At 61.9% G+C, this 113,079-nt stretch carries 110 protein-coding genes, 1 tRNA gene and 1 pseudogene (2 of these 112 running past the window's edge); 74 read left to right on the top strand and 38 right to left on the bottom strand.

Features of this window, described 5'->3' with window-relative positions; genetic code table 11:
* Positions 1–84 carry the end of an MATE family efflux transporter gene (locus AADW18_RS09050; RefSeq protein ID WP_337343044.1) on the top strand. It extends 1,371 nt beyond the left edge of the window, so the window shows 84 of its 1,455 coding nt (coding positions 1,372–1,455); its start codon lies beyond the left edge, outside the window; it ends in the stop codon at positions 82–84.
* Positions 85–293: 209 nt separating this feature from the next.
* On the opposite strand, the gene AADW18_RS09045 is transcribed toward AADW18_RS09050, so the two are convergent.
* Together AADW18_RS09045 and AADW18_RS09040 are read right to left on the bottom strand one after the other, a co-directional pair.
* Positions 294–821, bottom strand: coding sequence for a transposase (locus AADW18_RS09045; RefSeq protein WP_337343043.1), 528 nt, complete (start codon positions 819–821; stop codon positions 294–296).
* 754 nt (positions 822–1,575) lie between these two features.
* The gene (locus tag AADW18_RS09040) at positions 1,576–2,025 is read right to left on the bottom strand and encodes an SRPBCC family protein (protein ID WP_337343042.1); all 450 of its coding nucleotides are present in this window, start codon (positions 2,023–2,025) and stop codon (positions 1,576–1,578) included.
* A 294-nt stretch (positions 2,026–2,319) separates the two neighbouring features.
* Between AADW18_RS09040 and AADW18_RS09035 the strand changes: the two genes are divergently transcribed.
* The gene (locus AADW18_RS09035; RefSeq protein WP_337343041.1) at positions 2,320–3,036 is read left to right on the top strand and encodes a hypothetical protein; all 717 of its coding nucleotides are present in this window, start codon (positions 2,320–2,322) and stop codon (positions 3,034–3,036) included.
* Between the two features lie 303 nt (positions 3,037–3,339).
* Positions 3,340–4,224 (top strand): hypothetical protein, encoded by an 885-nt coding sequence (locus AADW18_RS09030; RefSeq protein WP_337343040.1) that lies wholly within the window; start codon positions 3,340–3,342, stop codon positions 4,222–4,224.
* 62 nt (positions 4,225–4,286) lie between these two features.
* Here AADW18_RS09030 and AADW18_RS09025 read toward each other — a convergent pair whose 3' ends face one another.
* Entirely contained in the window at positions 4,287–4,652 is a 366-nt protein-coding gene (locus tag AADW18_RS09025) for a DUF1428 domain-containing protein (protein ID WP_337343039.1), read from the bottom strand.
* A gap of 164 nt (positions 4,653–4,816) precedes the next feature.
* Between AADW18_RS09025 and bla the strand changes: the two genes are divergently transcribed.
* From bla to AADW18_RS09010, 3 genes are all read left to right on the top strand, one after another.
* Positions 4,817–5,707, top strand: coding sequence for a class A beta-lactamase (gene bla, locus AADW18_RS09020; protein WP_337343038.1), 891 nt, complete (start codon positions 4,817–4,819; stop codon positions 5,705–5,707).
* Between the two features lie 87 nt (positions 5,708–5,794).
* Positions 5,795–6,502, top strand: coding sequence for a GNAT family N-acetyltransferase (locus AADW18_RS09015; RefSeq protein WP_337343037.1), 708 nt, complete (start codon positions 5,795–5,797; stop codon positions 6,500–6,502).
* 164 nt (positions 6,503–6,666) lie between these two features.
* Positions 6,667–7,536, top strand: coding sequence for a hypothetical protein (locus AADW18_RS09010; RefSeq protein ID WP_346842727.1), 870 nt, complete (start codon positions 6,667–6,669; stop codon positions 7,534–7,536).
* On the opposite strand, the gene AADW18_RS09005 is transcribed toward AADW18_RS09010, so the two are convergent.
* Positions 7,537–7,770 carry a hypothetical protein gene (locus AADW18_RS09005; RefSeq protein ID WP_337343035.1) on the bottom strand — a complete coding sequence of 78 codons (234 nt, stop codon included), beginning with the start codon at positions 7,768–7,770 and terminating at the stop codon, positions 7,537–7,539.
* A 268-nt stretch (positions 7,771–8,038) separates the two neighbouring features.
* On the opposite strand from AADW18_RS09005, the gene AADW18_RS09000 reads away from it, so the two are divergent.
* The 3 genes from AADW18_RS09000 to AADW18_RS08990 all read left to right on the top strand — a co-directional run bounded on the left by AADW18_RS09000 (position 8,039) and on the right by AADW18_RS08990 (position 10,722).
* Positions 8,039–8,491: a nuclear transport factor 2 family protein gene (locus tag AADW18_RS09000; RefSeq protein WP_337343034.1), complete on the top strand. Its 453-nt coding sequence runs from the start codon at positions 8,039–8,041 to the stop codon at positions 8,489–8,491.
* 197 nt (positions 8,492–8,688) lie between these two features.
* The gene (locus AADW18_RS08995) at positions 8,689–9,522 is read left to right on the top strand and encodes an AraC family transcriptional regulator (protein WP_337343033.1); all 834 of its coding nucleotides are present in this window, start codon (positions 8,689–8,691) and stop codon (positions 9,520–9,522) included.
* Positions 9,523–9,741: 219 nt separating this feature from the next.
* The gene (locus AADW18_RS08990) at positions 9,742–10,722 is read left to right on the top strand and encodes a DMT family transporter (RefSeq protein ID WP_337343032.1); all 981 of its coding nucleotides are present in this window, start codon (positions 9,742–9,744) and stop codon (positions 10,720–10,722) included.
* A 210-nt stretch (positions 10,723–10,932) separates the two neighbouring features.
* Here the strand turns inward: AADW18_RS08990 and sigJ are convergent, their stop codons facing one another.
* Together sigJ and AADW18_RS08980 are read right to left on the bottom strand one after the other, a co-directional pair.
* Positions 10,933–11,820, bottom strand: coding sequence for an RNA polymerase sigma factor SigJ (sigJ, locus tag AADW18_RS08985; protein ID WP_337343031.1), 888 nt, complete (start codon positions 11,818–11,820; stop codon positions 10,933–10,935).
* On the bottom strand, positions 11,820–12,251 hold the full coding sequence (locus AADW18_RS08980) for a carboxymuconolactone decarboxylase family protein (RefSeq protein WP_337343030.1): 432 nt from the start codon (positions 12,249–12,251) through the stop codon (positions 11,820–11,822). Before AADW18_RS08980 ends, sigJ begins: the two co-directional genes overlap by 1 nt.
* 196 nt (positions 12,252–12,447) lie before the next feature.
* Between AADW18_RS08980 and AADW18_RS08975 the strand changes: the two genes are divergently transcribed.
* The 8 genes from AADW18_RS08975 (at position 12,448) to AADW18_RS08940 (ending at position 20,748) form a co-directional block, all read left to right on the top strand.
* Positions 12,448–12,873 carry a RidA family protein gene (locus AADW18_RS08975; RefSeq protein ID WP_337343029.1) on the top strand — a complete coding sequence of 142 codons (426 nt, stop codon included), beginning with the start codon at positions 12,448–12,450 and terminating at the stop codon, positions 12,871–12,873.
* A 120-nt stretch (positions 12,874–12,993) separates the two neighbouring features.
* Positions 12,994–14,757 carry a DUF1800 domain-containing protein gene (locus AADW18_RS08970; protein ID WP_337343028.1) on the top strand — a complete coding sequence of 588 codons (1,764 nt, stop codon included), beginning with the start codon at positions 12,994–12,996 and terminating at the stop codon, positions 14,755–14,757.
* Complete coding sequence (locus AADW18_RS08965) at positions 14,687–15,556, top strand: DUF1501 domain-containing protein (RefSeq protein WP_337343027.1); 870 nt, start codon at positions 14,687–14,689, stop codon at positions 15,554–15,556. The genes AADW18_RS08970 and AADW18_RS08965 overlap by 71 nt, the downstream gene beginning before the upstream one ends.
* Before the next feature lie 131 nt (positions 15,557–15,687).
* Positions 15,688–16,848 (top strand): AAA family ATPase, encoded by a 1,161-nt coding sequence (locus tag AADW18_RS08960; protein WP_337343302.1) that lies wholly within the window; start codon positions 15,688–15,690, stop codon positions 16,846–16,848.
* Positions 16,849–17,086: 238 nt separating this feature from the next.
* Entirely contained in the window at positions 17,087–17,380 is a 294-nt protein-coding gene (locus AADW18_RS08955; protein ID WP_337343026.1) for a MoaD/ThiS family protein, read from the top strand.
* A 1-nt stretch (position 17,381) separates the two neighbouring features.
* Positions 17,382–18,488, top strand: a complete 1,107-nt coding sequence (locus AADW18_RS08950; protein WP_337343025.1) for an exo-alpha-sialidase — start codon at positions 17,382–17,384, stop codon at positions 18,486–18,488.
* Between the two features lie 269 nt (positions 18,489–18,757).
* A complete protein-coding gene (locus AADW18_RS08945) occupies positions 18,758–19,333 on the top strand; it encodes an OmpA family protein (RefSeq protein ID WP_337343024.1) in 576 nt (191 codons plus the stop codon).
* Positions 19,334–19,635: 302 nt separating this feature from the next.
* Entirely contained in the window at positions 19,636–20,748 is a 1,113-nt protein-coding gene (locus AADW18_RS08940; RefSeq protein WP_337343023.1) for a hypothetical protein, read from the top strand.
* Between the two features lie 19 nt (positions 20,749–20,767).
* Here the strand turns inward: AADW18_RS08940 and AADW18_RS08935 are convergent, their stop codons facing one another.
* Positions 20,768–20,989 carry an RNA-binding S4 domain-containing protein gene (locus AADW18_RS08935; protein WP_337343022.1) on the bottom strand — a complete coding sequence of 74 codons (222 nt, stop codon included), beginning with the start codon at positions 20,987–20,989 and terminating at the stop codon, positions 20,768–20,770.
* Positions 20,990–21,409: 420 nt separating this feature from the next.
* Here AADW18_RS08935 and AADW18_RS08930 point away from each other — a divergent pair, with 420 nt between their 5' ends.
* Both AADW18_RS08930 and AADW18_RS08925 read left to right on the top strand, forming a co-directional pair.
* On the top strand, positions 21,410–22,441 hold the full coding sequence (locus tag AADW18_RS08930) for a fatty acid desaturase (protein ID WP_337343021.1): 1,032 nt from the start codon (positions 21,410–21,412) through the stop codon (positions 22,439–22,441).
* 207 nt (positions 22,442–22,648) lie between these two features.
* Positions 22,649–24,622 carry a DEAD/DEAH box helicase gene (locus AADW18_RS08925; RefSeq protein WP_337343020.1) on the top strand — a complete coding sequence of 658 codons (1,974 nt, stop codon included), beginning with the start codon at positions 22,649–22,651 and terminating at the stop codon, positions 24,620–24,622.
* Positions 24,623–25,087: 465 nt separating this feature from the next.
* Here the strand turns inward: AADW18_RS08925 and AADW18_RS08920 are convergent, their stop codons facing one another.
* Complete coding sequence (locus tag AADW18_RS08920) at positions 25,088–25,363, bottom strand: hypothetical protein (protein WP_337343019.1); 276 nt, start codon at positions 25,361–25,363, stop codon at positions 25,088–25,090.
* Between the two features lie 117 nt (positions 25,364–25,480).
* Here AADW18_RS08920 and AADW18_RS08915 point away from each other — a divergent pair, with 117 nt between their 5' ends.
* The 5 genes from AADW18_RS08915 to AADW18_RS08895 all read left to right on the top strand — a co-directional run bounded on the left by AADW18_RS08915 (position 25,481) and on the right by AADW18_RS08895 (position 28,166).
* The gene (locus AADW18_RS08915; RefSeq protein WP_337343018.1) at positions 25,481–25,900 is read left to right on the top strand and encodes a hypothetical protein; all 420 of its coding nucleotides are present in this window, start codon (positions 25,481–25,483) and stop codon (positions 25,898–25,900) included.
* Positions 25,901–25,962: 62 nt separating this feature from the next.
* Positions 25,963–26,493, top strand: a complete 531-nt coding sequence (locus AADW18_RS08910) for a hypothetical protein (RefSeq protein ID WP_337343017.1) — start codon at positions 25,963–25,965, stop codon at positions 26,491–26,493.
* Positions 26,490–26,804 (top strand): metalloregulator ArsR/SmtB family transcription factor, encoded by a 315-nt coding sequence (locus AADW18_RS08905; protein ID WP_337343016.1) that lies wholly within the window; start codon positions 26,490–26,492, stop codon positions 26,802–26,804. The genes AADW18_RS08910 and AADW18_RS08905 overlap by 4 nt, the downstream gene beginning before the upstream one ends.
* A 77-nt stretch (positions 26,805–26,881) precedes the next feature.
* On the top strand, positions 26,882–27,601 hold the full coding sequence (locus tag AADW18_RS08900; protein WP_337343015.1) for a pseudouridine synthase: 720 nt from the start codon (positions 26,882–26,884) through the stop codon (positions 27,599–27,601).
* Between the two features lie 142 nt (positions 27,602–27,743).
* On the top strand, positions 27,744–28,166 hold the full coding sequence (locus AADW18_RS08895; RefSeq protein WP_337343014.1) for a universal stress protein: 423 nt from the start codon (positions 27,744–27,746) through the stop codon (positions 28,164–28,166).
* 132 nt (positions 28,167–28,298) lie between these two features.
* On the opposite strand, the gene AADW18_RS08890 is transcribed toward AADW18_RS08895, so the two are convergent.
* A complete protein-coding gene (locus AADW18_RS08890; RefSeq protein ID WP_337343013.1) occupies positions 28,299–29,255 on the bottom strand; it encodes a DMT family transporter in 957 nt (318 codons plus the stop codon).
* A gap of 69 nt (positions 29,256–29,324) precedes the next feature.
* Between AADW18_RS08890 and AADW18_RS08885 the strand changes: the two genes are divergently transcribed.
* The 3 genes from AADW18_RS08885 (at position 29,325) to AADW18_RS08875 (ending at position 32,072) form a co-directional block, all read left to right on the top strand.
* Entirely contained in the window at positions 29,325–29,696 is a 372-nt protein-coding gene (locus AADW18_RS08885; protein ID WP_337343012.1) for a TfoX/Sxy family protein, read from the top strand.
* 204 nt (positions 29,697–29,900) lie between these two features.
* The gene (locus tag AADW18_RS08880) at positions 29,901–30,551 is read left to right on the top strand and encodes a Pr6Pr family membrane protein (protein WP_337343011.1); all 651 of its coding nucleotides are present in this window, start codon (positions 29,901–29,903) and stop codon (positions 30,549–30,551) included.
* A 222-nt stretch (positions 30,552–30,773) separates the two neighbouring features.
* Positions 30,774–32,072 carry an MFS transporter gene (locus tag AADW18_RS08875; protein WP_337343010.1) on the top strand — a complete coding sequence of 433 codons (1,299 nt, stop codon included), beginning with the start codon at positions 30,774–30,776 and terminating at the stop codon, positions 32,070–32,072.
* Positions 32,073–32,111: 39 nt separating this feature from the next.
* Here AADW18_RS08875 and AADW18_RS08870 read toward each other — a convergent pair whose 3' ends face one another.
* The 6 genes from AADW18_RS08870 to AADW18_RS08845 all read right to left on the bottom strand — a co-directional run bounded on the left by AADW18_RS08870 (position 32,112) and on the right by AADW18_RS08845 (position 42,651).
* On the bottom strand, positions 32,112–32,936 hold the full coding sequence (locus AADW18_RS08870) for a DUF72 domain-containing protein (RefSeq protein ID WP_337343009.1): 825 nt from the start codon (positions 32,934–32,936) through the stop codon (positions 32,112–32,114).
* A gap of 226 nt (positions 32,937–33,162) precedes the next feature.
* Entirely contained in the window at positions 33,163–34,161 is a 999-nt protein-coding gene (locus AADW18_RS08865) for an HD domain-containing phosphohydrolase (protein ID WP_337343008.1), read from the bottom strand.
* Between the two features lie 33 nt (positions 34,162–34,194).
* Positions 34,195–38,703, bottom strand: a complete 4,509-nt coding sequence (locus AADW18_RS08860; RefSeq protein ID WP_337343007.1) for a PAS domain S-box protein — start codon at positions 38,701–38,703, stop codon at positions 34,195–34,197.
* A gap of 431 nt (positions 38,704–39,134) precedes the next feature.
* Entirely contained in the window at positions 39,135–39,578 is a 444-nt protein-coding gene (locus tag AADW18_RS08855) for a VOC family protein (RefSeq protein ID WP_337343006.1), read from the bottom strand.
* Between the two features lie 57 nt (positions 39,579–39,635).
* Complete coding sequence (locus tag AADW18_RS08850; protein WP_337343005.1) at positions 39,636–40,445, bottom strand: helix-turn-helix domain-containing protein; 810 nt, start codon at positions 40,443–40,445, stop codon at positions 39,636–39,638.
* Between the two features lie 394 nt (positions 40,446–40,839).
* Positions 40,840–42,651 carry a DUF885 domain-containing protein gene (locus AADW18_RS08845; RefSeq protein WP_337343004.1) on the bottom strand — a complete coding sequence of 604 codons (1,812 nt, stop codon included), beginning with the start codon at positions 42,649–42,651 and terminating at the stop codon, positions 40,840–40,842.
* A gap of 339 nt (positions 42,652–42,990) precedes the next feature.
* Between AADW18_RS08845 and AADW18_RS08840 the strand changes: the two genes are divergently transcribed.
* The gene (locus AADW18_RS08840; RefSeq protein WP_337343003.1) at positions 42,991–45,327 is read left to right on the top strand and encodes a TonB-dependent receptor; all 2,337 of its coding nucleotides are present in this window, start codon (positions 42,991–42,993) and stop codon (positions 45,325–45,327) included.
* A gap of 196 nt (positions 45,328–45,523) precedes the next feature.
* Here AADW18_RS08840 and AADW18_RS08835 read toward each other — a convergent pair whose 3' ends face one another.
* On the bottom strand, positions 45,524–46,462 hold the full coding sequence (locus AADW18_RS08835; RefSeq protein ID WP_337343002.1) for a LysR substrate-binding domain-containing protein: 939 nt from the start codon (positions 46,460–46,462) through the stop codon (positions 45,524–45,526).
* A gap of 101 nt (positions 46,463–46,563) precedes the next feature.
* Between AADW18_RS08835 and AADW18_RS08830 the strand changes: the two genes are divergently transcribed.
* Both AADW18_RS08830 and AADW18_RS08825 read left to right on the top strand, forming a co-directional pair.
* Positions 46,564–47,469, top strand: a complete 906-nt coding sequence (locus AADW18_RS08830) for a DMT family transporter (protein ID WP_337343001.1) — start codon at positions 46,564–46,566, stop codon at positions 47,467–47,469.
* 12 nt (positions 47,470–47,481) lie between these two features.
* A complete protein-coding gene (locus tag AADW18_RS08825; protein WP_337343000.1) occupies positions 47,482–47,700 on the top strand; it encodes a cyclase in 219 nt (72 codons plus the stop codon).
* A 26-nt stretch (positions 47,701–47,726) separates the two neighbouring features.
* Here AADW18_RS08825 and AADW18_RS08820 read toward each other — a convergent pair whose 3' ends face one another.
* From AADW18_RS08820 to AADW18_RS08805, 4 genes are all read right to left on the bottom strand, one after another.
* Positions 47,727–48,638 (bottom strand): peptidylprolyl isomerase, encoded by a 912-nt coding sequence (locus AADW18_RS08820; protein ID WP_337342999.1) that lies wholly within the window; start codon positions 48,636–48,638, stop codon positions 47,727–47,729.
* 105 nt (positions 48,639–48,743) lie between these two features.
* A complete protein-coding gene (locus tag AADW18_RS08815; RefSeq protein WP_337342998.1) occupies positions 48,744–50,597 on the bottom strand; it encodes an EAL domain-containing protein in 1,854 nt (617 codons plus the stop codon).
* Positions 50,594–51,148, bottom strand: a complete 555-nt coding sequence (locus tag AADW18_RS08810; protein ID WP_337342997.1) for a YfiR family protein — start codon at positions 51,146–51,148, stop codon at positions 50,594–50,596. Before AADW18_RS08810 ends, AADW18_RS08815 begins: the two co-directional genes overlap by 4 nt.
* Entirely contained in the window at positions 51,148–53,190 is a 2,043-nt protein-coding gene (locus AADW18_RS08805; RefSeq protein WP_337342996.1) for a TonB-dependent receptor, read from the bottom strand. The genes AADW18_RS08810 and AADW18_RS08805 overlap by 1 nt, the downstream gene beginning before the upstream one ends.
* Before the next feature lie 338 nt (positions 53,191–53,528).
* Between AADW18_RS08805 and AADW18_RS08800 the strand changes: the two genes are divergently transcribed.
* The 3 genes from AADW18_RS08800 to AADW18_RS08790 all read left to right on the top strand — a co-directional run bounded on the left by AADW18_RS08800 (position 53,529) and on the right by AADW18_RS08790 (position 55,385).
* Positions 53,529–53,894 (top strand): PadR family transcriptional regulator, encoded by a 366-nt coding sequence (locus AADW18_RS08800; RefSeq protein ID WP_337342995.1) that lies wholly within the window; start codon positions 53,529–53,531, stop codon positions 53,892–53,894.
* Positions 53,891–54,796 carry a sensor domain-containing protein gene (locus AADW18_RS08795; RefSeq protein WP_337342994.1) on the top strand — a complete coding sequence of 302 codons (906 nt, stop codon included), beginning with the start codon at positions 53,891–53,893 and terminating at the stop codon, positions 54,794–54,796. The genes AADW18_RS08800 and AADW18_RS08795 overlap by 4 nt, the downstream gene beginning before the upstream one ends.
* A 373-nt stretch (positions 54,797–55,169) precedes the next feature.
* Entirely contained in the window at positions 55,170–55,385 is a 216-nt protein-coding gene (locus AADW18_RS08790) for a DUF6289 family protein (protein ID WP_337342993.1), read from the top strand.
* A gap of 78 nt (positions 55,386–55,463) precedes the next feature.
* Here the strand turns inward: AADW18_RS08790 and phaZ are convergent, their stop codons facing one another.
* Positions 55,464–56,711: a polyhydroxyalkanoate depolymerase gene (gene phaZ, locus AADW18_RS08785; protein WP_337342992.1), complete on the bottom strand. Its 1,248-nt coding sequence runs from the start codon at positions 56,709–56,711 to the stop codon at positions 55,464–55,466.
* A gap of 106 nt (positions 56,712–56,817) precedes the next feature.
* Complete coding sequence (locus AADW18_RS08780; protein WP_337342991.1) at positions 56,818–57,408, bottom strand: class I SAM-dependent methyltransferase; 591 nt, start codon at positions 57,406–57,408, stop codon at positions 56,818–56,820.
* A 193-nt stretch (positions 57,409–57,601) separates the two neighbouring features.
* Between AADW18_RS08780 and AADW18_RS08775 the strand changes: the two genes are divergently transcribed.
* Entirely contained in the window at positions 57,602–58,021 is a 420-nt protein-coding gene (locus AADW18_RS08775) for a CopD family protein (protein WP_337343301.1), read from the top strand.
* 370 nt (positions 58,022–58,391) lie between these two features.
* Here AADW18_RS08775 and AADW18_RS08770 read toward each other — a convergent pair whose 3' ends face one another.
* Complete coding sequence (locus AADW18_RS08770) at positions 58,392–60,092, bottom strand: alkaline phosphatase (protein WP_337342990.1); 1,701 nt, start codon at positions 60,090–60,092, stop codon at positions 58,392–58,394.
* Between the two features lie 139 nt (positions 60,093–60,231).
* Here AADW18_RS08770 and AADW18_RS08765 point away from each other — a divergent pair, with 139 nt between their 5' ends.
* Together AADW18_RS08765 and AADW18_RS08760 are read left to right on the top strand one after the other, a co-directional pair.
* Positions 60,232–61,566 carry a dicarboxylate/amino acid:cation symporter gene (locus AADW18_RS08765; RefSeq protein ID WP_337342989.1) on the top strand — a complete coding sequence of 445 codons (1,335 nt, stop codon included), beginning with the start codon at positions 60,232–60,234 and terminating at the stop codon, positions 61,564–61,566.
* Positions 61,563–61,985, top strand: coding sequence for a GNAT family N-acetyltransferase (locus AADW18_RS08760; RefSeq protein ID WP_337342988.1), 423 nt, complete (start codon positions 61,563–61,565; stop codon positions 61,983–61,985). The genes AADW18_RS08765 and AADW18_RS08760 overlap by 4 nt, the downstream gene beginning before the upstream one ends.
* Positions 61,986–62,194: 209 nt before the next feature.
* Here the strand turns inward: AADW18_RS08760 and AADW18_RS08755 are convergent, their stop codons facing one another.
* Positions 62,195–63,160: a bile acid:sodium symporter family protein gene (locus AADW18_RS08755; protein ID WP_337342987.1), complete on the bottom strand. Its 966-nt coding sequence runs from the start codon at positions 63,158–63,160 to the stop codon at positions 62,195–62,197.
* A 78-nt stretch (positions 63,161–63,238) separates the two neighbouring features.
* Here AADW18_RS08755 and AADW18_RS08750 point away from each other — a divergent pair, with 78 nt between their 5' ends.
* On the top strand, positions 63,239–63,739 hold the full coding sequence (locus AADW18_RS08750) for an acyl-CoA thioesterase (RefSeq protein WP_337342986.1): 501 nt from the start codon (positions 63,239–63,241) through the stop codon (positions 63,737–63,739).
* 84 nt (positions 63,740–63,823) lie between these two features.
* Here AADW18_RS08750 and AADW18_RS08745 read toward each other — a convergent pair whose 3' ends face one another.
* Together AADW18_RS08745 and AADW18_RS08740 are read right to left on the bottom strand one after the other, a co-directional pair.
* A complete protein-coding gene (locus AADW18_RS08745; protein WP_337343300.1) occupies positions 63,824–64,627 on the bottom strand; it encodes a C40 family peptidase in 804 nt (267 codons plus the stop codon).
* A 145-nt stretch (positions 64,628–64,772) separates the two neighbouring features.
* Complete coding sequence (locus tag AADW18_RS08740) at positions 64,773–65,279, bottom strand: C40 family peptidase (protein ID WP_337343299.1); 507 nt, start codon at positions 65,277–65,279, stop codon at positions 64,773–64,775.
* 156 nt (positions 65,280–65,435) lie between these two features.
* Here AADW18_RS08740 and AADW18_RS08735 point away from each other — a divergent pair, with 156 nt between their 5' ends.
* The 4 genes from AADW18_RS08735 (at position 65,436) to gorA (ending at position 70,000) form a co-directional block, all read left to right on the top strand.
* On the top strand, positions 65,436–65,930 hold the full coding sequence (locus AADW18_RS08735; protein ID WP_337342985.1) for a peptidylprolyl isomerase: 495 nt from the start codon (positions 65,436–65,438) through the stop codon (positions 65,928–65,930).
* Positions 65,931–66,034: 104 nt separating this feature from the next.
* Complete coding sequence (locus AADW18_RS08730; protein ID WP_337342984.1) at positions 66,035–67,291, top strand: DUF418 domain-containing protein; 1,257 nt, start codon at positions 66,035–66,037, stop codon at positions 67,289–67,291.
* A 100-nt stretch (positions 67,292–67,391) separates the two neighbouring features.
* Positions 67,392–68,654 carry an FAD-dependent oxidoreductase gene (locus AADW18_RS08725; RefSeq protein ID WP_337342983.1) on the top strand — a complete coding sequence of 421 codons (1,263 nt, stop codon included), beginning with the start codon at positions 67,392–67,394 and terminating at the stop codon, positions 68,652–68,654.
* Positions 68,651–70,000 carry a glutathione-disulfide reductase gene (gorA, locus tag AADW18_RS08720; protein ID WP_337342982.1) on the top strand — a complete coding sequence of 450 codons (1,350 nt, stop codon included), beginning with the start codon at positions 68,651–68,653 and terminating at the stop codon, positions 69,998–70,000. Before AADW18_RS08725 ends, gorA begins: the two co-directional genes overlap by 4 nt.
* 137 nt (positions 70,001–70,137) lie before the next feature.
* Here gorA and AADW18_RS08715 read toward each other — a convergent pair whose 3' ends face one another.
* The 6 genes from AADW18_RS08715 to AADW18_RS08690 all read right to left on the bottom strand — a co-directional run bounded on the left by AADW18_RS08715 (position 70,138) and on the right by AADW18_RS08690 (position 77,162).
* Positions 70,138–71,295 carry an iron-containing alcohol dehydrogenase gene (locus tag AADW18_RS08715; RefSeq protein ID WP_337342981.1) on the bottom strand — a complete coding sequence of 386 codons (1,158 nt, stop codon included), beginning with the start codon at positions 71,293–71,295 and terminating at the stop codon, positions 70,138–70,140.
* Between the two features lie 76 nt (positions 71,296–71,371).
* The gene (locus AADW18_RS08710; protein ID WP_337342980.1) at positions 71,372–72,769 is read right to left on the bottom strand and encodes an aldehyde dehydrogenase family protein; all 1,398 of its coding nucleotides are present in this window, start codon (positions 72,767–72,769) and stop codon (positions 71,372–71,374) included.
* Between the two features lie 79 nt (positions 72,770–72,848).
* Positions 72,849–73,283, bottom strand: a complete 435-nt coding sequence (locus AADW18_RS08705; RefSeq protein WP_337342979.1) for a hypothetical protein — start codon at positions 73,281–73,283, stop codon at positions 72,849–72,851.
* A gap of 103 nt (positions 73,284–73,386) precedes the next feature.
* Positions 73,387–74,754, bottom strand: a complete 1,368-nt coding sequence (locus AADW18_RS08700; protein ID WP_337342978.1) for a glutamine synthetase family protein — start codon at positions 74,752–74,754, stop codon at positions 73,387–73,389.
* Positions 74,755–74,832: 78 nt separating this feature from the next.
* The gene (locus tag AADW18_RS08695) at positions 74,833–76,323 is read right to left on the bottom strand and encodes an amino acid permease (RefSeq protein WP_337342977.1); all 1,491 of its coding nucleotides are present in this window, start codon (positions 76,321–76,323) and stop codon (positions 74,833–74,835) included.
* A 35-nt stretch (positions 76,324–76,358) separates the two neighbouring features.
* Entirely contained in the window at positions 76,359–77,162 is an 804-nt protein-coding gene (locus AADW18_RS08690) for an N-formylglutamate amidohydrolase (protein ID WP_337342976.1), read from the bottom strand.
* 104 nt (positions 77,163–77,266) lie between these two features.
* Here AADW18_RS08690 and AADW18_RS08685 point away from each other — a divergent pair, with 104 nt between their 5' ends.
* Both AADW18_RS08685 and hutG read left to right on the top strand, forming a co-directional pair.
* Positions 77,267–78,184, top strand: a complete 918-nt coding sequence (locus AADW18_RS08685; RefSeq protein ID WP_337342975.1) for a MurR/RpiR family transcriptional regulator — start codon at positions 77,267–77,269, stop codon at positions 78,182–78,184.
* 9 nt (positions 78,185–78,193) lie between these two features.
* Positions 78,194–78,970, top strand: coding sequence for an N-formylglutamate deformylase (hutG, locus tag AADW18_RS08680; protein ID WP_337342974.1), 777 nt, complete (start codon positions 78,194–78,196; stop codon positions 78,968–78,970).
* Between the two features lie 158 nt (positions 78,971–79,128).
* On the opposite strand, the gene AADW18_RS08675 is transcribed toward hutG, so the two are convergent.
* From AADW18_RS08675 to parE, 3 genes are all read right to left on the bottom strand, one after another.
* Positions 79,129–80,253 carry a carboxylate-amine ligase gene (locus AADW18_RS08675; protein ID WP_337342973.1) on the bottom strand — a complete coding sequence of 375 codons (1,125 nt, stop codon included), beginning with the start codon at positions 80,251–80,253 and terminating at the stop codon, positions 79,129–79,131.
* Between the two features lie 113 nt (positions 80,254–80,366).
* Positions 80,367–80,455 (bottom strand) — tRNA-OTHER (locus tag AADW18_RS08670).
* A 107-nt stretch (positions 80,456–80,562) separates the two neighbouring features.
* Positions 80,563–82,452 (bottom strand): DNA topoisomerase IV subunit B, encoded by a 1,890-nt coding sequence (parE, locus tag AADW18_RS08665; protein WP_337342972.1) that lies wholly within the window; start codon positions 82,450–82,452, stop codon positions 80,563–80,565.
* Between the two features lie 205 nt (positions 82,453–82,657).
* Here parE and AADW18_RS08660 point away from each other — a divergent pair, with 205 nt between their 5' ends.
* The 11 genes and pseudogenes from AADW18_RS08660 to AADW18_RS08610 all read left to right on the top strand — a co-directional run bounded on the left by AADW18_RS08660 (position 82,658) and on the right by AADW18_RS08610 (position 91,157).
* Entirely contained in the window at positions 82,658–82,915 is a 258-nt protein-coding gene (locus AADW18_RS08660; RefSeq protein ID WP_337342971.1) for a hypothetical protein, read from the top strand.
* Positions 82,916–83,061: 146 nt separating this feature from the next.
* Positions 83,062–84,723, top strand: a complete 1,662-nt coding sequence (locus AADW18_RS08655) for a CTP synthase (RefSeq protein ID WP_337342970.1) — start codon at positions 83,062–83,064, stop codon at positions 84,721–84,723.
* A gap of 237 nt (positions 84,724–84,960) precedes the next feature.
* A complete protein-coding gene (kdsA, locus tag AADW18_RS08650; RefSeq protein ID WP_337342969.1) occupies positions 84,961–85,794 on the top strand; it encodes a 3-deoxy-8-phosphooctulonate synthase in 834 nt (277 codons plus the stop codon).
* An 88-nt stretch (positions 85,795–85,882) separates the two neighbouring features.
* A complete protein-coding gene (locus AADW18_RS08645) occupies positions 85,883–86,344 on the top strand; it encodes a hypothetical protein (RefSeq protein ID WP_337342968.1) in 462 nt (153 codons plus the stop codon).
* 15 nt (positions 86,345–86,359) lie between these two features.
* Complete coding sequence (gene eno, locus AADW18_RS08640) at positions 86,360–87,643, top strand: phosphopyruvate hydratase (protein WP_337342967.1); 1,284 nt, start codon at positions 86,360–86,362, stop codon at positions 87,641–87,643.
* A gap of 12 nt (positions 87,644–87,655) precedes the next feature.
* Positions 87,656–87,967: pseudogene (gene ftsB, locus AADW18_RS08635) on the top strand (cell division protein FtsB); the annotation flags it as partial.
* 29 nt (positions 87,968–87,996) lie between these two features.
* The gene (ispD, locus tag AADW18_RS08630) at positions 87,997–88,692 is read left to right on the top strand and encodes a 2-C-methyl-D-erythritol 4-phosphate cytidylyltransferase (RefSeq protein ID WP_337342966.1); all 696 of its coding nucleotides are present in this window, start codon (positions 87,997–87,999) and stop codon (positions 88,690–88,692) included.
* On the top strand, positions 88,692–89,162 hold the full coding sequence (locus tag AADW18_RS08625) for a hypothetical protein (protein WP_337342965.1): 471 nt from the start codon (positions 88,692–88,694) through the stop codon (positions 89,160–89,162). Before ispD ends, AADW18_RS08625 begins: the two co-directional genes overlap by 1 nt.
* Positions 89,163–89,264: 102 nt before the next feature.
* Positions 89,265–89,759, top strand: coding sequence for a 2-C-methyl-D-erythritol 2,4-cyclodiphosphate synthase (gene ispF / locus AADW18_RS08620; RefSeq protein ID WP_337342964.1), 495 nt, complete (start codon positions 89,265–89,267; stop codon positions 89,757–89,759).
* Positions 89,756–90,814: a tRNA pseudouridine(13) synthase TruD gene (gene truD / locus AADW18_RS08615; protein ID WP_337342963.1), complete on the top strand. Its 1,059-nt coding sequence runs from the start codon at positions 89,756–89,758 to the stop codon at positions 90,812–90,814. The genes ispF and truD overlap by 4 nt, the downstream gene beginning before the upstream one ends.
* 115 nt (positions 90,815–90,929) lie before the next feature.
* Positions 90,930–91,157, top strand: coding sequence for a hypothetical protein (locus AADW18_RS08610; RefSeq protein ID WP_337342962.1), 228 nt, complete (start codon positions 90,930–90,932; stop codon positions 91,155–91,157).
* 78 nt (positions 91,158–91,235) lie between these two features.
* Here AADW18_RS08610 and AADW18_RS08605 read toward each other — a convergent pair whose 3' ends face one another.
* On the bottom strand, positions 91,236–91,796 hold the full coding sequence (locus AADW18_RS08605; protein ID WP_337342961.1) for a Smr/MutS family protein: 561 nt from the start codon (positions 91,794–91,796) through the stop codon (positions 91,236–91,238).
* A gap of 118 nt (positions 91,797–91,914) precedes the next feature.
* On the opposite strand from AADW18_RS08605, the gene surE reads away from it, so the two are divergent.
* The 5 genes from surE to AADW18_RS08580 all read left to right on the top strand — a co-directional run bounded on the left by surE (position 91,915) and on the right by AADW18_RS08580 (position 95,764).
* Positions 91,915–92,694, top strand: coding sequence for a 5'/3'-nucleotidase SurE (gene surE / locus AADW18_RS08600; protein WP_337342960.1), 780 nt, complete (start codon positions 91,915–91,917; stop codon positions 92,692–92,694).
* Entirely contained in the window at positions 92,691–93,383 is a 693-nt protein-coding gene (locus AADW18_RS08595; protein WP_337342959.1) for a protein-L-isoaspartate(D-aspartate) O-methyltransferase, read from the top strand. The genes surE and AADW18_RS08595 overlap by 4 nt, the downstream gene beginning before the upstream one ends.
* A 5-nt stretch (positions 93,384–93,388) precedes the next feature.
* On the top strand, positions 93,389–94,042 hold the full coding sequence (locus AADW18_RS08590) for an exopolysaccharide biosynthesis protein (protein WP_337342958.1): 654 nt from the start codon (positions 93,389–93,391) through the stop codon (positions 94,040–94,042).
* Positions 94,043–94,083: 41 nt separating this feature from the next.
* Complete coding sequence (locus AADW18_RS08585; protein ID WP_337342957.1) at positions 94,084–94,860, top strand: peptidoglycan DD-metalloendopeptidase family protein; 777 nt, start codon at positions 94,084–94,086, stop codon at positions 94,858–94,860.
* A gap of 79 nt (positions 94,861–94,939) precedes the next feature.
* The gene (locus tag AADW18_RS08580; RefSeq protein ID WP_337342956.1) at positions 94,940–95,764 is read left to right on the top strand and encodes an endonuclease/exonuclease/phosphatase family protein; all 825 of its coding nucleotides are present in this window, start codon (positions 94,940–94,942) and stop codon (positions 95,762–95,764) included.
* 65 nt (positions 95,765–95,829) lie between these two features.
* On the opposite strand, the gene AADW18_RS08575 is transcribed toward AADW18_RS08580, so the two are convergent.
* Positions 95,830–96,216 carry an Mth938-like domain-containing protein gene (locus tag AADW18_RS08575; protein ID WP_337342955.1) on the bottom strand — a complete coding sequence of 129 codons (387 nt, stop codon included), beginning with the start codon at positions 96,214–96,216 and terminating at the stop codon, positions 95,830–95,832.
* Between the two features lie 41 nt (positions 96,217–96,257).
* The gene (gene yhbY / locus AADW18_RS08570; protein ID WP_337342954.1) at positions 96,258–96,563 is read right to left on the bottom strand and encodes a ribosome assembly RNA-binding protein YhbY; all 306 of its coding nucleotides are present in this window, start codon (positions 96,561–96,563) and stop codon (positions 96,258–96,260) included.
* A gap of 101 nt (positions 96,564–96,664) precedes the next feature.
* Here yhbY and rlmE point away from each other — a divergent pair, with 101 nt between their 5' ends.
* The 15 genes from rlmE to AADW18_RS08495 all read left to right on the top strand — a co-directional run.
* Positions 96,665–97,297 (top strand): 23S rRNA (uridine(2552)-2'-O)-methyltransferase RlmE, encoded by a 633-nt coding sequence (rlmE, locus tag AADW18_RS08565; protein ID WP_337342953.1) that lies wholly within the window; start codon positions 96,665–96,667, stop codon positions 97,295–97,297.
* A gap of 62 nt (positions 97,298–97,359) precedes the next feature.
* Positions 97,360–99,279: an ATP-dependent zinc metalloprotease FtsH gene (ftsH, locus tag AADW18_RS08560; protein ID WP_337342952.1), complete on the top strand. Its 1,920-nt coding sequence runs from the start codon at positions 97,360–97,362 to the stop codon at positions 99,277–99,279.
* 66 nt (positions 99,280–99,345) lie between these two features.
* The gene (locus tag AADW18_RS08555) at positions 99,346–99,528 is read left to right on the top strand and encodes a hypothetical protein (protein ID WP_337342951.1); all 183 of its coding nucleotides are present in this window, start codon (positions 99,346–99,348) and stop codon (positions 99,526–99,528) included.
* 210 nt (positions 99,529–99,738) lie between these two features.
* On the top strand, positions 99,739–100,638 hold the full coding sequence (gene folP / locus AADW18_RS08550) for a dihydropteroate synthase (RefSeq protein ID WP_337342950.1): 900 nt from the start codon (positions 99,739–99,741) through the stop codon (positions 100,636–100,638).
* 177 nt (positions 100,639–100,815) lie between these two features.
* Positions 100,816–101,769 carry a tRNA (adenosine(37)-N6)-dimethylallyltransferase MiaA gene (miaA, locus tag AADW18_RS08545; protein ID WP_337342949.1) on the top strand — a complete coding sequence of 318 codons (954 nt, stop codon included), beginning with the start codon at positions 100,816–100,818 and terminating at the stop codon, positions 101,767–101,769.
* Between the two features lie 297 nt (positions 101,770–102,066).
* Positions 102,067–102,342 (top strand): RNA chaperone Hfq, encoded by a 276-nt coding sequence (gene hfq / locus AADW18_RS08540; RefSeq protein ID WP_337342948.1) that lies wholly within the window; start codon positions 102,067–102,069, stop codon positions 102,340–102,342.
* Between the two features lie 356 nt (positions 102,343–102,698).
* Positions 102,699–103,997 carry a ribosome rescue GTPase HflX gene (gene hflX, locus AADW18_RS08535; protein ID WP_337342947.1) on the top strand — a complete coding sequence of 433 codons (1,299 nt, stop codon included), beginning with the start codon at positions 102,699–102,701 and terminating at the stop codon, positions 103,995–103,997.
* 117 nt (positions 103,998–104,114) lie between these two features.
* A complete protein-coding gene (gene hflK / locus AADW18_RS08530; protein WP_337342946.1) occupies positions 104,115–105,251 on the top strand; it encodes an FtsH protease activity modulator HflK in 1,137 nt (378 codons plus the stop codon).
* A complete protein-coding gene (locus AADW18_RS08525) occupies positions 105,248–106,111 on the top strand; it encodes a protease modulator HflC (RefSeq protein ID WP_337342945.1) in 864 nt (287 codons plus the stop codon). Before hflK ends, AADW18_RS08525 begins: the two co-directional genes overlap by 4 nt.
* 136 nt (positions 106,112–106,247) lie before the next feature.
* The gene (locus AADW18_RS08520) at positions 106,248–106,433 is read left to right on the top strand and encodes a DUF2065 family protein (RefSeq protein ID WP_337342944.1); all 186 of its coding nucleotides are present in this window, start codon (positions 106,248–106,250) and stop codon (positions 106,431–106,433) included.
* A 396-nt stretch (positions 106,434–106,829) separates the two neighbouring features.
* On the top strand, positions 106,830–108,122 hold the full coding sequence (locus AADW18_RS08515) for an adenylosuccinate synthase (RefSeq protein ID WP_337342943.1): 1,293 nt from the start codon (positions 106,830–106,832) through the stop codon (positions 108,120–108,122).
* 413 nt (positions 108,123–108,535) lie between these two features.
* The gene (locus tag AADW18_RS08510; protein WP_337342942.1) at positions 108,536–109,123 is read left to right on the top strand and encodes an alpha-ketoglutarate-dependent dioxygenase AlkB; all 588 of its coding nucleotides are present in this window, start codon (positions 108,536–108,538) and stop codon (positions 109,121–109,123) included.
* Positions 109,124–109,432: 309 nt separating this feature from the next.
* Positions 109,433–109,861, top strand: a complete 429-nt coding sequence (locus AADW18_RS08505) for a VOC family protein (protein ID WP_337342941.1) — start codon at positions 109,433–109,435, stop codon at positions 109,859–109,861.
* Positions 109,862–110,220: 359 nt separating this feature from the next.
* Entirely contained in the window at positions 110,221–112,128 is a 1,908-nt protein-coding gene (locus AADW18_RS08500; protein WP_337342940.1) for a hypothetical protein, read from the top strand.
* A gap of 235 nt (positions 112,129–112,363) precedes the next feature.
* A protein-coding gene (locus AADW18_RS08495) for a peptide-N4-asparagine amidase (RefSeq protein WP_337342939.1) crosses the window boundary here: on the top strand, positions 112,364–113,079 show its 5' portion. 1,060 nt of this gene lie beyond the right edge of the window; the window shows 716 of its 1,776 coding nt (coding positions 1–716); it begins with the start codon at positions 112,364–112,366; its stop codon lies beyond the right edge, outside the window.

Raw genomic sequence — 113,079 nt, 5'->3', positions numbered from 1 at the left:
GCCGTATTTGTTTCCGAAACGTCGGTGGGATTGTTCACCCTGTGGCTGTTCTCGCGCGGTAAGTGGAAGACGGCGCAGGTGTAGCCAACAGTAGCCCCCTAGGATGCGGTGAGTCGCAGGCGAACGGCATCGCTTGCGGCTCAGTTGAGGAGGCACCGTTCCTCTCTATGGAACTACGTAGGATGCGATGAGCGAAGCGAACCGCATCTGTCGCGTATCTCCACGCAAGGAAGCGCCTCCGGTGCACCGATTGCGCGAACGATGCGGTTCGCTTTGCTCACCGCATCCTACGGCTATTCGCGCCTAATCCTGATGCCCGGTGGAGCGGCCCAATCAGACGGGTAAATTCCTTTCGTCACGAAGGTGTGGAAGGAGGAATACGGCCAGGCAGCCGCGGTCTCGGCGTGGCGATGTTTGACTGGGTTGTAGTGAATGTAGTCCACATGCGCGGCGTAGTCGTCATCGTCGCGAATCTGATGTTCCCAGAATCTTCGCTGCCATATTCCGCGCTCACCTCGAGAGCGGCGGCTGGCGCTGATGCGTTCGTCGTGGGGTAGGGTGCGGGAGAACCCCGCCTTGATTAAACCCCAGCGGGTAGCATTGTCGGCATCGCCATCAGGTAGTCGCCAAAGACAATGCAGGTGGTCGGGAAGAACGACGATGGCCTCTATGTGGAACGGATGACGTCTGCGCACCAGCGCGAACGAACGCCTGAGAGCATCCACATGTGTGATTAACCGGGTGTTGCCGTGGCGTTCGGCGAGATTGACGGTAAAAAACCAAGTGGCACCTGGCGTGCCAGGGCGGCGATATTCAGTCATTCCTTGACCTTTGATTGTCCGGGCTATGTGGTTAGCTTCGCATGCATCCTACCTCTCAGATCCAGCAAGTGCTAATCGAAGTCGGCCAGATCCGTAGGAAGCGGTGAGCAAAGTTCGTAGGATGTGGTAAGCCGCAGGCGCACCGCATCGTTCGTGCCGCAATGACCAGAGGACGCCTGTGCGCCGGTGATTCGCGACCGATGCGGTTCGCTTTGCTCACCGCATCCTACATTGGAAGGCGAGTTACAGGATTCGATCTGGAAGGGCCGGTAATGTCAGCTTCGTAGGATGTGGTAAGCCGCAGGCGCACCGCATCGTTCGTGCCTCAGTGGCGAGAGGACGTTTCTGTACGCCGGTGATTCGCGACCGATGCGGTTCGCTTTGCTCACCACATCCTACATTGGGAGGCGAGTTACAGGATTCGATCCGGGAAGGGCCGGCAGGTCAGCTTCGTAGGATGTGGTAAGCCGCAGGCGCACCGCATCGTTCGTGCCCAATGACCAGAGGGTGTCTGTGCGCCGGTGGTTCGCGACCGATGCGGTTCGCTTTGCTCACCACATCCTACGTTGGAAGGCGAGTTACAGGATTCGATCCGGAAGGGCCGGTAATGTCAGCTTCGTAGGATGTGGTAAGTCGCAGGCGCACCGCATCGTTCGTGCCGCAATGACCAGAGGACGCCTGTGCGCCGGTGATTCGCGACCGATGCGGTGCGCTTTGCTCACCGCATCCTACGTTGGCCGATGGACTGCAGGCTTCAATCCGGGATTTCCGCTTCCACCAGCTGCGCCAGCAATGTCAGCGACTCCTGCCAGCCGAGGTAGCACTGTTCGACTGGGATCACCTCGGGTAGGCCTTCCTGCATGATGTGCAGTTCGGTTCCGCAGGATACTTTTTTCAGCGATATGGTGGTCTGCATCTCGCCGGGTAGATTGGGATCGTCGAAGGCATCGGTGTAGCGGATGCGTTCGTATGGCGTCAGTTCCAGATATTTCCCGCCGAAGGTGTGCGTCTGGCCGGTCGAGAAATTGGTGAACGACATTTTGTAGGTGCCGCCGACGGTGGCGTCCAGATGGTGGACCTTGCCGGTGAAGCCGTGCGGGGGCAGCCATTTGGCTTTGGCATCGGCGTCCAGGAAGGCGCGGTAGATGCGCTCAGCCGGGGCGGTTAGGACGCGATGGAGTCGGACAGTGTTGTTCGTGGACATAGCTTGATCTCGTTGGCGGAGGACATTCTCTTGTAATTAGCGACGACCGGGCAGATAGAAAATCGACATGCTCATACGTGGCGCAAGAGTATGGGTTCAGCTAAGTAGACTTCGATTATCGACAGGCGCCGCATCTCAGGTAGCAAGGGGGCCGATCCTGGCCTGGGAAGCCGCGATAGATGCGGTTCGCTTTGCTTGCCACATCCTACCTTGGCCGCCGCCCGACCCTCCTTGGCCGGTCTCCCCAGGAAGCCGCGTTTTCCCTAGGTCCCGCAGTGGGACGGGGAGAAGATAATGGCAACAAGTATCGCGGCCTCTCGGCCGGGGTTGTGGGGCACGCGCGGATCGCCATGGGTCGTGCTGCTGCTGGGCGTGGCGGTACTCGGTTTCTGGAAACCTTATTTTTCGCAGCTGGGCGCCGCGCAGGGCATGGCGCATCTGCACGCGGCCTCCATGCTGGTGTGGATCGGGATGCTGGTGGCGCAGCCGTTGCTCATCCGTTCGCGCCAGTTGGCGTGGCATCGGCGTATCGGCAAGGCGTCGTATGTCGTGGTGCCGCTGATCGTGATCAGCGCGCTAGCCCTGGCGCAGCTTCGCATCAGTCATGCACCGGCGGAAATGCTGCCTGTGCAGCAGTTCATTCTGTTTCTGGGCGTATCGATGGCAGTGCTTTTCGCGATCGTCTGGTCGCTGGGTATCTTCTATCGGGGCCAGTCGGCGCTGCATGCGCGCTATATGGCGGGAACGGCGTTGACGCTGATCGACCCGTCGATGGTGCGTGTGCTGATCTTCTGGGTACCCTCCGTGCCTCCTCAGTTCTACCAGCTGATCACTTTCGGCACGGTATACGCGATCCTGTCGCTGCTGATCGTGCTGGACAGGAAATCCGCACAGGGACGATCCGCGCTGTGGGTACTACTGGGACTCTTCGTTACGTTGCATGTCTCGATCATGACGATACCGGCGACACAGGCATGGCAGCGCTTCGCCGTTTGGTATGCGGGTTTGTAGTGGACCGGAGGCATGCTGGACTCGCGACCGCTTCCATTATTCAGGGGCCCCGTAGGATGCGGTAAGCCGAGGGCGCACCGCATCGTTCGCGTCTTGGCCAACTGGGAGATTTCCACACTCCCGGTGAATCGCGATCGATGCGGTTCGCTTTGCTCACCACATCCTACTCGGCACCTATTGAATCGAAGAACCCTGTCTTGAACTTGGCTCAACCCAGCCTTGTACGATATTCGCTACCGGTGCGTTTTGCGGGCCATTAGCTTCATGGCGATCACAGTGTCGGGCCGGGCCATGGATTCTCGCTTGATCATCGCGTTCGTAGCGGCGGTAATTTGCGGCGGGTGTCATGCTGCACCTGCCACCTCCAAGCTCGCTACGGATACGCCAGTGCGCTGGACGCCGTCGCCGTTATCGACGGACCAATACGAGTCCTCTCCCACGTTATCCCCCGATGGTCGCGAACTGTTCTTCTTCCGCGCCGATCGTCAGTTCGACAACTATCGGTTGCTGTACTCGCGGTGCGAGAAGGGCCAGTGGTCAGCGCCGGTGGAACCGCCTTTCGCCGCTTCGCCCGGCGTACTGGAAGCTGACCCTGCTTTCAGCCCGGATGGTCAGCGCCTGTACTACGTATCGGCACGTGATCGCCCGGACGACCTCGATATCTGGAAGGTGGAGCGGACTTCGGAAGGACAATGGGGCCAACCGCAACGCCTGCCGGAACCGATCAATAGCCCGCAAACCGAATTGCTGCCGCGGCAATTGGCCGATGGCCGTTTGCTGTTTGGATCCAATCGGCCCGGCGGACCAGGTGGGCGTGACTTGTATGTGGCAACGCAGCAAGCCGGTGAGGGTTGGGAGGTGAAGCCACTTCCGGCACCGATCAATACCGCCGGCGACGAATACGAGGCTGACATGTCCCGCGATGGCAGCCGAATGGTGGTGGTGGCCAATCGCGGCGAACGTTCACATCTATACCTGTTCGATCGCCTCGGCAAAGACCACCAGAGCGGCTGGCGCGAACGTGGCCGCGTGCCAGCGCGTGATGAGGTATTCCAAGTGGGGCCGCTGTTGTCGCCGGATGGCAAACGCTTGCTGTTCGCCCAGGCGGACGACGAGCGTTCCGGCGAGATATTCCTTGCCGAGCTTCAGCCCGATGGCGACGCCGCCTGGCCACCGGTGTGCAAGTAGTCGGAAACCAGGGCGGGCACACAAGTGCCCACCCATGAGCGGCGCTGAGCTGCGAGTACGGGCTACGCTTTCGCGGGCAACTCCACCACCGATGCGAAGCCGCCGTAGATCATCCGCTTGCCATCGAACGGCATGGGATTGTCTTCCATCTTCATGCGCGGGTCTTCCATGATGCTCTTCATGCCGGTGTCGCGCGTTGCCTTGTCCGGCCATTCGACCCATGAAAACACCACCGTTTCATCGTCCTTGGCTTGTACGGCCTTGCGGAAGTCGGTGACGGTGCCATCAGGCACGTCGTCGCCCCAGCATTCAAGGATACGGGTGGCGCCAAATTCCATGAACATCGCATCGAAGCGATTGGCATGGTCGGTGAATTTCTGTTTGTTGGCGGTCGGTACCGCAATGACGAAGCCGTCGACGTAGGGCATGGTTTTTTCCTTTGGTTCCAGGGGAAGAGGACGCCCGGCATGGGCGCCTTCGTTTGTACGACGAACGAGTGGGCTCAAGATCGACATGTGAGATGAACCCGTTGAATGCCAGCGTAGTGATGGTGGGGTTAAGATTTCCGGAAACCCCAACCCGTGGAGAATGCATGAAGTTCGATCCGAACCGTCGCTCGCTTATGGCCGGCATCTGCGCTGTTTCGCTATGGCCTGTGGGTCGTGCATTGGCGGCCGGGGACCGTCCGTCCGAGTTGCAGGACCAGCTGGCGGCCCTCGAACGCCGCCATGGCGGGCGGCTGGGTGTCTCCGTGCTGGACGTGGAAAGCGGCCAGCGGATCGGACATCGTGCCGATGAGCGCTTCCCGATGTTAAGCACATTCAAGTTTCTCGCGGCCGCGCAGGTGCTGGCACGTGTGGATAAAGGCGAAGAGCAACTGGACCGCCGCGTCGTGTACGCCAAGGAGGATCTGGTGACATATTCCCCGATTACCGAGCGGCATGCCGGCAAGCACGGTATGACGATGGCCGAGCTCTGCCATGCCGCTGTCACCGTCAGCGACAACACAGCCGGCAATCTGTTACTGGCAAGCTTTGGCGGACCCGCGGGTTTGACCGCCTTCACTCGTTCATTGGGCGATAAAGTGACGCGGCTGGACCGCATCGAAACCGACCTCAACGAAGCGATTCCCGCTGATCCGCGCGATACCACCACGCCGGCGGCGATGCTGGACGACATGCGCGCGCTATTGTTGGGTGACGCACTGTCGCCATCTTCGCGTAAACAACTGGCCGACTGGCTGATTGCCACCACCACCGGAGATCAACGGATTCGCGCGGGACTACCCGCGGGCTGGCGCGTCGGCGACAAGACGGGAACCAGCGGCAATGGCGTTACCAACGATATCGGTATCGCTTGGCCGCCAGGCCGCGATGCTCCGCTGCTGATTACGGGCTACTACGCTGAGTCGTCGATACCGCAGGATCAGCGTAATGGCGTACTGGCCGACGTTGCGCGCATCGCCGCCAAGCTCATTACCTAGGGCAAATCCATCCGCTGGAAAAAGCGTCGGTCTCCCGGGATCGGCATAAACTGACATTGTGGTTATTCCTATTGGTAAGTACTGGCAATGGCGATTTCCTCCGAAGTATCCGCACTCGACAATCCCTTCTGGTCCTCCTTGCGCTCGCTGCATCGCGGTATCGCGCAGGCTGCAGGCGAGGTGGCGCGTTATCCGGCGGAGTACGCGCCCTTCCTGGGTGTTTCCGACGCCGATGCCGAGGTGACCGATGCGCTGGATGCATTGGTCGCGCCTAGCGAATCGGTTTACCTGATTGGTGTGGCGCCTGGACAGGTGCCGGATGGGTGGAAGCTTGAAGCCTTTCGCCCGTTGGCGCAGATGATCTGCACCTCGCCATTGGAAGTAATCGATGGCCCAGAGATCATCGAGCTGACCCAAGCGCATCGCGCCGACGTGCTGGAGCTGACCGCTTTGGTTTATCCGCATTATTTCCGACCGCGCACGATGGAAATGGGCCGTTACTTCGGCATCTACCAGGATGGTCGGCTAGCGGCGATGGTCGGCGAGCGCATGGGTACGGAGACGTACCGGGAAATGAGCGCCATCTGCACGCATCCCGATTTCAATGGCCTGGGTTATGCGCGCCGGCTGACGGCCATGCTGACCAACGATACGTTGCAACGCGGAAGTACGCCCTTCCTGCATGTCAGTCACGAGAATCCACGCGCCAAAGGGTTGTACGAGCAGATCGGGTTTCGCCATCGCCGCGATATCGGGTTTTGGTCGTTGCGGCGGGGCTTGTCCGCAGAGCGGTAATTTTTAGGAGCAAGAAAACCCCGCTCAATTCCCTTTAAAAAAAAGGGGAAGTAAAAGGCGGATCCGTTGTTTCCCATAAATCTGATGGTGGCCGCTATGATCGCGGCACACGCTGAGCCTTGGACGAGTGCATGATCGGAACTGCGACTGTATTGATATTGCTTATGGGCCCCTTGCTGCTGGGCTTGGCCGGCCTGATTTCGGCCAGACGCACGCAGAAGCAGGAAACTCCAGGACATTCCCCCTGGAGCAGCAAGCTGACCCTGCTTTCCGCGTTGCTCTATACCCTGGCTTTTAATCTGATCTTCTTCGTCCAGGAGATTTTCCTGGTGCTGCCGAAAGCCTTCCTGCCCGGGGTGCGGCCTACGTTGTTTCATAATAATCATGTCTGGGAAGGCGAGCATCCGCTGACGCGCTTGTTCCAGGGTACCGGCGCGTTGGCTACCTTCCTGATCGGCATGGCGTGCTTGCTGTTGCTGCGGCGCGGCGCGGGACGTTCGGTATCGATCCGGCTTTTCCTTATCTGGGTGGCGTATTGCGGGTTGTTCATGGCGCTGCCGCAAGTGGTTATCGGCGCGCTCAATCCCGGCAATGACGTGGGCATGGCAATGGACTATTTTCAGTTAAGCGCAACCGCCAAGACAGCCGCGGCGCTGTTGGCGCTGATCACGATGCCGATCCTCGCCTTATCGTTGGTGCGGCCCTTGCTGACCTTGGCTGACCATCAGGATGCGATCTCAAGCGCCGGTGCGAGGACGCGCTACGTCTTCCAAGTCGCCACACTGCCGGCGTTGATCGGCATAGCGTTGATTCTGCCATTCCGCATTCCGCGCGAACTGATAGAAGTCGTCCTGTTGCCGGTGCTGGTGACCGTGATCGGCGTCGCGTGGATACAGGCGGGCGCCTGGCGCGTGCGCTCTGCGCAGGCAAACGGAAGCACAAGTGATCTGCGCGTCATCGTCCCGATGGTCGCGGCGGCACTGCTTCTGTTGATATTCCAATTCGTTCTGCGACCGGGTATCGGATTTTTCTAGTCACTTTTCCTGCTCGCCTTCGGGGTGGTCTTCGGGCAGCCGCACCGGATCGGTCGGCCGGTCTGGAATGGGATCGATGGGCCGATCCGGTTCAGGATCGATAGGCTTGTCGGGTGTGGGATCGATGGGTTTGTCGGGGACAGGATCGATCGGTTTATCCGGTATGGGATCGCGTGCCGGATTCGGGACCTGGCCTGGGATAGGGTCTTGCGGGGGAGCGTGGTTAAGCAGCATGGCGTTCTCTTGTTGCGGAGCGTTCCGCGCGTCGCCCGCGTAAGCTATCAACAATCTCGCGGGCTGCATGCGCGAGAGCAAGAATGCACCGAAGCCTGTGGACCCGTTGTTAAGCCGCAGAATCTGCGTAAGTGAACAAAATTTTTGCCGGACCGGCTGCTGAGCCATTGCCGGCGCATGGAGCTGCGGCCGAATTCGCAAGAACAGAACATATGGCCTGGCGGCCATGGCTTACGATGCGCCGGCTCCATCACAGCAGGTCATTGATATGCGCTATGCAGCTTTGTTGGCGATACCGTGGGTGCTTTGTTCGCAGATGGCGGCGGCGCGCGATGCCAAGCAGGACGAGCGCGAAATATTGAAGGTTGAAGCCGCGTTGTGTCGCGCCTTCGAGAACGGTGATGCCGCTACCGTGCGCCGATACCTGGACAAGACGTTCACCTTGACCGACTCTCGCGGTGTGGTGACCGATTTCGCTCGGAACGTCGCCGAAGTAGAGCGGCGCGAGCCGCGTTACGAAGTCTTCCGCAATCACAGCCAGAAAGTGCGCCTGTACGGTGATGCCGCCATTACCACCGGCGTCACCACGGTCAAAGGGCATGCGGGCGGAACGTCGTTCGCCGCCGATTTCCAGTTCACTGACACGTGGGTGTATCGCGACGGGGAATGGAAGATGGCGGCCAGCCATGCGAGCCGGTTGGAACTCAAAGAGCCTGATTAGGGGACGCTGCGCCGATTCTCGGCTCGGCGCGTCAACTGCCATCTGGAGTGAAAGTCGCTGGGTCCCGGCCTGCGCCGGGATGACCGGTCATTTTTCCGAGTAATCATCCAATACCAAGACACACTAGCTCGTCGCTCCTGCTCCTGCTCCTGCTCCCATTCCCCATTCCCCATTCCCGGCTCCTGATGCATGGCATCATGAAATCCATGCAGGGCGTGCCCGAACAATTCGATGATCTCAACGATGCGGCGCAGTTCCGGCATCCTCGCCACCGCGCGGGCATCGAGCTGTATCGCGCGCACATTGTTCGCCATGCATTCGAGCCGCATATGCACGAAGCGTTCGGACTAGGCGCGATTGAATCCGGAGTGGAGCGCTTCCGCTATGCCGGATCGGATCATTTGGCACCGGCTGGTTCGCTGGTGTTGATGAATCCTGACGTATTGCATACCGGCCGTGCCGAGACTAAGGGCGGCTGGCGCTACCGCATGATCTATATCGACCGCGCGGTGCTGGAGGAGGTCTCGGGGCAGTCGAGCGTTTGGTTTCCCGATGCCGTATGCAGCGACCCGGCTCGCGCGCGGCGTGTTACCGCCCTGCTTGACGCGTTATGGCAGGCGGAGGAGCCGCTCGCATTCGACAGCCACCTCTATGCGTTGGTAGGGGAACTGTGCAGAGAGGCACGGGCAGTGAAGTTTCCGGCCGAGGAACGGCCGATGCGCTTCGCGGCGGTGATCGATTATCTGCGCGCGAATCTGGCGGAACGATCGACATTGCAGGATCTGGCTGGCGTCGCGGGGCTTAGCCCTTTCCACTTCCTGCGCCGTTTCCGTGCGCAATACCACGTTACTCCGCAGCAGATGCTGATGGCGTTGCGTCTTCATGATGCCAAACGGCGCCTGGCGGCAGGAGAACCCGCCGCGCAGATCGCGTTGGCCAGCGGTTTGGCCGATCAAGCTCATCTGACACGCGCCTTTCGGCGCCGCTATGGCGTTACTCCCGCGAACTATCAGCGACAGGTGCGGAGCTAGAGCGCAATTCGCCTCACCGGCGCAGGCCGGGGCTCAGTGACTTTCGCTATCCACGGTCAAGGCGCTGGGTCCCGGCCTGCGCCGGGACGACGGCAATATTGATTTTGGAATAGACGTTCGAGACACGTAAGCGAGCCTGCTCCAGCGCAATCTGGTTCAAGACACGCCACATCGCTCCATCATAAATTTCTCCATTGACGACGAAATGGCGGAAGCGGCATGTGGGTAGGGATCTTATATGCACTCGTGGCGGGACTGACTTGGGGCCTCGTGTTCGTGGGGCCGCTGCTGCTGCCCGAATATCCAGCGGCATTGCAGTCGGTAGGCCGCTATCTGGCGTTCGGACTGATTGCCCTGCCGTTGGCTTGGTTCGATCGTATTGAACTGCGCCGGCTGAGCAGGAACGATTGGAAGGAAGCCTTGAAGCTGTCCGCCATCGGCAACCTGCTGTACTACGTCTGTCTTGCCGCGGCCATCCAACGCGCCGGTGGTCCAATGCCGACGATGATCATCGGCACGTTGCCGGTGGTGATCGCCATCAGCGCCAATCTCCGCGACGGACGACGTGACGGCCAGCTGCCGTGGAAGCGGATGGTGCCTTCGCTGCTATTGATCGCGGTGGGGATCGTCTGCGTCAATCAGGCGGAGTGGCAGGCCTTGCGCCTCATGCCGCAGGCCGACCCCATGCGCTACGCGACGGGCGCGGCATTGGCGCTTATCGCGGTGGTTTGCTGGACGTGGTACCCACTGCGTAACGCCGATTGGCTGCGGGAGCACCCTGACCGCAACCCGCGTGTCTGGGCCACGGCGCAGGGCTTGGTCACATTGCCGCTGGCGCTTGCCGGCTATCTGCTGATCTGGGCGTGGCAGGCATACCGGGGCGATGGATTCCCGATGCCGTTCGGCCCCAGACCGGGTTTCTTTATCGGGTTGATGGTGGTTATGGGCTTACTAGCCTCGTGGCTGGGTACCTTGTGCTGGAACCAGGCCAGCCAGCGCCTGCCCACTGCATTGGCGGGGCAATTGATCGTATTCGAGACATTGGCTGCCTTGGGTTATGCGTTTGTCCTACGTGGATCATGGCCGCCTGCGCTGACCATGCTGGGCATTGCCTTGCTAATAGCCGGCGTACTCTGGGCGGTGCGAATCAAACCGCAGCCGGTGGAAGCCATTGCTCAAGCATCCGTTCGGCCATCCTGATGCTCCGTAGAGCGGAGCTGCGCCCCGCGATTACACCGCGTCAATAGCAATTTGGCCGTCGCAACGGCAAGCGATAGTGAATAGCTGCTTGAAGGCGCTTCTCGTAGAGCGGAGCTTGCTCCGCTGCTCTTTGAAGATGTCGAAGATTTCGTCGTCCGGATAGAAGAGCAGTCGAGCAAGCTCGGCTCTACCAGAGCGCGCCAATCGGCTTCAAGCGACAAACGCGCCATCCGGTCGCGCCAACTTGTCCGGATTGCGAACGATGTAGATGCCGTTGGCCAACCCTTCGGCGTCGTAGGAGAAGGACACTGCCACCATGGCGTGGCCCTCCTTGCGCAGCACGATGCCGCCGCTCCCGTTGACGCCGGTGATATCCCATTCGTATTCCGACCAGTACTGATGCAGATCCTTGCTGATGAAAGACAGCACGTCCGATTCGCCGTGCAGCACATGGGCCAGCGCCGATACCTTGCCGCCGCCATCGGCGGAGAGCTCGACCTGTTGCGACAGCAGCCCGGCCAATACCGTCGGATTACCGCTGGCGATGGCGGATTGGAATGCCGCCAGCAGGCGCCGCTGCGCGCTGGCCGGAGTGACATGCCGAACCTGCGCCGCGTCCACCCGGGACTTGGCGCGCGAGACCAGTTTCCGGCAAGCGGGTTCCTGCATATCCAACGTCGCCGCCACATCGCCATAGGGCATGTCGAAAATCTCGTGCAGCAGATAGGCCGCGCGCTCTTTAGGGGTCAGCCGTTCCAACAACAGCAGGAACGCCGTCGTCAGCGAAGACGAAAGCGACAGCCGGACTTCGGGTGTGTCTTCATCGGGCGTCAGTACGGGTTCCGGCAGCCATGAGCCCACGTATTCGGTACGCGAACGGTGTGCTGATCGCAGCAGATCGATACAGCGGCGGGTGCAGGCCGTCGTCAACCAGGCATCCGCGCCTTCGATGGTGGCGTGGTCGGCGGTTCGCCATTTCAGATAGGTGTCCTGCACCGCATCCTCGGCGTCGGCGCGCGAGCCGAGGATGCGGTAGGCCAACCCCAACAGCCGCGGCCGGGCTTTTTCGAACGCGGCGCCAGCGCTTGTATCGCCCATCAATGCCTCGAAATCTGAATGCGGTTCCAGACGTTGATCATACCGATCGAAGCGGTGAGGGCAGCTATGGCGTTGTCGTCGAAGTGCTGCCGTAGCTGTGAACGCAGCGCGCCGTAGTCGGTGCCGGATGCAAGCAAAGTCAGTGCTTCCGTCCATGCGAATGCCGCTTTTTCGCGTGCGCTGAACTCATCGGATTGGCGCCAATCGGCCAAGCGGTCAAGCCGCTGTTGGCTTTCGCCGTCCTCCAGGGCCTCGCGGGTATGCATGCGGATGCAAAAGCTGCAGCCGTTGATCTGCGAGGCCCTCAGATGCACCAGGTGTTGCAGCGGCTTGTCGATGCCGTGGAGATCGATAGCGGGATGCACATCGCCCAACGCTTTCAGCACATTCGGGATTTCCTGCTCATAACGGACGGCTTGGGTGGTAATCATCGGGTTGCTCCTTGGGAATGGAAGGGGTATGTATAGAGCTGACGATTGACCACCCGCGTTCGTGACGTGCGGCGAACACATCGTTCCTGATGCCACGGTCACAAACCGACCGCGAGGATCGACAATCCAGTGGAAGCCCCGCGGCGGATACCGGAAAACGCCGCGCGGGCGACGTTCCCCTCATACAAGGATCTGCATGAATACCCCTATCGCTGCGCCCGTTTTCGTCCTCGACAACCCACCAGGCCTGTACGACCCCGCGCCGAATGGCTATTCGCATGTGGCTGCCGTGAAGCCCGGCGCGAAATGGCTGTGGATCGCAGGGCAGGGCGGCGAAACACAAGACGGGATCCTATCGACGGACTTCCGCACGCAAGTGCGGCAGGCGCTCTCGAATCTGAAAACCGCCCTGGCATCCGCTGGCGCCGGCACCGACGACGTGCTGAAGCTGACCGTACTGGTAGTGGCGCACACCGAAGAGCGCCTGCACGTGTTTGGCGCCGAATTGGAGGCGGCTTTCGGTCCGCGGCACAAACCGGCTTGTACCTTGATCCCGGTGCCACGCCTGGCGCTGGACGGCATGCTGTTCGAAGTGGAGGCGGTAGCGGCTGTCGCCGGGTGACGGCAGTCGGGTCCTGCGCAGTGAAGATCCGTCCACGATGCTTAATCGATGAATGCTCGCGTCAACCGTCAAGCATCTGGAGCGTTACCTCTCCCATCTTCGGCATTTCGGTGAACCGGCATGATTGCTAGAGAGGCCGTCAGCGCGGCCAATCGTTTCGGGCTTGGCGCCAAGCCCGGCGAATTGGCGAATCTGCGTGATCCACGCGAGTGGTTGCTGGCGCAGTTGCGACATGACAAAACCACGTCGGCATTCGCCGGCCTTCCCGACAGCCTGCAATACCTGCGGTTGGAGAACGACTACCAGCGCGAGCGAGCCGCGGCACGGAAGGCGAACAAGGCGGTGCCGAGACAGAACACCTTCGCGCAGCGTTTTCGCGAAGCGCAGACTCGGGAGCTGGGCCGGCGTTATCGGCTGGCGATCGCAACCGATGCCGGATTCTTCGAGCGTCTGGTGCGCTTCTGGTCCAATCACTTTGCCGTTTCCGTCGATAAGCAGACGTCCGCGCTGTACGCCGCACCGATGGAGCGCGAGGCGATTCGCGTGCACATGCTGGGGCACTTTTCCGATCTCCTGATCGCGGTAGAACAGCATCCCGCGATGCTGCGCTACCTGGACAACGTACGTTCGGCAGGTGAGCAATCGCTTTCCGCACAACGGGCGCGCGAGCGCGCGCTGCGTCGGGGCGATGATGCACCGGCGCGTCGTACCGGCCTCAACGAGAACCTGGCGCGTGAAATTCTGGAGTTGCATACGTTGGGCGTAGATGGCGGCTACTCGCAGGCCGACGTGACCGAGCTGGCAAAAGCGATCACCGGCTGGAGCGTACCGCTACAACAGGACTGGGAGCGCGGTAGTGCGACATCGGCGTTCGTTTTCCGAGCGGCAGCGCACGAAAGTGGAAGTCGTTCGGTGATGGAAAAGCGCTATGCCGAAGCCGGCGAAGCGCAAGGGCGAGCCATTCTGCAGGACCTGGCCCGTCATCCGTCTACCGCCCGTCATCTGTCCTACAAGCTGGCGCGCCACTTCGTCGGCGACGCTCCGCCCGCCGCTTTGGTGGAGCGGCTGGCGAAAACCTGGCTACGCGAGGAAGGCGATCTGCGCGCGGTCTACCGCACACTGATCGGCAGTGCCGAATCCTGGTCGCCGGATGCGCGGAAGTTCAAGACGCCCGATGACTTCGTGGTTTCCGCGATGCGCGCTACCGGCACGACTCCGGATGAACAGCCGCGCCCACTGCTGCAATTACTGACGCGCATGGGGCAACCGCCGTTCAATCCGCGTTCGCCGGCGGGATTCGGCGATACCGCCGATGCATGGAGTGGGCCGGATGCGGTATGGAAGCGGATTCAGGCGGCACAGGCTTTGGCCGAGGCTGCACCGGGCGCACAGCCCGACCCCGTAGCCACCGCTGCCGCTGTATACGGTGGCCATCTGGACGAGCCCACGGGCAGTGCGCTCCGCCGTGCCGAATCGCCACGTGAGGGATTGGCATTGCTGTTCGCCAGCCCCGCCTTCCAATGGAGGACCCGATATGTCCGGCGACTATCCAACTTTGACCCGACGTCGTTTCATCGGCACTGCCGCCGCCATCACCGCGCTGACGTTGTGGCCGCGTGCCAGCCGGGCCGTGCCCGCGGCCGACACACGTCTGCTGGTCGTCCTGTTGCGCGGTGGGTTGGACGGTCTGCATGCGTTGCTACCCGTCGGCGATCCGCACTACGCCAGCTTGCGAGGCGCGCTGGCTCCGCAGAATCCATTGGCGTTGAACACCGACTTCGCACTGCATCCATCGCTGGAGTTTTCGCACGCCTTGTTTGGGCGAAAACAGTGGCTGCCGGTGGTGGCGGTGGCGCCGCCGTACCGGCAACGCTCGCATTTTGAAGCGCAGGATTGCCTGGAGAACGGCACTGCACAGGCGAGCGGCGCATCCACCGGCTGGCTCAACCGCTGCGCTGCTGCGATGAGCGGCACCCAAGCCCTGTCCATCACCGCGGTGATGCCACTGATCCTGCGCGGACCGGGCGACGCGACGACGTGGTCGCCGCCGTTGCCTGAAGACGTCAATCCCATCCTGCTGCAACGACTGCAGGCGCTGTACGCCGCGGATCCGACACTCGCGGCTCCCTTTGCCAAAGCGGTTGAAGCACAAGGAATGGCGGCGGGCGGCGGTACCGGACGGTTGCCGCAGGCGATGGGAGCGGCCGCGGATTTCATGGCAAAAACGGATGGGCCGCGGCTCGGCTTCGTCGAGAACACCGGTTGGGACACGCACAGCAATCAGGCCGCCACGCTGACGCGCAAGCTGAAGGAGCTCGATGAAGGCCTGCGTGCGTTCCACGACCGCGCTTCTTCCATCTGGAACAAGACCGTGGTGATGGTGGTGACCGAGTTCGGCACAACCGCCGCGGTCAACGGTACCGGCGGTACCGACCATGGCACCGGGACGCTGGCGATGCTGGCCGGCGGCGCCGTGGCGGGAGGACGCATCGCAGGCGACTGGCCCGGCCTGGCGCCCGATGCACTCAACGAGCGTCGTGACCTGCGCGCCACTACCGACTTGCGCAGTGTTTTTAAAGGCGTGCTGGCGACGCATATGCAAGTTGCCAATGGCAAGCTCAGCAGTCAGGTGTTTCCTGATAGCAAGCAGGTGCCGGTGTTGCGCGATCTGTTGGTTTCTTGATTCGGCTGCTTTAGGTATGGAGCATATGTAGGAGCGGCGTCCCGCCGCGAGCTCCTCCCGACTTATCCGCGAAAGCCAAACCCAGGCGCGCCGGGTTGCCGCCCTCCGGCAACCATGTTGTCATCGCCGCCATGCTGACGACACTCGCAATTGCCAACTACCGTTCGCTGCGCGAACTGGTTCTGCCAATGGGCCGGCTGAATCTGGTCACCGGCGCCAATGGCAGCGGCAAGTCCAACCTGTACCGTGCACTGCGGTTGTTGGCGGAAACCGCGCAAGGCGGCGTGGTGCCGGCGCTTGCACGTGAAGGCGGCTTGCCTTCCACACTGTGGGCGGGGCCGGAGAGCATCAGTCCGCGCATGCAGCGTGGCGAAGTGCCGATCGAAGGCGGACCACGGCGCGAACCGGTCTCGCTGCGGATGGGATTTGCCGGTGAGGACTTCGGCTACGCGATAGACATGGGATTGCCGACACCTTCACGTTCCCTGTTCGCGTTGGACCCAGAGATCAAGCGTGAGTGCATCTGGAGCGGCCCGTTCCTGCGCAGCGCGAATCTGCTGGTCGATCGCCGTGGGCCCGTGGCGCGCGTGCGCGAGGGGCGTGGTTGGCGCATCGTCGCCGAACACTTGAGCGGTTTCGATAGTGTGTTCGGCCAGATCGCCGATCCGCAGCACGCGCCGGAAGTATTGCTGCTGCGCGAAACCATTCGCGGCTGGCGTTTCTATGATCACTTCCGTTCCGATGCCGATGCGCCGGCTCGATTGCCACAACTGGGAACACGTACTACCGCGCTCAGCCATGACGGCCGCGATCTCGCAGCGGCGTGGCAGACGATCCTGGAGATCGGCGATGCACAGGCGTTGCGTGAATCCGTATCCGACGCGTTTCCCGGAGCCTCGGTACAGGTAGTCACCAACGATGGCCGCTTCGGATTGGAATTCAGTCAGCACGGATTGTTGCGGCCACTGTCGGCCAGCGAGTTGTCCGATGGCACGCTGCGTTATCTGCTGTGGGTGGCAGCGCTGCACACGCCGCGCCCGCCGCCGCTGATGGTGCTCAACGAACCAGAGACCAGCCTGCACCCCGATCTGTTGCCCGCGCTGGCGCGCCTGATCGCACAAGCATCCCGGCGGACTCAGGTGTGGGTGGTATCGCACGCCTCACGATTGATCGCAGCGCTGGAAGAGAGCGACGACTGCAACACCATCCGATTGGAAAAGGAATTCAGCCAGACGCGCGTGATCGGTCAAGGCATGTTGGATCAACCGCCCTGGCATTGGGCGGAGCGGTGAGTGCGGAGCAGGGAATGGGGAAGTTTTTGCTTTCGCCCCCTTTTTTAAAGGGGGCTACGGGGGATTTGCTGTTTGTCTTTAGGAGAGCAACAGCAACAGCAAATCCCCCTTTTGAAAAAGGGGAGGCGCAAGAGCCTTCTATTCCCCATTCCCCACTCTCAGTATTGCCGCAGTGCGCCTTTGCCGCTGTTCGCCGGCGGCGTATGCTCCGCGCTTCGCTGGGCGGCGGGTGAAGTCCATGGCCAAGGTAATGCTGGCATCATCGCTGACGCGCTGGTTGCCGGAGGCAGAGCGCGGGGCGCAGGGCGAGCTGTCGGTGGAAGTGGACGGCGACACTGTCGATCAGGCGCTGGATTCTCTATTTCTTTTGCATCCCTCGCTGCGTGGCTACGTGCTGGATGAACAAGGCACGGTGCGTCATCACGTCGCGGTGATCGTGGACGGCGAAGCGATCCGCGACAAACGTAATCTCGGGCAGCCGCTGGGCGAACGCGGCGAGCTTTACATCATGCAGGCACTTTCGGGAGGTTGATATGTCCGACCGGTTGTTGGTATCCACGCGCAAGGGCTTGTTCGTGCTGCAACGCGAGGCCGAAGCCTGGCGCATCGAACGGGAAGCGTTCCTGGGCGACAACGTCGCCGTGACGCTCGCCGATCCGCGCGACGGCAATTGGTATGCCGCGCTGGATCTGGGGCATTTCGGCGGCAAGCTGCATCGTTCGCGCGATCAAGGCCAGACCTGGGAAGAGATCGCCGTGCCCGCTTATGGCGAAGGAGACCAGGTGGTTACCGGCGACGGCAAACCGCCGCAGCCGGCGACCTTGCGTTTGATCTGGTCGTTGGAGGCCGGCGGCGCAACCGAGCCCGGACGCCTGTGGGCAGGCACGATTCCCGGTGGCTTGTTTCGTTCCGATGACTACGGCCAGAGTTGGCAGCTGGTGCGCTCGTTGTGGGATCGCCCCGAGCGCAACGAATGGTTCGGTGGCGGCTACGATCAGCCCGGTATTCATTCCATCTGCGTGGATCCGCGTGACTCGCGTTGCATACGTATCGCTATCTCCAGCGGTGGCGTCTGGCGCAGCGATGATGCGGGCGAGACGTGGACGCAAACCGCCGATGGGATGTTCGCAGCCTATTGGCCGGGTGAACGCGCGCGTGACCCCAACATCCAGGACGTGCATCGGCTGGTGCAATGCCGCGATGCGCCCGATCACTTCTGGGCCCAGCACCACAACGCGGTATTTCGCAGTACCCACGGTGGCGGCCAATGGCAGGACGTCCCCGACGTGTCGCCGTCCGTATTCGGATTCGCGGTAGCGGTGCATCCGCGCAGTCCCGGGACCGCCTGGTTTGTGCCGGCCGTCAAGGACGAACGCCGCTTCCCGGTCGATGCCCGCTTGGTGGTCGCACGCACGCGCGATGGCGGTGCCAGCTTCGAAACGCTGACCGAAGGGCTGCCGCAAATGCCCGCCTATGATCTGGTCTATCGCCATGGATTGGCGGTCGACAGCAGCGGCGATCGACTGGCGTTCGGCTCCACCACCGGGGGCCTGTGGACCAGTGACGACCAAGGCGATCACTGGCAGCCATTGCCGGCGCGGTTGCCGCCGATACATGCGGTCAGCTTCGTGAGCGTGTGAAGGACCACTGCGTCATTGGTGCAACGCAATGCGCAGATCGGGCAAGACGTGGGAAGGCAAGTTGTTGATCTGTCGAAACTGCCGTCACATGCGTTCTGTTTTGTGCACGTCATGTGCAGAAGCAAAACGCAAAACCCGCTGAACAGCCGTTTACGATTTTCACATGATGTCCCTCACCGATACGGGAGATTCGCGCCAGCAGCGCTTTCCCGACGACGTGGGTCCCTGCCTGCGCGCTGCCGCGCAGGGATCGAAGTGAGGAGTTATTCATGGCAAGCAGAACGTCCCGCAACGCCTTACTCGCCGTAAGTCTGTTGACCGTGGCCTTGAGCGGTTGCTCCAACTACATCAAGCGCGACGAATTCGATAGCACCATCGCCGATCTGCGCGCCACTGATCAGCGTTTGCAATCGCAGCTCGATACGCTATCGCAGAAACATGACGCGCTGGTTACCCAATTGGCCGGCCGCACACGTGTGGAAACCGGTGCCCATTTCGCCACGGGTGACGCCACCTTGAGCGAACAGGACAAGCCGCTGCTGGACGATTTCGCCCGGGTCATCCGGGAAAGCCACTCCGACGCCGTGATCACGGTGGAAGGCTTCGCCGATCCGGCCGGTTCCACCGCGTTCAACCGTCGTCTCGGCCAGCGTCGCGCCGAAGCCATTCGCGACCATCTGGTCAGCGCGGGCTTGTCCGCCGAACAGGTGCGGGCGGTTAGCTACGGTGAGGACAAGAACCGCCTGGTGCGTCCGGGTGCCACCGGTGAGGCCGGTCGCGACAACCGCCGCGTGTCGCTGGTAGTGGATTACGCCGGTACGCCGCGTAGTACGGCGGCGATGTAATCAGGCAAGTTGCTGGTCCGGTGCGATCTGTTCGGTCGTGCCGGACCTTGCGGTCTTCTTTTTTGCCGCGGCGTCTGGTTGATGAAGCCAATTCGACCCAGGTTGAGTGTCGTATCGCCGCTGTATTGCCTGTCTCGTTGCGTCCCCGTCGCAGCAGGGTGACGCAACCGGCGGCCTGAGGCTGTCTTCCAGGCCCTTTCGTCGTATTTATCCCAGGTTGGATACGCCCGGGACTTTGACACTAGACTACTCGGCGACCCCCAAGACAACGCAGCGCCCCGGACTGGCGCTGCGGGATTTTGATGCCCCGGATATCGATCTCGCGCCTGTGCACTATCTGCTTCCTGCTGGCCCTGAGCCTGGGGCTGTCGGCGTGTGGTGGGCGCCCGTCCGCCGACGAGGCTTCTGACGCACAAGCGCAGGCGCCGACAACGGAAGAAGACGCGCAGGCCGCCAACGGTGCGGTTTCCACCGCGCCTGTTCAGGAACTGCCGGTCAAGCCACCGGCACCCCCGGAGCGGATGCCGACCGACTGGCCACTGGCCAAGCTGGGGTCCGGCGAAGCGCTGGTCAGCTGTGAAACCGACTACGCCGCCGAAGGTGACGGCGAACCGTTGGAATCGCTGGCTTTCTTCAGCGTGGTGGATGCCTTGTCGCCGTGCCAGGAGAGTGGGGTCGTACGGGTCCGTTATGAGGGCAAGATCGCCGATGGCTTCACCGACCTGGTGATCCGGGTGGCGGATGTCGCCGACCGCATGGGCATAGACAAGCGCATCCTGGATATCGACTCGGCGGGCGGTCAGGTCGAGGATGCGATCAAGGCCGGTGACGCGATCGGCGCTTCGCGCTGGAGCATCTGGGTACGGGAAGACTCCGTTTGCCACAGCGCCTGCGTGTTCGTGCTGGGCGCCGGAGATAACCGCCTGATCTCCGGCAAGGTGGGCATCCACCGCATCATCCGCATGAGTTCCACCGCCACAACACGTTCCGAGCTCAATGAGGAATTGCGCGGGGTGTATTCGCGGGTGAAGGACTACCTGGCGCGTAACGGTGTGGCCGTTGCCGTAGCCGACCTGATGATGACCGTGCCGAACCGCAAGCTGCGGTTGCTGGGCAAAACGGAGTTGCAGGAATACGGGTTGGACGGCACCAACGCCGCGCAGGACGATCTCGATCGCCTGCAACTGATGCGCCGTTGCGGCGAGGCCTTCGTACAACGCAAGGACGCCTTCATCCGGGCGTTCGACACCGACTGCAAAGCGTCGGGCGCCGAGCTGGACCAGATGCAGGCCTGCGGATTGGCGCTGCGCGAACGCTTCGATTTTCCGGATAGCCGGTGCCCGGCCGACAGCCCGTTCGCGGAGTTTGATCGCGAGAAGAAAGACGAGAAAAAAGAAACGGCCGGATTGCCGTAGGCCATCGCCGTGAAGTGCTTTAGCCGGCGGCGATCACCCTGATCTCCACATCGTCCAGAACCACTGTCTGGCCTGCGCGGATCTTGCAGGTCTTGCGCAGCTCCACCTGGCCGTCGACCAGCACTTCACCGCTGGCGACGATCGCTTTCCCAGCACCGCCGCTGTCGCACAGACCCACCAGCTTAAGGAGCTGATTGAGCTCCACGTGTTCGCGTTCTAGCTCGAATTCGATAGTTTGCATGTGGGCAGTGTAGCGAGGAGCAGAAAGCAGCAGGAGGACGCGGAAGGCAGAAGGTAGAAGCAGAGAGGCTCCGCTTTACCTCCCCTCTATCAAAGCTTTACCTCCCCCTTTATCAAAGGGGGACTGAGGGGAATTTGCTTTTGCTTTTAAAGCAAGCAAAAGCAAATCCCCCGTAGCCCCCTTTAAAAAGGGGGCGAAAGCCTGAGCCTTCCCAACTTCACCTTCCACCTTCCACCTCTTCCGCCGCTACACCCATTTACGTACCTCTAGATCTGAACAGTCAGTCATTTTCGGCCGCGAACAATCACATCGGTCACAAATTCCGCGTGAAATATGACTGCCGCCGGTCGGGAAGTCGGCCGTACGCTAGCGAACGTCATCTGGGTAGCGGAGAATCGGCTCATTCCACGGAGATATTCCTTGAGCGCTGCCCCTACGCTGCCCAATCCTGCCGCACAACTGCGCAAGCTATGCGCTCAGTTCGCCAAGCCCAAGCTTAGCCATGCCATCTGGCAACTCATCAACACACTGCCGCCTCTGCTGACCATCTGGGCATTGATGGCCTGGAGCGTGGTGGCGGAATGGGGCTACGGCTGGACATTGCTGATGGCGATACCCGCGGCGGGCTTCTACGTGCGCTTGTTCATCATCCAGCACGACTGCGGCCATGGTTCGTTCTTCGCCAGCAGTCGCGCCAATGATCTGGTCGGCCGCTGCCTGGGGCTGATCACTCTGTTTCCTTACGGATACTGGAAGAAGACCCACGCCATTCACCACGGCACGTCCGGAAACCTGGACCGCCGTGAAATCGGCGATATCGAAACGCTGACCGTAGCCGAATACGAAGCGCGTTCCTGGTTCGGCCGCCTGTGCTATCGCTTCTATCGCAGCACGCCGGTGCTGCTGGGCATCGGGCCGCTTTATCAGTTCGTCATCAAGCACCGTTTTCCGTTCGACCTGCCTTTCAGCTGGAAGAAAGAGTGGGCCAGCGTGATGGCCAACAATCTGATGCTCGCCGTCACCGTGCTGGCGATGGGTTTCGCTATCGGCTGGCACACCGTGTTCCTGGTGCATCTGCCCATCGTGCTGATCGCCGGTGCGGTTGGCGTATGGCTGTTCTACGTGCAGCACACTTTCGAAGGCGCGTACTGGACCAACAAGGAAGAATGGGACGCCGGCAAAGCCGCCATCGCAGGCAGTTCCTTCTTCGACCTGCCACGCGTGCTGCATTGGTTCACCGGCAATATCGGCTATCACCACATTCACCATCTGGCTGCTCGCATTCCGAACTACCGCTTGCGGGAAGCGTTCGAATCCAGCGAGCTGCTGCAGGCGGCGCCGCGGCTGACCTTGTGGACCAGTCTGAAATGCGCACGACTGAAGCTGTGGGACGAAGAAGGCCAGCAGATGGTCGGGTTCGGCCGCAGGACACGGACGACCGCTTCGGTTTGATCCCACGGGCCAGGGCTTTCGCGCGAAAGCCTGGCCAACGGTCAGCAGCAGGCGATTCCCGGCAGATTGGTATCCCGGCAGGCGCCGGCAGTGCCTTGAAAGCGTGTCAGTAGCTCCCTGAGTTCATCTTCAGGGCGACAGGGAGGGGGCTAAAAGCGCACAATACGCTGCTTGCGTGCGCACTCCGCGACGCCTCGGAGTCCTCCCATGTCTGCTGAAATCAACCCAACACCTCTCCTCTTTGCCGATTTAGGCCTGTCCGCTGCCGTGATGGGGGCGGTCAACGAAGTTGGCTACGAATCCCCATCGCCCATTCAGGCGGCGACCATTCCGACCTTGCTGGCCGGCAAGGACCTGCTGGGCCAGGCCCAGACGGGCACCGGCAAGACCGCCGCCTTCGCGTTGCCGATCCTGTCGCGGCTGAAGCTGGACCAAAAGAAGCCACAAGCGCTGGTGCTGGCTCCGACCCGTGAACTGGCCATCCAGGTGGCGGAAGCGTTCCAGCGTTACGCCCACAAGATCCCCGGTTTCAACGTGCTGCCGATCTACGGCGGCCAGGGCTATGCGCCGCAGCTGCAGGCGCTCAAGCGCGGTGTGCACGTGGTGGTGGGAACGCCGGGCCGGGTCATCGACCATCTGGAACGCGGCACCCTGGACTTGTCCGAACTGACCACGCTGGTGCTGGACGAAGCCGACGAAATGCTGCGCATGGGCTTCATCGACGACGTCGAGACCGTACTCAAGAAGACCCCCGAAGCGCGCCAGGTCGCGCTGTTCTCGGCCACCATGCCGGCGGCCATCCGCCGCATCGCGCAAACCTACCTGCGCGAGCCGGCCGAGGTCACCATCACCGCCAAGACCACGACCGCGACCAATATCCGTCAGCGGTACTGGTTCGTCAGCGGCATGCACAAACTGGATGCATTGACCCGGATCCTGGAAGCCGAACCTTTCGAAGCGATGATCATCTTCGCCCGCACCAAGGCGGCGACCGATGAACTGGCCGGCAAGCTGCAGGCGCGAGGTTTGGCGGCGGCGGCGATCAATGGCGACATCCAGCAGGCGCAGCGCGAAAAGACCATCCAGCAGTTGAAGGACGGAAAACTTGATGTGCTGGTAGCCACCGACGTGGCCGCGCGCGGTCTGGACGTGGAGCGCATCAGCCATGTCCTGAACTTCGACATTCCGTACGACACCGAAAGCTACGTGCACCGGATCGGCCGCACCGGGCGTGCTGGCCGTAGCGGCGAGGCGATCCTGTTCGTCACCCCGCGCGAGAAAGGCATGCTGCGCGCCATCGAACGCGCTACCCGCCAGCCGATCGAAGAGATGCAGTTGCCCAGCGTGGAAGCGGTCAACGACAAGCGCGTGGCCAAGTTCCTGGGGCGCATCACCGATACGCTGGCAGCGAACGAAGCCGGCGAGTACCGCAGCCTGATCGAAGGTTACGAGCGCGAGCACAACGTGCCAGCGGTCGACATCGCCGCCGCGCTGGCGAAATTGCTGCAGGGCGATACGCCTTTGTTGCTGTCGCCCGAACGTGCACCCGCGCGCCGCGAAAGCTTCGAGAAGCCCGCGGGACGTTTCGATCGTCCACAGCGCGACGAACGTCCGTCTCGCGAAGAGCGCCCGAGGCGTCGTGACGATGCGCCGTTCGAGCGTCCCGCTCGCACTTTCGACAAACCGGCAGCACCGCGCGAGCATTCGCGCATCGAGCGCCCTGAATTCGAACGCACCGAACGCCCGCGCGCCGACAAGCCGCCACGCGGCGAAGCGGAAGTGGGCATGGAAACTTTCCGCATTGAAGTTGGCCACGTCCACGGCGTGAAGCCGAACAATATCGTCGGCGCCATCGCCAACGAGGCCGGACTGGAAAGCCGCTATATCGGTCGCATCGATATCCACGACGACTACACCATGCTGGATTTGCCGGAAGGCATGCCGCGTGAAGTGCTGACGCATCTGAAGAAGGTGTGGGTGTCCGGCCAGCAGTTGCGTATCCACAAGGCGGGCGAGGACGCCGGCGAAGCACCGCCGCGCCGCTTCGGTCCGGGTGCGGGCAAGCCCGCCGGAAAGTCATTTGGGAAAGCAGCACCTGGGAAACCAGGTGGCTTCAAAGGCGCGCCCAAACCGCACGCCGCCAAACCGCACCGTAAAGGCCCGCCCAAGCCGCACGAATGATGCGGCGATAGAAGCGGAAGCGAAGAGCTCGCGCCGAGACGGCGCTCCTACAAAAAGCGGGTTGTAACCCCTTGTAGGAGCGGCGTCCCCGCCGCGAGCTCTTCCGTCAAATCGCGAAAAGCAGAAGAGCTCGCGCCGAGATGGCGCTCCTACGAAAAGCGGGTTGTAGCCCCTGTAGGAGCGGCGTCCCCGCCGCGAGCTCTTTCCGTGAGATCGCGATAAAAGCAAGAAGAGCTCGCGCCGAGACGGCGCTCCTACAGAAAAACCGGTTGTAGCCCCTGTAGGAGCGGCGTCCCCGCCGCGAGCTCTTCCCGTCAGATCGCGATAAAAGCAAGAAGAGCTCGCGCCGAGACGGCGCTCCTACAGAAAAACCGGTTGTAGCCTCTGTAGGAGCGGCGTCCCCGCCGCGAGCTCTTCCCGTCAGATCGCGATAAAAGCATAAGAGCTCGCGCCGAGACGGCGCTCCTACAGAAAAACCGGTTGTCGCCCCTGTAGGAGCGGCGTCCGCCGAGACGGCATCCCCAGCGAGTGTCCGAACAGCAGCACCGCCGCGGTGGAGACCAAGAATAGCGCTATGCCGCTCCAGCTGGAGTTCAGTGCACCGCCCACCACGGCACCCAGCGTCATGGCAATGAACCAGAGCGATCTCACGGGCTCCCATGCGACGTCTCCGTAGGTGACGCTGCGTTGGGGATCCGTGCGGACGCGGTGGTCTTTCAGGCTTTCCGGCAGGGCATTCATCGAATCTCCAATGCATGGGATCAGCGATAGCGGCGGGGTAGGGCTTGACATCCGCGTTTAATATATTAACAATATAGTTAAATATGCAATAGACTAATTCAACACAGGAGAAGGACCATGACGCTGCACATCAGTTATCTGCTGTACCTGGGCATCTCGATCGGCATGACGATCTGGGTGGCACGCACGCTGTCGAAGAACGGAGAAGTCTTCCTGGTGAAATGCTTCGGACAGGATGAGGTGCTGGCCAAGTCGACCAATCATCTGCTGGTGGTTGGGTTCTACCTGATCAATATCGGCTTCATCGCCATGCGGCTGGATGGCTGGGACGCACAGAAAGCGGTGACGTCGATGATTCCGTACGTTGGCAGCAAAATCGGCTTGTCGGTGCTGGTGCTGGGCGGCATGCACTTCTTCAACATGCTGATGATCTCTCGCTACGGACGCACGGTGGCCAGTTGGGCGTCCGATAACCGGAGTACGCAGCAGGCATCGGAACCGCGCGGCATTCCGCCCATTCCCGCCGGGCAGCGTTGAATCGCATGCCTCGACTTTCCATGCAGACGGCCGAAAGCGCGCCTCGGCCTGGAGGAAATCAGATGATGCCGCTCCTTTCGGCGGTACTGGCCGCCACTCTGGCCGCTCCGCTACTGGTGTCGCTATATGTCTATGTGCTGATCGGGACTTTTCACCCGAAGGGAGCGCTGCTGCTCATCATGATGCTCGTCCTGGTGTCTCTGGCCCATGTGCTGCTACTGGGATTGCCGGCATTCTTTGCCTTGCGCTGGCGGGGTTGGTTGCAAACTCGCATGATCGTGGCGGCGGGGCTGCTTGCCGGCGCCCTGCCGATGGGGGTGATCACCTGGCCGTATCCGCTGAGCCAGCCATATCCGTATTCGAGTTCAGGTATGTGGCATGGCAGGCAGGTTGATTTCATTGCCGATGGACTGCCGACGATGTTCGGCTGGTTCAGCTATCTGGAAGGTGTGGCAACATTCGGTTTATTGGGCGTGGTTAGCGCGCTGGCGTTCTGGTTCACCTGGTTATATTCCCAACGTGTCGGAGCCTTTCCGCATTCCACCCGTAATTTCGAGACGATAAGCGGGTTTCCTGATCCGCAGATGAAATGAGTACAGACAAGATTTTCGAAGCCCTGGCTTCTTCGCCACGGCGCCAGATATTGGCCTACCTGTCCGAGCAGGAGTTGCCGGCGGGCGATATTGCCGCGCGTTTCGAAATGAGCGCACCGGCGATATCGCGTCACCTGGCCGTCCTTGAGAACGCGGGACTGATCGTCGGCGAGCGCCGCGGCCAGTTCGTGGTTTACAAGCTGGTGCCGGACAATCTGGTCAATACGCTGAGCCAGTTCGCGTTCGAGATATGCCCCGTGGGCGGCCCGCTCAAGCGCGAAGCGCGCAAGGCGAAAAAGACCGCCGGATAAGCCGCCGAGGGCCGCAGCATTCCCGTCAGCTGCACGATATACCTGCATGCCCGGCGGCAATCGCCGATAATGGCGGGATGACCACTCGCCTCAACAAGCACATCGCCGAAACCGGCTTCTGTTCGCGCCGCGAGGCCGACCGTCTGATCGCCGAACGGCGCGTCACCGTCAATAACCTGCCGGCCGGCATGGGTGCCGTGGTGGGAGAGGGCGACGAGGTGAAGGTCGACGGCCAGCCCCTGCGCGTGCGCAACAAGCGCGCAGGCGGTCGCAAGCATGTCTATATCGTCCTCAACAAGCCGGTGGGTATCACCTGCACCACCGAGACGGCGGTGAGCGGCAACATCATCGACTTCATCGGTCATCAGGAGCGCATCTTTCCGATCGGACGCCTGGACAAGGATTCAGAAGGCCTGATCCTGTTGACCAGCAACGGCAATATCGTCAACGAGATCCTGCGCGCCGAGAACCGGCACGAGAAGGAATACCTGGTTGCGGTCAATCGCCCGGTCACCGACGAGTTCCTGCGCGGCATGGCGCGCGGCGTGCCCATCCACGGCAAGAACACCTTGCCTTGCCGGACCGGCAAGATCGCCAAGTTCGGTTTTCGCATCGTGCTGACCCAGGGGCTGAACCGGCAGATCCGATTGATGGCGGCTGCCTTCGATTTCCGTGTGACCCAATTGCGCCGCGTGCGTATCGACAACATCAAACTGGGCGCATTGAAGCCAGGTCAATGGCGCAATCTCACCGATCAGGAACTGCAGGGCCTGCTGCCGCAACAGCAAGAGTGGTGAACCGGGCGAGGAGTGAAGCGGAATCCCACCGGCTCGCCAAGTGGCGCGTGTTTGATCTTCGTCAATAGCCCGCTCGTTGCAGCAGGCGTATTCTTCAGGCCGAAAGGCGGCTCATTGCCGCTGCCATCCGCGGAGTACGACGATGAAAATCCTGTTGGCGGTAGACGGTAGCGAAACCGGGCTGAAGGCGGCTCACCATGTGGTGGCCCTGAGCAAATGGTTGAAAGCTGAGCCGACCATCACTTTGTTATATGTCGACCCACCATTGGCGAAGGCCGTTGCCTTGGAACTGGGCGAAGAAGGCTTGGCCGCATACCACGCGGACAATGGTGCGGTGGCGCTGAAGAAGGCCAGGGCCGTGCTGAAGCGAGCCGGTTTGGCTTTCGCCGAACGTCCGTTGGTGGGCGAGCCCGCGGCGACAATTCTCAAGCAGGCCAAATCCAGTCGGGCCGATCTGATCGTGATGGGAACGCACGGACGCGGTGCCCTGAAAAGCCTGATCGTAGGTTCGGTGACGCAGAAGGTTATTTCCAGCAGCGAGATACCGGTGACGGTGGTGCGCTAGGGCTTGTTTTGGAAGCCAAAGCAAATCCCCTCAAACGCCTTACAACGGCCGAATGGCGGGTCATCCCCCTTTAAAAAAGGGGAGGCGAAGCGGAGCATTTCCTGACGTCGGACTTCCAGCTCCAACTCCAGCTCAATCGACCATTCCCTTGGCTTCCGACGTGCCCAGTACTTCGGGGTGCTGCACGTTTTCCCGTGGTTTTTTTCTGCCTAGCAATGGATGGATGAATACCGCGAGGAGAATGATTGCCACGCCCAGATAAAACAGTGGTGTCAGTTCGTGCTGCTCACCCAGCAGCACCATGGCCAGCAGAATGGCGTAGACCGGTTCCAGATTGGTTACCAATTGCACCGAGTAAGCACTGAGATGGCGTAACGCTACCAGCGACAGAGCGAATGGCAGCAGTGTGCAAAGCAGCGACAGCACCAGCAGCAGTGCACCATCTTGCAGCCCTGGAAGGACAAACACGTCGCCGGCGAAAGACGGAAAAATCACTGGCATCAACGGAGCCAGCACGGTCAGCAACAGCGTGCCCGCACCTAGTTCCACACCGGTTACGGTGAGCGGATCGCCATGGTCCACGAGACGCTTGTTCAAAGACCCGAACAATGCCACGAACAAGGCCGACACGGCGCCTACCGCGACGCCGACGCGCATGCTGTCGGGAACGCCGCCCACCACCAATGCCACACCCGGCAGCACCGCCAGGCCGAACGCCAGTTCGCGCGGTGAAAAAGGCCGCTTGGTCAACCAGGGTTCCACCACCGCGGTGAACACCGGTGCCAGCGCGATGCAGGTGGCGGCTACCGAAGCATTGGCCAACTTGATGGCGCCGTAGAACGTCAGCCAGTGCAGCGCTACCAAGGCGCCGATACCGGAATAGGCCAGCACCAGCCGCAGTGGCATGGCTCGCAAGCCGCGCCACACCCGTGGCAGCAGCGCCAGCGCAACGACCACCAGCAGCATGCGCCACCACACCAATGGCAGCGCCGGCATGCTTATCATCTTGCCCAGGATGGCGGTGAACCCCCATAGCAACACGCAGAAATGGATTTGCAGCTGGGCTTTGGAGGTCGGCGTCATCGGCATGTTCGTATTGTCGCCGATGCCGGCTTATGCTGCTCGCCATCAGTGAGAGCCGTTCGGGTGGAGTTCGCAATGGATGACGAATACACGGTTTTTCTGTCGGATCTGTTCGCGGGTCTGGGGCCGGTCGATCTGCGAAGGATGTTCGGCGGCCAGGGGCTGTACCACCAGGACATCATCATCGGCCTGATCGTTGGCGAGGCGTTGTTCCTCAAGACGGATGAGCAGACGCGGCCGCAGTTCCAGGCCGCCGGTGGCGAGCCTTTTGTTTATACGGGCAAAGGTAAACCGGTAACGACAAGTTACTGGTCTCCGCCGGCCGAGGCGTTCGAATCAGCGCAGGACATGCTGCCCTGGGCGCGGCTGGCGTGGGCGGCTGCTTTGCGTGGGGCGGCGCGGAAGCCGGCAAAGCGGAAGCGCTCCCCAGCAAGCGGGCGTTTGTAGAGCGGAGCGCGCCCCGCGATGACGCCGTGTCAGTGGTGATGAGGCCGTCGCAACGGCAGGCGGAAGCGAATAGCCGCTCTTCGCCGTAGAGCGGAGCTTGCTCCGCTGCTGTTCTTCGAGGGGTTCAAGAAAAAGCAGCCGAGCAAGCTCGGCTCTACGAGGGCAATCATGGCATTCTTGGCCGACTCTTCAAGGAGCAAGCGCATGCTGGGCAGTCCGGGAATCGGTGTCGCCGGCCGCGTATTCGCCCTGCTGGTCGCCCTGGTGGCGATGGCGTCGCTGGTCCTGCAGTACGTGTTGATGTTGGGAGTGACGCAAGAGAATCTCGGGGTCGGGCTGGGAACGCTGCGCTACTTCAGCTACTTCACCATCCTCAGCAACATCGCCGTCGTGCTGGTGACGACGCACGCGGTATTGGCACGACCCGGGTTCTTGTCCTCGCTGACCGTGCGCGGTGGCGTCGCGCTGTATATCGCGGTTACCGGCGGAATCTACTTTTTCGTTCTGAGGCATCTGTGGAACCCGCAAGGTGCGCAATGGTGGGCCGACACCGGTCTGCACTACGCCGTGCCATTGTTGTATTTGGCGTGGTGGCTGGGTTGCGCACCGCACGGCGGTTTGTCCGGGCGGCAGGTGCCAATCTGGCTGATCTTTCCCGCGCTTTACGTGTGCTGGGCTTTCCTGCGTGGCGCGTGGGTGCAGGAGTATCCGTATCCCTTCATCGATGTGGCGCAGTTGGGCTGGTCGAAAGTGTTGATCAACTCCGCCGGCATGTTGCTGCTATTCGTGGTGGTGGGCTTGTTATTGGTTGGAGTGGATCGGCTGCTTGGGCGTCGACCCAGGGCGTCGTTGTAGGTCGGCAGCCTGCGCCGTCCCGGCGGTAGGAGCGGCGTCTCGCCGCGGGCTCTTCCTTCAGGTCGCAATAGAAGCGAAAAGCGCTTCAACGGCGAAGCTGGTCAAAGCTCGCGCCGGGACGGCACTCCTACAAAGGCCTGGTGGCCGCTCCCACGTGGACGGGCTGGACGATATGGAACGGACATGCGATGTTCGCGCGGTTTTTGATGTCGGCGGAGACCAATGACGAGCGTTATTGAGAATGGGGCCAACAGGCCCTTCAATCGCGGCGACGCCAAGACGCTGGCGTTGTCCGCGCTGGGCGGGGCGCTGGAGTTCTACGACTTCGTCGTCTTCGTCTTTTTTACCCAGGCACTGAGCCAGCTGTTCTTTCCCGCAGGCACTGCGCCGTGGTTGTCGCAACTGCAGGTCTACGGCATCTTCGCCGCTGGCTATCTGGCGCGTCCGCTGGGTGGAATCGTGATGGCGCATTTCGGCGATCTGGTCGGGCGCAAACGCATGTTCACCCTCAGCGTGTTGCTGATGTCGGTACCGACGTTGCTGATCGGCTTGTTGCCGACGTACGCGCAGATTGGAGTGCTGGCGCCGGTGCTACTGCTGGTGCTGCGCGTCCTGCAAGGTATCGCCGTGGGTGGCGAAGTGCCGGGTGCCTGGGTCTTCGTGGCCGAACACGTGCCGCGCGGCCGTATCGGCTTTGCCTGCGCCACGCTCACGGCGGGATTGACCGCCGGGATTCTGATCGGTTCGTTGCTGGCGGCGTGGATCAATACCCGATTTACCCAACCAGAGGTGTTGCAGTGGGTGTGGCGAGTGCCGTTCCTGTTGGGTGGGGTGTTCGGTTTCATCGCCGTCTGGCTGCGTCGCTGGTTGCATGAAACGCCCGTGTTTGCAGAAATGCGCGAGCGGCGGCAACTGGCGCAAAGTCTGCCTGTGAAGCAGGTGCTGGCTCATCACCGTGGCGCAGTGGCTATTTCCATGCTGGTGTCCTGGCAGCTGACTGCCGCGATCGTGGTGGTGATCTTGATGACGCCGACGTTGGCGCAGACGCTGTTCCAGGTGCCGCCAGCACTGGTCTTTCGCGGCAACAGCATGGCGACCTTGTCGCTGATATTCGGCTGTTTGGCCGCGGGTTGGGCCGTGGACCGCTTCGGCGTGGCGCGCTCGCTACTGACTGGCTCGTTGGCCTTGGCCGGCTGTACCTATGCTCTGTATCTGTATCTTGCCTCTGGCGGCGGACAGCACTTCGTTGCCCTGTACGCGTTGGCGGGATTCTTCTGCGGCGTCGTGGGTGTAGTGCCGGCGCTGATGGTAGCGGCGTTTCCGCCGGTGATCCGCTTCTCGGGATTATCGTTTTCCTACAACGTGGCTTATGCCGTTTTTGGCGGATTGACGCCGCCACTGATCGGCTATCTGTCGAAGGCGTTGGGCGGCCTGGCTCCGGCGCACTACGTTGCGTTTACCTGCTTGGTCGGCATGAGTGTGTCGGTATATCTGATCGCACGGCGTCCACCGGCGTACTGAAACATTCATCGGTCACGCGCGCTCTGTCGCGCGTGTGCTTCACGCATCCTCCAGTCGCTTCAGTAGCGCCATCGCGGCGGCTGGGTTGCGTTCTTTCGCGCTACTGATGAAATAGATGAAGACTTCGCGCTTCGCCGATGGTGCGGCCGGACCGATGTGCGGCAGGTCTTGCGGGTCGCCGCCGGCTGCCCATTCCGTGGCGCGTTTCGCCCATTGGTCCAGGTCGGGATTGGGATAGCCGGTACTGATAGGACGGGAACGCATCAGCCGGGCATATACGAAATCGCTGGTGAGGTCGGCGAAGGAAGGATGTTCGTCCGAATCGGTGAATACCGTTGCCACGTCGTGGCGCCGCGCCAGCGCCAGTAGTTCGTTGTCGATGACGGCGTGATCGCGGAGCTCCAGGGCGTGGCGCAAACGGTGGCGGCCTGACTTGCGTGGGAGCGACTGCAGGAAGCCCGCCAAGTCGTCCCGGTCGACCTTGCGGCCCTTTTCGAATTGCCAAACCAATGGACCAAGCTTGTCGCCCAGTTCGCTGATACCACCAATGAAGTCCTCGATCTGCGCCTGCGCGCCGGCCAATGAGCGCGCCTGCATGATGCGCTTGGGCGCCTTGGCGGAGAACACGAAATCCTCCGGCGCTTCATCGCGCCATTTCGCATAGGTGGCTGGCTTTTGCGTACCGTAGTAGGTGCTGTTGATCTCAATCGCGGTGACGTGGCGGCTCGCGTACTCCAATTCACGCCGCTGCACCAAGCCGGCGGGGTAGAAGTTGTCGCGCCAGGGCGCGAAGTTCCAACCGCCGATACCCACGCGGATGCCGTGAGCGGGGATGTTTTTTTGGGTGGAGAACAGATCGCTCATCGTTGGCGCGGAATCGGACGAGAGGAAAGGGGCTTAGATCATACCGGCGATATCGTGGATTCGCTGTCCAATTCCCGTGTTGTTCTTCTTGGGTGAAGCAAGCGCTTGCCTACCTACGTTTGTGTCAAATCGCCGCCGCAATCCGCATGACGACTTCGGTGATTTCACGGGTGATAGATAGCTGAGATTGGACACCGATCAGACTTCCAAGGACGGGCAATCTGATTCAAGCCATCTGGTCCCGTGCCTGATCATCCCAATATTCCTTGATGGCAAGAATGTTGGGCAGGATCTCCCGGAATGCCGAAACCAGGCGTGCATCCAGGTGGCTGCCGGCGGCGGACTCCAAGGCTTCCATGGCACGGTCCAACGGCCAGGCCTCCTTGTAAGGGCGCCGCGTGGTCAGTGCGTCGAACACGTCGGCGACGGCGACGATACGTGCCGACTCGGGGATGTCTTCGCGTGCCAATCCATTCGGGTAGCCTCCTCCGTCCCAACGCTCGTGATGATAGAGCGACACTTCAGCGGCCAGCTGGAACAGTGGCGCTTCGCTTTTGCTCAGGATTTCATAGCCGATACGCGGGTGGGTCTTCATGATCTTCCACTCGTCTTCGTCCAGTTTGGCGGGCTTCTTGAGAATGGCGTCGGGGATGCCGATCTTGCCAGTGTCGTGCATCGGCGCGGCTTGTTCGAGCAGGGCGGCACGTTCCTGGTCCCAGCCCACGGCGACGGCCAGCGCGCGCGCGTAGGCGGCCATGCGCCAGATATGCGTGCCGGTGTCGGTGTCGTTGTAGTGGCCAGCCATGCCCAGCATCTGGATAGCGTCGCGATAGCTTCTGTTCAACGCCGAGGCGCGCACCAGCGATAGGTGCGTGCGTACCCGAGCGCGCAGGATGTAGGGCGATACCGGCTTGGCGATGTAATCCACGCCGCCTGACGCGAAGCCCTCGCGCTCGTCCACTTCCTTGTCCAGGGACGTCACGAAGATGATGGGAATGTGCTCGGTCTTGAGATCGCCTTTCAGCGTGTTGGCCACCGTGTAGCCATCGATATCCGGCATGTCGACGTCCAGCAGAATCAGCGAAGGCACGTGCTTGGCGGCGGCCTGCAGCGCCTCGACGCCGTTGCGCGCGAAGACCAGCCTGTATTCCTCCTGCAACACCTGGCGGATCAGCGCGAGATTATTGGGCTCGTCGTCGACACAGAGGATAGGGCGATTGGGCATAGGAGCTCCTTGGCGCGCTGGATTGCTGTCTGGCTATGTGGCGGCTTCTGGATCGACGATGGCTTCGCCCGGCAACGCGGCCAACCAGTCCTTCACCACGGTTTCGGCCGAGCGGAAGTCGAATTCATCGATGCATTTCTGCAGTCGGCGCAATCGCTCAGGAGGAACCAATCCGTTCAACGGCGTCAACCGCGGCTCGATCTGCGTTGGATCGTCGCTATCCAGTGACTGCAGCAATGTCCGCAGGTATTGGCGAAGCTGAGGCGCGTTCTCCGCGGCGAAAGGTTTGTCTTCAGCGGGCGAAGCCGCGTCAGGGACCGTAGCCGCCCCGGCATAGCTGGCGATGTCCGCCAACGTCTCGCGCAACGCCAGCTGCAGTGCCTCCAGCAAGTCGGATACATCGCCACTGCCGTGCAGCGCCGTCTCCAGTTCCGCGGTGATGGACGCCACGGTGGGTAGCGCCAGTGATCCGGCGGCACCGCGCATCTTGTGCACATAGGACGCGGCGGCATCCCGCTCGCCGCGGTGGAGATGGTCACCGATCTCCTGCGCCGCATGCGGGTAATTCCTGCCGAATTGAGCCAGGTATTTCCGGTACGGGGCTTCTTCTCGCCAATAGGCCAAGCCGCGCTGCACGTCCAGCAACTGTGGGTCCGGCCCTTCTTCGTCGGCCACCGCGGGTACGTCGTCCGCGTTCTCGATCGTCAGCTCCAACGGCGACGCATGATGGGGGCGGGGCGGGCTCAGGCGAACGATCACGTCCACCAATTCGTCCACCTCGAAAGGCTTGGCGACGAACGCATTCATGCCGGCAGCCAATGCCGCCTCCTGTTGGCGCTTGAAGGCGCCAGCGGTCAATGCGACGACTGGCAGATGCGCCATGGCAGGAATCTGCCGGATGCGCCGGGTCGCCTCGTAGCCATCCATCTCGGGCATCTGCACGTCCATCAGGATCACCTGGAAGCGCCCTGGACCGCTGGCGATGCAGTCGAGCGCATCGCGGCCGTCGCTGGCCAGTTCCACCAGCGCGCCTTCGCTTTCCAGTATCCGCTGCGCGACCTCCCGGTTGATGTCGCTGTCGTCGACTACCAGCAGGTGCATGCCGCTCAATCGCTGCGCGTGCCGGGGACCGCGCTTGCGCGGGGCGGCGTGGCGGCCGCGCTTGGCCAGCGAATCCATGATGACGTTGAACAGCGAGGACGCGGTGGCGGGCTTGGTGAGCACCGCATCGATGACGTCTCCTTTCAGATTCTGCTCCAGCAGTTTCCTTTCGTGCGCGGTCACCATGATGATGATGGGCTGGCGTTGCGTGCCGGCCTGCTTGCGGATGGCTTCGGCGGCGGCCAATCCGTCCACCTGGGGCATCTGCCAATCCAGCAGGATGATGTCGTAGCGATCGGCGGCATCGCTGTGCTCATTGGTGTCGTGTGCGGCTGCGGCGATCGCCGCTTCGCCCGAGTCGACCGCCTGCACGCTCCAGCCAAAGCTCTGGATGATCGCGACCAGATTGTCGCGCGCCAGATCGTGGTCGTCGGCCACCAGCACCTGGTGCGGTAGTTCGCGGTCGTTGTCCGGTCCGAAGGATTCGTCCGGCTCCACCGAAATGACGAACGAGAATTCGCTGCCGCGTCCCGGCTCGCTGTCTACCCGCAGTTCGCCTCCCATCAGGTTCACCAGCCGTCGGCTGATGGTCAGGCCCAGTCCACTGCCGCCGAAATTGCGGGTGGTGGAAGTATCCACCTGGTTGAAGGCCGAGAAGATGAGGTCCTGCTTCTCCTTGGGAATGCCGATACCGGTATCGCGCACCGAGAACTCCAGGCTGACTTTTCCCACTTCGCTGGTTTTCAGGCGGCGCACGGCCAGCATCACTTCGCCACGTTCGGTGAACTTGATGGCGTTGCCCACCAGGTTGATCAGCACCTGCCCAAGACGCAACGCATCGCCCTTCAGGCAGCGCGCACCGGGTGGCGGTGGCGACACCACCATCTCCACCGGTTTGGTGCCCACCGCGGACGACATCAGCGTGGCCATGTTCTCCAGTACTTCGCCCAGGTCGAACGGTTCGTTCTCCAGCTCGATCCGGCCAGCTTCTATCTTGGAGAAATCCAGCACGTCGTTGATGATGGCCAGCAGGGAGCGCGCCGAGCTGTTGATCTTGCGCGCCATGTCCTGGGCGGCCGGTGGAAGTTCGCTTTTCTCCAGCAGGTAAACCATGCCCAGGATGGCATTCATGGGCGTGCGGATCTCGTGGCTCATGTTCGCCAGGAAATCGCTTTTGTAGCGATTGGCGCTTTCCGCCGCGCTCATCGCCTGGTGCAACTGCTGCTCCCTGGATTTGCGTTCGGTCAGATCGACGGCAACGCGCAGATGACCGATGACTTCGCCGTCTTCGCCGCGCAGCGTGCTGAGGGTCAGCAGCACCGGCAGCCGCGAGCCATCTTTGCGGACGAAGATCCATTCATCGGTGTCGCCTTTTTCAGAACGGGCATCAACGACTTCCGGAAATGGGTGGGTGCGCGCGGTCAGTTCGCCAGGGTCGTGAATCGCGGCGACCGTTCGGTGGCCGATTACCTCGTCCGCGCGATAGCCCAGCATGGCTTCGGCAGCCGGATTGAACAGGGTGATGGTGCCGTGGTTGTCGGTAGCGATGATCGCGTAGCCGGCATGGGCCAGGATGGCGCGTTGCAACAGCGAGTAGGTCTGGATCTGCGCAGTACGCTCCGCCACCTGCTGTTCCAGCGTCGCATTCAACTCCATCACGTGCGCTTCGGCGCGCTTGCGCTCGGAGATGTCGATGATGGAAGCCAGCGCGTATCTGCCATCGGAGGTCTCGATGGGATTAAGCCCGATTTCCACAGGCACCAGCGTGCCATCGTGACGAAGTCCGAACAGATCGCGACCGGCGCCCATGGGGCGTGTTTCCGGCTGTTGGAAATAGCGACGTATATAGTCGCCGTGATGGCCGTGCACCGAAGGCGGCAGCAGCTTGGAGATGTGGCAGCCGACCAGTTCGCGGCGCGGCCAGCCGAACAGTTCCTCTGCTTTGCGGTTGGCCAGCGCCATCACGCCGTCCTGATCGATCATCAGCATCGCGCTGGGAGACGCCTCCACGACCAGCCGGAAGCGTTCCTCCGCGCGCAGCCGGTCGGTGATGTCGTGCAGGATATGCGACACGCCGACGATGCTTCGGTTTCTGCCAGGAATCGGGGATGCGCTGACCAGCACGTCGATAAGATGTCCGCTGCGGTGCCGGCGTTGGCTGGTGAAACTTGCCACCGTCTGCCCCGACAGGATTTCCCCGAGCAGATCGTGGTGGTCCGCCTGCTCCGCTGGTGGTGCGATCAGTTCACGTAGCGGCTGGCCGATCGCATCCGACGGCGAATAACCGAACATGCGCTCGGCGGCGCGATTCCAATGAGTTATCACGCCATGGGTGTCCTCCGCGAGAATCGCATCGCTTGAGCTTTCCACCAGCGCCGCCATGCGGGCCTGGTCGAGCGACACTTGGTAGCGGCGCTGCCGGTTCAACAGGAAAAAATACACCAGGGCCGAGACCAGCAACGCTATCGCCGCGATGGCGCCGCCGACCGCGCCAGGCGATGTCTGATTGAGGCCGGCGACGAACGAAGGCCGGGCTTTGATTCCCAACTGCCACTGTTGGCCATACGCGGTGATCGGCTGCCGGTCAGTCAGGCCGGACGCCGGGGGTTGCTGGTAGTCACGGGTGAAATAGAACGGCGCCTTGGGCGGTGGGGTGTCCCTATCCCATAACGCCAGGGAGTAGTCACTTTCCGCCAAGTCGAAATCGTGGAGCACTTCGTCGATGCTGATGGGTGCGAACGACCATCCGAAGGTGGATTGCCAGCGTTGCTCAGGCGTGTCGGTCGCGGCACCGGCGCGATAAATGGGCAGCAACAGCAGAAAGCCATGGAGGGGCTTGGATGCGTTCTGCACCAGCGTGATGGGTTCGGTCAGGGTTGGCATACCGCTGCGCGCCGCCTGGATCGCTGCGGAGCGGCGATTGGCTTCCGAGGCGATGTCCAGACCGATCGCCTCGCGATTGCTGCTTTCAGGTTCGATGTAGCGAATGACAAAGCGGTCGTTGTCGTGTGGCGCAATGTGTTGAATGGCGAACGCCGGCGTGCCGTCCAGGCGAGCCATTTCCAGGAATGCGTTTTCCTCCGCGCGCAGGACGTGGTGGATATAGCCATAGCCGCGTACACCGGGAAATTCGCGTTTGTAGTCGCGCGACTGGCTGTATTCGCGGAAACGTTCGCGGGTGACGGATTCGCCACCCGCGGCGATAACCGCGCCGCGTGCTCCACGCAATCCGGTTTCGTAGATGCTGATGCGCGTCTTCAGTTCGCCGGCGACGCGGTGGCTCAGTGCCTGGAAACGAGCCTGGCGTTCCTCGCCGTTGCTGCGATCCAGTTGAAGACCCGCCAACACGGCGATCCCCAATCCGACCAGCAATACGAGCAGCGCATATCGCTTCGGGCCCGCCGTGGCGCCGGATGCGGCTTCTCCTTGATGTTTCCCCATACGCTTCAGCCCCGGTGATCAGTGCATCCTGTTCCGATCCCACAATCGCCGCGACATCACGGCAGCTGTGGAGGTTCCAACTGGAGGCTCAGCGAAAGCTCGATCGCTTGTTTCGCATTCTCAGCGCTGCGACTTGGCAGCGTGCCGGATGTGTGCAGCCTTTCCCTGGGGGCGGTCAGGCCAAGACGTGTCGGGCGGATCGTTGAACCGTATTCCCCTTGCGGTCCTTCTTGAACGTGCCGTGTCGCTGGCAGGAACAATGTCGCTGCAGCGGCGCCATGATGTCGGGCCGAATGTAAGTCACATTTGCGGGCAACACAAGGTTGCTCGCACCCTCACGATGGTGAACAAAACGCGGTTTTTTGCCCTGTGGATGGGCCGCTCATCCGCCGGCTTCCACTCGCGGACCTCACGCACGGGGACGCCGCGACTCAAGACCCAGCGGTTTCGTCTTTCCAGGGGTCGTAGCTACCGAACCACCAAAGATGGCCTTCCAGATCGCGACAGCCGTAGCCGCGGCCACCGTAATCCTGGTCCGCGATCTCGATGACGATCTCGGCGCCCGCGGCCTTGGCGCGGGCGTAGTGCGCATCGGCGTCGGCAACTATCACGCAGGGGCCCTGTGTCTGCTTCATGCCGATGGAGGCGGGTTGCACGATATGGTTCGTCCATTCGCTGCCTGCGTCGCCGGCCGAGCTCAGCATGATCATGCCGTTGCCGAAGGTCAGCTGCGCGTGGTGGACGGTATCGGCATCGGCGTATACCGCGCGGCGCTCGAAGCCGAAGGCATTGCAGAGCCAATCGATCGCGACATGCGCTTTGCGATAACGGAGGCAGGGAATGATGGTGGCGGTGGTATCGGCGGCGAGCGTCATGGCGTTCTCCTCTGATCGGTGGGCTGCCGGATGCGGAACGGTCAGTCCCGGTTGCGTTCATTGCAGTGGGATATGGCGGTTCCAATAGCCTTGGCGAGCGAACTCCGTGGGCGACATGGCGCAGAACTCGCGGAATTCGTGCGACAGATGGGCCTGGTCGAAGTAGCCGCACTCCAGCGCGATATCGGCCCAGTCGCGTTCGCTGATCGCAGAGGCGCGCGCCACTACGCGGTGAAAGCGCTGGACGCGCAGGTAGCGCTTTGGCGTCATGCCGACGTGGTGGCGGAACTGTTCGCCCAAACTGCGCGATGAGACGCCCAGTTCACGCGCGGTGGACACCAGCGTGGCCATGGCCGGCCTGTGTTCCAATGCCGTCAGTGCATGCGTGACGCAGGTAGGAATCGCATGCGCGGTAGAGCATCGTCGCGCCAGCCAGTTCAGAAGCGTTCGCAAGCGGCGCGATGCGGTCCCGGCTTCCAGCAACCGTTCGCGAAGATAGCCGGCTTCGCTACCGGCAAGGTCTTCCAGGTTTACGCAGCGATTGACCAGCGCATCCATGCGTTCTCGAAAAAAACCGGCGGCCGCGCCCGGACGGAATACGACGCCCATCACCGCCACCTGTTCGCGCGTGTCGATGATGCTGCTGAGGTTGCGTGGACCATCCAATGCCGCACCGAGATAGCGGTGGCATTGGTGGTTTTCGTCATAAACGCGCGATTCGTCTTCAGACAGATTGATGACCAATGCGGCATTGGGCATCGGCAGGAGCCGCTCCAACGCATCGGCCCGGGACGGGGCTTCCCAGTCCCAGACCTGTTGCACCACGCCGGTTAGCGGCGCGGTCGGAACCATGGAAACAAAGTTCATGGCGGTGCCCGAAGCGGTTTGCCGCAGGATAGCCGAATGCGGTGAAGCGGGTGTTTATCGGGGCAGGTCGGCGTTGCGGGTCGCCTTGTAGGAGCGGCGATTGCTTCTGTAGGAGCGGCGTCCCGCCGCGAGCTCTTCCGTCAGGTCGCCATAAAACCAGGAGCAATTGAAGCGCGAGCGTTCGCCATCCGGACGCGCTGCGGCGCGCTCTTGATCGTGCACGTCGATGGCCTTCGGGGGCGCGGAGCGGCGTCCCGCCGCGAGCTTTGACCAGCTTCGTTGTTGAAGAGCTTTTCGCTTTCACCGCGATCTGGTGGGAAGAGCTCGCGGCGGGACGCCGCTCCTACAAAAGCGACACGCGTGAAGCCGGCGGTTTTGCCGCCGGCTTCATGGCTTACTTGATCGGCTCGTCCAACATCAACTGACGGACGAAACGCACCGGCGGCGCGCCGTAGGACAGCACCTGGTCGTGGTAGGCCTTGAGGTTGAACTGGTCGCCCTGCTTGGCTTCCATCGCCTTGCGCAGATCGAAGTGCTCCTGCGCACCGACGAAGTAGGTGGGCAGCTGCGCGGACGTCAGCTGGGCGCGGCGCCATTTGCCTTCGGCTTCCGACTGCTGCTGGAAGGTCTGGCGGACCATCAGGTCGAGCGCCTGTTCACGCGTCCAATTGTCGACTTGCACACCCTGGTCGAGAATGGCGTTGGCGATGCCGCGCAGGTAGAACTTCAGCTGCACCAGGCGGAACAGCGGATCGTTATCCAGATAGCCTGCGTCGGTCATCATCTTCTCGGTATAGACCGCCCAGCCTTCGGCGAACATGCCCGAGCGCAGCACCGCGCGCAGCATCGATGGGAACTTGGCCGAGTGCCAGCCTTCCAGATAGTGGCCTGGCGTGCCTTCGTGGATGCTGAGCAGGTGGATCATGCGACTGTTGTATTCGCGCAGGAACGAATCCACTTGTTGCTGGTTCCAGTCTTCGGGAATCGGCGAGACCGCGTAGAACGTCTTCAGGTGCTTGTCCAACGGGCCCGGCGAATCGCAATAAGCCACCGCCACGCCGCGCTGGAACTCCGGCATCTCGATGATTTCGACCGGAGCATCGGGCAGCGTGACCAAGTCTTTGCTGCGGACGAATTCCGTGGCCGTGGCCAGCGCGGCCTCTGCTTCGGGCACTACCTTGTCGCGCGCGGGACGCTCGGCGTAGGCCAGCTCCAATGCTGCTTCGATGACCTTCTGTTGTTCGTCCGCGCTCGGCGCGTCGGGCGCGTTGGGAGCGTTCGGCTTGTCCTTCAGCACGGTGCGGGCAATGCCATACATTTCTTCGCGCACGCGCTTGAGTTCGCCTTCGGCGCGTTGCTTGATGTCGGCGCGCGACAGCGATGAGAGCAGCGCGAACTGCAACTTCTGATCGTACAATTTCGCGCCGATACGGAAATCGCCCTTGGCATTGGGAACCAGCGTCTTGTCCAGCCAGGCCTGGTGTTCGGAGACGGCTTTCTTCAGTGTTTCCGTTGCCGCTTCGAGGCGTTGGCGGTCAGCTTCCGGGAGCTCCTTCACGTGCGGGGTGATGAAGGTGTCGACGATGCTCAAGAGGCCGGCGTTCTGCTTGGCCACGGTTTCGGCGTGCGGCTTGGGCACTCGCGCCGGGTCCAGGTTCTCGCGCGCCTGCGCAAGCAGAGCAGGAATCTTTTCCATGCGGGCGGTGGCCGACTTCAGGCGGTCTGGCAGCGGCGCGAACTCGCGCGCCATCAGGCCGTATAGTGCGCCGCCGGCCAGGTTGTTATAGACCTGCGGGTCCCAGGCCCAGCTTTGCAGGGTTTCGGTACTCCAGACGTCGTATTGCAACTGGTTGCGCAAGATCGCCGCGTCCACCTGGTTCTCGCGCGAAAGCTGCGCAACATCCAGTGCGTCGAGCTCGGCCAGCATCTTCTTGCCGAACTCCAGGCCTTTCTGCCGGCCGGTGGCACTTAGGTCGTCCAGTTCACCGTCGTAGCGATGCTCGCCAATCTGGGTAGCGCTGACGGGCGAGAGCTGCAGCCAGCCCTCCAGTGCGCGCTTGGACAGATCCGAGAAACCGGCGTCGGCCGCCGCAGTGGACTCGGCGGTTGCAGGCGAGGCACCGGTGGCGGATGCGGCGGGGGACTCGGCTTTCTGGCAGGCTGCCAAGGAGGTAAGAAGAGCGACGGCAAGCAGGCTTTTGCGCATGGGATTCTCGTTGCTGTGCAGCAGGGAACGCCAAGCATAAAGACTGGGGCATGCATGCGCATCTGCCATCCGTTACCCTTGCGCAAACACGCATGCGGCGGTAAATGAAGCCAGCCAAATAACGAATTGGCACGCTCTGCGATGCGGCGGTAAACACGATTACGTTCGGGTGGAGGGTCCCGCTGCCGACTGGACGCTATGGACAAGCCAAGCGTAGATTCCGGGACCAGGCCGTGTTGCGCCCCCTCTTTTTTACTTCACTGATCCAAGGGCTCTTGTATGCGAAGGAATCGGCTTTATACCGTTTTGAATCTGGCGTTGATGCTTCCGTTGTACGGAATGACCACCGCTGTGTCGGCGCAGGAAGCGTCCACGGGAGAGGAGGGCTCGGAGGCCAAGACGCTGGACCAGGTCACGGTGTTGGGTTCGCGGCGCGTGGAGCGCTCTTCGGATACCCAGACGCCGGTGCCGGTGGATGTGATCCCGATGGAGAAGCTGGCCGAACAGGGCGCGCAGTTCGATCTGGCGCAGACGCTGCAGTACACCGCGCCGTCGTTTACCTCCACTCGCCAGACCGGTGCTGATGGCGCCGACCTGATTGACGGCGCCGCACTGCGCGGTCTCGGCTCCGACCAGACGCTGGTACTGGTCAACGGCAAGCGCCGGCATACGGTGTCGCTGGTCAACATCTACGGCGCTCGCAATCGCGGCAATACCGGTACCGACTTGAACTCGATTCCGGTGCTGGCCATCGACCGCGTGGAAGTGCTGCGCGATGGTGCTGCAGCGCAGTACGGTTCCGATGCCATTGCCGGCGTGATGAACATCGCGTTGAAGCGCCGCCCCGGTTGCGAGAGCGTGCTGGGCTGGGGTGAGTATTCGCGTGGCGACGGCGAGAACTGGTTGGCGTCGGCGTACTGCGGGTTGGAGATGTCCAATGGAGGTCATTTCGCCATCACCGGCGAATGGCAGGATCGCGATCGCTCCAATCGCACCACCGCGGAAAATCCGCTGCGCATCATCGGCGACAGCCAGGTGGAGAACCGTACGCTCTACATCAACGGCGATATTCCGCTGGGTGACGTGGCGGAGTTCTATTTCACCGCCGGCATGCAGAGCCGCGACGCATCATCGGCCGCGTTCGCGCGCGGTGGCGTGGGTTCGGACGATATTCCTTCGCGCAACTCCGAAGCGATGTATCCCAACGGTTTCGTGCCCTTTATCGACGGCGATCTGCAGGACCGCTATTCCATCGTTGGCCTGCGCGGCGATGCGGGCGAATGGCATTGGGACCTGTCGCATACGTTCGGCTACAACGAGTTGCGCTACACCATCAACAACACGCTCAATGCTTCCATCGCCAATCTGGACCTGTTGACCGGCGGTGCGGGCACTAGCCCGAGCAGCTTCGACGCCGGTGGTTTCTCATTCAAGCAGAACACCACGAACTTCGATGTGTCGCGCTATTTCGATGGCGTGCTCAACGGCATGAATGTCGCCTTCGGTCTAGAGCACCGCGACGAGAACTATCGCATCCGTGCGGGTGAAGCGGGTTCGTACATCGACGTCGACGGTCCGGATGGCGGCAACCCGGGCAGCCAGGGTTTCCCGGGTTTCCAGCCCAGCGACGTGACCAACCGTAGCCGTGAGGCCTGGGCGGGCTACGTGGATGTGGAACTCGATTTCACCGATCGCTTCATGGCCAGCGTGGCGGCCCGCTATGAGGACTACAGCGACTTCGGTTCCACCCTGGACGGCAAGGTCGCGGCGGCGTTCCGCGCCAGCGACACATTGCTGCTGCGGGGTTCGGTCAGCACCGGCTTCCGTGCGCCATCGCTGCAGCAGAAGTACTTCTCTTCCACCATCACCGATTTCATCAGTGGCGAAGCAGTGGATGTGGTGATCGCGTCGAACGACAGCGAACTGGCGCGTGCGGCGGGCGTTCCCAATCTGGTCGAGGAGACCTCGCGCGGTTACACCCTGGGGCTGACCTGGCAGCCGCGCGACAACCTGTCGCTGACGCTGGATGCGTACCGCATCGACATCGACGACCGCATCGTGTTGAGCGGCGATTTCGACACCAGCGATCCGGATATCGGCCCAATCCTGGAAGACCTGGGCGTGGGTTTGGCGCGTTTCTTCTTCAACGCGGTGGACACCCGTACCGAAGGCGTGGACCTGACGCTTTCGCACGACATGGCGCTGGGCGAGGGCAAGCTGTCGAGCTATCTGGGCGTCAACTACAGCAAGACCGAAGTGACCAACGTGAATTTGCCTGCGGGTTTCGAAGGGCGTGAAGAAGTGGTGCTGCCCGAACGCGACCGCTTGTTCGTGGAAAATGGTGCGCCACGCAGCAAGGCAGTGCTGGGCTTCGACTATGAGTGGGACAAGTGGAACACCAATCTGAAAGTGATCCATTTCGGCAAGCAGACGCTGGGCACGTTCTCCGGCCCGCCGGTGCCCAATCAGCGCTACGCCGCCAAGACATCGGCAGACCTCAGCCTGACGTACAGCTTCACCGAGAATGCCAAATTGACGGTGGGCGGCGCGAATATCTTCGATGTGTTCCCGACGCGTCAGGACCCGAACGAAACCGACAACGGGCATATCTATGAGAGCCTGCAGTTCGGTTTGAATGGCCGGGCTTACTTTGCAAGGTTTTGGTATAGGTTTTGAGGTGTAGAGCGGAGTTCGCTCCGCTGTTGTTTGTTTAGCGGCTTCGGAAATAATCAGCCGAGCAAGCTCGGCTCTACGAAAACACGGATGAATTCCTTGTGGGAGCGACGTAAGTCGCGATGAAGCTCTACCGATGGAGCTTCATCGCGACTTACGTCGCTCCTACATAGATTCCATGAGGACAGCAGCGGAAAAATCACGCCACCGACTCCCTGCCCAACAATCCATCCGGCATCGGCGGCAGCGGAGTACGTTCGTCCAGCGCTTCCCGTTTCAGCCAATCGATAAAAAGAATCGCGGCCGGATGCAGGGGGCGGTGGGCGGGATGAATTGCGTAGTAGGCGAAGCGCGCCTTCAGTGCGGGGCCGGGCAGGCGGATCAGTTCATAACGCTGCAAATAAGGCGTGGCGATATGCTTGCGCGCCAACGCCGCGCCGATGCCATACACCGCGGCGCGCATCGCGTCGGTGCTGTCGCTGAAACTGTGCATATCGGGCAGCCGCAATCCGCGCACATCCGCCGCGCGAAACCAATCGCGCCAGCCTTGCAGCGCCAAGTCGGTCACCAGCGGCAGTCGTGCGATATCGCGTGGTTCTCGCACGGCGGCAACGCCGGCCAGGCCAGGCGAGGCAACCGGGAAAAGCTCGTCATCCATCAGGTGGTGCGCCGTGAGCCCAGGCCAATGTCCTGTTCCATGCCGAATGCCCAGGTCTGGTCCGCCTTCATCGAAGCGCGTCAGTGCCGTGCCGGTATCCAGGCTGAGCCGGATGTTGGGATGCTGGGCGCAGAAGCGTGGTAGCCGCGGCAGCAACCAGCAGTAGGCCAACGAATGCAACGTGGTGATGCGCAAGGTCACGACGTCGCCGGTCTGGTGCAGATTGGCGGCCACCGCTTCGATGTCGTTCAACGCGACTGTCGCGGCATCGGCCAGTTGTCGGCCCTCGGTGGTCAACTTCACTCCGCGCGCATGGCGCTGGAATAAGGTCACCCCCAGCAGGGATTCCAGCTTGCGCACGTGGTGGCTGACAGCGCTTGCGGTGAGATGCAGCTCATCGGCCGCGTGGGCGAAATTCTGATGGCGGGCGGCGGCGGCGAATACACCCAGCGCCGGCAGCAGGGAAGGACGTAGGTTCATGATCAGACACGCACCAGATTTGTGGCTTGCCCCGATAATATCCGCTTGTGAAGGCTTTGGTTGCTGGGAGAATGGCGCCAGGCAAAAGCGAGGCAACGGTCATGGCAGGCAACAGTGGTGCGGTAGATGCGCTTGTTTCCGAGCCGCTGGTGCGTGATTGGCGGACCCCTGCGGAGTTGCTGCTGCTGGGTGCCATCTGGGGCGGGTCGTTCCTGTTCATGCGGGTGGCGGCCAAGCCATTTGGCGCGTTCGCCCTGGTTGAGGTGCGACTGGTACTGGGGGCGCTGATCCTGCTGCCTTTTCTTTGGCGCGAGCGTGCGGCGTTTTCCCGCGGTCTGTGGCCCAAGCTGGCGCTGATCGGTGCCATCAATTCGGCGATTCCCTTCTTGTTGTTCGCCTGGGCGGCGCAGCGGTCGCCGGCCGCGATTGGCGCGATCTGCAACGCGATGACGGTGTTGTTCGCGGCCTTGGTGGCCTTCGTTTTCTTTGGCGAAAAGATCGGTATGCGCCGCGCTGTTGCGCTGCTGGTGGGTTTCCTTGGCGTGGTGGTGCTGGCCACCAGCAAAGCGGGTGGCTTGAGCGTTGGGCCAGCGGTCGCTGCGGGCGCTACCGCTGCGTTGCTATATGGCGTCGGCGTGAACCTGGTGCGCAGGCACCTGGGTGGCATTCCGCCAGCCGCCGCGGCCGCGGCCACGCTGAGCTGCGCGGCGCTGCTGCTGATGCCGTTCGCGGCGACGCATTGGCCGACAGCTCCGATTCCGCCGGCAGCGTGGGGCAGTGCGATCGCCATTGGCCTGCTCTGCACCGGCTACGCCTTCCTGCTGTACTACCGTCTCATCCAGCGCATCGGCGCGGCGCGCGCGGCCACGGTGACGTACCTGGTGCCGTTGTTCGGTGCCGCATTCGCCTGGATGTTCCTGGGCGAACCGGTGACGCCGATGATGGTTCTTGCGGGTGGATTGATCCTCGGCAGCGTGGCCGTCAGCCAACGTGCGCCGCGCGCATAACGAGTGACGAAGATGCAGAAACGTGTCGTATTCGATTTCGAGATCGATTTCAGCAACGGAGGCGGCCTGCAAGGGCAGGGCTTCCGGCTGGATATTGATGGTGACGACATCGCCGATGAAACCTTGGCCGACTACATCGTTCGTGATCTTCGCCTGCTAATGGTCGGCAGCGTACGCATCCTGGACAAGCGCATCATCGTCGAAGCGCACAAGCGCCCCGAAATGCCGTAGGGCGGGTCAAGACCCGCCCTACGCGATCAATTTTTCGGCGTACGCACCGGCAGCGGCACATTGCACAGATCGATGTGGCCGGCGGGGCGGACGTACCAGCCATCGCGGCGGTTGCGGCGTGCTTCGGTGGCTTCGGCGAACGTCTTCGAGTCGGTGCGCAGCAACTGCAGCGGCGTGCGCTGGCTTTCAGGTACTTCGCTGGCCAGCCGGACCGCCTGGATCGGCGTGCGCTGTTCCGGTTTTTCGTAGAACCCCATCGGTGCGGGGCCGCGCACGATGACGCTCAACAGCTCCATGCCTTGCACAACACGGCCGACCAGGGTGATGTTGCGATCCAGCTGGCGCGGTGATTGCCCGGTCACCACGTATAGCTCGCTACCGTTGCTGCTATCCGGCTCGGCACCGCGGCCGGCGCCCAGCGCACCATAGCAATGCGCGAGCCATGCTTCTCCGGTTTTCGGATCGCGCGCGGCGGGAAAGTCGTCGACGAATCCAACTTCAGGCGCCCAGCCGTCGCGGTCGGGCAGCTGGGTGAAGTTGAGGCCTTTTTCTTTGCGGGCGAATTCGGCCGGCAATGATTTTTTTGCCGAGCCTTGCGATTTGGCTTTTCCGGCCTCTTCCGCATCCGGGTCGCCGAACTGCACCACGAAATTGTCCTGCGATCGGTAGATGTTCAAGCCGTTCCAGAATCCTTCGCGCGCCAGCGTGCGGATGTTGGCCACGTGCTCGGGAGCGAACGCAGGTGCGAGTTCGATGACGACGCGCCCCGCTTCCAGTTCCAGATACAACGTATTGGCCGGATCCAATGTGCGCCAATCGCTGGCCGGTGAAGCGTCCAGGATTTCCTGGGCGCTCTTGTATTTGGGCGTTTCCTGCGCAGACAGCGGCAAGCAGACCGAGGCGAGAACGCAGGCAAGCAAGGCAGGGCGAAGGCGCATGAGCGAGAACCCGATGAGTAGTGGTGCGCCCGATTGTAGGGGAGCCGCATGCCTATGGGTGGCGCTGGCATAGGGTAGGCCTGGGCCCACCCTGCGGTGGTCGGGTCAAACCAGCCGCAAATCCTGCCGTGCCGAAGGAGAGAGCCAGCACGTGGCGAACTCGTCGGGAGGTACTGCCGCTCCGATACGGAAGCCTTGCACCTGTTCGCAGCCGGCGCGGCGAAGGAATTCGTATTGCGAAGCGGTTTCCACGCCCTCCGCGACGACGGCAAGACCCAATCCGTGAGCCATCGCCAGGATCGCGGTGGTGATCGCTTCGCCATCACCGGGAATGGCTTGCACGAAGGTCATGTCGATCTTCAGTTTGTCGATGGGGAGCCGCTTCAGATACACCATCGACGAATAGCCGGTGCCGAAATCGTCGATGGCCAGATGCAACCCACGCGCGCGCAATCGTGCCAGCTGTGCGATCGCCAGGTCGGCTTCTTCCATCAGTACGCTTTCGGTGATCTCCAACTCCAGGTAGTTCGGAGGCATGCCGGTGTCCGCCAGCACCGAATCGATGAAGGCGGGCAGTTGCTCATCGCGCGTCTGGCGCACCGAAAGATTGACGGCCAGCCGGATATTGCCGTAGCCCTGCGTGCGCCAAACGGCGGCTTGGCGGCAAGCCTCGCGAATAACCCAGCGGCCGATTTCTACGATGAGACCGCAGTCTTCGGCGATGGGAATGAAAGTGCTCGGCAATATCCGTCCCAACTCAGGATGGGTCCAGCGTAGTAGCGCCTCGGCGCCTTGCAGCCGGCCATCCTGGGTGCGTACTTGTGGCTGATAATGCAGTTGGAACTGGTCCTGCTCCAGCGCACGACGAAGATCCGTTTGCAGCTTCAGCTTCGCTATCTGCGCTTCGCGTAACCGTGGTTCGAACAACGCCACCCGGTTGCGACCCTCGCGCTTGGCGGCATACATGGCGGCATCGGCATTCCCGGCCAGTTCCTGAAACTGTTCGGCGTCATCCGGCCACAAGCTGATGCCGGCGCTCGCCGTGACGATCAGTTGCTGGCCGTCGATACGGAACGGTGCACCGAACTGGTCGAGGATCGCTTCGGCTACCAGGCGGGCTTCTGTCGCCGACTTCACCGCACTCATCACCACGCCGAACTCATCCCCGCCCAGGCGGAACAGTTCGTCGCCTGGCCGCATCGCCGATGCAATGCGACTGCCGACCTGCCGCAGCAGTTCGTCTCCGCCAAGATGCCCCAGCGTGTCGTTGACTTCCTTGAAGCGATCGATGTCCAGCTGCATGAGCGCTTGGCGTGTGCCGCTCTCGCGCTGCAGCGAACGATTCAGACATGCATTGAACGCATTCCGGTTTTTCTGTCCCGTCACCGGGTCGAAGTGCGCCAGGTATTCCAGTCGAGATTCGGCCTCGCTTACGCGTGTGCGCATGCGTTTCATCAACGGCAACGTCAACGCGAATGCCGCCATCGCGGCAATCAGGAACGCGCCTGCCAAGCCCAGCAGGCGCGTGTGTACTCGACGCAGATCAAGCTCCAGCTGCACCACGCCAACCTGCTGTCCCTGCAGCGCGATGGGAGCGCTGACCTGGGCGCAGCCGAAGCCGCATTCGGTATCGACCAGCGGTGCCGAGTCCTCGGACCGTGGATGGGCGGCGACCACGTTGCCTGCTGCATCGCTGATGCGAGCGCGATGGATGGACGCCAACGTGCTGAGAGAATCCAATGTGTCGCCGGCGGCTTCCGAGTCTTGGAACATGACCGCGGCGGCACTGCTGGACGCGATGATCTGGGCTTGCACCCGCGCGTCGTCCAGTGCTTCGCGCCGCAGGCTCAGGTATTGCAGCATCAGCAACAGGCCGCCGGCCAGGATCAATGCCAATCCGGCGCCGCCCGCCGTGGACCGTAGGTTCGCCGCCCGGGTGTTCGGAATAGATACGTTCACATCACTCGCCTGGCGAGCCGCAACAGTTGGCTGCTGAAACTGACGCCTGCTTTAGCGGCGGATGCAGGATCGACATCGAAACGGATCCTGTTGCCTTCGCGGACCAGCGCGACGGCCGTCGTGCCGTCCGGAAGGTCGCAGCCATCGCAAATTACCAATGCATGGGGCAGGGTGTAGTTGGGATTCATGCGGCCGGCGTGGACCAGGACGTTGCAGGTTCCCTCCGCGGCTGCAGCGTGCACGGTGATGCGGCGGCGCCCTATCGCTCTGCCAGCCAGATGAGCGAGAGCAGTGTCCAATGACTTGTTCGCGTCAGTGCAGATCACCAGCGTGTTGGGATCGATGATTGCGCCGGTACCCTCGCCCGTGCCGCTTTCGCTGTCCCAACTGGCGAACGCCACGATGTTGTAGACGAATGCGGCCTTCAGCGCCGACTCGTCCACTTGCGCGAAGGCCGACGGTGGACCGGCGACCAGCAGCGCAAGCAGCGTCAGCAGTACCCTGGTTCTGCCGGACGGCTGCCTGACTGGGCGCAAGCGCGGTGGTCTCATCAGAACCGCCACGACAGCTCGACGCGATATTCGCGCCCGCGGCGGGGAATCGCGTCTTGGACAAATTCGGGCCCGACAGGATCGGCATAACGCTCATCGAGCAGATTGCGGACACCGGCCGACAACGCAAACGGGAAGCGCGTGGGTTCCCACACCAGGTTCGCATCGACCACGGTGTAGTGGTCCACCGAACCCAGCTTGGTCGCACGGCGGCTGATGTGTTGCGTGCTTGCCGCCGCCGATACGCCATTGCCCAGCGGCACGGTGGCCGACAGCCGGGCGATGCCACGGGGTGCGTTCAACACCGGACCCCCCCGTGAATCGCGCACGCGGTTGTAGGCATAGCTGGTACGCAGCAGCGCGCCGTTCTCCCAGTGATAAAGAAAAGCCATCTCGGCGCCGGTGGTGGACGCACTTGCCGCGTTTTCCAGCATGAGCAGCTCGTCGTCGCCCACCAAGGTGATGAGGTCGCGCAACCTGTAGTCGTACAGGGAGACTTCCGCCCGGCTGTGCTGGCCCAGTTTGCGTCCGAAGAACAGCTCCGCTGTCCGGATGCTTTCGGCCTTGAGCCCTGGGCCGGTCCATTGGCTGCCGTTGTTGGTATCCAGGTTGTAGAAGCGCTCGTAAGCGTTCGGGGAGCGATAGGCCTTGCCGACGATCGCCTTGAAGGTGGTGCCGCCGGGACGTGCCGAAATCAAGGCGACACGCGGGCTCAAGCGGAGCGTGCCGATATCGTTGCGGTCCAGGCGCAAGCCGCTGTTGAGCAGCCAATCTCCGCCTATCGCGAACTCGTCGTTGACGAAAAATCCCAGGCTGGAAATATCGTGCTTCGATTCGAGATAGTTGATGTACGGTTCGACATCGAAGTTACGCTGCTCGACCGCACGGTCCAGTTGGGCTTCGAAGCCGGCGGCCATGGTGTGCCGTGGCCATGTCGTAACGATCCGGCTTCCCAGCACGATCGATTGACCGGTGGAGATGTCGCGGTTGATGACCGCGTACGGATCGTCGTAGGCGTAGTTGCCGACATAGCGGTAGTCGATCAGGTCCAGCTGTGCCTGCCAGCGTGTGGTGTCGCTCAGCGCGCGGCTGTACTGCGTGCCCAGCACGATCCAGCGGTCCTGGATGTTGGCGCCGGGCATTCCGAACGCCTGGCCATAAGGCGCCACCGGATCGTCCTTGCGGCGATCGCTGGCCAGCAGCATTACCGTCAGGTCGCCGGCGATGTGGCGCAAGAATAGACGCTGGCTGCGCTCGTCGTCCTGGTGGCGCACTACACCGTCGGAGATCACACCGTTGGTTTCCGTTCCCACGAATTCCGGGAAGTAGAAGTCGCGCCCTCGCGAATGCGAATGACTGGCCGACATCAACGTCTGGCCCCATGCGCCGCTGGTGGACAACACCGCCCGCGCGCCATGAGTGCCGTAGCTTCCGCCGTCGATCGCCACTTCGCCGCTGCCGGGTTGTCCGGGCGACTTGGTCAGGACATTGATGACGCCGAAGAAAGCGTTGGACCCGTAAACCGCCGAGCCAGGGCCGGGCACGTATTCGATACGTTCCACCAACGCCATGTCCAACGGAAATTCGGTACCCACCGGGCTTTGGCTGAATACCGGGTCGTTGATTCGATGGCCGTCGATCAGCAGCAGGAAGCGCGTGTCGTAGTCACCCGCGCGCAGTTGGCCGCGTGCGCCCAGATAGGTGTACAGGCCGGTATCGCTCACATACAGCCCGGGCAGGCTCTCCAGTGCTTCGCCCAAGGTGCGCCAACCGTGGGTGCGGATGTCCTGGGCGCTGATGACCTGCACGGCGGAAGGAGCGTGATCGATTTTCTGATCGAAGCGAGATGCGGTGACGACCTCCAGATCCAATAGCTGTTCCAGCGACAGGCTCGCCAGGTCGGCGGGATTTTCCTGTGCGTTGGCTTGTGCGGCGATACAGGCGAACAATGCCTGCAGCAGCAACAGCTTTCGGCAGGCATGCCGTAGCCGCGTTCCCGCCCACGACGCTTCAACCGACCGGCTTACATTGTTCGACTGCATTACCGAATTGCCTAACCGCGGGGATCCGCAATGGAAGAGCTATCGGCCCCGCTGGCGCCTACTAAAGTCGGAAAAATCCCCACACTGTTCATCTTTGCGGTTCCCCTGCGTGCTGCTTGCGTGGCATGCCTGGCTGAGACAAAGCCACTTTCCCCTGACGAGGCTCCTGACATCAGCCAAGCGTCTTTGCGGAGCGTCGCACATGCTCGGTTGCCCGTCAGCGCCGAAAGGCGGCGTAGGGCCAAATTAGTGCCAAATGACTAATGGCACATTCACTATAGCTAACTCAACAGTAGTGTGGCCTACAACCTAGTAGTCCAACGGATGAAGGGAAGGCCATGAACGAATCCGATGTCCAGCTGAAGAAGTTCCAGAAGGAACTGAGTGCCGGCACTGTGTCGCTGGCGTTGCTGGCAGTGCTGGCGCGAGCCGGAGAGCCGATGTACGGCTATCTGATCGCCAAGCAGCTGGAGCGAGTGGGCGAGGGTGTACTCAGCGGTAAACAGAGTGCGCTTTATCCGGTGCTGCGGAACCTGGAAGGGGCCGGACTGCTGGAGAGCTTCGTCGAGCCGTCCGTATCCGGGCCACCGCGCCGCTACTACCGCATCACCGAAGCAGGGCGGCACACCCTGCGCGAATGGGCCGCTGCCTGGCGCGCGACCCGCGATTCCGTCGATTCCGTCCTGATGGGGATTCCAGAATGAACACCACCGCCTTGCCCACCACGATTCCCGAGTACCTGGAGCAACTGCGTGCGGCGTTGCGCGGCGCCGATCCCGCGATGATCCAGGATGCGCTTTACGACGCGGAAGAATATCTGCGCGCCGAGTTGGCCGAGCAGCCCGGCAAGAGCGAAGCGGAAGTGATCGCATCGGTCGCCGGCAGCTACGGCGCGCCGGAGGAAGTAGCCGACATCTATCGCGATACCGAAGTGACGGTGACACGGGCGCTCCGGCCACCCGTTCCACCCAAGCGCCAGTCGGTGCTGGGACGCTTCTTCGGTGTTGCTGCCGATCCGCATACCTACGGCGCCCTGTTCTACATGCTGCTGTCGCTGGCGACGGGTATTTTCTACTTCACCTGGGTGGTGACCGGCGCCAGCGTGTCGGGCGGCCTGCTGATCCTGATCGTCGGCATTCCATTGCTGCTGCTGTTCCTTGCATCCGTGCGTTTGCTGTCGCTGGTGGAAGGACGCATGGTGGAAGTGCTGCTGGGCGAACGCATGCCGCGCCGCCCGCTGTACACGCAACGGGACAAGCCATGGATGACGCGAATCGGCGAACTGTTCACCGATGCCCGCACCTGGACCGCGATGCTGTACATGCTGTTGATGCTGCCGTTGGGCATCTTGTACTTCACCCTGGTGGTCACCTGCTTGAGCGTTTCGCTGAGCTTCGTCGCCGCACCGTTGAGTCTGCTTCTGCCCCACTATTTCGACGTCACGTTCTTCGAGTGGAGCCTGACGGAACAAGCCCCCTGGCTACTGCCACTGGTGAGCATCGTTGGCATCCTGATGCTGTTCGCCACCCTGCATCTGGCGCGTGGCGTCGGCAAGATACATGGCCAGTTCGCCAAGCTTCTGCTGGTGCGCAACCCGGTGGTTTGAGCTGCGGGTAACGAAGTAAAAGCCATCCCGATTCGGGATGGCTTTTTTATGGCGGCAATGAAGTAGGGACGCAGTCTGGATGCGACTCCGCTGAGTTAATGGGCAGGGCCTCAACACCACGCCATGGCAGGCATGCTCACACTACTTGGCAAACTGGGTAGGAGCGCCGTCCCGGCGCGAGCTCTTCCTGTCAGATCGCAATAGAAGCGAAGAGCTCGCGCCGGGACGGCGCTCCTGCGAGTCTTCCGGCACTCCTGCTTCTGTTGGCGCTCCGTAGCGCTCCGGCCCATCGGCAGCGTTAACGGAACCACCACACCCATCCACTTACCTTTGCGTCGCGGCAGGTAAGCCGCATCACCCAAAGGAGAAGTACATGCGTATTCGGAACTTCGCAGTCGCTTTGTTGTTGGTCATGCCGGCCGCCGCTTCATTCAATGCTTCGGCAAATTGGCAAGGCACCTGGTATTACTTCAGTCCGGAGGGAGCATTGGTCGGAGGATGGACAGCCGGGTGCGGCGCGGCCGATGGGCGTTGGGGTGTGGCAACCGAAAACAAGAGCTTTACCCAGGGTTGTCGCTCGGAAAGCTGAGCTCCGCCAGGACGCTAAAAAAGAAGCCCCGCGTCAGCGGGGCTTCGTCTTAGCTGCGCCGTCTAAAACGACGAAGGTTCAAGCCGCGTACTTGGCGATGAAATCGCGCACTTGCGGATAGACGTTCTCGCGCCAGCGGCGGCCGCTGAAAATGCCGTAGTGGCCCGCGCCTTCCACTGTGAGGTGCTGGTGATGCGCCTTGGGAATACCGGTGCAAAGGTCGTGCGCAGCGGCGGTCTGGCCCAGTCCGGAAATATCGTCCAACTCGCCTTCGATGCTCATCAGTGCCGTCTTCTTGATGGCGGCAGGATCGACCCGCTCGCCCTTGATCTTCCACTTGCCGCGCGGCAACGAGAACTCCTGGAAAACGGTTTGAATGGTGTCCAGGTAGTACTCGGCCGGCATGTCCAGCACGGCGTTGTATTCGTCGTAGAAGCGGCGATGCGATTCGGCGTCCTGCAGGTCACCCTTGATCAGGTTCGCGTAGAAATCCCAGTGCGACATGAAGTGGCGGCTGGGATTCATGGCGATGAAGCCGGCGTGTTGCAGGAATCCTGGATATACGTGCCGGCCCTGGCCCGGATAGGGTGCCGGCACCGTGTGGATGACATTGTTCTCGAACCACGACAGCGGGTTGCGCGTGGCCAGGCCGTTGACCTGGGTGGGATTGAGGCGCGCATCGATCGGGCCGCCCATCATCACCAGCGAACGCGGTGTCGCTTCGCCACGTGCTGCCATCAACGAGACCGCCGCCAGCACCGGCACGGTGGGTTGGCAGACGCTGATGACATGGAGCTTCTCGGCACCAATGTGGCGGATGAATTCCTCGACATAGGCGACGTAGTCGTCCAGACCGAAAGTGCCTTCTTCGGTAGGCACCATGCGTGCGTCGACCCAGTCGGTGACATAGACCTTGTGGTCGCGCAGCAACGTGCGAACGGTGTCGCGCAACAGGGTGGCATGGTGGCCGGACAGCGGCGCCACCACCAATACCGCAGGGTCGTCCTTCAGCGCCGCAATGCTCTCGGCATCATCGGTGTAGCGTTTGAATCGCAGCAGACGGCAGAAAGGCTTCTTCAGCACTTCCTGCTCGACCACCGGCACGGTGTGGCCGTTGGCTTCGATTTCATGGATATCCCAGGCGGGCTTTTCGTAATCCTTGCCGATGCGATAAATCAGTTCGTTGCCGGCGGCGAATTGATCGGCGCCCGGCACGCTGGACAACCAGCTGCTCGGCGTGGAAAACATATGCGCATTCGCTTCGGCCATGTAAACCAGCGGCGCCATCCATGCGCGGCTGAGTTCGTGCAATTGGTAAAGATTCATAGCGGTTGGGAAATCCCGAATTTGGTGCAATGTGCTGCGCCGCAGCATACCGCAAACCCCGCTCTCCCGGGCGCTCCCCGTTCAGGTAGGGGCCGGAGGCAGAAAATCAGGTCGATTCCAGTGCTGCGGCCTGGCTGGCGAGGACGGGCGAGAGCCAGCAGTGCGACCCGGCCGCGCGCAGGCCATGCTTCTGGAGTTGCGTGCGGTACCAGGCCGCAGTGCGGGGCTGGAAGCCGGCGTGGTCGCCTTCGAACTCGTCCTCGCGGGTAAAGGTCTCCAGAAAAGCGACACCGCCGCAAAGATCAGCCAGACCCGATACGCCGCGCTGCAGCTCGCGTGATGGCAGGTAATGCAGCACGTCTGCACAGACCAGCAGATCCACGGGAGGACAAGGGCGCAGGAATTCGAAATCGCCGAATCGTGCGAAATGCAGGTTGCGAGTACGTCCGTAACGGGTGATCGCATATTCGCTGCTGTCGAATCCTACGTAGCGCAGCTTTGGGCGAAGTTTCATCAGCGGTGCACGCCAAGCGCCTTCGCCGCAACCGATGTCCAGCACGGTGCGGATGGGGCGCTCCAGATAGTACTCAGCGGTGGAAACCGCCAATGCCACCTTCCTCGCCAACCGCTGCGGCCCGCCGATATCTTTCTGGCGGTACCAATGTTGGAAGTAGTGCTGGTCGTATTGTTTGGGCATGGATGGGGAACGATAAGTAGAAATGACGAGGGGCCGGCGGTCGAAAGCATGCGGCTTTTGCCCCCTTTGTAAAGGGGGAGGTAAAGCAAAAGCATTTAAATGCCTACCGCTCACTGGTTGGACAGCCTAGATAGCAATAGCGGAGAATCCAGGCCCATTGCCAGCAGCGGAGAAGGCCAGCGTGGACAAAGCGATGCTCTACCCTTGGGTCAAGACGTTCCATCTCGTTTTCGTGATCGCGTGGATGGCGACGGTCTTCTATCTGCCGCGCATTCTCGTCAATCTGGCCGAAACGCAGGGGCAGTCCGAGACGCAGGCGCGACTGTTGCTGATGGGGCGCAAGTTGTATCGGTTCGGCCACAACATGTTCGGTCTCGCGATGATCCTGGGCTTGGTGCTGTGGTTCTACTTCGGCATCGCGGGCGGTTGGCTGCACGCCAAGCTGACGTTGGTGGTGCTGCTTCTGGCGCACTTCATCATTGCCGGGCGTTGGTTGAAGGGTGCCGAGAAAGGCCGAGCGCTGCCGTCCTCGTTCAAGCTGCGGCTGTTCAACGAAGCGCCGGTTTTTTTATTGATCGGTGTGGTGTGGTTGGTGCTGGCGAAACCGTTCTGAGATTCGTACGCAACGGCAGGCGATAGCGATAGAGGCTTAAGGCGCTTCTCGTAGAGCGGAGCTCGCTCCGCTGCTCTTCGCGTCAAGGCGTCCAAGCCAAAGCAGCCGAGCAAGCTCGGCTCTACATAGAGCGAAGCAGTCAGCTCAGTTCTGTGCAGCTTGTGCGGTTCGCTTCTCGTAGAGCGGAGCTTGCTCCGCTGCTCTTCGCGGTACATTTCCGGAACCAAGAGCAGCCGCGCCAAGAGGATGTAAGCAACCTCTGCTCTCCGAGAAGTGCCTTAAGCGGCTACTCACTATCGTCTGCCGTTGCGACGGCCCCATTGCTACTGACTCGGTGTTATCGCGGGGCGCAGCTCAGCTCTACAAAGCCTTACTTCTTCTCGAAATCCCCTGGCGTGGGCAATTCCACCGGCACGCCATCGGCGTTGCAGGTGTTGGCGGCGCACAGGCGTTCGCGCAGCTTGGGGGTGGCTTGTACGACGAAGTGGTAGATCACGTTCTGTTCCACCGTGCCGCGCACGGCGTCGCTGCCGGGGCCGATGGCCCATATGCCGACATCGTCGCCGCCGTGCGATTCGGATTTCAGCGGTACCAGCGCTTCCTGCAGATAATCCGGATGCTCGGTATCCACGTGGCCGAGGTCGGGCCGGCCTTCCGCCGCTTCGACATTGCTGGGTGCATGCAGGAAGTGCTTGGGTCCCGCAGGCTGTTGATTGCTGGCGCCGGTATAGCCCGGCCCGTTGGCGTAGCTGAGCGTGGTGAAGGTCTGTCCAGTCTGGTCGCGAGCCCAGTCGCCAGGCGTGTCGTCTTCGCTGCCTTGACCGCGGACCTTGCCCAGGATGGGATTGCCACGCACCGGGTAGCCGACGAAGTTAAGCGTGTGCGAATGATCGGCGGTGACGATGATCAATGTGTCCTCACGCGAAGTGGCCTCAAGCGCAGCCTGTACCGCATCGGACATGGCGATAGTTTCGTCCAGCGCGCGGTAGGCGTTGCCGTAGTGGTTGGCGTGATCGATGCGTGCGCCTTCCACCATCAGCACGTAGCCTTCCGGATTGTTCGACAGTACACCGATGGCCGCGCGAGTCAGTTCGGCCAGCGAAGGTTCTCCGGCGGTGTCCTTGGGGCGATCGTGTTCGAACTGCATATGATCCGGTTCGAACAAGCCCAGCAGCCGCGGCGCGTTCTTGGCCGCCTGCAGCTGTTGCGCATTCCACACATACGCACCTTGCGGATTGGCCCGCCGCCATTCTTCGGTCAGGTCACGTCCGTCCAGGCGTTCGCCGACTTTGTCGTCGTACTCAGGGTCACGTTGTTCGGTGCTGGTGAACTCGGCGCGGCCGCCGCCCAGTGCTACCGTGGGACCGTGACCGAAGCGCGAAGCGGTCAGCAACTGCTGCGCGATGTCCTTGCAGCCTTCCGTCACGGCGTTGGCCGGCAGGTCGGTGTCGTTTTCCCAATTGCGATCCGGCGAATGCGCGTACATCGCGGCGGGCGTGGCGTGCGTGAGACGCGCTGTCGAAACAACACCGGTCGCCAAGCCCGCGCTATCGGCCAACTCCAACCAGGTGAGCAGGGGCTTTTGCAGGCTGTCGGCGCAGTCGTTGCGGCGGCCGGAGGAAACACCGATGGCACCCATGTGCGTCTTCACGCCACTGGCGATCGCAGTCATGGTGCCAGCCGAATCAGGTGTCTGCGAATCGGTGTTGTAGGTCTTGGCGAGCGCGGTATGGGGGAAGTGTTCCCACGACAGCAGGTTTTCTTCGCCGGGTTGCCCTTTACGCTGCCCCTGCAGGATGCGGGCGGCGGCGACGGTGGTCAGGCTCATGCCATCGCCCAAAAATAGGATGACGTTCTTCGCGCGCCCTTGCATGGCGCCATTGCCGGCGGCGCGGGCGGCACCGCTGCGGTACCACCAAGCGGGTGTCTCGCCTTGAGGGTGTGTGACAGGTGTGACGTCTACCTGATACGTCTTGGCGGTATTGATGCCGCCTGGGCTGGAAGCGCAACCGGCGAGCAGAGTGATCAAAGTGGTGCCGAGCACTGGCAAGGCGAAACGGTTGCGACGCATACGGGTACCGGAGAAATGACGAAAGGCGATTATGCCGCGTATACAGTGTCCCGCTGATGACACACCGGTATTCCAATGGTGCGGTCGCCTCGGGTGGCGGGGTCGGCTATCGTGCGGATACCCCCCACAGGTAGATGGCATGAAACTGGTCGCCGCTTGGTTCAAGATTCCGTTCTGGCAGCGCGTGCTTGCTGGTTTCGTATTGGGCGCATTGGCTGGTTGGCTGATGGGGCCGGCGGCCGATACCTGGTTCGGGCCCTTGGGTGACTTGTACGTCACGCTGATCAAGATGATCGCGATACCGCTGGTGTTTTTCGCGGTGATCAATGCGGTGTCGCGCCTGCATGGGCAGAAATCGGTAGCTGCGCTGGGTGGACGCACGTTCCTGTGGTTCGTGATCACCGCCGTGCTGGCAGTTTGTATTGGGTTGGCGGTAGGCGTGGTGATGCAGCCCGGCGTGGGCGTCGCCAGCTTGCAGATCGATCCCGGTTACAAACCCCGGGACATTCCCAGCCCGATCCAGGTGCTGCTCAACGTGGTGCCTTCCAATCCGTTCCAGGCACTTACCGGCATCGGCACGACCAAGAACGCGGCGGGCGAAACCGTGCTGGCCGCGGGCAGGGGCTCGATCCTGCCGGTGATCTTCTTCGCCGGCCTGATTGGTTTTGCGATGGTGAAGCTGGGCGAACGCGTCGCCGCTGCACGCAAGCTGGCGGATGAAGCCAGCGAGATCATGATCCAGATCACGCGCTTCGTGCTGGAAATCACGCCGCTAGGCACCTTCGGCCTCATCGCTTCGTTGGTGGGGTCCTATGGGTTCAGTAAGTTGCTGCCGCTGGCGAACTTCGTCGGCGCGCTCTATATCGCCTGCGCTTTGCACATCGTGGCGGTCTATAGCGGTCTATTGCTGGCGCACCGGCTGAATCCCCTGAAATTCTTCCGCGGTGCCGCGCCAGGGATGCAGGTGGCGTTCGTCAGTTCATCCAGCTTTGCCGCCATGCCCGCGTCATTGCGCGCAGTCACCCATAACCTGGGTGTCGACAAGGACTATGCGGCGTTCGCGGTCCCGCTGGGCGCCAGCATCAAGATGGACGGTTGCGGCGCGATCTATCCGGCGCTGTGCGCGGTATTCATTGCGCAATACACCGGCCATGCGTTGACGCCGGACCAATACCTGATCGTGCTGATCGCGTCGGTGCTCGGCAGCTTTGGCACCGCTGGCGTACCGGGCACCGCGGTGGTAATGGCGACCGTGGTGCTAAGCGCGGCAGGCTTGCCGCTGGAAACCATCGGCTATCTGTATGCGATCGATCGCGTGCTGGACATGATGCGCACCATGACGAACGTGACCGGCCAGATGCTGGTGCCGGTGCTGGTCGCCAAAGAGACCGGCTTGCTGGATGCGCAGGTTTATCAGGCGGCATCTTCCAATGTAGGCCTGGAAGATACTGAAGCGACGGGCAGGACATCATGACGTTGCCGGATGGCTATCAGTTGCTGGACCAATTCCCACAGGCCGACGACTATCGGCGCTTGCGCTCGGCAGCCGGAATGGCGCCGCGTTCGGCCGAAGCAGCTGCGCAAGGATTGCCCAACACCTTGTATGGCGTCAGCGTGCTGCACGATCAACGAACCGTTGGCATGGGACGCGTGATCGGCGATGGCGGCTGCTTCTTTATCGTGGTTGATATAGCGGTGGAGCCAGAGCATCAGGGCCGCGGTCTGGGCAAGAGCATCATGTCGGCGCTGGACGCTTGGCTGCGTGCGAATGCACCCGATAGTTCCAACGTTTCGCTGATCGCCGATGGCGATGCAAAGCATCTATACGCACGTTTCGGTTTTGCCGATGTTGGGCCGGTGTCGGTTGGTATGGATTACACCGTTAGCCGCTGAGGGTGCGCCCCGCGATAAGCCCTGATCAATGACAATAAGGCCTTCGCAACGGCACGCAATAGCGAATAGCCGTGACGGGGGCCTCTTGTAGAGCCGAGATTGCTCGGCTGATCGTCTCCGGAGCCGATACGCGAAAAGCAGCGGAGCAAGCTCCGCTCTACGAGAGACGGCTTGGTGGTTATTCGCTATCGCGTGCCGTTGCGACGGCCTCATTGCCCCTGACTCGGGGTTATCGCGGGGCGCGGCTCTGTGCGCCGCGCCGACCAGAACGCGAACAGCGCCGCGGTGAAGAACATCAGCAGGCTGTAGACCGCGGCCGGTACGGACACCGTAGGATTCTGCAGAACGTTGAGCGCAATGAAGATCGCCAGCGTACCGTTGTGGATGCCGATTTCCATCGCAATGGCGATCGCTTGGCGCTTGGGTAGTTTCAACGCTCGCGGAGCGGCGTATCCGGTCGCCATGCTGATCAGGTTGAACGACAAGCAAGCCAGGCCGACGACGGCGAAGTAGCGCGTCAACGTGCTCCATTCCTGCCTCACGGCTGCAACGATCAGCAACACCAGCACCATGACCGAAAGCAGGCGCAACGGCTTTTCGGCGCGCGCGGCGAACGCAGCGGCCTTGGCTCGGATCAGCATGCCCAACGCAACCGGCAGCACGATGATGACCGCGACTTCAATGACTTTTTTCGTCGGCGGTGGCACGTACTGGCCGGCGCCGAGGAAGTATTCCAGCGAAAGATTCAGGATCAGCGGGAGGGTGAGCAGGCAAAGCAAGCTGTTGATGGCGGTCAACGTGATGTTCAGTGCGACGTCGCCGCGCGCCAGATGGCTGTAGATGTTGGCGGTCGCGCCGCCCGGCGATGCCGCCAGCAGCATCAGGCCCACGGCCAACTCGGGCGGCAGGCCGAAGCCCAACGCCAGTGCGAATGCCACCCACGGCAACACCAGCGTCTGCAGACTCAGTCCGGCCAGCACCGCCTTTGGATAGCGGGCGACGCGCCGGAAATCTTCAGTGGTCAGGCCCAGACCCAGGCCCAACATGATGATGCCCAATGCCAGCGGCAACAGCAGATTCGTCAGCAGGGAAGCTTGCATCGCGTACGGCTCCTGGGTGAGGCTCTGGTACGAAGAACAACCGGCGCTGTTCCACCGGCCGAGTTGGCGCAGCATGGCGGCTAACCTAAAACGCCGCAAGGCGGCGTAACCTGTTTCCCCTGGCTATGACGTCCTAATTCAAGGAGCCGAACAATGAGTGGCGAGCAACGCGAACTGACTTTCCGTTTCCTGGCCGAACCCGCGGACGTCAACTATGGCGGCAAGGTGCATGGCGGCGTGGTCATGAAATGGATCGACCAGGTGGGCTACGCCGCGGCGGTGGGCTGGAGTGGGAACTACAGCGTCACCGTGGCCGTCGGCGGCATCCGGTTCGTTTCGCCCATCCGCATCAGCGACTTGGTAACGGTTTCGGCGAAGCTGGTCTACACCGGTACCAGCAGCATGCACTTCGCGGTGGATGTACGGGCCCGCGACCCCATGGGTGGCGACAACCGCTTGTGTACCCATTGCATCATCGTGTTCGTCGCGTTGGATGCCGTGGAAGGCAAACCGACGCCGGTGCCGTCATGGCAGCCCGAGGCTCCGGAAGACTGCAAGTTGGCGGAGTACGCGACGAAAGTGATGGAGCTGAGCAAGAATATCGAACAGACGGTCGCGCATTACCAGGACGCTGCAACGATAAAGGCCGCTTGATGGCGGCCTTCGTGTCGTGACTGGATTGTTTTGTACTGAGAACGTCTTCGTAAGCAGAACCAACGACGCCGCAGGTCCCCCGCCTTACAGCGCGACGCGGCGAGCCTGCAGGAAGCGGTTGCCCCAGTAGCCGGTGGTCAGGCTGTCCACACGCACGTCTTTGCCGCGACTGGGCGAGTGCAGAAAACGGCCTTCACCCACATAGATGCCCACATGGTTCACCCGGCCTTTCGGGCCGAAGAACACCAGGTCGCCCTGCCTGAGGTCTTCGCGATTCTTGATCAGTTCCGCATCGGCCTTGGCGGCCATCTCGCGCGAGACGCGTGGCAGCTCGATGCCCAACGCGGTCTGGAAGACATAACCCACCAAGCCGCTGCAATCGAATCCGCTGTCCGGCGAAGTGCCACCCCAACGGTAAGGAGTGCCCATCAGAGTCAGCGCACGCTTGAGCAGCGACTGGATCTTGCCGCCTTCATCTTCTTGGGCGACCACGCCGGTGCGGGTCAGGTCGTAGCTGGCCAGCAGGCGGCTGAGATCGCCGGCGACCATCGTCGACCGGTCCAGCAGCGGTACGGTATCGCTGGCGGCCAAGCGCGGCAGCAGCGCCGTCAGCGTGGCGGCGGCAGCTTCGGTCGCCTTGGCCTTTACGCTATCGATGGTCGAAGTGCCGGCCGAAGCGGTGCCTGGCTTGGCTTCGACGGATAAGACGTCAGCGGAGGCGAGGGTTTCGGCGGCGCCAGAGGGGACTTCCGCGGGAGTGGTCTGAGCCCATACCGTCGCGCTGAAGGAGAAGAGCAGGGCAACAACAACGAAGCGGAAATTACTCTTTGAAGTCCAGCCCTGGGAAGTCTCGCTCTTTGAAGTGCGGTAGAGGGTGGCGGCAGGCAGGCCTGTTGGCAGGTCGTCGTCGATCACTCGGGGAGGGCTGTTTACATGCGAAGCGGGGATGATGCCTTCATCCGGTCTTCATTTTGTTTACAATTAGTTAAATTAACGTTAATTGTAACGGTCTCCCGTCACAGAACGGCGCTCGCTACTTCAGAACGCGTTTCGCGCCGGTGTAGTGATCCCGCCAATAGGTGCCATCCAGATGATCCAGGCGAACCGTGCCCCCGGTGCTGGGGGCGTGGACGAAACGGCCTTCGCCGACATAGATACCCACGTGGCTGACATTGCCGCTGCTGCCAAAAAATACCAGATCGGCCGGTGCCAATTGGCGCGGTGCGATGCGGGGGCCTTGCACCTGGGCCAGTTCCCGCGAAGTGCGTGGCAGGCGCAGATCCAGCACGTCCCGGTAGACATAGGCCACCAGGCCGCTGCAGTCGAATCCCGATTCGGGCGTGTTGCCGCCGTACCGATAAGGTGTGCCGACCAGCCCGATGGCCCGCATCAGCACCGCATTGGCCCCGGCCGGATCGGCGGCCGCCACCGTCGGCCAAGTGCGTTGCGTGGCCGGGGTGGAGGCGGGGCGGGTATTTCCCCCGCCACCGCAGCCGGCCAGCACCAGCGCGAAGGCAAGGCCCAGGCAAGGCACCAACATGCCATGTAAAAATCGGCGTGTCCGCGCGATCGGTGGCGTGCGGGCGGCCAAGCCGGGATAATGGGCGGTCTTCATCGTGGCGCATCTTCGCCTCAATCCATCGCGGCCGACAAGCCGTTCATGCCTGCCCAGCGGCAGCCCATTCCAGAGTCCAGTATGAAAATCGCAAAAGACAGCGTCGTCCGTTTCCATTACTCCGTCTCCGAGCGCACCGCCCACGAACAGGGCCAGGAGCCGCTGGAAACTTCCAAGGAACGCGAACCGCTGGCCGTCCTGATCGGTCACGGCAACATCATCCCCGGCTTGGAAAACGCCATGCAGGACCGTGAAGCCGGGGAAAGCTTCGGCGTGGACGTGGCGGCCACGGACGCCTACGGCGAGCGTCGCGAAGGTCTTACCCAGCGCGTGCCGAAGAAGCACTTCGGTAACCAGAAGCTGGTCCCGGGCCAGCAGGTCATCCTGCAGACCAATTTCGGCCCGCGCGCAGTCACCGTCGAGAAGATCGGCATGAGCGTGGTGGATGTGGACTTGAACCACCCCATGGCTGGCAAGGATCTGCATTTCGACGTGGAAATCGTCGATGTGCGCGAAGCCAGCAAGGAAGAGCTGGAGCATGGCCATGTGCACGGAGATGGTGGCCACCACCACTGATCTTTTGCTTTCGCGGTAACGCCACAACGGCCCGCTCTGTCGGGCCGTTGTCGTACCTGGCGCGGAGCGCCATGGTCTAATCGCGAAATTCCGGGGAGCAAGCAATGGAGCAATCGCAAATCCGCAATCTTTCGCCGGTCGCTCCAGCCGATCGAATCGAAACACTGGATGTGCTGCGTGGCTTCGCCCTGCTGGGCATCCTGCTGATGAACATCGAAGGGTTCGTCGGTCCACTGGTAGGCGCTCTCACTGGCCTGGATCCGCTGCTGACAGGTGCGGACCGCTGGGTTGATGCCGCGATCTACGTAATGGTGCAGGGGAAGTTCTACACATTGTTCTCGCTGTTGTTCGGCATGGGGTTCGCGGTGATGTCGCAGCGCGCCGAGGTGGCGATGCGCCCGTTCGCCGGTGTGTATTGGCGTCGTGGCTTGGTCCTGCTGGGCATCGGACTGGTACACGCGTTACTGATCTGGGCCGGCGACATTCTGGTGACGTATGCACTGATGTCGTTCCTGCTGTTGGCCTTTCGTCCTGCTCCGAAAAAATGGCTGCCATGGTTGGCGGCAGGCATCTATCTGTTGCCGGTGGCGTTCATGGGGGCGATCGGCGCGCTGGGCACACTGATGCAGTTCGAGCCCACGGCTGCCGCGGAATGGAACAAATCCATGGCCGAACTTGCCTCGCAAATGGGCACGCTGCAGGAAAGCGAGCGGAGCGCATACGGTGCGGGAACGTTCCAGCAGGCTACCGCGCAGCGCTTCGAGGACACCGGATTCATGCTCAGCAATCTGCCGATGATGGGGTTCTCGGTGTTCGGCATGTTCCTGCTGGGCAGCTGGTTCGTGAAAAGCGGAGCGATCGCCCGACCTGATCAGCATGCGGGTTTGTTCCGGCGCCTTCGGTGGCTGGCGTTGCCGGTTGGTTTGGCGGCGATGCTGGGTTCCTACACGTTGGAACCCACCATGGATTTCGCCACCTTCACTATTACCACCGCGATTGCCTTCGCGTTGGGCGCTGTCGGCAGTGCACTGATGTGTTTGGGGTATATGGCCTGGATCGTACGCGGCCTGCTGTCGCCGTCCTGGGAGCGATTGTTGCGATGGTTTGCGCCTGCCGGCCGAATGGCGCTCACCAACTATCTGCTGCAGTCGGTGGTTTGCTCGTGGATTTTCTACGGTTATGGCCTGGGCTACTTCGAACGGCTTCCGCGTGCTTGGCAGGTGCCATTCGTGGTGGCGCTGTTCGTAGTGCAAGTGCTGCTCAGCCATGCGTGGCTCAAGCGCTATCGCTTCGGGCCCATGGAATGGCTATGGCGATCACTGACCTATCTGAAGCCCCAGCCGATGCGGGTAACGCGCTGACGAGATCGCCTGCTCGTGTTGGTGCACGGATTCGCAACCTCGAACTGCGACAACACAGCATCTCATCCCCAAGCGCCATGACACGCTCTAAACTGCGCAGGTGAGCGCTCAAACCATTCCATCACAAGACGACGTACTGATCATCGGCGGCGGTGCGATCGGCCTGGCTACCGCTTTGGCGCTGCTGGAATCCGGGCGCGGAGTTCGCGTGCTGGAAGCTGCCAGGATCGGCAGCGGTGCATCGCATGGCAATTGCGGCACCATCACGCCCAGCCATGCGCCACCGCTGGCGGCGCCTGGTGTTGTTGCGCAGGCGCTGCGCTGGATGTTCGTGCCGGATGCGCCGCTTTACCTGAAGCCGCGGATAGATCCCGCGTTGTGGCGCTGGCTTGCGCATTTCGCCGCGCGATGCAACCTGCGTGACTGGCGGCAAAGCACCTCCGCACGGTCCGTGTTGCTCAATGATGCGCGGACACGTTTGGTTGATTGGGTGGCGCGCTATGGCCTGCACTGCGAGTTCGAACAGGAAGGCCTGGATTATGTTTTCCGCGAAGCGCGTTATTTCGAACGCCATACCGCCGAATGCGATGCCCTGCGCGAATTCGGTATCGCCAGTGAAGTGATCGTTGGCCAGGACTACGAGCGCAGCGAGCCCGCGGTATTACCGGGCGTCGCCGGTGCCATTCGATTCCCCGGCGATGCGCGCCTGCGCCCCGACCGCTATGTTGCCGAACTGGCGCGGGTGGTGCGCGAGCGTGGCGGCCTCATTGAGGAACAGTGCCGCGTCGAAAGTTTGCACTCGGAAGAAAGTGGCGTTGTTGTCGAAACATCACTGGGCCGACGCCGCGGTCGCGACGTCGTCATGGCACTTGGTGCGTGGTCGTCCGCATTCGCCAAGCCACTAGGCCTGAAGTTGCCCATCCAGCCCGGCAAAGGCTATTCGATCACCTACTCGCGGCCCGCGCAGGTGCCGCAGCGCCCGATGGTGCTGAAGGACCGTTCGGTGTGCGTGACCGTGTGGGACAGCGGCTTCCGTCTGGGTAGCACGATGGAATTCTCCGGGCCCGACACCACGCTCAACACGACGAGGCTGGACGCCCTGGAGCGTGCCGCGCGCGAGTACCTGCGCGATCCCGTCGGCGAGGTAGTGCAAGAACGCTGGTACGGTTGGCGCCCGATGACCTACGACGATCTGCCATTGCTGGGGCGTGTGCCGAATCAGCCACGACTGTGGCTTGCCGCGGGCCATGGCATGCTGGGCATCAGCATGAGCACTGCAACGGGACAACTGATGGCGGACTTGATTACCCAACGCGCGCCTGCCTTCGATCCGGCGCCCTATCGTGTAGAGCGTTTTGCATGAGCGACTTCGACCTGATCGTTGTCGGCGGCGGCTCCGGCGGCCTGGCGGGCGCATTCCGCGCCGCGGCGCATGGAGCGCGAGTGGCGCTGCTGGAGCCAGGCGAGTTGGGTGGCACCTGCGTCAATGTCGGTTGCGTGCCCAAGAAAGCGATGTGGCTGGCGGCGGAATTGTCGCAACACATCACGTTGGCATCGGAGTTGGGATTCAGTACGCCAGCGCCAAAGCTGGACTGGCGCGAATTCATTGTGCATCGCCAGCGCTACATCGCCGGCATCCATACCAGTTATCGCAAACGCCTGGATGAGAACGGCATCGTCTGGATGCCCTGCCGAGGCCGGCTGATCGATCAACACACGGTCGAGAGCGAAGACGGTACCCGGCTGACGGCGCCGCATATCCTGCTTGCGACCGGCGGCCACCCGCGACGGCCCCCCGTGCCAGGTGCGGAACACGGTCTGGTCTCCGATGACTTCTTCAATCTCTGCGAAGCGCCGCCGCGCGTTGCTATCGTGGGAGCCGGCTACGTGGCGGTGGAACTGGCTGGAGTACTGCAGGCATTGGGCAGCCAGGTCGAACTGCTCGTGCGCGGCCAGCGGCTGCTGGAGAGCTTCGACTCCGACCTGACCGCCGAGCTGCTTGAGGATACGAAGCAGCACGGCATCCATGCGCGCTTCGGCTATTCGTTGGCCGGCGTGGAACCAACAGCGGATAAAGGCGTCGTGCTGATCAATACGGCGCAAGTGCGCAGCGAGCGTTTCGATTGCCTGATTTTCGCCACCGGCCGCCGTCCGACCACCGAAGGCCTGGGGCTGGAACTCGCGGGTGTCGGGTTGGATCCTTCGGGCTACATCCAAGTGGATGAATATCAGAACACTACGGCGGCCGGTGTCTACGCCATCGGTGACGTCACCGACCGGGTCGCATTGACGCCAGTCGCGATCGCTGCGGCACGCAGGCTGATGGACCGTGTCTTCGGTGGCAAGCCAGAAGCAAAGCTGGACTACACGGATATCGCGACCGTGGTGTTCTCGCATCCGCCCGTCGGCAAGATCGGGATGACCGAACAGGAAGCGCTGGATCGTTACGGCGACGCCGTTACTGTCTACCGAACACGATTCCGCCCCATGTTGCACGCGTTGGCCGATTCGCCGCAGCGCAGCCTGTTCAAACTGGTCTGCGTGGGCGAGGAAAAACGCGTGGTCGGTCTGCACTTGTTGGGCGAAGGCGCAGACGAAATCCTGCAGGGCTTCGCGGTGGCGATAAAGAAGGGCATTACCCTGTCCGATCTGCACGACACCGTGGCCATTCATCCGACCAGCGCTGAAGAAGTGGTGTTGATGCGGTAGCGTGAGCATCGGCATAGCGTCCTTGTAGGAGCGACGCAAGTCGCGATGAAGCTCTGCCGGTAAAGCTCCATCGCGACTTGCGTCGCTCCTACAAGGAGCCGTCTCGACCCGCTTAGGTCGTTACGATGCTGGTTACGTCACACACGACCCGCTAACGCCGCATCCAACACCTTCGCCGCCGCCGCGGCATCGAACTTGACTGGATTACCACCCGCCGATGGGTCCGCTTCGGCCATCGTCGCAATCTCGCCGGCACGGTTTCCATCCACGCCAAATTCCGGCAGCGTATGTGGAACGCCTAGCTGCGCACGCAGTTCCAGCACAAAGTCCAGAAAACCGGTGAAATCCGCACGCGGCAACTGCAGGTACGCGGCCAGCCGCGCAATCCGCTCCTCGATGGCGCTGCGGTTGAATGCCAGCACGTACGGCATGAAAACCGCATTGGTCATACCGTGATGGGTGTCGTATAGCGCGCCGACCGGATGCGACAACGCATGCATGCCGCCCAGGCCTTTTTGGAAAGCAGTAGCGCCCATGGCGGCCGCGGTCATCATGTCGCCGCGTGCCTCGATGTCGTCTGGCTGCGTGTAAACGCGGGGTAGGGCGTTCTTCACCAAGCGCATGCCTTCCAGCGCGATACCGTCGGCCATCGGGTGATAGCCGGGCGCGCAATAGGCCTCCAGGCAATGCGACAGCGCGTCCATTCCGGTGCCGGCGGTGATCCGTGGCGGCATGCCGACAGTGAGTTGCGGGTCGCAGATCACCGCACCCGGCATCATTTTCGGGTGGAAGATGATCTTCTTGGTGTGTGTGGTTTCATCCGTCAGTACGCCGGCGCGGCCGACTTCCGAGCCCGTCCCCGCGGTGGTGGGGACGGCGATGATCGGCGCAATGCCGTCGGGGTCCGCGCGCGTCCACCAATCGCCGATGTCCTCGAAATCCCAGATCGGCCGCGATTGTCCACTCATGAAAGCGATCAGCTTGCCGGTGTCCAATCCGCTGCCGCCGCCGAACGCTACCACGCCATCATGGCCGCCGTCGCGATAGGCCAGCAGGCCGGCATTGAGGTTGGCTTCGACAGGGTTGGATTTGAGATCGGAAAACAGTTCGGCATCCAATCCTGCCGCGCGTAGTCCCGCTAGTGCGCCTATGGTGATCGGTGAAGATGCCAAGCCTGAATCGGTGACCAGCAGTGGCTTGCGGATGCCGTTGGCCAGGCAGACTTCGGCGAGCTCGGCGATACGGCCCGCGCCGAAACGGATGGCGGTGGGGTAGTTCCAGTTGGCGCGGGTCATGCCAGGTCCCTCGAAGCCTGTCCATGAGCATTCGCGAGCGCCACATGCCGGGCGCAGCAGGATTGGGAAAGGGTTCTCATGGCTTGATCTCGTGGCGAAGGTGGAAGGATTTGGGGCGGGTCAGCGTTTCGTAGCCCACCCGCGACAGCGTGGCACCGCGCCCGGTGTGTTTGACGCCCGTCCACGCCAGCGCCGGGTCCAGGTAATCGCAGCGATTCATATAGACGGTACCGGTGGCGATGGCATCGCCAAGGTCTTCCGCCGCTTCCAGGTCGCGTGTCCAGAGCGAAGCGGTCAGGCCGTAAGCGCTGTCGTTCATCAGCTGCAGAGCTTGTTCGTCGTTCTCCACTGCCATGATGCCGACGACAGGGCCGAAGCTTTCCTCGCGCATTACCGACATCGAATGATCCACATCGATCAGCACCTGTGGCGCGAGATACGGCGTGCCGATGGCATCAGCGGAAAAAGTGGACGCGTCGATCAGCGCGCGCGCGCCGTGGCCGATGGCTTCGGCGATCTGTGCGCGTACGAAGTCTGCACTGGATGCTTTCACCATCGGTCCCAACGTGGTCGCCGGATCCAATGGATCGCCCAGCACGTAGGTGCGCGTCAGTTCGGCGAAGCGCTCGACGAACTCGGAGTACAACTTCCGCGCGACGTAGATGCGCTCGATGCCGCAGCAACTTTGCCCCGAGTTGAAAAAACTGCCGTCCACAAGATTCTCGACGGTGAAGGCAAGATCGGCATCGGCGCGTACATAAGCAGGATCCTTGCCGCCCAACTCCAAGCCCAAACCCAGGAAGTGGCCGCTTGCGGCACGTTCCATCGCACGCCCACCCTCGACCGAGCCGGTGAAGTTGACCTGGTGCACCCGGCCTGATCCGATGACGTGCGCGGCCTGATCGTGGTCCAGCAGCAGGTTGCGGAACAGGCCGGGCGGAAGTCCCGCTTCACGAAACGCCTGTTCGAAACGTTCGCCGACCAGCAGCGTCTGTGTAGCGTGCTTCAGGATGACCGCATTGCCGGCCATCAGTGCGGGAATGATGGAGTTGACCGCGGTCAGATAGGGATAATTCCATGGCGCGATCACGAAGACGGTGCCAAGCGGGTCCCGCCGGATGTAACGTCGGAAACCGGACTTTGGGTCCGGATGGATATCGGCCAGGGCTGCGGGTGCGATATCGATCATATGGCGCGCGCGTTCTTCGAAGCCGCGCAACTCGCCACCGCCGTAGCGCACCGGCCGCCCCATCTGCCATGCCAGTTCCGGCGCGATCTCCTCGCGCATCGCCAACATGGCGTCGACCGCGGCATGGCAATACGCCGCACGATCGGCCAATGGCACTCGCTTCCACGCACGTTGCGCATGACCAGCGGCGTCCAAAGCGGCGGCGACAGTCTGGTCGCTGGCGTAATGGCGCTCCGCATAGACGCGGCCGTCGACTGGCGAAATCAGTTTTACTTCGTTGGTCATGCCGTCCTCAATGCTGTCGAAATCCTGCTTGCCTGAATGTTGTCATATTCCCGTACCTCGACCGCACCCCAGTGAATGGTCACGTGGAAATAATCCCGGCTTCGGTTGCCGTCTCTCGAATGACATAGCGCCCCTTCCCGTCGAGCTCGTCCGGGTCGACCAACACGACGGAATGCTGCCCGGCATGGGACACATGTACGAACGAGTAAGGATTCGCCGTCGCATCATTTACCAGGAGCATGGATCGATCGAGCGCTGTCGCCAGGCGTGAGGCGCTCTCAAGAATAGCTTGGCTGGGAAAAGCCTCGGGCAAGTAAATGGTGATGAGTTGGGCGTACGCGTGAGCGTCGGTAGTTGAGCTTTCGACCACGCACGTTACCGCGGATGCATCGATTTCTTCGATGCTATGGACGACATTTACGCCGTCTTTTGCGACGCCGAGCATTACCGCAATACCGCGTTGCAACGCTTCATCACCTGCTGGCTCGCTCAGGGATGCATCAAACCAGATCATGTTCCAACTCTCCAGATCGCGCTGTCTTTTGTAGGAGCGACGTGAGTCGCGATAGGCTTCTACCGGCAATCTGTCGCGACTCACGTCGCTCCTACAACAAAGGTCAATATCGCTCAAACCCGCGCCGCACTTCCCAATCGGTCACACGCCGGTCGTACTCGAATTGTTCCCATTCTGCCGTGTGGACGTAGTGATCGACCACCTCATCGCCCAGCGCCTTGCGCAACATCTTCGACCCGCGCAACGCATCCGTGGCATCGCGCAGCGTCTTGGGTACCTCGGGGAGTTTGTCGCCATGGTAGGCATCGCCATCGTGCGGCCTGCCCAGTTTCAGCTTCTCGTCGATGCCCGCCAGTCCCGCGGCAATCAGCGCGGCATACGCGAGATAGGGATTGAGATCGGCGCCGCCGATGCGGCATTCGATGCGGATACCTTTGCCACCTTCACCGCACAGGCGGAAACCAGCGGTGCGATTGTCGACGCTCCAGATCGCCTTGGTCGGTGCGAACGTGCCTGCCTGGAAGCGCTTGTAGGAGTTGACGTACGGCGCCAGGAACCAGGTGATGTCGCGCGCGTATTTCACCTGGCCGGCTACCCATTGGCGCATCAGCTCGGACATGCCGTGCTCATCCTTGGGGTCGTGGAACTTCGGCTTGCCGGTCTTGGCGTCCCACAGGGAGTTGTGGATGTGGCTGCTGGAACCGGCCAGGTCGTACTTCCATTTGGCCATGAAAGTGATCGACTTGCCGTGCTGCATGGCGATCTCCTTGCAACCGTTCTTCATGATGGCGTGGCGGTCGGCCATCTCCAGCGCTTCGGCATAGCGCACGTTGATTTCTTCCTGTCCCGGTCCCCATTCGCCCTTGGTGTTTTCCACGGGAATGCCGGCGGCCTGCATGCCGCGCCGCATCGCCCGCATGACCGGCTCCTCGCGGGTAGTCTGCAGGATGTGGTAGTCCTCGATGTAGTAGCCAGCGGTCTTTGGATTGCGGTAGTCGCGCGCATTCAAGGCTTCATAGGTTTCGTCGAACAGATAGAACTCCAGCTCCGACGCGAACATTCCGACGTAACCGCGTTCCTTCAAGCGGGCGATCTGTTTCTTCAATATCGCTCGCGGGCTATGCGGAAGGTCGTTGTGGTGGTGATCCAGTACGTCGCACAGGACGAGCGCAGTGCCTTCCAGCCATGGGATACGGCGCAGCGTGGAGAGGTCCGGTTTCAGCGCGAAGTCGCCATAGCCTTTGTCCCAACTGGCTGCGGCATAACCCGGTACCGGCTCCATGTCGATGTCGTCGGCCAGCAGATAATTGCAGCCGTGGGTTTCGTCATGCGCGCTGTCCAGGAAAAACTCGGCCTGGAAGCGTTTGCCGATCAGCCTTCCCTGCATGTCCACCATGCAGGCCAACACGGTGTCGATGCTGCCATCGGCAACGGCGCGCTTGAGGTCGGCGAAGCTTAGCGGTGCTGTCATTTCTCATTTCCAAAAGAAGATGTTCCGTAAGTGGGAATCAAGCGGCGGCGCCGATGCGCCGCCGCTTCGGAGCCACGGTCAAGCAGCTGTTTCTTTTTTGTGTTCCAGCGCGAATTCCTCTTCTGGCGACAGGATCAGGCGATGGCGACCACGGATGGCGAAGTAGAGGATTCCCGCCACGAACCAGATCGCCACCCACATGACCGCCGTGCTGTAGGCGGGATCCTGGATCTGATAGAAAAGCGTGACCACTGCGATGATCATGGTCAGCGCGGCGCCGAAGATGCCGAACGGGCTCCGATACGGGCGATGGATGTGCGGCAGTTTCTTGCGCAATACGATGAAGGACAGCGCCTGCATGAAGTAACTGAACATTGCGCCGAATACCGCCATGTTCAGCAATATGCCGCCGATTTTCTTTCCACCTTCTTCCGAACCCAGCCCGAACCACAGCGCGAACATCACCGCAAGCGCAATAACCGAGCCGAAGATCATGGCGACATGCGGCGTCTTGCGCGTGCCATGGGTGATCGACAGAGCAGGTGGGAAATAACCTGCGCGGGCAAGCGAATAGACCTGCCGGCCCTTGGCGAAGATGATCGTATGGAAGCTCGCTACCAGGCCCAGTACGGCCACGGCGGACAACAGCTTGGCCGTGTCTTCGCCGTAGATCGCCTTGAATCCGTCCAGCAGCGGCTCGCCCGAGGTGCTCAGCTTGAAAGCCCCGATACCGGCCACGGAAGGATTCAGCCACATGATCATGAAAGCCGACACGATCAGGGTGAACATGCCCAGGATGATGCCTTTGGGCATGTCGCGCTTGGGATCAACGGATTCTTCGGCGGCCAGCGGCAATTGCTCGATCGCCAGGAACAGCCATACCGCGAACGGCAAGGTGGCCAGCACGCCCTTGATGCCAAAGGGGAACAGCGAACCCCCGCCTTCGGGTAGCTCCACCGGCGCACCGTCCGGCCCGGCGCCTACGTTCAGCGCCCAACGGTTGAAGTCGATATGCGGAAGCGCGCTCACCCAGAACACCACCAGGCAGCCCAGGGCGAGCAGCGTCACCACCAAGGTGATGCGGAAGGAGAGTTCCACACCGATGACATTCAAGCCGACGAACAGGATGTAGAAGCCTATCCACCACAAAGGTTGCGCGGCGGCGGGCGTGCCGAATATTCCGCCCATGTAGCTGCCGATGAAGAACACGATGACCGCCGGCGTCAGCACGTACTCGACATTTTCCGACAGACCGGTCAGGAAGCCTCCCCATGGCCCCATCGCCGTGCGCGCGAAAGAATAGGCTGCGCCGGTGTGCGGCAGTGCCGGGCTCATCTCCGCGATGGAGAAGGTCAGGCCCAAGTACATCACCGCGATGATGATGCCGGCCACCAGCATGCTGCCCCAGCCATTGCTCAAGCCCAGGTTCCAGCCGGAAAAATGCCCGGAAATCACTGCGCCCACCCCGAGCGCCCACAACGACCACACGCCGGCATATCGTCGCAAGCCGCGTTTTTCGAAGTACGCCTGATCGACCTTGGTGTAGCTGATACCCGATTGCTGAGACATGTAAATCCCCTTGCGGTGGTTACAGCGATGGACGGTTAGCTGCGTACAGTGGCCTCCTGGCCTGCAGTGGCATCATGGAATGCGCGCACCAGCAGCGGTGCCAGGCGGTCTGCCCAGGCACGCTGGCCGGATGGTTCGGAGATCAGGTCGTTGCGGACTTCGATCATCACGCAGGGCAGGCCGTGGGCCTCGGCATGGCGATCGAGCGTGTGATAGACGCCGTTCTCCGGTGCATAGGGTTCGTTATCGCCGATTTCCAACGAGGCGTCGCTTTCGCGCAATGCCGCCAGCAATGAATCAGCCATGCGGCGATCGCGATGCGAAAGCACGCCGATTTGCCAAGGGCGCGACTGGTCGCGGTAGACAGGCGTGAACGAATGTATGGCAATGACGGCGGTGGGCCGTTGCTGTTCCCGACGCTTGGCGATCAATTCGGCGATGGCGTCGTGGTAGGGCGCATAGATGCGGTTGCGGCGACGACGGCGTTCTTCGGCATCGAGGCTGGTATTACCCGGGATCGTGGTGTTTTCACTGGTTGCCGGGATGGAATCGTGCGCATCCGGATGGCGATTGACGTCCAGCAGCAAGCGGGAAATGGTGGGATGCAGCAGTGGCGCGTCCAGCGCTTCCGCCAGGTGCTCCGACAACGCCAGTGCTCCTATGTCCCACGCGATGTGACGCAGCAAGTCAGCATCCGCCAAGCCGAGCCCTTGATAGTGCGGAGGGATGTAGTGGCTGGCATGGTCGCAGGTAACGACGAAGGCGCCACGACGGTCCATGCCCACGGTTCGTACCGTGCTGCCGTCATGCCCTGCTTCGGAATTTACCGCGTCCGCCATGGCTGGTTGCCGCCCTGTAATGAAAAGTACAGAACACGAGGAGATTGCCTTTCCTGAAAAAAGTCTAACAATTAGAGCCAGTTGTCAACTGGGGCGTCAAAACCATGCGGACGGTGATGGAGAGGTTGCGGGACGGGCTGGCCGGTTTCCCCGCCACGGAGCGGCGGGTGGCGCACCGGATATTGGCCGATTACCCGGTCGCCGGGCTGCAGAGCGCCAGCGATCTGGCCCGTGACGTCGGGGTGAGCGCGCCGTCCGTGTTGCGGATGGTGTCGCGCATGGGGTTTGCCTCGTACCCGGATTTCCAGCGGGTAATGCGCGAAGAGCTGACTGCCCAACTCAGTTCGCCGCTGAGTAAGTCGCCCGCGGCGGCGCGGCGGCAAATGGGAACCACGGTAGCGCCGCGCCTGCAGAAGTTCGTCACCGTCTTGGAGGGCAATCTGCACGAAACCTTTACCCATCTTCCGACCGCCGAATTCGACGAAGTGGTGCGGTTGCTGGCCGACCGCCATCTCCGCCTGCACCTGATCGGCGGCCGCTTTACCGATGCACTGGCGCGTTACCTGTCGGCGCAGCTGCGCATCGTCCGTCCCGGCGTCAATCACCTGGAAGACCAGGAAGACAACTGGTATGACCAGGTACTGGATATGGGAAAACGCGATGTGCTGGTGGTATTCGACATCCGCCGTTACCAGCCCAGCCTGTTGCGGTTGGCCGAAGCCGCCGCCAAGCGGCAGGCGCGATTGGTGCTGATCACCGATCAATGGCTGTCGCCGATTTCCCGTTTGGCCGCGCACGTGTTGCCGGCGCGAGTGGCGGTGCCCTCGGTTTGGGATTCCAATGTGGCGTTGATGGCCATCGTCGAGGCGCTACTAGCGGAGGCTACCCAGTTGGATTGGGAATACGGCCAGAAGCGGATGCGCGAGCTGGAAGCGGTGCGGAACGCCGAGCCGTCTTTCCCCAAGTCCGTGAGCGCCCCGAAGAAAGTGCCTGCTCGTCGGGTACCCGCCAGCAAGCGCTAAAATACTCGGATGGATATCTTCACTCTGCATCGCGGCTCCGCGCCGCTGCTGATCAGTCTGCCGCACAACGGCACGACATTGCCGGATGACATGGCAGTTCGATTCACCGAAACCGCCAAGCGCGTACCGGATACCGATTGGCATGTCGCACGGCTTTACGATTTCGCGCGCGCCTTGGGCGCGTCGATTCTGGTGCCGCAGTATTCCCGCTACGTCGTCGATCTGAATCGACCGGAAGACGATGTTTCGCTTTATCCCGGACAGAACACCACCGGCCTGTGCCCCATCGTGCAGTTCACCGGTGAGTCGGTGTATCTCGATGGGCAGCAGCCAACACCGGAAGAGATCACCGCGCGCGTCGATCGCTACTGGCGTCCTTATCATCAGGCGCTGGCCGAGGAGATCGCCCGCATTCGTGCGGCGCATGGACGCATGGTGCTATGGGAAGGGCATTCCATTCGCAGCGTGGTGCCGTTCCTGTTCGAAGGACGGTTGCCCGATTTCAACCTGGGTACGGCTGGCGGCGCCAGCTGTTCTCCGGCATTGCGACAACGCTTGGTGCAAGCGCTGGAAACGCAGACCGACTTCAGCTTCGTTGTGGATGGCCGTTTTCGAGGTGGCTATATCACTCGCCATTACAGCGATGTCGCCGCAGGCGTGGAAACCGTGCAGTTGGAGTTGGCGCAGCTGAATTACATGGACGAAGACAGTTTCGAGTACGTGCCGGAGCGTGCGGAAAAAACGCAGGCGCTGATCCGTCGGTTGCTGGAGCTTACGCTGCAATGACCGAAGTCGACGCACCGGTTGGCGTGATGGCCGGCGTTGTCGTGATCTTTGTTGGGAAGATGTAGCGTGCGCTGGACGCACCTTGACGGAATGTGCGGAGGCGTCCGTGCGCACAGCGCGCGCTACAGCGAAGCCTATGTGCCGCCTCTGCCCGGAGTTCAGGCTCTGACGCTTGCCTCCGCCAGCCAATCGACCACCGCCTGCAATGCCTCGGTGCGGTTCCGTCCCAACGTGCGCTGTTCGCGGTAGAGCGCCAGTTGCCGATGTGCGCTACTGCCTTCGGCCATGATGGTCCACAGCCGTTCGATCTGCGGCCCGCATTCCAGCGCCTGGATGTCATCCACCAGCGCATCCAAGGTGCTGTGCAGTGTTTCCCGTACCGATACCAGGCGGTTGCTGGATAGATCGATCAGGCCGGCATCGAACCCATAGCGCTGCGCGCGCCACAGGTTCTCGTCGATCACCGCTTGACCTCCGGCATCCAACGAGCGGTGCAGATCGGGATGGTGTTCGAGATGCCGGACCAGGCAGCGGAACAGCTGCGCGATAGCAAGCGCGTCGCGTAGATCGGTGCAGCAGTCGGTGACGCGAAGTTCCATGGTGGGAAATGCCAGCGACGGGCGCAAGGCCCACCACAGGAAACTCGCGTTCTTGATCGCGCCACCCTGGGTAAGGCGTTGCACGTACTCGTCGTATTCGCGCTCGGTCTGGAAAAGTGGTGGAAGTCCCGAGCGCGGGATTTCCTGGTAGGCCGTTTGCCGGTAACCCATCAGGCCGGTGGGATGGCCCATCCAGAACGGAGAGGACGTACTGAGTGCCAGCAACAATGGCAGGAATGGCTGCAATCGGCTAAGCAGGCTGATGCGTGATTCTTGTCGTGCAGGTTGCACATGAACATGCAAGCCGCACAGCAGGTTGCGCTGCCCAAGCATCTGCAATTCGTCCATGACCTGGTCGTAATGCGGCTTGTCGGTGCTGCGCTGGCCGCGCCAGAATCCCAAGGGATGAGTACCGGCAGCGATGATGGCCAAGCCGTGCCGCCCCGCGATTTCGCCCAGCCTGGCGCGCATTTCGGTGAGGTCAGCCAGCGCCTCGGTGGGCGAGTGGTGAACCGTGGTCTGCACTTCCACCTGCGTCTGCAGCATTTCGCTGCCGAACCGTTCGCCGAGCGTCTGCACGCATTCGTCAAAAAAAGCCCGCGGCATGTGCCGAAGCCGCCGCGCATTGCGGCGGATCAGGAAATACTCTTCTTCGATGCCGAAGGTATAGGGATGATCCTGCATCCGTTCTCCCAACGCGGTAGCGCGGGCACCGTTTATCGCATCGGGCTGGTGAATGATTCGTTGAACGGGCTGTGACAGGGCGTTGCCTAATTGGCCTATCCCATGACCCGGGTCGCCGACGGCAGGGATTGAACCTGCACCCACACCGGAAATCCGGTGGGGACTGCTGTGGCAGTACGTCTACCTATTCCGTCACGTCAGCAAAGAATCCCTGCGCCCAGAGGATTTGTAGGATGGGTCGAGCGCAGCGACACCCATCTGCCGGATGGATTGATGGGTGTCGCTGCGCTGATCCATCCTACGAGCCAATCAGACTTCCAAGGAAGCCAGATCACCCTTGTTCTCCAACCAAGTCTTCCGATCTCCCGCTCGCTTCTTAGCCAGCAACATATCCATCAACGATCGCGTTTCAGCGACGTCGTCTACCGTCAACTGCACTAATCGCCGCGTGTCAGGGTGGATGGTGGACTCGCGCAGCTGTGGCGCGTTCATTTCGCCCAGGCCTTTGAAGCGGGTGACATTCACCGCGCCGCGGATCTTCTCGCGCTCGATCTTGTCCAGCAGCACGCGCTTCTCTTCCTCATCCAGCGCGTAGAACACCTGCTTGCCCACGTCCACGCGGAACAGCGGCGGCATGGCGACGAAAACGTGGCCGGCGTCCACCAGCGCGGGAAAGTGGCGCAGGAACAGCGCCGTGAGCAAGGTGGCAATATGCAGGCCATCGGAGTCGGCGTCGGCCAGGATGATGACCTTGCCGTAGCGCAGGCCGGTGATGTCGTCCTTGCCGGGGTCGCAGCCGATGGCTACTGCCAGGTCGTGCACTTCGGTCGATGCCAGCACACCGGTAGAAGCGACTTCCCAGGTGTTCAGGATCTTGCCGCGCAGCGGGAGAATGGCCTGGAAATCCTTGTCGCGCGCTTGCTTGGCGCTGCCGCCAGCGGAGTCGCCTTCCACCAGGAACAGCTCCGTGCGCGAAAGATCCTGGCTGATGCAGTCGGCCAGCTTGCCGGGCAGGGCGGGGCCCTGGGTGACTTTCTTGCGGACGATCTGCTTTTCCGTCTTCAGGCGTGCGCTGGCGCGATCGATCGCGATCTGCGCGATCTTCTCGCCGGTTTCGACGTGCTGGTTCAACCACAATGAAAACGCGTCGTGCGCGGCCCCTTCGATGAAGCCGGCCGCTTGGCGCGAGCTCAGGCGTTCCTTCGTCTGACCGCTGAATTGCGGATCGGTCAGCTTCAGCGACAACACGAACGCCACGCGGTCCCAGACATCTTCCGGCGCCAGCTTGACGCCACGCGGCAGCAGATTGCGGAAGTCGCAGAACTCGCGCAACGCATCGGTCAGGCCGCTGCGCAAACCATTGACGTGGGTACCGTGCTGAGCGGTGGGAATCAGATTGACGTAGCTCTCCTGCACCAGCTCGCCTTCCGGGACCCAGGCGACCGCCCAATCGACGATCTCCATGTCCTTCTTAACGTGGCCGACGAACAACTCGGGCGGCAGCAGTTCGCGTCCCTGCATTTCGCCCTTCAGGTAATCGCGCAGACCATCCTCATAACGCCACGAATCGCGCTCGCCGGTAGCTTCGTCCAACAGGCTGACATTCAAGCCGGGGCAGAGCACTGCCTTGGCACGCAGCAAGTGGCGCAGGGCGCGCACATTGAATTTAGGTGTATCGAAATATTTCGGGTCGGCCCAGAAGCGCAGGCGGGTGCCGGTGTTCTTCTTGCCTACCGTGCCGACCGTTTCCAGCTTGGACGCCGCATTGCCGTCACGGAACTCCATGCGGTATTCGTTGCCGTCTCGCTTGATGAAGAGTTCCACCTTCTTCGACAGCGCGTTGACCACGCTGACGCCGACGCCATGCAAGCCGCCGCTGAAGGTGTAGTTGCGATTGTTGAACTTGCCGCCGGCGTGCAGGCGGGTGAGGATCAGTTCGACGCCTGGAATCTTCTCTTCCGGATGGATATCCACCGGCATGCCGCGGCCGTCGTCGCTCACTTCGCAGCTGCCATCCTTGAACAACGTCACCTCGATCTCGCGGGCATGGCCGGCCAAGGCTTCGTCCACGGCGTTGTCGATCACTTCCTGCGCCAGATGGTTGGGGCGCGTGGTGTCGGTGTACATGCCAGGGCGGCGCTTGACCGGGTCCAGGCCAGAGAGGACTTCGATATCGGCGGCGTTGTAGCGGCTACTCATAGGGTCTGTTTCGTTTCTCGGATCACTGGAAATATGCGGCTTCCGGCCTGACGAGCATGCGGGGCGGCGGTCGGCGCGGAAGTGTGCGGCTTGGCGGCGTTTTTTGCACGTTCACCGGCAAGTTGGGCGGAGAGGGCTAAAGTCATCAAACTTTAGACGGGCCGCGTCTGCCCAGCTGAGATTCCGCGTCACCGGAGAATGCCGAATGAAACTGCGAAACATCCTACTGCTCACCACCGCGATTGCTGCCGCGCTTGCCGCGACGGCGAGCTTTGCCCAGTCGCGCACCGGCGCCGGAGCTCAAGGCAGCGATCAGAAGTCGCAGTCCGACGACTCCGAAGCCGACATGAAAGCCAAGCGCCGGGCAGCCAACGAAGCCGCGGCCGCGGCGCGCGCCAAGAAGCAGGGCGAAGAGGGCAAGAAGTCCGGACCGCAGGAAGAGGAAGAAGAACGCAAGCCTTGATTCAGGCCTTCATCTTCTGCTGAATCCTTTGCCGCACAAGGCCTCCGAGCCGACGCGGCAACCGTTGGCGCCCCGCTTAGGCGGGGCGTCGCGCTTTGAGAAACCCGGCCGTGCCGGTAGACTATGGCTTTCCGGAGCCCTGCCAAATGACTCCCCTCATTTTCGTTACCGGCGGCGTCGTGTCCTCGCTAGGCAAGGGCATTGCCGCCGCTTCGCTTGCGTCCATCCTGGAAGCACGTGGCCTGAGGGTCACGATGATGAAGCTGGACCCCTACATCAATGTGGACCCGGGCACCATGAGCCCGTTCCAGCACGGCGAGGTGTACGTCACCGACGACGGCGCCGAAACCGATCTGGATCTGGGCCACTACGAACGCTTCGTCCGCACGCGGCTATCGCGCAAGAATTCGATCACCACCGGTCGCATCTACGAGAACGTCATCCGCAAGGAGCGTCGCGGCGACTATCTCGGCGCCACCGTGCAGGTGATCCCGCACATCACTGACGAGATCCGCCGCTGCATCGACGAAGCCACCGAAGGCTTCGACGTGGCGTTGGTGGAAATCGGCGGCACGGTGGGTGACATCGAGTCGCTGCCGTTCCTGGAAGCCATCCGCCAGATCCGCACCGAGCGCGGCCCGGAGAAAGCGCTGTTCATGCACCTGACGCTGGTGCCGTATGTCGCTGCTGCCGGAGAGCTGAAGACCAAGCCCACGCAGCACTCGGTCAAGGAACTGCGTTCCATCGGTATCCAGCCCGATGTGCTGCTGTGCCGTTCCGAGCAGGTCATTCCCGATTCGGAACGCCGCAAGATTTCGCTGTTCACCAACGTGCCCGAGCGCGCCGTCATCAGCGTCCCCGACGTGGACGTGCTGTACAAGATTCCGTTGAGCCTGCACGACCAAGGGCTGGACGACATCGCCATCCGCCAGCTGCGCCTGGAAGTGACCAAGCCGGCGAATCTTTCCGAGTGGGAAGCCGCCGTCGATGCCACGCTCAATCCTCTGGACGAAGTGACCATCGCCGTCGTCGGCAAGTATGTCGACCATCAGGATGCCTACAAGTCCGTCGGTGAGGCGCTGAAGCACGGCGGCCTGCGCCAGCGCACGCGCGTCAACCTGAAGTGGATCGAAGCGCAGGAGCTGGAAGGCACCGACATGTCCGTGTTGCAGGGCGTGGATGGCATTCTGGTGCCGGGCGGGTTCGGTGACCGCGGCTTCGAAGGCAAGGTGCTTACTTCGCAATTCGCGCGTGAACATCATGTGCCGTATTTCGGCATCTGCTACGGCATGCAGGCGGCCGTGGTCGACTATGCCCGGCACGTGGCTGGCCTGACCGGCGCCAATAGCACCGAGAACGACAAGCAATCCCCGCACCCGGTCATCGGCCTGATCACGGAATGGCGCACCGCCAGCGGCGACGTCGAAAAGCGCGACGAGAAATCCGACCTGGGCGGCACCATGCGGCTGGGTTTGCAGGAAGCGCGTCTGAAACCCGGCGCATTGGCGCGCGAGCTGTACGGCAAGGACGTGGTGTCCGAACGCCACCGCCACCGTTACGAATTCAACAACCGCTACCGCACTCAACTGGAAGACGCCGGCCTGGTGATTTCCGCCAAGTCGATGGACGACCTGCTGGTGGAGATGGTCGAACTGCCACGTAGTCAGCATCCGTGGTTCCTGGCCTGCCAGGCACATCCGGAGTTCCTGTCCACCCCGCGCGACGGCCATCCATTGTTCGTTGGCTTCATCCGCGCCGCGCGCGAAAAGAAAGCCGGCGGCAAGCTGTTGAAGGAAGCGCGGGCGTGACTAAACCCACGCAATTCCTTTCTCCCTTCGGGGTGAAGGCACGCCGCTTACGAGCCATCGGCTCGTGCGCGCCTGAACGCCCTGCGCGCTGCGTAGGGCTGGGGCGCGAAGCGACGTGCCCCGAAGGGGCGGAAGAGGGTCCGGCGGCGACATGACGCCTGCCCCATCCGGACTTCCCCGTACCCTCACCCCAACCCCTCTCCCGGAGGGAGAGGGGCACTACCAGTTGGAGTCTCAATGAAACTCTGCGGATTCGAAGTTGGTCTGGACCAGCCCTTGTTCCTGATCGCCGGTCCCTGTGTGATCGAGTCGATGCAGTTGCAGCTCGACGTCGCGGGTCGCTTGAAGGAGATCACCGGCAAGCTGGGGATGAACTTCATCTTCAAATCCAGCTTCGACAAGGCCAACCGCACGTCCGGTACCAGTTTCCGCGGTCCCGGCATGGAAGAGGGCCTGAAGGTGCTGGCCGAGGTGAAGAAGCAGATCGGCGTGCCGGTGCTGACCGATGTGCACGAATACACGCCGATGGATGAAGTCGCGGCAGTTGTGGATGTGCTGCAGACGCCGGCCTTCCTGGTGCGGCAGACCGACTTCATCAAGAAGGTCTGCGCGGCAGGCAAGCCGGTCAATATCAAGAAGGGCCAGTTCCTGTCCCCTTGGGACATGAAGCCGGTGGTGGAGAAGGCCAAGTCCACAGGCAACCAGGCGATCATGGTCTGCGAGCGTGGCGCCAGCTTCGGCTACAACAATCTGGTCAGTGACATGCGCAGCCTCAGCGTGATGCGCGAGACTGAGTGCCCGGTGGTGTTCGATGCCACGCATTCGGTGCAGTTGCCGGGCGGTCAGGGCACCAGTTCCGGTGGCCAGCGCGAGTTCGTGCCCGTGCTGGCGCGCGCGGCGGTGGCCGTGGGCGTGGCGGGCTTGTTCGCCGAAACCCACCCGGATCCGTCCAAGGCGCTGTCCGATGGCCCCAACGCGTGGCCGTTGGACAAGATGGAAGCGCTGCTGGAAACCCTGCTGGCGCTGGATTCGATCACCAAGAAGAATGGGTTCTTGGAGAGTACGGTCTGATGGAACGCGCGCGGGATAGCAGCGCTTTGCGCGTACTCTTTTCATGGAGCCTGCCAACGTGAGGCGATTCGGGCCCACAGTTCTTCTGATGGCTTCGATGATGACCAGTGGTAGTGCAATGGCCTGCAGCATCCCAGGGAAGCAATGGCCAACGACGGCCGAACTGGCCATTGCGTCGGACTTAGTTTTCATCGCCCATGTTGAACGCATCCGTCGCATGAGCCCGGAAGACACAAAGCTCATGGAGGCCATCAGCAGCGGGAACCCGCCCCTCAATGTGGCATTCTTACCCCCGACACACCCTGCAGACTTCTCGGTGTTGCGCGTCCTGAAGGGCACCGTACCTGAGCATGTCCTATTGCAGAGCGCAGTCCAGAACTGCTCCGGTGTCCACCTCGAAGAAGGCGGGGATTACCTCATTTTCGCGAACCGGCCTTCGATGGCCGGCGATGATATTGCTCCCATCAAGGGCTCGTTTAAGCTGGATGACAGCGAGTACACGCAAGACGAACTCCGCAAAGTCGAATTCCTCTTCCCCTCCAAACGCTAGCGCCGACCAACAACCATGACCAACATCGCCAAGATCCACGCCCGTGAAATCCTCGACAGCCGCGGCAATCCCACCCTCGAAGCCGAGGTCACGCTGGGAGACGGCTCTTTCGGTCGCGCCATGGTGCCGTCGGGCGCCTCCACCGGTGCCAAGGAAGCGGTGGAACTGCGCGATGGCGACAAGACCCGCTACCTGGGCAAGGGCGTGCGCAACGCCGTCGCCAACGTCAACGGCCCCATCGCCAATGCGCTGAAGGACTTCGACGCCAACGACCAGGAAGGGCTGGATCGCCGGTTGATCGATCTGGACGGCACCGAGAACAAAGGCCGGCTGGGCGCGAACGCGCTGCTGGGCGTTTCCCTGGCCAATGCGCATGCGGTGGCCGCCTCCCGCAAGCTGCCGCTGTGGCAGCACCTGGCCACCGGCAAGGTCACGCTGCCGGTACCGATGATGAACATCATCAACGGCGGTGCGCATGCCGACAACAACGTGGACTTCCAGGAGTTCATGGTGCTGCCGGTCGGATTCGACTCGTTCGCCGAATCGCTGCGCGCCGGTACCGAGATATTCCATTCGCTGAAGTCAGTGCTCAAGGGTCATGGTTTGAGCACGGCGGTCGGCGACGAAGGCGGCTTCGCGCCGGACTTCCGCAGCAATGTGGAAGCGCTGGACACGATTCTGGAAGCCATCGGCAAGGCCGGCTACACCGCGGGCGAAGACGTCCTGCTGGGTCTCGATGTGGCCTCCAGCGAGTTCTACGACAATGGCAAGTACCACTTGGTGGGCGAGGGCAAGCGCCTGACCAGCGAGCAGTTCGTCGATTTCCTCGCCGACTGGTCCGCGCAGTACCCCATCATCACCATCGAAGACGGCTTGGCCGAGGACGACTGGGCCGGCTGGAAGCTGCTGACCGAGCGTATCGGCCACAAGATCCAGCTGGTCGGCGACGACCTGTTCGTCACTAATCCCAAGATCTTCAAGGAAGGCATCGAGTCCGGCACCGCCAACGCCATCCTGATCAAGGTCAACCAGATCGGTACGCTCAGCGAGACGTTGGAAGCCATCGCCATGGCTCATCGCGCCAACTACGCGGCGGTCGTTTCGCATCGTTCCGGCGAGACAGAAGACACCACCATCGCCGACATCGCGGTGGCGACGACAGCAACGCAGATCAAGACCGGCTCGCTGTGCCGCAGCGACCGCGTGGCCAAGTACAACCAGTTGCTGCGTATCGAAGAGGCGTTGGGTAGCGCGGCTCAGTACGCCGGCCGCCAGGCCTTCGTATCGCTGAAGCGTTAACAGGTCCTAGCCGTGCGGGGACTCCGCTGGGTACTGCTGGTGCTGGTACTGCTGCTGGGATGGCTGCAGTACCGGTTCTGGTTCGGTGCCGCCAGCTCGGGCCAGGTGGTCGCGTTGGAGAATCAGGTCGCCCACCAGAAGCGCGAGAACGCCGGCTTGCAGGAGCGCAACGACGCACTGGCCGCGGAAGTCGAGGACCTTAAGTCCGGCGAAGCGGCGGTGGAAGAACGCGCGCGCAGCGAGTTGGGGATGATCAAGCCTGGTGAGAAGTTCTACCGCGTGGTCGAGCCCGTCTCGTCCACGCCGCCGCCCACTGACGAAAATGCTTCTGAATCCGAGGCGGAGACGCACTGATGCCCATATGGGTAGTGATTCCAGCGGCCGGACGGGGGCTGCGCTTCGGTGGCGAAACTCCCAAGCAGTATCTGCATGTCGATGGCCAGCCGCTGATCGCGTATGCGTTGTCCGCGTTGTTGGCGCATCCGACGGTGGAGGGTGCGGTAGTGGCGATCTCGGAAAACGACACTGATTGGCCGGGCTGGTCGCATTACGCGGGCAAGCCGGTGTTGACATGCATGGGAGGCGCCACGCGCGCGCAATCGGTTCTGGCCGGTTTGAAGGCGCTGCCGGACACCGTGCGTTCCGATGATTTTGTGTTGGTGCATGACGCCGCCCGCCCCAATCTTTCCGCTGCCGATCTGGAGCAACTGCTCGAACGCGGCCGCAACGATCCGGTAGGCGCGATTCTGGCCGCTCCCGTGCGCGACACGCTCAAGCGTGCCGGCGACGATGGCGGCATCGATGGAACCGAACCCCGTTCGCGACTATGGCGTGCGTTCACACCGCAACTGTTTCGACGCCTGCAATTGTCGCGTGCGCTGGAAGCTGCCGATGCGGCTGGCATCGAATGCACCGATGAATCAATGGCGATGGAGCGGCTGGGCTTGCGGCCCTTGCTGGTCGAAGGTTCCGAGGACAACTTCAAGGTCACTACCCGCGCGGACCTGGTGCGGTTCGAATTCGAGTTGTCCCAGCGAAAGAGCGGGTGATGAGATTCGAGGACGCCCTCGCGCACGAATGGCTTCAATTGGCCAGGGGCGATGACATCGTCGTCGACGATGCTGATATCAACCGGGAAGCGCGGGAAAATATGTGGGTTTTCTCGCCACGGGAAGACCAGCTTGAGAGAGTCGATACCGACACTACGATGCGGTTCGTGGACGAAATCATCCACCTCAGGCGTACCGCATTGTCGGATCGTAGGCTGCCTGAGATGATTTTCTACTGTTGGCACGATCATCAGGCACGACAATTGCGCTTCAGCCTGGTTTCGTCCTCGCATGGCCGCTTGCCTTTCGCACGTGAAGTACAACAAGTCGATCTGCGGAGTATTGTTGGCTCAGTCGTGCACAACGATTGGCTTAACCCGGGATGGGGAGAGCAAGAGCACGCCGGCCCAGCGACGCCTTCGCCCGATGGTTTGCAGGTGTTTGCGGTCAAACTGACAGCAAACACCTGACCGTCACGTACACAACGACTAAGGCTCTATCTTTCGCTCTCGCGAGAGCTTGCAGCCGAAGACCGCTCCTACATTGTTTCGGCTCCTACCGGATATTTCGCTATGCCAAGTTCCCTCAACATCCGCATTGGCCAGGGCTTCGATGTTCATGCCTTCGGCGACGGCGACCACATCGTTCTCGGCGGCGTTCGCGTGCCGCACGATCGCGGCGTGTTGGCGCATAGCGATGGCGATGTCGTCATCCATGCGCTGTGCGATGCGATGCTGGGCGCACTGGCGCTGGGCGACATCGGCAAGCATTTCCCGCCGTCCGATCCGCAGTGGAAAGGCGCCGACAGCCGCCAGTTCCTGCGCCATTGCCGTGAACTGCTGATTGCCAACGGTGGCTGGCGGGTGGGCAATGCCGACATTACCGTCATTTGCGAACGTCCCAAGGTCGGCGCGCATGCAGAAGCAATGCGGGCGCTACTGGCCGAAGACATGGGCATTGCTGCCGGCGATGTCAGCGTGAAAGCGACCACCAGCGAAAAACTCGGCTTCACCGGACGCGGGGAAGGCATCGCGGCACAAGCGATCGTCTTGCTGGTGCAGGCATGAGCGACGCGCTGCCGCGGGCCTTCGGCGATCCGGTCCTGAAGGCCGATATCCGCACCACCCCCGAGGATTTCCTGGTTGAGGAAATCGCCGGCTTCGAGCCGACGGGCGAGGGCGAACACCTGCTGCTGACGGTCGAAAAAAGAGGCATGAATACGGCCTTCGCTGCCAAGCGCATCGCCGCATGGGCGCATCTGCCGGAACATGCGATCGGTTATGCCGGACTGAAAGACCGCCATGCCGTGACTCGCCAGCGCTTCAGCGTGCATCTGCCCAAGCGGGTGGCGCCCGACGTGGCGACATTGCAGTCGGACGATCTCCAGGTGCTGGAAGCGACGTGGCACAACCGCAAGCTGCCGCGCGGCGCCTTGGCCGGCAATCGGTTTGAACTGGTGCTCAGGCAGGTTGACGGAAGCCGGGTCGCCATCGAAGAGCGTCTGGCGCAGATAGCCGCGCGGGGCCTGCCCAATTGGTTCGGCGAACAGCGCTTCGGCCGCGATGGCGGCAACGTCCGTGCCGCCATCGCCATGTTCGGCGGGCAGCGCGTACATCGCGATCAACGTTCCATCTTGTTGTCGGCGGCACGTTCGGAATTGTTCAATCGGGTGTTGGCGGCGCGGCTGGCGGATGACAGCTGGGACAGCGGATTGGAGGGCGAAGTCTGGGCGTTGAATGGCAGCCGCAGTGTGTTCGGACCGGAGCCTTGGAACGACGCTCTGGCCGAGCGTTTGGCGTCGTTCGACATTCACCCATCCGGTCCGCTGTGGGGCGCGGGTGAGTTGCGCAGCCAGGATCGTGCGGCGCAGATCGAGTTGGACGCATTGTCGGATAGCGACGCGCTGGCTATCCGCGGCGGCCTTGAGCAAGCCGGTTTAAAGCAGGAACGGCGCGCGCTGCGCTTGCGGCCGGAAGCACTGCAATGGGAATGGCAGGATCCTGCGACCCTCCGCCTGAGTTTCGTCCTGCCGCCGGGCAGCTACGCCACCGCCGTGCTGCACGAGCTGGGCCCTACCACCGATTGCGGCGGCGTCCAGCACCGTTCGTCGGAAAGCACATAAGGGCACTGGTAGGCGGCGATGGCCGGCGTATAAGCCAAGTTGCGAGCTTGGCAATTCAGCGTTCCGGGGTGCCGAGCGTCGCTAGACCAACGCGAGATACTACGGAGAGATCGTCATGAAAGCATCGCTTCGCATCGCTGCCATCTCGTTCGCCGTCATGTTGCTGGGCGCCTGTGCAGGGACCCAGGAAATGACTTCGACCGGAGCGCCAGCTTCCGACCCGCAAAACCTGCCTGAACCGACCAGCGATCAGCTCTACATCGCTTATGTCGAGCGCATCGCCAAGCGTCGCGGCATTCATCTGACTTGGGTGAATCCGCCAAAGACGTCAGAAAAGAAGTAACGCGGATCCGGCAGGCTGCTCCGTAGCCCTCTCCAGAGAGGGCAAGGACGTTTTGTTTCGTTTGCAACCTCGCCGCGCTTAATTTCGCCTAGCAAGCAACACCACCGCCGCTCCTGTTCCGCCCTGCGTTGGCGGAGCGGAGTGGAACGCCAGCACATCCGCGCGCTGGCGCAAGATCCGGTCCACCAGGTTCTTAAGCACCGGCGCTTCGCGGTCGGAACGTTGTCCTTTGCCATGGATGATCCGCACGCAGCCGAACTCATGATCGTGCGCTTCGGCCAGGAATCGCCGAATTAGTGATTCCGCCTGTAGAGCGGTCGCGCCATGCAGGTCCAGTTCGTCCTGCACCGAGAACTGGCCGCGTTTGAGTCGCTGGAACACCCGTGCAGGCACGTTCTCCCGGCGGTAGCTCAATACGTCGCCCGCTTCCAGCAATGCCATCTCATCCAATCCGCGTTGGAATTCGCTGCGTGCATCGCGTTCATCCTGTTCGGCCATGCGCGCGGCGGGCTTCGGGCGCGGCTTCGCCGGTGGCGCGGGAACATCGCCCAAATGCTTGACGTTGCCTATGGCAGAACGAAACAGCGCTGCGTCGTCCTGATCTTCGTTTTCGTCTTTGTCGCCACGGGATTTGGCCATGGGGACAGCGTAGCGGCATCGCAGTGTGACGCAAGCGCAGGAATGAAGCCGAACAGCCCAAACGCGCAGAAATGAATCGGGCGCTTCCGGTATCATGGGGCGGTTTTCGAGGAACCCCATGCGCGTATTGGTCAGCAACGACGATGGCGTCGACGCCCCCGGCATCCGAATCTTGGCAGAAGGCCTGCGAGCCGCCGGCCATGAAGTGTTCGTGGTCGCTCCGGACCGCGACCGTTCTGGCGCCAGCAATTCGCTGACGCTGGATCTGCCGATCCGGCTGAAGCGGATCGACCAGTACACCTGCAGCATTGCCGGCACGCCCACCGACTGCGTGCACCTGGCGCTGACCGGCATGCTGGAGTTCGAACCCGATATCGTGGTGTCCGGTATCAATAATTCGGCCAACCTGGGCGATGACGTGATTTATTCCGGCACCGTGTCCGCGGCGATGGAGGGGCGCTTCCTCGGTCTGCCCGCGGTGGCGATGTCGTTGGTGACACACAACCACGACCCCAAGCACTTCCAGACCGCCGCGCGAGCCGCCGTCGAGATCGTGGCGCGGCTGAAGGCCGATCCTCTGCCGGCCGACACCATCTTGAACGTCAATGTGCCAGACCTGGCTTGGTCTGACGTCGCCGGCTTCGAAGTGACCCGGCTGGGTAACCGCCATCGCTCCGAGCCTTGCGTTCCGCAGTCGGATCCGCGCGGCCGCACCGTTTACTGGATCGGTCCCGCCGGCCCGGAACAAGACGCAGGCCCCGGCACCGATTTCCATGCCGTGCGCACCGGCAACATCTCCATCACGCCTATCCACGTGGATCTGACCCGCTACCAAGCGCTGGAAAAAGTGGCCAGCTGGGTGGATGGCCTGAGCGCGGCGCTGGAGGTTTCGGCATGACGCCGCGGCTGCGTCTGCAGCCGGAAGCTGCCGGTGTGGGCATGACATCGCAACGCGTCCGGGACCGTCTGGTCGAACGCCTCCGCGATGGTACTTCCAACGGTGCGGGTATTCGCGATGAGCGAGTGCTCAATGCCATCCGCACCGTTCCGCGCCACCTGTTCGTCGACGAGGCACTTGCGACTCGCGCCTACGAAGACACCGCGCTGCCCATCGGTCACAGCCAGACCATTTCACAGCCGTGGGTGGTTGCGCGCATGACCGAGGCGCTGTTGCTGAATTCCCCGAAGAAAGTCCTGGAGATCGGCACCGGGTCCGGTTATCAGGCCGCCGTGCTGGCGGCACTGGGGTTGGAGGTCTATACGGTCGAACGCATTGGCGATCTGCTGCGCCAGGCACGCAAGCGCTTGCGTCAGTTGGGCATGAACGTGCGCAGCAAGCATGACGACGGTCGCGCCGGCTGGCCGGAACATGCGCCCTACGACGGCATCCTGGTGACCGCCGCAGCGCCGGCGCTGGTGAGTGCGCTGGTCGAGCAGTTGGCGGTCGGCGGCAACCTCATTGCGCCCGTGGGTGGTGCGGCTTCGCAGGCGTTGATCATGCTGAGCAAGCAAGCGGATGGCTCGGTAACCGAAACCACGTTGGCGCCGGTGGTGTTCGTTCCCTTGCTGTCGGGCACGTTGGATTGAGCCCGATGCCGCATCAGCATTCTCCGGACGCGTCGAATTCCTCAGCTACTGTGGGAGAGCAACTGGCCAGCATCATCGAGCGGCTTCCCGAAGACAAATTGACGCTGGGTGAGCTGCTGGACGCCTTCAGCGAAGAGGGCATGCTGCTGCTGACGATCCTGTTGACGCTGGTGTTCCTCATCCCGGTCTCGATTCCGGGAGTCAGCACGGTGTTCGGCGCGGCGATCTTGCTGATCGGCGTAAGCCGGCTGCTGAAACGGCCGCTATGGCTGCCGTCCAAACTCATGCACAAGCAACTGCCTGCCAGCAAGCTGCGCCCCGGCCTGAACGCCGGCATGGTGTGGGTGCGGCGCATGGAGAAGATCAGTCGACCGCACCGGTTGCGCGGCGTCGTCGACGGGCGCGTGCCCGACATGCTCAACAACCTGGCTTTCATTCTCGCGGCACTCTTGTTGATGGCGCCGTTCGGATTCGTGCCATTCAGCAACACCCTGCCAGCCTTGGCGCTGCTGCTGTATGCCATCGGCTTCATGCAGCGGGACGGCGGTGCGGTGTTGCTGGGGCATCTTTCCAATATCGGGACGATCATTTATTTCGGCGTGCTGATCGGTGGTGGTGGAGTAGCGGCCCATGGCCTTCTGCAGCGCTTCACTGGTTGACCGGCCAGCGGGCCCATGATTCCGAGGACACGAAAAAACGCATGACCACGAATATCCGCAACGGGCAATGGCTTGGTTTTCTGATCATAGGCGTTGCCTCACTGATACTCGTGGCTTGTTCGTCCACCGTAGTGCGGCAGACTTCTTCCGGTGCTTCGCGACCGACGGCGTCACAGCCAAAGCCGGGCGTTACGGTGCGTGTGCAACGTGGCGACACGTTGTATGGCATTGCTTCGCGCAATGGCATCAACCTGAGCGATCTCGCCAGTTGGAACAGCATTCCCGCGCCTCACACCATCTATCCGGGGCAGACCATCAAGCTGTACCCCGGTAGTGGCTCGGCTTCATCGGGAACGCGTCCCGTTGCTGCTACTCCGGCGCCAACTCGTCCTATTACTGCGCCCAAGCCCGCCACACCCGCGCCCGCCCCGGCACCCGTCAATAGCGGCATCTCCTGGCGCTGGCCGGCCGAAGGTCACGTGATCGGCCGCTTCGTCGCTAACGATGCCACCAAGCAAGGCGTCGATATTGCCGGTAGCAGCGGCCAATCGGTACGCGCCGCTGCCGATGGCGTGGTGGTCTATTCGGGCGCGGGATTGGTCGGCTATGGCGAGTTGATCATCGTCAAGCACAGTGAAGCCTGGCTGTCCGCGTATGGCCACAATCGCAAGCGGCTGGTCAATGAAGGGCAAAACGTAAAGGCCGGCCAGCAGATCGCCGAAATGGGCAGCAGTGGGGCATCCCGCGAGATGCTGCACTTCGAGATTCGCTACAACGGCAAGCCGGTGGACCCGCAGCAATATTTGCCCAAGCGCTGAGCGTCGTTTGTTGGAAGGCTCGCCCATACTGAAGCGCGGCACTGGAGCGTTGGCCGTCTTGTGGATCGCATCGGTAGCCTTGCTGGCGTTGTCGGCATGCCAGTCCGCGCCGGCTGCCAAAGTCTCGACAGAACCAGCAACAGACCAAACGGTGTCGCTTAGCGTTGTCAGCCTGAACCTGTGGCACGACAAGCAGGACTGGCCGAAACGGCAGGACATGATCGTGCACGAATTGCGGGCGCTGACGCCCGATGTGATTTTGCTGCAGGAAGTACTGCAAGACGCGGCGCTGCCGAACCAGGCCGCCGTGCTCGCTGGAAAATTGGGCTACCACTATCGCTTCTTTTCAGTGGATCCTCCGCAGCAGGTCCGCCGCTACGGCAATGCCATCCTCACGCGGGTTCCGCCGCAGCACACGCAGGAATTCAAACTACTTCCACTTGATGACTATCGCAACGCTGGCTGGGTGCGTGTCGAAATTGCCGGACGTCCATTGAATTTCTATGTCACGCATCTGCACTCAGCACCCGACGGCGGCGATATCCGCGCCCGGCAGGTGCGCAGCTTGTTGGAGTTCATAGGTTCTACCCGAGGCGAGGCGCTCTCTGTGTTGGCCGGGGATTTCAATATTCGAGCCGACGCCCCAGAACTGCAATCGCTGGCGGCCGTATTCAGCGACGCTTATGCGCGGGCGCACCCGGACCAAGCGGTGAATGCCCCTGAACACAGCACATTGAACACCCACCTGGGTCATCCTCCGACGCGCATCGATCATGTGTTCTTCCAGAAAGATGCATTTCGTGTTGCTGAAGCGCGGATCATCCTGAATCAGGCGGATAGCGATGGCGCCTGGCCATCGGATCATTACGGGGTGTGGGTGAAGCTGGAGCGCATCAGGCCCTGAACACCGTCCTTGCGGGAGCGACGCGTCGCGACGTTGATGTTTCGGTCGCCGCTCCCACAAGTGCTTCATTCGTCCGGCGAGGATCCCAACAAAAATCCTGCCACCACCCGTCGGCTTTCTCCCGCCAGCACGTTGAACGTACGTGCGGCCGCAGCATTCGCCATCACTTCGATGCCAATCCCGCGGGTGAGGCAGGCGGCCATGACGGCGGTGGAAGGAAACACCTGGCGTTCGCCGGTGCCCAGCAGGATCAGTTCCGGTCGCATCGCCAGCAGGGGTTCGAGGTCGCCCGGCACCAACCCGCCGCTATCGCGCGGTGGCCAAGCTTCGATCAACTGGTCAGGTGACAGGATGAAGCTGGAACGCAGGACGCGGTCGTTGACTGTGGCGCTGTGGCCATCGGCGGCGCGGAGCGCAAAGGCGTAATCGGGCAGTTCGTGGTTCAGCTGCATGTCGTTTGCTCCTTCCCAAAGGTGGAAAGGTAAGGAAGAGCTTAGCCCCGGGGCAGCACGATGTGCCGGTGGTCCTTGCTGGGGCGATACAGCACGGCGGTATGGCCGATACGCTGCACCAGCGCCGCGCCGGTTTGCCCGGTGAGCTCGGCGATCACCGCATCGCGGGTTTCACGGTCTTCGGCTGCCACTTTCACCTTGACCAGTTCGTGGTGCTCCAGCGCCAGGTCCAGTTCCGCCACGAACGAAGGCGTCAGCCCTTTGCCGCCAATCTGCAACAGCGCTTTCAGGTCATGGGCGTGGCCGCGCAGGAATCGGGTCTGTGCAGAGGTCAAAACGAGAGGCATGCGCTACGGTACGGGTCCGGAAGGGCGTTCAGGGTATCATGGCGCCTTATCCGAACGGCTTCACCGCCTCTCGCTGCCATCGCGGCGAAGACCCAGACCTCATGGCCACCCGTAGCAAAAGCAGCCAACGCTGGCTCCGCGAACACTTCGCCGATCCATACGTGAAGAAGGCCCAGGCCGAGGGCATGCGTTCGCGCGCGGCCTATAAGCTGGAAGAGCTGCTGGAGCGCGACCGCCTGCTGAAACCCGGCATGGTGGTGGTAGATCTGGGTGCTGCCCCCGGCGGCTGGTCGCAGTACGCCCGGCAGGCCCTGGGAGACAAGGGTCGGGTGGTAGCCATGGACATCCTGGAAATGCCACCTTTGGCCGGAGTGGACTTCCTTCATGGGGATTTCAGGGATGATGACGTTCTATCTCAACTGGAAGCCATGTTGAACGGTCAGCAAGTGGACCTTGTGCTGTCGGATATGGCCCCCAATAAGAGTGGTGTGGATGCGGTGGACCAGCCGCGGGCGATGCATCTGGCTGAATTGGCAATGGATTTCGCCGATCGGCACTTGAAGCCCAACGGTGCATTCCTGATAAAGCTGTTCCAGGGCACCGGTTTCGACGACTACGTGCGTGAATTGCGTCGCCGTTACGACCGGGTGGTGATCCGAAAACCGGATGCCTCGCGCAAGCGTTCGCCGGAGGTTTATGCGCTGGGTCAAGGCAAACGCGTCCAGATGAAGTAATTTAGCCAGATGTAATTAATGTTGCTGGGCAATATGAAACGGGAACACCGGAGTCAATGAGGATGAACGACTTGACCAAGAATCTTCTGCTGTGGGTAGTCGTCGCCGTCGTGCTGATGGTGGTGTTCCAGAGCTTTTCGCCCCGTCTGGGCGGCGCTGCCGGTGGCGGCGAGATCACTTATTCAGAATTCCTGCAGGAGATCGATGGCGGGCGGGTGTCGTCGGTGCAATTCACCAACGACAGCAATCTCGTCACCAACGCGATCAACTACAAGCGCAAGGACGGTACCAGCGGTGTCGTCTATGGCCCGCAGGACGACAAGCTGGTCGATGTGCTGGTCAGCAAGAACGTGCAGATCACCCGAGACAAGCCGGAAAGCGGCATCTCGCTGGGCGTGATTCTGCTGAATTTCCTACCGGTGCTGCTGATCATCGGGTTCTGGATATTCATCATGCGGCAGATGCAGGGCGGTGGCGGTGGCGCCAAGGGCGCCATGAGCTTCGGCAAGTCGCGCGCCAAGCTGCAGGGCGAGGACCAGGTGAAGATCACCTTCGCCGACGTCGCCGGCTGCGACGAGGCCAAGGAAGAAGTCGGTGAACTGGTCGAATTCCTGCGCGATCCTTCCAAATTCCAGCGGCTGGGCGGCAAGATTCCCCGTGGCGTGCTGATGGTAGGCCCGCCGGGTACCGGCAAGACGCTGCTGGCCAAGGCCATCGCAGGCGAAGCCAAGGTGCCGTTCTTCAGCATTTCGGGTTCCGACTTTGTTGAAATGTTCGTCGGCGTCGGCGCCAGCCGCGTGCGCGACATGTTCGAACAGGCCAAGAAACATGCGCCGTGCATCATCTTCATCGACGAAATCGATGCCGTCGGTCGTCACCGCGGGGCTGGTCTGGGTGGCGGTCACGATGAGCGTGAGCAGACCCTCAACCAGTTGCTGGTGGAAATGGACGGCTTTGAGGGCGGCGAAGGCGTGATCGTCATCGCGGCGACCAACCGTCCGGACGTGCTGGATCCGGCGCTGTTGCGCCCGGGCCGGTTCGATCGCCAGGTAGTGGTTGGTCTTCCGGACGTGAAAGGCCGCGAGCAGATCCTGCGCGTGCATATGCGCAAGCTGCCCTTGGCTGACGACGTGGAGCCGATGACCATCGCCCGCGGTACGCCAGGCTTCAGCGGCGCCGATCTGGCCAATCTCGCCAACGAGGCGGCACTGTTCGCTGCGCGCAGCAATGAGAAGGAGGTCCGCATGGACCACTTCGACCGCGCCCGCGACAAGATCCTGATGGGTGCCGAGCGCCGTTCGATGGCCATGAGCGAAGACGAAAAGACGCTGACTGCCTATCACGAGGCCGGGCACGCCATCGTTGGCCGCCTGGTCCCCGAGCATGATCCGGTCTACAAGGTCACCATCATTCCGCGCGGCCGCGCGCTGGGCGTGACCATGTACCTTCCTGAGGGCGACAAGTACAGCTACAACCGCACCGCGATCGAATCGCAGTTGTGTTCGCTGTACGGCGGTCGCGTTGCCGAGGAACTGATCTTCGGTGCCGACAAGGTCACCACCGGTGCCTCCAATGACATCGAACGCGCCACCAAGATGGCTCGCAACATGGTCACCAAGTGGGGCCTGTCTGACGAGCTTGGTCCGATCGCCTACGGCGAGGAAGAGGACGAGGTATTCCTGGGCCGTTCGGTCACGCAGCATAAGAACGTCTCCGACGACACCGCTCGCAAGATCGACGAAGTAGTGCGCGGCATTCTGGAAAGGGCGTACGCACGCACGACCAAGATACTGACCGAGAACCTGGACAAGCTGCACTCGATGGCCAAATTGTTGCTGGAGTACGAAACCATCGACGTGCCGCAGATCGACGCGATCATGGACGGCCGCGATCCGCCGCCACCGATGGGGTGGAACAAGTCCAACGACAAACCCGAATCGCGGCCGCTGCCGCCGATCGGTGGTCCCGCCGCACAGACCTGATCGCAGCTTGCTGCCATCAACGAAAAAGGCCAGAGTTCGCTCTGGCCTTTTTATTTGTGGGCGCCAATGAACGAGCGTGGAAAACCGGCGCGGAAAACCGGTCTTGGCCTGGGCATAGCGCTAGGCGTCGCGATCGGCACGGGCATGGGTGCGGCAATGGGTAACATCGCGATGGGCATCGGTATCGGCATTGCGATCGGCATCGCCTTCGGGTTGGCGATCAATGCCGGCAAGAACGAAAAGAGATGATGATTCTCCTTCGATCATGACCAGCGACCCCGGTCATGATCGAGTTTCCGTAGGAGCGGCGTCCCGCCGCGAGCTCTTGCTGTCAGATCGCGATAGAAGCCGAAGAGCTCGCGGCGGGACGCCGCTCCTACAAGAGCGCAGCGCTCTTCGTGACAGTGCCCAGGGCATGTCAGACATAATGATTTCCTCTCCAACCGCAAGCGCCTGAAGATGTTCGATACCACTCCTCAACTCGATTGCGCCGGCCGTATTCTGAAGCTCGACCGTCCGCGGGTCATGGGCATCGTCAATGTCACGCCCGATTCCTTCTCCGATGGCGGTGCGCACGACACCTTGGAAGCGGCGGTGGCGCACGGCCTGAAGCTGGCCAGCGAAGGTGCCGACCTGCTGGATATCGGAGGCGAGTCCACCCGTCCCGGTGCGGAGGCTGTCCCGTTGGAAGAAGAATTGCGCCGAGTCGTGACAGTGATCGAACGTTTAGCAAAGGAAACACCGCTGCCCATCAGCATCGATACCTCCAAACCGGAAGTGATGCGCGCGGCAGTGCAAGCGGGTGCCGGCATGATCAACGATGTCTATGCGTTGCGCCGCGAAGACGCGCTGGATACCGCCGCCGCGCTTGGCGTACCGGTGGTGCTGATGCATATGCAAGGCGAGCCGCGCTCCATGCAAGAGGCGCCGGACTACGATGATGTCGTCGGCGACGTACACCGTTTCCTGGCGGAGCGAATCTTCGCGGCGGAGATGTCGGGTATCGCCAAGAAAAACATCATCGTCGACCCGGGTTTCGGCTTCGGCAAGAACACGCAGCACAACCTGACCTTGCTCGCGCAGCTGGAACGCTTCGCCGAACTCGGCGTACCGGTGTTGGCGGGTTTGTCTCGCAAGCGCAGCATCGGCGAGATCACTGGCCGCGATGTCCCCGCAGAACGGGTTTCCGGTTCCGTCGCCGCGCATCTCATCGCGGCCCAGCGTGGCGCGAAGATCCTGCGCGTGCACGATGTAGCCGCCACGGTGGACGCGTTGAAAGTCTGGAATGCTGTAGCCGCAGTACCGATGCCACGCGTGGGTTCCACAGCGCCCACCATTCGCTGGCCTGACGACGACTGAAAATATCACTGCGGGAGTGGTGACGGCATGCCGTCACCGGTGAGTCGCGATCGGAAACATCAATGTCGGGACTCACTTCGCTCCCACAGTTGAGTTCGCTTCTGCGCTCCCAACCCGGATGGGTCACCTATCAAGCTAAGCTGTCCGCTCTCCGTGCTCCTCGCCGCAGCGCTTTCCATGCTTGATTCCCGCCCACTTGCTATCGCCATCATGGGGCCCACAGCCTCAGGCAAGACTGCCTTCGCGCTGGAAATCGCCGAACGATTCGATGGTGAGATCGTCAGCGTCGATTCGGCGCTGGTCTATCGCGGCCTGGATATCGGCGCGGCCAAGCCGGATGCCGCGATGCAGGCGCGGGTGCGCCATCATATGATGGACATCTGCCATCCCTGGCAGCCGTACTCGGCGGCGGAATTCTCCGCTGACGCCCGTCGTGCGATCGCCGGCATCGTTGGCCAGGGCAAGCTGCCCATACTCGCCGGCGGTACCGGTCTGTACTTCCAAGCATTGCTTGAGGGACTGGCGCCCATGCCCGAAGCCGACCCCGGCCTGCGTGCCGCGATCGCCGCCGATGCACAACGGCGCGGCTGGCCCGCATTGCACACGGAACTGGCCGCGATAGATCCAGCCGCCGGCGCCAAGATCAAGCCGACCGATCCGCAACGCATCCAGCGTGCGTTGGAAGTATTCCGGCTCAGCGGCAAGCCCATCAGCCATTGGCAACGCGAACCCAAACGCGACCGTCTACCGTTGCGGGTACTCAAACTTGTGCTGTCGCCCCGTGATCGTGCCGTGCTGCATGCCCGCATCGAACAGCGCTTCGATGCCATGCTGGAGGCCGGGTTCCTGGATGAAATGCAGCGGCTGCGCACCTTGCCCGAACTGCAGGCAGTGCCCAAGCCGCTGGATTTGCCCGCCATCCGTGCGGTGGGCTACCGGCAGGCCTGGGAGTACCTGGATGGGGTGATTTCCCGCGAAGAGTTTCGCGACCGGGCCATCTTCGCCACCCGCCAATTGGCGAAGCGGCAGTTGACGTGGCTGCGGAGCGAGCGGGACGCCCGCTGGTTTGATCCCGCGAACCAGGCGGACGCGCTGGACCAGGCGCTGCATCTCTTTCTGGGAAGCCGGTAGGGCCTGTTAACGCTATTGGGGTAGGTCACGTTGCTTTCCAGCGCTTGCCAGGTGGTTGTGTGCGGCGCAGCGGCAGGCTGGCCGCCTGTCCAAGTCGCGCGCAGCCGCTTGGCGAGCGCTGGGAAGCAACCCAAGGGGCGGCGTGACCCACCCCAATAGCGTTAACGGGCCCTATAGCCAAGCGCCCGATGTTGTGTAACATCAAGGCCCCGGAGCACGGCAGGGGAGTCGGATGCCGTACCCGGATCGGTATAAGAATCACCCACATCTATAAGAACAATTAAGCGGGAGCACGACATGTCCAAGGGACAATCCTTGCAGGATCCTTTCCTGAACGCACTACGGCGCGAGCGTGTGCCGGTTTCGGTCTACCTGGTCAACGGCATCAAGTTGCAGGGCACCATCGAGTCCTTCGACCAGTTCGTCGTTTTGCTGCGCAATACCGTCAGTCAAATGGTTTACAAGCACGCGATTTCCACCGTGGTACCGGCGCGAAACGTGCGCGTGGGACCGGGTGGCGGCTATGTGCAGCCGGGCGAAGAAGGCGGCACGGGCGAAGAAGAGAACGAGTAGGAGCTTGGCGGTTCTGGCCTGATCCAACGTAGCTTTGACACGTTCCTGGCATTCGGAAATCTGACGTCCGGCTCCAACCAGGACGGTCGACCCCGATTTAGCTCGTTGATGTGGGACCGGTCCTCCGACCTGGGTAGGAGCGGCGTCCCGCCGCGAGCTCTTGCTTCTATCGCACCCTGACAGGAAGGGCTCGCGGCGGGACGCCGCTCCTACACGGTCTTGATCGGAGGTGGTTGGCCAGTCCGCACACCCGGTCTGACCCTGGCGCCGCCAGCGCTCAGCCCCCAGGCCCGCCCAAATGGCCACCCGTTACGGATGGCCCTTTTAAATCCAGCCGCCGCCCCCACACTTGATCCATGTTTGAAAGATCCCGTAAGGGCGAAAACGCGCTCTTGATTCAACCCCATGCCGGCGGTCCGCCGGACGATGGTGCCTTGGAAGAATTCGCCGATCTGGCCCGTTCCGCCGGTGCCAGCGTGGCGGCGTTGCTGACCGCGCGTATCGACAAGCCCAGTCCGTCGACCTTGATCGGCAGCGGCAAGCTGGAAGAAGTGAAGGCCGCGGCCGACGCCACCGGCGCCGACTTGGTGCTGGTCAATTTTTCGCTTTCCCCCGGCCAGGAACGCAACCTGGAGAAATTCCTCGAGCGCCGGGTGCTGGACCGTACCGGGCTGATTCTGGACATCTTCGCCCAGCGCGCCCGCAGCCACGAGGGCAAGCTGCAAGTGGAACTCGCCCAACTGCGCCATATGGCCACGCGGCTGGTTCGCGGCTGGACCCACTTGGAGCGCCAGCGAGGCGGTTCCATAGGCCTGCGCGGCCCGGGTGAAACCCAGTTGGAAACCGACCGTCGCTTGCTGCAAAAGCGTGTGGAACAGTTGCAGAAGCGCCTCGAGAAAGTGGAAGTACAGCGCACCCAGATGCGCCGCGCCCGCGTTCGCAGTGAACTCCCGCGGGTCGCTCTGGTCGGCTACACCAACGCGGGCAAATCGACGCTGTTCAACACCTTGACCGGCGCGGACGCCTATGCGGCCGATCAACTGTTCGCCACCTTGGATCCCACCGTGCGCCGGGTCGATATGTCGGGCGGCAGCGTCGTACTGGCCGACACTGTTGGCTTTGTTCGCGATCTGCCGCACGAACTGGTAGCGGCGTTTCGCTCGACTTTGTCAGAAGCACGCGAAGCCGATCTGCTGCTGCATGTAGTCGATGCCGCCGATCCCATTCGCGAAGAACGCATCGCGCAAGTGGATGAAGTGCTGCAGGAAATCGGCGCCGGCGAAATCCCGCAGATCCTGGTATTCAACAAGATCGATCGCATCGAAGGCGCGCTGCCGCGCCACGATGAGCCGAACGAAGGCCGGCAGCGGGTGTGGATGTCCGCTCGCGATGGCGCCGGCCTGGATCTGCTGCAAAAAGCATTGGGACAGTGGCTGGGACTGGAGCGCGTCAACGGCGAGCTGCACTTGCCGGCGCATTCGGCGCGGCTGCGTTCGCGGTTGCACGCGATGGGCGCCGTGCGTACGGAACGGCATGACGAAGCCGGCTGGCATATCACTATCGACCTGCCGCTGACCGACGCCCGCCGTCTGTCGGCGGAGGCGGGTGGCGCGCCACTGGAATCGCTGTTGCCGCCGCCGGCGGAGCACGAATAGGGCAGGTTATTGCCGGTAGCCCGTTTTCGGTATTTGGTCCGCGGGCAGGGCAGCTTCATCTAGTAGAATCGACCCGCGCAGGCTTTGCCTGCGGGAATTATTTAATATGGAGTGGGCATGGCCTGGAACACCCCTGGTAGTGGCGGCGGATCTGGCAACAACGACAGCGGTTCCAACAACGGTAAGCGCAATCCATGGAAGCCGCGCAATGGCGGCGGGAATGGTCCGGGCGATCTGTTGAACCGATTGCGTGACATGTTCGGCGCCGGCGGCGGCAACCCGCTGCGCTGGGTCGCCATTGGCCTGGGGCTGCTGATCCTGTTCAGCAGCTTCCAGCTCATTGGCGAGCAGCAGCGCGGCGTGGTGCTGCGCTTCGGGCAGTTCTCCCGCGTGATGCAGCCCGGTCCCAATCTCAAATGGCCGTGGCCGATCGAGAGCGTCACCAAGGTCAATGCCACCAAGATCGAAACCTTCAGCAATACCGTGCCGGTGCTGACCCGCGACGAAAACATCGTCACCGTATCGCTCAATGTGCAGTACCGCGTCGGTGATCCCGAGAAGTACCTTTACGGTTCACGTAATGCCGATGAAGTGTTGAAGCAGGCCTCGCAGAGCGCTGTGCGCGAACAAGTCGGCCGTTCCGATCTGGACACCGTTCTGGGCGTGCGCGGCCCGTTGGCCGCATCCGCGAAAGAACGCCTGCAGGCGTCGCTGGATGCCTATCGCACCGGACTGGTCGTGACCGAACTGAACCTGCCCGACGCGCGTCCGCCGACGGAAGTGCAGCCCGCCTTCGACGAAGTGAACAGTGCCCAGCAGGTCCGCGAGAGCCTGGTCAACGAAGCGCAGGCCTATGCCGCTCGCGTGGTGCCGGAAGCCCGCGGTGAAGCCGCGCGCCTGCGGACCACCGCGGAGGGCTACAAGACCGCCAAGATCGCCCGCGCCACGGGTGATGCGGAACGCTTCAGCCTGTTGCAGGAGCAATACAAGAACGCACCTGACGTTACCCGCAAGCGCCTGTGGCTGGAAACCGTGCAGGAAGTGCTGGCCGGCAATCGCAAGGTGGTGGGCGGCGATGGCCGCCAACTGATCTATGTACCCATGCCGGCGCAATCCGGCAGTGGGTCCACTGTCGCCGCGCCACCGGTGCTGCCGCCTGAGACGGTGATGCCGACGGTGGAAAGCACATCGTCTTCGATCCGCAGCGCGGAGCGCAGTCCCCGTCCGGCCGGCCGTGAAGGAGTAGAACGATGAAAATGTCCGTTGTGGTGGCCATAGTCGTGGCCGCGCTGCTGGGCCTGTTGGGTTCGGTATACGTAGTGCGTGAAGACCAGACCGCGCTTGTGCTCAACCTCGGACGCGTCGTGCGCGCCGACATCAAGCCAGGTCTGCATTTCAAATGGCCGCTGGTGGAAACGGCACGTGTGTTCGATCGTCGTTTCCAGGTGCTGGAAACTCCGCCGGAGCGATACCTGACCTCCGAGCGCAAGGACGTCAGTATCGATTTCTTCGCCATCGGCTACATTTCCGATTCACGCGCGTTCTATCGCGCGACCAGCGGCGATGAAAAAATAGCCGGTGATCGCCTGGCGCCGATCATCACCGATTCGCTGCGCAACGAAATCAACGCCCGCACGCTGACGCAACTGGTTTCCGGTGACCGCAATGAAGTCATCGCTCAGCAGCTGAAATCAATCAATGAAGGTGCGGCCACCTTGGGCATGCACATCACCGACATCCGGTTGAAGCAGATCGACCTGCCCACCGACAGCCAGGTGATCACCGACGTCTACAACCGCATGAGCGCCCAGCGCAAACAAGTGGCCAGCCGCTTGCGCGCCGAAGGCGAAGAGCAGGCACGCACGATCCGCGCCGAGGCCGACCGCGACCAGACCGTACTGGTAGCCGAAGCAGAGCGTGACGCACAGCGCCTGCGCGGTGAAGGCGACGCCACCGCGGCACGCGTCTACGCCGAAGCGGCCAACCGCGATCCTGCGTTCTACGCATTCCAGCGCAGCCTGGAGGCGTACCGCAATTCCTTCGCCGACGGCAACGGCGTGATCGTGCTGGACCGCGACGATCCCTTCCTGCAGTACCTGCGCAGCGATCGGTGAAGACAGGGGGGGCCGGCACCGGTAATCGGTAGCCGGCTCTCTCGGTTGTTCTCTCTGCCAAGTTCCCGGTAGCGGCAGTCAGCTCCCGGCTCTTGCTATTTCCGGTTCCCCGCTCCCTATTCCCGGCTTTCACCTCATGAAAGAACTGATTGCCGCGCTCTGCCTGGTGGCCGTCCTTGAAGGACTGTTCCTGTTCGTCGCGCCGGGCGGCTGGAAGCGCGCCGCCGAGCAATTGCAGTTGCTGCCCGATCGCCAGTTGCGGACATTCGGCGGATTAATTCTGGCGATAGGGCTGCTGGCGCTTTGGTGGGTGCGGCACTAGCCCAGCCCCTTCCTTCCAAGCCCCCTTGTAGGAGCGACCTGAGTCGCGATGGAGCTTTACCGGTAACGCTTCATCGCGACTTACCGGTGACGGCATGCCGTCACCACTCCTACAGCCAGAAGTGGTTTCACGGGTTGTCTTCACAGAATTGGGCCGCGATTTCGCATTTTCTGCCCCAATGCCCTCGCAGGGGTGGCCCCGGCCACCCGAAACCCGGATAATGCACAAAAGCCGGATGGGCCAGCTCAAAAGAGCCGCACCCTTCCGGCTTTTTCCGTGTCTACGGGGTGACTTGTAGGAGCGACGCAAGTCGCGGCCACAGTGCCAAAGGCCGCTACTACAACGGCCCGTCGCATCCACTTTCGCCCCACAACAAACTTTTCTGGAGCTTGCGCAATGGGTCAGTCAGTCGTCGTTCTCGGTGCCCAATGGGGCGATGAAGGCAAGGGCAAGATCGTCGATCTGCTGACCGAGCGGATCGGTGCGGTGGTGCGCTTCCAAGGTGGCCACAACGCCGGCCATACCTTGGTGATCGGCGGCAAGAAGACCGTGCTGCACTTGATTCCCTCCGGCATCCTGCGCGACGACGCGCTATGCCTGATCGGCAACGGCGTGGTGATCTCGCCGGCTGCCCTGCGCAAGGAGATCGAGGAGCTGGAGAGCAATGGCGTGGAAGTCCGCTCGCGCCTGAAGATTTCCCCGGCCGCGCCTCTGATCATGCCGTACCACATCGTGCTGGACCAAGCGCGCGAAAAAGCCGCCGGCGGCAAGGCCATCGGCACCACCGGCCGAGGCATCGGTCCTGCTTACGAAGACAAAGTGGCGCGCCGCGGTATCCGTATCGCCGATCTGCATTACCCGCAGCAATTGGCCGAACTGCTGCGTACGGCGCTGGATTACCACAACTTCGTGCTTACCAAATATCTCAATACCGACGCCGTCGACTTCCAGAAGACGCTGGACGAAGCGCTGGAATTCGGCGAATACGTGCAGCCCATGAAGTATGACGTCGCCGGCATCCTGCACGACCTGCGCAAGCAGGGTAAGCGGGTGCTGTTCGAAGGCGCGCAGGGCTCGCTGCTGGACATCGACCACGGCACCTATCCCTACGTCACCTCCAGCAACACCACCGTGGGCGGCGCGCTGGCCGGTACCGGCGTGGGCGCGGACGCCATCGACTACGTGCTCGGCATTGCCAAGGCCTACGCCACCCGCGTCGGCGGCGGTCCGTTCCCGACCGAACTGGACGATGAAGTCGGGCAGGGCATTCGCGACCGCGGCCAGGAATACGGCGCCACTACCGGCCGGCCGCGCCGTTGCGGCTGGATCGACATCGTCGCGCTCAAGCGTGCCGTGGCCATCAACGGCATCTCCGGCCTATGCATTACCAAGCTGGACGTGCTGGACGGCATGGAGAAGCTGAAGATGTGCATCGCCTACCGTTACCGTGGCAAGGAAACCGAATACGCGCCATTGGACGCGCAGGGCTGGGACGAATGCGAACCCGTATACCTGGAGTTCCCCGGTTGGACCGAGAACACCCACGGCATCACCGAATGGGAGAAACTCCCACCGGCCGCCCGCGCCTACCTGCGCGCATTGGAAGAATTGTCGGGTTGCCCCCTGGCTATCGTCTCCACCGGGCCTGATCGCGACCACACGATGGTGCTGCAAGACCCCTTCGCATAACCCTCTGCCTCCCTCCTGTCCCTTCGGGACGGGTTGGGTGAAGGTACGGCGAGGTCATTGGAGGTCAGGCATCAACGCCCTTGTTCACCCCCGAGGCACCTCGCTACCTACCCACGCGCTGTTCTGGCGCTAATCGAAAGAAAGCCCCGCCAAGCGGGGCTTTTTTCGTTTCACCTTGCGCTGGTTTCGGCTAGTCCTGTAAATGCCCGTTACGAAGTTCGCCACTGGCGTGACCATCCTCCGCTTACGAGGACGGGTGGGGCAGCGGGCCGATTAACTCGACCCGCAGGGCGTTATCAAGCGAAGAGACTCCCGATAGTCATAGTTGAACTAGGACCACGCGATTAACCCTTCAAAAATCCCCAATCCCGGCTCGCTGGTCACCGCTATCACCCATCCCCATATCGAGAATCATGGACCTGTTCTCTCCCGCCAACACACCACAACTTCTGGTGGAAGATGCCGAAGGTGGCATCTGCTATTGGCCCGATGTGGTGGACGCGAACCGCGCACAGTATTGGTTCGAAGTACTGCGAGACAGCGCGGCCTGGCAAGCCCAACGCCGCCCCATGTACGACCGGGTCGTGGATGTGCCACGACTACTCGCCTCGTACCGCATCGATGAATGGCCAACCAAGCTGCCATTGCAGGAAATGCTGGCAATCGTGCAAACACATGCGCCGGCACCTTACAACGCCGTGGGACTGAATCTGTATCGCGATGGCCGAGACAGCGTCGCCATGCATAACGACAAGCTGCACACCATTCTTCCGGGTTTTCCTATCGCGCTGATATCGCTAGGCAACGCGCGACGAATGAACATACGTGCAAAGAGCGGCGCCCGCCGCGCCATCGGCATCGATCTTGAGCCCGGCAGTCTGTTGGTGATGAGCCACGCCTCGCAACTTACGCATGAGCACGGCATTCCGAAGACCGCCAAGGCAGTGGGGCCGCGAATGAGTGCGGTGTTCCGGGTCCGGCCTGAGCGGTATGCGGAGTAGGAGCCTTCGCGGTCTGCCCTGACCATTCCCGGGCTAGGCTCGCATCACCGCCACCGCATCGGAGCGCACGTACCCGGCGAGTTCTTCTTGATCGAGTCGAGCAATCCGAAAGTGCAGGGCTTCGACGGCGCGGTAGCGCGGCGGATCCTCCAGCCGTCCAGAACAAGAGGTAGGGGTCGCTTCGGTAGAGCGGAGCTTGCTCCGCTCCTCTGTGCTACGCGCAATGCAACCCCGCGGATCAACGCGCTGTGATGGCGGCCACAGTCGCTCGCTGCTATAAAGTCCGCTCTTCTTTTTCGAGAGAGCAGCATGGAAACGCAGGAACTACACCGCGGCCGTTTGATCGATCACCTCCAGCTGGTCGTGCGTGATCTCGCCGCTAGCCAAACTTTCTATCAAGCCGTATTCGATGTACTCAAGGTGCCGATGGGCGGTACTGGCGACGGATATTTCTGGGCGGACGAACTATTCGTCTCCACCGCAGATAGCGAAGCGGCACAGGGCGAGCTGACCGGTCGTCACCACTTGGCATTCCAGGCGCAAAACCGCGCCATGGTCGACGCGTTCCACAAAGCCGCACTCGCCAACGGCGGTAAAGACAACGGTGCACCCGGCGAGCGCCCGTACCATCCAGGCTACTACGCATCGTTCGTGTTGGACCCGGATGGCAACAACATCGAAGCGGTCTACCACGGCGAAGCAAACCGCAGCGCACCTTCGGTGAAGGTGACGTTCTAGCATCTGATTCGCGTCACGCTCCTCGTAGAGCGGAGCTTGCTCCTCTGCTTTGGCATGCAAAAAGCCAATATCCGGCGAAGAGCAGCGGAGCAAGCTCCGCTCTACGAGGGGGGCGATGAATTCAAACGGGATGCGGTAAAGCAAAGCACGCGCATTTCCCCGAATTCAGCAACCGGCAGTCCGCCTCTCCCGCGGCCTGCCGCATCCGCCTGACGGCCGTCCGACAAACGGCACGTACAAAGATGGTTTTTCCCTCTCCGAATCACGCACGAATCACGTGCGCGGCAGAATACTCCGGCCCGCTGCATCCGCAGACACGGTGAATCCGGCGAGCAATGCTTCGTCGAGGCGAGGTCCACATGAATACGCAGAAGCGGTCCCCTTGGGCGTTTTTGGTAGGTGGTGCTATCGCAGCGGTGGGGGCGCTTGCCGTGGGTTCGCCACCAAGCGCGGCGCAGGAAAGCGGCAGCGTCATTACTCCCGTGCCGCCGATGAATACGTTATCGGTGGAGCCGCGCGTGCCGCGTCTTGGTATTACGCCCTGTGTGGTGGAGCTGTTTCGAGGCTTGGTGATCGACAACTACGTGGTGGAGGGAGACTTCGATACGTTCGAGTACGTGCCGCCTGCCGGCTGTCCCGGTCCGTGGGCGAAGGTCATCCTGAGCGTCGATCTGAGCAGTCCAGAGGACAACATACCGCCGTACTACGCTGCCCTGGACAACATAATGATCTCGCTGGGTGACGAGAGCCGCGATCCCGAGCGAGCCATCGAGCTGATGATGGCCACGCCGCAAATCAACGAAGGTGCAGCGACGTGGCGGGTGGAACGCGATGTTACCGACTACTCCTCCTTGTTCTACGTCCCGCGCATTGGCTTCGCAATAAATACCGACAACTACTACAGATTTCCCTGCGTCATCTGTGCATCCGCCGTCGCCACCGGTCGCTTGATCTTCTATCCGGCAACGGCTATCCAGCCCGCCCCTGATGTGCCAGACGCGATCTATTCCGGCGGCTATGGTTGGACTTTTCCGCGCAACATCGAGCGCGTCTATGTGGATATGTACTTGCAGCCGTACAGTACAAACTGGTTCAGTTGCGTGCCCCGATCAGCAGTCGCTGACTACCCGATACTCCTCTCCACGCCCGTCGCGATAGGGGACAACTACGATCCTTCAGAAGAAAATGCACAAGGCTGCCAAGGTGCAACCTATCGGGACGTGCTGGTCACTGTCGACGCGCAGCCGGCGGGTGCGGCAACCCTGTATCCGTGGTTGAACAGCAACTTGAATATCCGCTTCCCGCATAGCGTCGATATACCCGTCTCCACTCCGCAATCGATCAACTTGATGCCGGTCCGCGTGGACATCACGCCATTTGCCGCATTGCTGAGCGATGGCACTACCCATGGAATCGGTGCCATAGAGAATTACGTGGATTTTCTTGCCCAGGGACCTTCCAGGTGGAGCCAAATGCTGGTTTACCTGGACCACGGTTCACAACAGATCACCGGGGCGGTGACCACCAATACCTTGGCCACGGGAGCTCCCTGGGCGCCGATGCCGATCGAATCGACCGAAGTGCGCAACGAATGGCAGCAGGAGGGCGACGTGTTGCACGGCAATGTGGAGAATCATTACCGGCGCCAGTACGAAGTCGCAGGCTACGTCAACACATCGCACGGACGCATCGATAGCCGCGTCAAGCATGAGCACGTCCTGACCAACGTGCAGCTGGTGCGGGTGGAGGACATGTCCAATTTTGAGCATCACACCTATGCGCAGAACCTGGATTTCGTCAGCACGACAACGCGTAGCAGCGTGCGCCAGCAAGGCACCAAAGTACTGAGCCTGGACAAGGATCGTTACCACTATCCCCTGAAGATCGACTACCAGGCGACCGGCGGTGTGGTCACCACCGATGATCGGCTTTCGTACATAGAACGCGCCCGGACCTCGGTAATACAAGGCCAGCATCAGCAACGAGCGTTCTATCGTCCGGAGGGTACGTATGCCAACCGGTTGTACGCCAACTTCGCCGGCAGTCGTTCGTATAACGCGCTGACCGGAACCAGCAGTAATTGGTACGGCGCACGCAGTCATTATTTCAACGACAGCGCTGGCAGCTGCTTCCGCGAGCGCGTCACCTGGCTGAGCGCCACGCTGACCTCCCACACACAAGGCGAAAGCTGCCCGAATGGCTACAACTATGTGCGCGGCTTCGCGCATCCGGATGGGTCGCCTGAGAGCCTTGGCTGGCTGCGTTGAAACGCGCCAAGAACAGATAAACGTGCACGACGAGAATATCTCGCCGTTATTTCCTCAAACACGGTAGATGCGACGAGCAATGCTTCGTCGAGGCGAGGTCCACATGAGTACGCAGAAGTGGTCCCCTTGGGCGTTTTTGGTAGGTGGTGCTATCGCTGCGATGGGGGCGCTCGCAGGGGGCGCGCCTCCGGGAATGGCGCAAGAAGGCGCCAACGCCATAGTCCCTGCGCCCCCGATGAACGCGCTGTCAGTGGAACCACGCGTGCCCCGTCTGGGCATCACGCCCTGTGTGGTGGAGTTGTTCCGGGATTTGGCGATTAACAACTCAGGCGAGGAAGGGGAGTTCCAAAGGTTCGAGTACGCCCCGCCGGGTGGCTGTCCCGGCCCCTGGGCAAAGGTCATCTTGAGTGTCGATCTGAGCCTGCCCACCACGCTCCCGGTCTACTACGCCGGCTTGAACAACCTGATGATCTCGCTCGGCGACGAAAGTCGCGATGTCAAAAAGTCCATCGAACTGATGATGGCCACGCCGCAGATCAATGATGGCGCGCCGAAGTGGCGTGTGGAACGCGATGTGACCGACTACTCAGCACTGCTCTACACAGCGCGCCCTGGTTTTGCGAGGAATACCGACAACTTCTTCAAATTCCCTTGTGGCGGCTGCACATCTGCCATCGCCACCGCCCGCTTGATCTTCTATCCGGCGACCGTTATCCAACCCGCTCCTGAAGTTCCCGATGCGATCTATCCGGACGGCTATTATTCGACCGGCGTCTTTCCTCGCAATATTGAACGCGCCTATCTGGACCTGTACCTGCAGGTACCGAATACATGGTTCACCTGCATGCCGAGATCGGCGGTGACCGATTATCCGATACTCCTCTACACGCCCATGGCGATAGGGGATGTCTACGATTTTTACGAGAACAACCCGCATGGTTGCGTAGGCGC

Source organism: Pseudoxanthomonas sp. CCNWLY206-1 (assembly GCF_039710385.1).
Lineage (GTDB): Bacteria > Pseudomonadota > Gammaproteobacteria > Xanthomonadales > Xanthomonadaceae > Pseudoxanthomonas_A.
Note: the sequence above shows the minus strand (reverse complement) of the source record. Positions and strands in the feature narration are given on the sequence as shown.

Coding starts and splice junctions, on each gene's coding strand:
- AADW18_RS08995 (WP_337343033.1), top strand. CDS start 8,689: ATGAAATCCATGCAGGGCGTGCCCGAACAATTCGATGATCTCAACGAT.
- AADW18_RS08555 (WP_337342951.1), top strand. CDS start 99,346: ATGAACGAGCGTGGAAAACCGGCGCGGAAAACCGGTCTTGGCCTGGGC.
- AADW18_RS08900 (WP_337343015.1), top strand. CDS start 26,882: ATGACCACTCGCCTCAACAAGCACATCGCCGAAACCGGCTTCTGTTCG.
- AADW18_RS08990 (WP_337343032.1), top strand. CDS start 9,742: ATGTGGGTAGGGATCTTATATGCACTCGTGGCGGGACTGACTTGGGGC.
- AADW18_RS08525 (WP_337342945.1), top strand. CDS start 105,248: ATGAAAATGTCCGTTGTGGTGGCCATAGTCGTGGCCGCGCTGCTGGGC.
- AADW18_RS08800 (WP_337342995.1), top strand. CDS start 53,529: ATGAACGAATCCGATGTCCAGCTGAAGAAGTTCCAGAAGGAACTGAGT.
- AADW18_RS08920 (WP_337343019.1), bottom strand. CDS start 25,363: ATGAATGCCCTGCCGGAAAGCCTGAAAGACCACCGCGTCCGCACGGAT.
- AADW18_RS09015 (WP_337343037.1), top strand. CDS start 5,795: ATGGCGATTTCCTCCGAAGTATCCGCACTCGACAATCCCTTCTGGTCC.
- AADW18_RS08835 (WP_337343002.1), bottom strand. CDS start 46,462: ATGAACCTACGTCCTTCCCTGCTGCCGGCGCTGGGTGTATTCGCCGCC.
- AADW18_RS08585 (WP_337342957.1), top strand. CDS start 94,084: ATGACCACGAATATCCGCAACGGGCAATGGCTTGGTTTTCTGATCATA.
- surE (WP_337342960.1), top strand. CDS start 91,915: ATGCGCGTATTGGTCAGCAACGACGATGGCGTCGACGCCCCCGGCATC.
- AADW18_RS09010 (WP_346842727.1), top strand. CDS start 6,667: ATGGGCCCCTTGCTGCTGGGCTTGGCCGGCCTGATTTCGGCCAGACGC.
- AADW18_RS08755 (WP_337342987.1), bottom strand. CDS start 63,160: ATGCTGCGCCAACTCGGCCGGTGGAACAGCGCCGGTTGTTCTTCGTAC.
- AADW18_RS08590 (WP_337342958.1), top strand. CDS start 93,389: ATGCCGCATCAGCATTCTCCGGACGCGTCGAATTCCTCAGCTACTGTG.
- AADW18_RS08575 (WP_337342955.1), bottom strand. CDS start 96,216: ATGCAGCTGAACCACGAACTGCCCGATTACGCCTTTGCGCTCCGCGCC.
- AADW18_RS08890 (WP_337343013.1), bottom strand. CDS start 29,255: ATGCCGATGACGCCGACCTCCAAAGCCCAGCTGCAAATCCATTTCTGC.
- AADW18_RS08860 (WP_337343007.1), bottom strand. CDS start 38,703: ATGGGGAAACATCAAGGAGAAGCCGCATCCGGCGCCACGGCGGGCCCG.
- AADW18_RS08610 (WP_337342962.1), top strand. CDS start 90,930: ATGAAAGCATCGCTTCGCATCGCTGCCATCTCGTTCGCCGTCATGTTG.
- AADW18_RS08830 (WP_337343001.1), top strand. CDS start 46,564: ATGGCAGGCAACAGTGGTGCGGTAGATGCGCTTGTTTCCGAGCCGCTG.
- AADW18_RS08735 (WP_337342985.1), top strand. CDS start 65,436: ATGAAAATCGCAAAAGACAGCGTCGTCCGTTTCCATTACTCCGTCTCC.
- miaA (WP_337342949.1), top strand. CDS start 100,816: ATGCTTGATTCCCGCCCACTTGCTATCGCCATCATGGGGCCCACAGCC.
- AADW18_RS08710 (WP_337342980.1), bottom strand. CDS start 72,769: ATGACCAACGAAGTAAAACTGATTTCGCCAGTCGACGGCCGCGTCTAT.
- AADW18_RS08685 (WP_337342975.1), top strand. CDS start 77,267: ATGCGGACGGTGATGGAGAGGTTGCGGGACGGGCTGGCCGGTTTCCCC.
- AADW18_RS08935 (WP_337343022.1), bottom strand. CDS start 20,989: ATGCAAACTATCGAATTCGAGCTAGAACGCGAACACGTGGAGCTCAAT.
- bla (WP_337343038.1), top strand. CDS start 4,817: ATGAAGTTCGATCCGAACCGTCGCTCGCTTATGGCCGGCATCTGCGCT.
- ispF (WP_337342964.1), top strand. CDS start 89,265: ATGCCAAGTTCCCTCAACATCCGCATTGGCCAGGGCTTCGATGTTCAT.
- AADW18_RS09040 (WP_337343042.1), bottom strand. CDS start 2,025: ATGTCCACGAACAACACTGTCCGACTCCATCGCGTCCTAACCGCCCCG.
- ftsH (WP_337342952.1), top strand. CDS start 97,360: ATGAACGACTTGACCAAGAATCTTCTGCTGTGGGTAGTCGTCGCCGTC.
- AADW18_RS08510 (WP_337342942.1), top strand. CDS start 108,536: ATGGACCTGTTCTCTCCCGCCAACACACCACAACTTCTGGTGGAAGAT.
- sigJ (WP_337343031.1), bottom strand. CDS start 11,820: ATGGGCGATACAAGCGCTGGCGCCGCGTTCGAAAAAGCCCGGCCGCGG.
- AADW18_RS08925 (WP_337343020.1), top strand. CDS start 22,649: ATGTCTGCTGAAATCAACCCAACACCTCTCCTCTTTGCCGATTTAGGC.
- AADW18_RS08810 (WP_337342997.1), bottom strand. CDS start 51,148: ATGAGACCACCGCGCTTGCGCCCAGTCAGGCAGCCGTCCGGCAGAACC.
- AADW18_RS08605 (WP_337342961.1), bottom strand. CDS start 91,796: ATGGCCAAATCCCGTGGCGACAAAGACGAAAACGAAGATCAGGACGAC.
- kdsA (WP_337342969.1), top strand. CDS start 84,961: ATGAAACTCTGCGGATTCGAAGTTGGTCTGGACCAGCCCTTGTTCCTG.
- AADW18_RS08695 (WP_337342977.1), bottom strand. CDS start 76,323: ATGTCTCAGCAATCGGGTATCAGCTACACCAAGGTCGATCAGGCGTAC.
- AADW18_RS08790 (WP_337342993.1), top strand. CDS start 55,170: ATGCGTATTCGGAACTTCGCAGTCGCTTTGTTGTTGGTCATGCCGGCC.
- AADW18_RS08865 (WP_337343008.1), bottom strand. CDS start 34,161: ATGCCCAATCGCCCTATCCTCTGTGTCGACGACGAGCCCAATAATCTC.
- AADW18_RS08595 (WP_337342959.1), top strand. CDS start 92,691: ATGACGCCGCGGCTGCGTCTGCAGCCGGAAGCTGCCGGTGTGGGCATG.
- AADW18_RS08820 (WP_337342999.1), bottom strand. CDS start 48,638: ATGCGCCTTCGCCCTGCCTTGCTTGCCTGCGTTCTCGCCTCGGTCTGC.
- parE (WP_337342972.1), bottom strand. CDS start 82,452: ATGAGTAGCCGCTACAACGCCGCCGATATCGAAGTCCTCTCTGGCCTG.
- AADW18_RS08655 (WP_337342970.1), top strand. CDS start 83,062: ATGACTCCCCTCATTTTCGTTACCGGCGGCGTCGTGTCCTCGCTAGGC.
- AADW18_RS08945 (WP_337343024.1), top strand. CDS start 18,758: ATGGCAAGCAGAACGTCCCGCAACGCCTTACTCGCCGTAAGTCTGTTG.
- AADW18_RS08845 (WP_337343004.1), bottom strand. CDS start 42,651: ATGCGCAAAAGCCTGCTTGCCGTCGCTCTTCTTACCTCCTTGGCAGCC.
- AADW18_RS09045 (WP_337343043.1), bottom strand. CDS start 821: ATGACTGAATATCGCCGCCCTGGCACGCCAGGTGCCACTTGGTTTTTT.
- truD (WP_337342963.1), top strand. CDS start 89,756: ATGAGCGACGCGCTGCCGCGGGCCTTCGGCGATCCGGTCCTGAAGGCC.
- AADW18_RS08960 (WP_337343302.1), top strand. CDS start 15,688: ATGCTGACGACACTCGCAATTGCCAACTACCGTTCGCTGCGCGAACTG.
- AADW18_RS08805 (WP_337342996.1), bottom strand. CDS start 53,190: ATGCAGTCGAACAATGTAAGCCGGTCGGTTGAAGCGTCGTGGGCGGGA.
- ispD (WP_337342966.1), top strand. CDS start 87,997: ATGCCCATATGGGTAGTGATTCCAGCGGCCGGACGGGGGCTGCGCTTC.
- AADW18_RS08910 (WP_337343017.1), top strand. CDS start 25,963: ATGATGCCGCTCCTTTCGGCGGTACTGGCCGCCACTCTGGCCGCTCCG.
- AADW18_RS08515 (WP_337342943.1), top strand. CDS start 106,830: ATGGGTCAGTCAGTCGTCGTTCTCGGTGCCCAATGGGGCGATGAAGGC.
- AADW18_RS08705 (WP_337342979.1), bottom strand. CDS start 73,283: ATGATCTGGTTTGATGCATCCCTGAGCGAGCCAGCAGGTGATGAAGCG.
- folP (WP_337342950.1), top strand. CDS start 99,739: ATGTTCGATACCACTCCTCAACTCGATTGCGCCGGCCGTATTCTGAAG.
- AADW18_RS08840 (WP_337343003.1), top strand. CDS start 42,991: ATGACCACCGCTGTGTCGGCGCAGGAAGCGTCCACGGGAGAGGAGGGC.
- AADW18_RS08855 (WP_337343006.1), bottom strand. CDS start 39,578: ATGACGCTCGCCGCCGATACCACCGCCACCATCATTCCCTGCCTCCGT.
- AADW18_RS08500 (WP_337342940.1), top strand. CDS start 110,221: ATGAATACGCAGAAGCGGTCCCCTTGGGCGTTTTTGGTAGGTGGTGCT.
- AADW18_RS08885 (WP_337343012.1), top strand. CDS start 29,325: ATGGATGACGAATACACGGTTTTTCTGTCGGATCTGTTCGCGGGTCTG.
- hfq (WP_337342948.1), top strand. CDS start 102,067: ATGTCCAAGGGACAATCCTTGCAGGATCCTTTCCTGAACGCACTACGG.
- AADW18_RS08905 (WP_337343016.1), top strand. CDS start 26,490: ATGAGTACAGACAAGATTTTCGAAGCCCTGGCTTCTTCGCCACGGCGC.
- AADW18_RS09005 (WP_337343035.1), bottom strand. CDS start 7,770: ATGCTGCTTAACCACGCTCCCCCGCAAGACCCTATCCCAGGCCAGGTC.
- AADW18_RS08915 (WP_337343018.1), top strand. CDS start 25,481: ATGACGCTGCACATCAGTTATCTGCTGTACCTGGGCATCTCGATCGGC.
- AADW18_RS08980 (WP_337343030.1), bottom strand. CDS start 12,251: ATGATTACCACCCAAGCCGTCCGTTATGAGCAGGAAATCCCGAATGTG.
- AADW18_RS08700 (WP_337342978.1), bottom strand. CDS start 74,754: ATGACAGCACCGCTAAGCTTCGCCGACCTCAAGCGCGCCGTTGCCGAT.
- AADW18_RS08690 (WP_337342976.1), bottom strand. CDS start 77,162: ATGGCGGACGCGGTAAATTCCGAAGCAGGGCATGACGGCAGCACGGTA.
- eno (WP_337342967.1), top strand. CDS start 86,360: ATGACCAACATCGCCAAGATCCACGCCCGTGAAATCCTCGACAGCCGC.
- AADW18_RS08730 (WP_337342984.1), top strand. CDS start 66,035: ATGGAGCAATCGCAAATCCGCAATCTTTCGCCGGTCGCTCCAGCCGAT.
- AADW18_RS08770 (WP_337342990.1), bottom strand. CDS start 60,092: ATGCGTCGCAACCGTTTCGCCTTGCCAGTGCTCGGCACCACTTTGATC.
- AADW18_RS08645 (WP_337342968.1), top strand. CDS start 85,883: ATGGCTTCGATGATGACCAGTGGTAGTGCAATGGCCTGCAGCATCCCA.
- hflX (WP_337342947.1), top strand. CDS start 102,699: ATGTTTGAAAGATCCCGTAAGGGCGAAAACGCGCTCTTGATTCAACCC.
- AADW18_RS08870 (WP_337343009.1), bottom strand. CDS start 32,936: ATGAGCGATCTGTTCTCCACCCAAAAAAACATCCCCGCTCACGGCATC.
- AADW18_RS08660 (WP_337342971.1), top strand. CDS start 82,658: ATGAAACTGCGAAACATCCTACTGCTCACCACCGCGATTGCTGCCGCG.
- AADW18_RS08875 (WP_337343010.1), top strand. CDS start 30,774: ATGACGAGCGTTATTGAGAATGGGGCCAACAGGCCCTTCAATCGCGGC.
- AADW18_RS08825 (WP_337343000.1), top strand. CDS start 47,482: ATGCAGAAACGTGTCGTATTCGATTTCGAGATCGATTTCAGCAACGGA.
- AADW18_RS08775 (WP_337343301.1), top strand. CDS start 57,602: ATGCTCTACCCTTGGGTCAAGACGTTCCATCTCGTTTTCGTGATCGCG.
- AADW18_RS08765 (WP_337342989.1), top strand. CDS start 60,232: ATGAAACTGGTCGCCGCTTGGTTCAAGATTCCGTTCTGGCAGCGCGTG.
- AADW18_RS09000 (WP_337343034.1), top strand. CDS start 8,039: ATGCGCTATGCAGCTTTGTTGGCGATACCGTGGGTGCTTTGTTCGCAG.
- AADW18_RS08715 (WP_337342981.1), bottom strand. CDS start 71,295: ATGACCCGCGCCAACTGGAACTACCCCACCGCCATCCGTTTCGGCGCG.
- AADW18_RS08505 (WP_337342941.1), top strand. CDS start 109,433: ATGGAAACGCAGGAACTACACCGCGGCCGTTTGATCGATCACCTCCAG.
- gorA (WP_337342982.1), top strand. CDS start 68,651: ATGAGCGACTTCGACCTGATCGTTGTCGGCGGCGGCTCCGGCGGCCTG.
- AADW18_RS08955 (WP_337343026.1), top strand. CDS start 17,087: ATGGCCAAGGTAATGCTGGCATCATCGCTGACGCGCTGGTTGCCGGAG.
- AADW18_RS09025 (WP_337343039.1), bottom strand. CDS start 4,652: ATGCCCTACGTCGACGGCTTCGTCATTGCGGTACCGACCGCCAACAAA.
- AADW18_RS08975 (WP_337343029.1), top strand. CDS start 12,448: ATGAATACCCCTATCGCTGCGCCCGTTTTCGTCCTCGACAACCCACCA.
- AADW18_RS08675 (WP_337342973.1), bottom strand. CDS start 80,253: ATGCAGGATCATCCCTATACCTTCGGCATCGAAGAAGAGTATTTCCTG.
- phaZ (WP_337342992.1), bottom strand. CDS start 56,711: ATGAATCTTTACCAATTGCACGAACTCAGCCGCGCATGGATGGCGCCG.
- AADW18_RS08880 (WP_337343011.1), top strand. CDS start 29,901: ATGCTGGGCAGTCCGGGAATCGGTGTCGCCGGCCGCGTATTCGCCCTG.
- AADW18_RS08760 (WP_337342988.1), top strand. CDS start 61,563: ATGACGTTGCCGGATGGCTATCAGTTGCTGGACCAATTCCCACAGGCC.
- AADW18_RS08950 (WP_337343025.1), top strand. CDS start 17,382: ATGTCCGACCGGTTGTTGGTATCCACGCGCAAGGGCTTGTTCGTGCTG.
- AADW18_RS08520 (WP_337342944.1), top strand. CDS start 106,248: ATGAAAGAACTGATTGCCGCGCTCTGCCTGGTGGCCGTCCTTGAAGGA.
- AADW18_RS08895 (WP_337343014.1), top strand. CDS start 27,744: ATGAAAATCCTGTTGGCGGTAGACGGTAGCGAAACCGGGCTGAAGGCG.
- yhbY (WP_337342954.1), bottom strand. CDS start 96,563: ATGCCTCTCGTTTTGACCTCTGCACAGACCCGATTCCTGCGCGGCCAC.
- AADW18_RS08750 (WP_337342986.1), top strand. CDS start 63,239: ATGAGTGGCGAGCAACGCGAACTGACTTTCCGTTTCCTGGCCGAACCC.
- AADW18_RS08740 (WP_337343299.1), bottom strand. CDS start 65,279: ATGTTGGTGCCTTGCCTGGGCCTTGCCTTCGCGCTGGTGCTGGCCGGC.
- hflK (WP_337342946.1), top strand. CDS start 104,115: ATGGCCTGGAACACCCCTGGTAGTGGCGGCGGATCTGGCAACAACGAC.
- AADW18_RS08940 (WP_337343023.1), top strand. CDS start 19,636: ATGCCCCGGATATCGATCTCGCGCCTGTGCACTATCTGCTTCCTGCTG.
- AADW18_RS08625 (WP_337342965.1), top strand. CDS start 88,692: ATGAGATTCGAGGACGCCCTCGCGCACGAATGGCTTCAATTGGCCAGG.
- hutG (WP_337342974.1), top strand. CDS start 78,194: ATGGATATCTTCACTCTGCATCGCGGCTCCGCGCCGCTGCTGATCAGT.
- rlmE (WP_337342953.1), top strand. CDS start 96,665: ATGGCCACCCGTAGCAAAAGCAGCCAACGCTGGCTCCGCGAACACTTC.
- AADW18_RS08780 (WP_337342991.1), bottom strand. CDS start 57,408: ATGCCCAAACAATACGACCAGCACTACTTCCAACATTGGTACCGCCAG.
- AADW18_RS08850 (WP_337343005.1), bottom strand. CDS start 40,445: ATGAACTTTGTTTCCATGGTTCCGACCGCGCCGCTAACCGGCGTGGTG.
- AADW18_RS08795 (WP_337342994.1), top strand. CDS start 53,891: ATGAACACCACCGCCTTGCCCACCACGATTCCCGAGTACCTGGAGCAA.
- AADW18_RS09035 (WP_337343041.1), top strand. CDS start 2,320: ATGGCAACAAGTATCGCGGCCTCTCGGCCGGGGTTGTGGGGCACGCGC.
- AADW18_RS08970 (WP_337343028.1), top strand. CDS start 12,994: ATGATTGCTAGAGAGGCCGTCAGCGCGGCCAATCGTTTCGGGCTTGGC.